Origin of the sequence: Pelagibacterium sediminicola (assembly GCF_003390885.1) — a bacterium.
Lineage (GTDB): Bacteria > Pseudomonadota > Alphaproteobacteria > Rhizobiales > Devosiaceae > Pelagibacterium > Pelagibacterium sediminicola.
On the sequence record NZ_QMEL01000005.1, the window covers coordinates 115344 to 225827 of the forward strand.

129 protein-coding genes and 2 tRNA genes (2 of these 131 running past the window's edge) are annotated in these 110484 nt (G+C 62.7%); 37 read left to right on the top strand and 94 right to left on the bottom strand.

From position 1 onward, the window contains the following. Both ctaD and coxB read right to left on the bottom strand, forming a co-directional pair. A protein-coding gene (ctaD, locus tag DQG18_RS10025; protein ID WP_116654121.1) for a cytochrome c oxidase subunit I crosses the window boundary here: on the bottom strand, window positions 1-167 show its 5' portion. It extends 2347 nt beyond the left edge of the window; the window shows 167 of its 2514 coding nt (coding positions 1-167); it begins with the start codon at window positions 165-167; its stop codon lies beyond the left edge, outside the window. Beyond that, on the bottom strand, window positions 164-808 hold the full coding sequence (coxB, locus tag DQG18_RS10030) for a cytochrome c oxidase subunit II (protein WP_198669735.1): 645 nt from the start codon (window positions 806-808) through the stop codon (window positions 164-166). The genes ctaD and coxB overlap by 4 nt, the downstream gene beginning before the upstream one ends. 237 nt (window positions 809-1045) lie before the next feature. On the opposite strand from coxB, the gene DQG18_RS10035 reads away from it, so the two are divergent. Then, window positions 1046-1546 carry a DUF2231 domain-containing protein gene (locus DQG18_RS10035; protein ID WP_116654122.1) on the top strand — a complete coding sequence of 167 codons (501 nt, stop codon included), beginning with the start codon at window positions 1046-1048 and terminating at the stop codon, window positions 1544-1546. Here the strand turns inward: DQG18_RS10035 and DQG18_RS10040 are convergent. The 8 genes from DQG18_RS10040 to serS all read right to left on the bottom strand — a co-directional run bounded on the left by DQG18_RS10040 (window position 1524) and on the right by serS (window position 9116). Then, window positions 1524-2042 carry a CopD family protein gene (locus tag DQG18_RS10040; RefSeq protein ID WP_116654123.1) on the bottom strand — a complete coding sequence of 173 codons (519 nt, stop codon included), beginning with the start codon at window positions 2040-2042 and terminating at the stop codon, window positions 1524-1526. The genes DQG18_RS10035 and DQG18_RS10040 overlap by 23 nt on opposite strands. After that, window positions 2042-2779, bottom strand: coding sequence for a cytochrome c oxidase assembly protein (locus DQG18_RS10045; RefSeq protein WP_116654124.1), 738 nt, complete (start codon window positions 2777-2779; stop codon window positions 2042-2044). Before DQG18_RS10045 ends, DQG18_RS10040 begins: the two co-directional genes overlap by 1 nt. Before the next feature lie 241 nt (window positions 2780-3020). Next, window positions 3021-4535 (bottom strand): aldehyde dehydrogenase (NADP(+)), encoded by a 1515-nt coding sequence (locus DQG18_RS10050; protein ID WP_116654125.1) that lies wholly within the window; start codon window positions 4533-4535, stop codon window positions 3021-3023. A 1-nt stretch (window position 4536) separates the two neighbouring features. Next, a complete protein-coding gene (locus DQG18_RS16075) occupies window positions 4537-4686 on the bottom strand; it encodes a hypothetical protein (protein ID WP_157970099.1) in 150 nt (49 codons plus the stop codon). A 234-nt stretch (window positions 4687-4920) separates the two neighbouring features. Next, window positions 4921-6078 carry a M23 family metallopeptidase gene (locus DQG18_RS10055; protein ID WP_116654126.1) on the bottom strand — a complete coding sequence of 386 codons (1158 nt, stop codon included), beginning with the start codon at window positions 6076-6078 and terminating at the stop codon, window positions 4921-4923. A 121-nt stretch (window positions 6079-6199) separates the two neighbouring features. After that, window positions 6200-6865 (bottom strand): protein-L-isoaspartate(D-aspartate) O-methyltransferase, encoded by a 666-nt coding sequence (locus DQG18_RS10060; protein WP_116654127.1) that lies wholly within the window; start codon window positions 6863-6865, stop codon window positions 6200-6202. After that, complete coding sequence (surE, locus tag DQG18_RS10065; protein ID WP_157970101.1) at window positions 6865-7635, bottom strand: 5'/3'-nucleotidase SurE; 771 nt, start codon at window positions 7633-7635, stop codon at window positions 6865-6867. The genes DQG18_RS10060 and surE overlap by 1 nt, the downstream gene beginning before the upstream one ends. Window positions 7636-7811: 176 nt before the next feature. Continuing rightward, on the bottom strand, window positions 7812-9116 hold the full coding sequence (serS, locus tag DQG18_RS10070) for a serine--tRNA ligase (protein ID WP_116654129.1): 1305 nt from the start codon (window positions 9114-9116) through the stop codon (window positions 7812-7814). Between the two features lie 23 nt (window positions 9117-9139). Here serS and DQG18_RS16080 point away from each other — a divergent pair, with 23 nt between their 5' ends. Continuing rightward, a complete protein-coding gene (locus DQG18_RS16080; protein ID WP_157970102.1) occupies window positions 9140-9277 on the top strand; it encodes a hypothetical protein in 138 nt (45 codons plus the stop codon). Here the strand turns inward: DQG18_RS16080 and tatC are convergent. The 8 genes from tatC to DQG18_RS10110 form a co-directional block, all read right to left on the bottom strand. Further along, complete coding sequence (gene tatC, locus DQG18_RS10075) at window positions 9274-10104, bottom strand: twin-arginine translocase subunit TatC (protein WP_116654130.1); 831 nt, start codon at window positions 10102-10104, stop codon at window positions 9274-9276. The two genes, DQG18_RS16080 and tatC, sit on opposite strands and share 4 nt — an antisense overlap. Before the next feature lie 3 nt (window positions 10105-10107). After that, window positions 10108-10725: a Sec-independent protein translocase protein TatB gene (gene tatB, locus DQG18_RS10080; RefSeq protein WP_116654131.1), complete on the bottom strand. Its 618-nt coding sequence runs from the start codon at window positions 10723-10725 to the stop codon at window positions 10108-10110. A gap of 47 nt (window positions 10726-10772) precedes the next feature. Then, entirely contained in the window at window positions 10773-11000 is a 228-nt protein-coding gene (tatA, locus tag DQG18_RS10085; RefSeq protein WP_116654132.1) for a twin-arginine translocase TatA/TatE family subunit, read from the bottom strand. Window positions 11001-11142: 142 nt separating this feature from the next. After that, the gene (scpB, locus tag DQG18_RS10090) at window positions 11143-11829 is read right to left on the bottom strand and encodes an SMC-Scp complex subunit ScpB (RefSeq protein WP_116654133.1); all 687 of its coding nucleotides are present in this window, start codon (window positions 11827-11829) and stop codon (window positions 11143-11145) included. After that, window positions 11829-12623 (bottom strand): segregation and condensation protein A, encoded by a 795-nt coding sequence (locus tag DQG18_RS10095; RefSeq protein ID WP_116654134.1) that lies wholly within the window; start codon window positions 12621-12623, stop codon window positions 11829-11831. Before DQG18_RS10095 ends, scpB begins: the two co-directional genes overlap by 1 nt. 76 nt (window positions 12624-12699) lie before the next feature. Next, a complete protein-coding gene (locus tag DQG18_RS10100; RefSeq protein ID WP_116654135.1) occupies window positions 12700-14565 on the bottom strand; it encodes an SPOR domain-containing protein in 1866 nt (621 codons plus the stop codon). Window positions 14566-14649: 84 nt separating this feature from the next. Beyond that, the gene (argS, locus tag DQG18_RS10105; protein ID WP_116654136.1) at window positions 14650-16401 is read right to left on the bottom strand and encodes an arginine--tRNA ligase; all 1752 of its coding nucleotides are present in this window, start codon (window positions 16399-16401) and stop codon (window positions 14650-14652) included. A gap of 41 nt (window positions 16402-16442) precedes the next feature. Then, window positions 16443-17636 carry a deoxyguanosinetriphosphate triphosphohydrolase gene (locus DQG18_RS10110; RefSeq protein WP_116654137.1) on the bottom strand — a complete coding sequence of 398 codons (1194 nt, stop codon included), beginning with the start codon at window positions 17634-17636 and terminating at the stop codon, window positions 16443-16445. A gap of 84 nt (window positions 17637-17720) precedes the next feature. On the opposite strand from DQG18_RS10110, the gene DQG18_RS10115 reads away from it, so the two are divergent. Both DQG18_RS10115 and xth read left to right on the top strand, forming a co-directional pair. Then, window positions 17721-18071, top strand: a complete 351-nt coding sequence (locus tag DQG18_RS10115) for a HesB/IscA family protein (protein WP_116654138.1) — start codon at window positions 17721-17723, stop codon at window positions 18069-18071. A 52-nt stretch (window positions 18072-18123) separates the two neighbouring features. Further along, a complete protein-coding gene (xth, locus tag DQG18_RS10120) occupies window positions 18124-18930 on the top strand; it encodes an exodeoxyribonuclease III (RefSeq protein WP_116654139.1) in 807 nt (268 codons plus the stop codon). Window positions 18931-19140: 210 nt separating this feature from the next. Here xth and DQG18_RS10125 read toward each other — a convergent pair whose 3' ends face one another. From DQG18_RS10125 to DQG18_RS10140, 4 genes are read right to left on the bottom strand one after another with little or no spacing between them, the layout of a single operon-like run. Then, on the bottom strand, window positions 19141-20679 hold the full coding sequence (locus DQG18_RS10125) for a Ppx/GppA family phosphatase (protein WP_116654140.1): 1539 nt from the start codon (window positions 20677-20679) through the stop codon (window positions 19141-19143). Next, on the bottom strand, window positions 20676-22859 hold the full coding sequence (locus DQG18_RS10130) for an RNA degradosome polyphosphate kinase (protein WP_116654141.1): 2184 nt from the start codon (window positions 22857-22859) through the stop codon (window positions 20676-20678). The genes DQG18_RS10125 and DQG18_RS10130 overlap by 4 nt, the downstream gene beginning before the upstream one ends. A gap of 12 nt (window positions 22860-22871) precedes the next feature. Beyond that, entirely contained in the window at window positions 22872-23612 is a 741-nt protein-coding gene (locus DQG18_RS10135; RefSeq protein ID WP_116654142.1) for a P-loop NTPase family protein, read from the bottom strand. Continuing rightward, window positions 23587-24714 (bottom strand): AI-2E family transporter, encoded by a 1128-nt coding sequence (locus DQG18_RS10140; RefSeq protein WP_116654143.1) that lies wholly within the window; start codon window positions 24712-24714, stop codon window positions 23587-23589. Before DQG18_RS10140 ends, DQG18_RS10135 begins: the two co-directional genes overlap by 26 nt. Window positions 24715-24908: 194 nt before the next feature. Here DQG18_RS10140 and purM point away from each other — a divergent pair, with 194 nt between their 5' ends. From purM to DQG18_RS10155, 3 genes are all read left to right on the top strand, one after another. Continuing rightward, window positions 24909-25985, top strand: a complete 1077-nt coding sequence (gene purM / locus DQG18_RS10145) for a phosphoribosylformylglycinamidine cyclo-ligase (protein ID WP_116654144.1) — start codon at window positions 24909-24911, stop codon at window positions 25983-25985. Beyond that, on the top strand, window positions 25982-26587 hold the full coding sequence (gene purN / locus DQG18_RS10150; RefSeq protein WP_116654145.1) for a phosphoribosylglycinamide formyltransferase: 606 nt from the start codon (window positions 25982-25984) through the stop codon (window positions 26585-26587). Before purM ends, purN begins: the two co-directional genes overlap by 4 nt. A 91-nt stretch (window positions 26588-26678) precedes the next feature. Then, the gene (locus DQG18_RS10155) at window positions 26679-27566 is read left to right on the top strand and encodes a DMT family transporter (protein ID WP_198669725.1); all 888 of its coding nucleotides are present in this window, start codon (window positions 26679-26681) and stop codon (window positions 27564-27566) included. A gap of 130 nt (window positions 27567-27696) precedes the next feature. Here DQG18_RS10155 and DQG18_RS10160 read toward each other — a convergent pair whose 3' ends face one another. From DQG18_RS10160 to DQG18_RS10215, 12 genes are all read right to left on the bottom strand, one after another. Next, window positions 27697-27903, bottom strand: a complete 207-nt coding sequence (locus DQG18_RS10160) for a hypothetical protein (RefSeq protein ID WP_116654147.1) — start codon at window positions 27901-27903, stop codon at window positions 27697-27699. A gap of 50 nt (window positions 27904-27953) precedes the next feature. Continuing rightward, complete coding sequence (locus tag DQG18_RS10165; protein WP_116654148.1) at window positions 27954-28337, bottom strand: VOC family protein; 384 nt, start codon at window positions 28335-28337, stop codon at window positions 27954-27956. Then, window positions 28337-29821 (bottom strand): Asp-tRNA(Asn)/Glu-tRNA(Gln) amidotransferase subunit GatB, encoded by a 1485-nt coding sequence (gene gatB, locus DQG18_RS10170; protein WP_116654149.1) that lies wholly within the window; start codon window positions 29819-29821, stop codon window positions 28337-28339. The genes DQG18_RS10165 and gatB overlap by 1 nt, the downstream gene beginning before the upstream one ends. Window positions 29822-30132: 311 nt before the next feature. Continuing rightward, window positions 30133-30543 (bottom strand): DUF1801 domain-containing protein, encoded by a 411-nt coding sequence (locus tag DQG18_RS10175; protein WP_198669726.1) that lies wholly within the window; start codon window positions 30541-30543, stop codon window positions 30133-30135. A 52-nt stretch (window positions 30544-30595) separates the two neighbouring features. Continuing rightward, window positions 30596-31018, bottom strand: a complete 423-nt coding sequence (locus DQG18_RS10180) for an SRPBCC family protein (RefSeq protein WP_116654150.1) — start codon at window positions 31016-31018, stop codon at window positions 30596-30598. Beyond that, window positions 31015-31338, bottom strand: a complete 324-nt coding sequence (locus DQG18_RS10185) for an ArsR/SmtB family transcription factor (protein WP_116654151.1) — start codon at window positions 31336-31338, stop codon at window positions 31015-31017. The genes DQG18_RS10180 and DQG18_RS10185 overlap by 4 nt, the downstream gene beginning before the upstream one ends. A 241-nt stretch (window positions 31339-31579) precedes the next feature. Continuing rightward, complete coding sequence (locus tag DQG18_RS10190) at window positions 31580-32095, bottom strand: GNAT family N-acetyltransferase (RefSeq protein WP_116654152.1); 516 nt, start codon at window positions 32093-32095, stop codon at window positions 31580-31582. A gap of 7 nt (window positions 32096-32102) precedes the next feature. Next, entirely contained in the window at window positions 32103-32417 is a 315-nt protein-coding gene (locus DQG18_RS10195; protein WP_116654153.1) for a chorismate mutase, read from the bottom strand. 205 nt (window positions 32418-32622) lie between these two features. Further along, window positions 32623-32937, bottom strand: a complete 315-nt coding sequence (locus DQG18_RS10200; RefSeq protein WP_245958432.1) for a hypothetical protein — start codon at window positions 32935-32937, stop codon at window positions 32623-32625. A gap of 3 nt (window positions 32938-32940) precedes the next feature. After that, on the bottom strand, window positions 32941-34422 hold the full coding sequence (gene gatA, locus DQG18_RS10205) for an Asp-tRNA(Asn)/Glu-tRNA(Gln) amidotransferase subunit GatA (RefSeq protein WP_116654155.1): 1482 nt from the start codon (window positions 34420-34422) through the stop codon (window positions 32941-32943). A 3-nt stretch (window positions 34423-34425) separates the two neighbouring features. Then, window positions 34426-34713, bottom strand: coding sequence for an Asp-tRNA(Asn)/Glu-tRNA(Gln) amidotransferase subunit GatC (gatC, locus tag DQG18_RS10210; protein ID WP_116654156.1), 288 nt, complete (start codon window positions 34711-34713; stop codon window positions 34426-34428). A gap of 90 nt (window positions 34714-34803) precedes the next feature. Beyond that, on the bottom strand, window positions 34804-35337 hold the full coding sequence (locus DQG18_RS10215) for a hypothetical protein (RefSeq protein WP_116654157.1): 534 nt from the start codon (window positions 35335-35337) through the stop codon (window positions 34804-34806). A gap of 70 nt (window positions 35338-35407) precedes the next feature. Between DQG18_RS10215 and ruvX the strand changes: the two genes are divergently transcribed. The 9 genes from ruvX to rpmG all read left to right on the top strand — a co-directional run bounded on the left by ruvX (window position 35408) and on the right by rpmG (window position 46113). Next, window positions 35408-35866 carry a Holliday junction resolvase RuvX gene (gene ruvX / locus DQG18_RS10220; protein WP_198669727.1) on the top strand — a complete coding sequence of 153 codons (459 nt, stop codon included), beginning with the start codon at window positions 35408-35410 and terminating at the stop codon, window positions 35864-35866. Window positions 35867-36081: 215 nt separating this feature from the next. Continuing rightward, window positions 36082-37062 (top strand): aspartate carbamoyltransferase catalytic subunit, encoded by a 981-nt coding sequence (locus DQG18_RS10225; protein ID WP_245958433.1) that lies wholly within the window; start codon window positions 36082-36084, stop codon window positions 37060-37062. A gap of 159 nt (window positions 37063-37221) precedes the next feature. Then, complete coding sequence (gene pyrC / locus DQG18_RS10230; RefSeq protein ID WP_116654159.1) at window positions 37222-38526, top strand: dihydroorotase; 1305 nt, start codon at window positions 37222-37224, stop codon at window positions 38524-38526. Further along, on the top strand, window positions 38519-39118 hold the full coding sequence (plsY, locus tag DQG18_RS10235) for a glycerol-3-phosphate 1-O-acyltransferase PlsY (protein WP_116654160.1): 600 nt from the start codon (window positions 38519-38521) through the stop codon (window positions 39116-39118). Before pyrC ends, plsY begins: the two co-directional genes overlap by 8 nt. 6 nt (window positions 39119-39124) lie before the next feature. Continuing rightward, window positions 39125-40246, top strand: a complete 1122-nt coding sequence (gene dprA, locus DQG18_RS10240) for a DNA-processing protein DprA (RefSeq protein ID WP_116654161.1) — start codon at window positions 39125-39127, stop codon at window positions 40244-40246. Between the two features lie 143 nt (window positions 40247-40389). Then, window positions 40390-42939 carry a type I DNA topoisomerase gene (gene topA, locus DQG18_RS10245; protein WP_116654162.1) on the top strand — a complete coding sequence of 850 codons (2550 nt, stop codon included), beginning with the start codon at window positions 40390-40392 and terminating at the stop codon, window positions 42937-42939. Window positions 42940-43098: 159 nt separating this feature from the next. Next, the gene (gene rnr / locus DQG18_RS10250) at window positions 43099-45375 is read left to right on the top strand and encodes a ribonuclease R (protein WP_116654163.1); all 2277 of its coding nucleotides are present in this window, start codon (window positions 43099-43101) and stop codon (window positions 45373-45375) included. 66 nt (window positions 45376-45441) lie between these two features. Further along, a complete protein-coding gene (locus DQG18_RS10255) occupies window positions 45442-45798 on the top strand; it encodes a DUF983 domain-containing protein (RefSeq protein WP_245958434.1) in 357 nt (118 codons plus the stop codon). A gap of 147 nt (window positions 45799-45945) precedes the next feature. Beyond that, on the top strand, window positions 45946-46113 hold the full coding sequence (gene rpmG / locus DQG18_RS10260) for a 50S ribosomal protein L33 (protein WP_116654165.1): 168 nt from the start codon (window positions 45946-45948) through the stop codon (window positions 46111-46113). A gap of 316 nt (window positions 46114-46429) precedes the next feature. On the opposite strand, the gene DQG18_RS10265 is transcribed toward rpmG, so the two are convergent. After that, window positions 46430-47800, bottom strand: a complete 1371-nt coding sequence (locus tag DQG18_RS10265) for a PleD family two-component system response regulator (protein WP_116654166.1) — start codon at window positions 47798-47800, stop codon at window positions 46430-46432. A gap of 39 nt (window positions 47801-47839) precedes the next feature. Continuing rightward, window positions 47840-48214, bottom strand: a complete 375-nt coding sequence (locus tag DQG18_RS10270; RefSeq protein WP_116654167.1) for a response regulator — start codon at window positions 48212-48214, stop codon at window positions 47840-47842. Window positions 48215-48329: 115 nt separating this feature from the next. On the opposite strand from DQG18_RS10270, the gene DQG18_RS16085 reads away from it, so the two are divergent. From DQG18_RS16085 to DQG18_RS10300, 6 genes are all read left to right on the top strand, one after another. After that, a complete protein-coding gene (locus tag DQG18_RS16085) occupies window positions 48330-48593 on the top strand; it encodes a DUF3572 family protein (RefSeq protein WP_157970103.1) in 264 nt (87 codons plus the stop codon). A gap of 3 nt (window positions 48594-48596) precedes the next feature. After that, window positions 48597-49910 carry a DNA polymerase IV gene (locus DQG18_RS10280; RefSeq protein WP_116654169.1) on the top strand — a complete coding sequence of 438 codons (1314 nt, stop codon included), beginning with the start codon at window positions 48597-48599 and terminating at the stop codon, window positions 49908-49910. Next, a complete protein-coding gene (locus DQG18_RS10285) occupies window positions 49900-50355 on the top strand; it encodes a RidA family protein (RefSeq protein WP_116654170.1) in 456 nt (151 codons plus the stop codon). Before DQG18_RS10280 ends, DQG18_RS10285 begins: the two co-directional genes overlap by 11 nt. Beyond that, window positions 50355-51104: a glycerophosphodiester phosphodiesterase family protein gene (locus tag DQG18_RS10290; protein ID WP_116654171.1), complete on the top strand. Its 750-nt coding sequence runs from the start codon at window positions 50355-50357 to the stop codon at window positions 51102-51104. Before DQG18_RS10285 ends, DQG18_RS10290 begins: the two co-directional genes overlap by 1 nt. Next, on the top strand, window positions 51101-52267 hold the full coding sequence (locus DQG18_RS10295; protein WP_116654172.1) for a GNAT family N-acetyltransferase: 1167 nt from the start codon (window positions 51101-51103) through the stop codon (window positions 52265-52267). Before DQG18_RS10290 ends, DQG18_RS10295 begins: the two co-directional genes overlap by 4 nt. A gap of 158 nt (window positions 52268-52425) precedes the next feature. After that, window positions 52426-52845, top strand: a complete 420-nt coding sequence (locus DQG18_RS10300) for an HIT family protein (protein WP_116654173.1) — start codon at window positions 52426-52428, stop codon at window positions 52843-52845. 234 nt (window positions 52846-53079) lie between these two features. On the opposite strand, the gene clpA is transcribed toward DQG18_RS10300, so the two are convergent. After that, window positions 53080-55464: an ATP-dependent Clp protease ATP-binding subunit ClpA gene (gene clpA / locus DQG18_RS10305; RefSeq protein WP_116654174.1), complete on the bottom strand. Its 2385-nt coding sequence runs from the start codon at window positions 55462-55464 to the stop codon at window positions 53080-53082. Window positions 55465-55479: 15 nt separating this feature from the next. Continuing rightward, window positions 55480-55890: an ATP-dependent Clp protease adapter ClpS gene (gene clpS, locus DQG18_RS10310; RefSeq protein ID WP_425454223.1), complete on the bottom strand. Its 411-nt coding sequence runs from the start codon at window positions 55888-55890 to the stop codon at window positions 55480-55482. A 288-nt stretch (window positions 55891-56178) separates the two neighbouring features. Here clpS and DQG18_RS10315 point away from each other — a divergent pair, with 288 nt between their 5' ends. The 3 genes from DQG18_RS10315 (at window position 56179) to DQG18_RS10325 (ending at window position 58935) form a co-directional block, all read left to right on the top strand. Continuing rightward, window positions 56179-57759, top strand: a complete 1581-nt coding sequence (locus tag DQG18_RS10315; protein ID WP_198669728.1) for a D-alanyl-D-alanine carboxypeptidase — start codon at window positions 56179-56181, stop codon at window positions 57757-57759. Window positions 57760-57808: 49 nt separating this feature from the next. Continuing rightward, window positions 57809-58090, top strand: a complete 282-nt coding sequence (locus tag DQG18_RS10320) for a hypothetical protein (protein ID WP_116654177.1) — start codon at window positions 57809-57811, stop codon at window positions 58088-58090. 86 nt (window positions 58091-58176) lie between these two features. Continuing rightward, window positions 58177-58935, top strand: a complete 759-nt coding sequence (locus DQG18_RS10325) for an SDR family oxidoreductase (RefSeq protein WP_116654256.1) — start codon at window positions 58177-58179, stop codon at window positions 58933-58935. 156 nt (window positions 58936-59091) lie between these two features. Here DQG18_RS10325 and DQG18_RS10330 read toward each other — a convergent pair whose 3' ends face one another. The 3 genes from DQG18_RS10330 to DQG18_RS10340 all read right to left on the bottom strand — a co-directional run bounded on the left by DQG18_RS10330 (window position 59092) and on the right by DQG18_RS10340 (window position 61073). Continuing rightward, window positions 59092-59955 (bottom strand): division plane positioning ATPase MipZ, encoded by an 864-nt coding sequence (locus tag DQG18_RS10330; RefSeq protein ID WP_116654178.1) that lies wholly within the window; start codon window positions 59953-59955, stop codon window positions 59092-59094. Window positions 59956-60150: 195 nt separating this feature from the next. After that, on the bottom strand, window positions 60151-60552 hold the full coding sequence (locus DQG18_RS10335; protein WP_116654257.1) for a PRC-barrel domain-containing protein: 402 nt from the start codon (window positions 60550-60552) through the stop codon (window positions 60151-60153). Window positions 60553-60650: 98 nt separating this feature from the next. Next, window positions 60651-61073, bottom strand: a complete 423-nt coding sequence (locus DQG18_RS10340; protein WP_116654179.1) for a DUF1489 family protein — start codon at window positions 61071-61073, stop codon at window positions 60651-60653. A 365-nt stretch (window positions 61074-61438) separates the two neighbouring features. Between DQG18_RS10340 and DQG18_RS10345 the strand changes: the two genes are divergently transcribed. Together DQG18_RS10345 and DQG18_RS10350 are read left to right on the top strand one after the other, a co-directional pair. Continuing rightward, window positions 61439-62206, top strand: coding sequence for a GGDEF domain-containing protein (locus DQG18_RS10345; protein WP_116654180.1), 768 nt, complete (start codon window positions 61439-61441; stop codon window positions 62204-62206). 72 nt (window positions 62207-62278) lie between these two features. Beyond that, on the top strand, window positions 62279-62830 hold the full coding sequence (locus DQG18_RS10350; RefSeq protein WP_116654181.1) for a DNA-3-methyladenine glycosylase: 552 nt from the start codon (window positions 62279-62281) through the stop codon (window positions 62828-62830). Between the two features lie 44 nt (window positions 62831-62874). Here the strand turns inward: DQG18_RS10350 and DQG18_RS10355 are convergent, their stop codons facing one another. From DQG18_RS10355 to DQG18_RS10365, 3 genes are all read right to left on the bottom strand, one after another. After that, entirely contained in the window at window positions 62875-63492 is a 618-nt protein-coding gene (locus DQG18_RS10355; protein ID WP_116654182.1) for a L,D-transpeptidase, read from the bottom strand. Between the two features lie 172 nt (window positions 63493-63664). Then, window positions 63665-63751, bottom strand: a tRNA-Leu gene (locus tag DQG18_RS10360). 112 nt (window positions 63752-63863) lie between these two features. Continuing rightward, window positions 63864-64097 carry a FliM/FliN family flagellar motor switch protein gene (locus tag DQG18_RS10365; protein ID WP_116654183.1) on the bottom strand — a complete coding sequence of 78 codons (234 nt, stop codon included), beginning with the start codon at window positions 64095-64097 and terminating at the stop codon, window positions 63864-63866. A gap of 76 nt (window positions 64098-64173) precedes the next feature. On the opposite strand from DQG18_RS10365, the gene lipB reads away from it, so the two are divergent. From lipB to folK, 6 genes are all read left to right on the top strand, one after another. Then, window positions 64174-64908: a lipoyl(octanoyl) transferase LipB gene (lipB, locus tag DQG18_RS10370; RefSeq protein ID WP_116654184.1), complete on the top strand. Its 735-nt coding sequence runs from the start codon at window positions 64174-64176 to the stop codon at window positions 64906-64908. Between the two features lie 59 nt (window positions 64909-64967). Further along, window positions 64968-65462, top strand: coding sequence for a DUF4282 domain-containing protein (locus DQG18_RS10375; protein ID WP_116654185.1), 495 nt, complete (start codon window positions 64968-64970; stop codon window positions 65460-65462). 186 nt (window positions 65463-65648) lie between these two features. Then, window positions 65649-66995: a 30S ribosomal protein S12 methylthiotransferase RimO gene (gene rimO / locus DQG18_RS10380; RefSeq protein ID WP_116654186.1), complete on the top strand. Its 1347-nt coding sequence runs from the start codon at window positions 65649-65651 to the stop codon at window positions 66993-66995. Next, on the top strand, window positions 66992-67843 hold the full coding sequence (gene folP, locus DQG18_RS10385; protein WP_116654187.1) for a dihydropteroate synthase: 852 nt from the start codon (window positions 66992-66994) through the stop codon (window positions 67841-67843). The genes rimO and folP overlap by 4 nt, the downstream gene beginning before the upstream one ends. 1 nt (window position 67844) lies before the next feature. Next, entirely contained in the window at window positions 67845-68231 is a 387-nt protein-coding gene (folB, locus tag DQG18_RS10390; protein ID WP_116654188.1) for a dihydroneopterin aldolase, read from the top strand. Beyond that, window positions 68231-68665, top strand: a complete 435-nt coding sequence (gene folK, locus DQG18_RS10395) for a 2-amino-4-hydroxy-6-hydroxymethyldihydropteridine diphosphokinase (protein WP_116654189.1) — start codon at window positions 68231-68233, stop codon at window positions 68663-68665. Before folB ends, folK begins: the two co-directional genes overlap by 1 nt. Before the next feature lie 109 nt (window positions 68666-68774). On the opposite strand, the gene DQG18_RS10400 is transcribed toward folK, so the two are convergent. The 6 genes from DQG18_RS10400 to DQG18_RS10425 all read right to left on the bottom strand — a co-directional run bounded on the left by DQG18_RS10400 (window position 68775) and on the right by DQG18_RS10425 (window position 74761). After that, window positions 68775-69551 carry an ATP12 family chaperone protein gene (locus tag DQG18_RS10400; RefSeq protein ID WP_116654190.1) on the bottom strand — a complete coding sequence of 259 codons (777 nt, stop codon included), beginning with the start codon at window positions 69549-69551 and terminating at the stop codon, window positions 68775-68777. Continuing rightward, window positions 69551-70219, bottom strand: a complete 669-nt coding sequence (locus tag DQG18_RS10405) for an HAD-IA family hydrolase (RefSeq protein WP_198669730.1) — start codon at window positions 70217-70219, stop codon at window positions 69551-69553. Before DQG18_RS10405 ends, DQG18_RS10400 begins: the two co-directional genes overlap by 1 nt. Beyond that, window positions 70219-71214 (bottom strand): RluA family pseudouridine synthase, encoded by a 996-nt coding sequence (locus DQG18_RS10410; protein ID WP_116654192.1) that lies wholly within the window; start codon window positions 71212-71214, stop codon window positions 70219-70221. The genes DQG18_RS10405 and DQG18_RS10410 overlap by 1 nt, the downstream gene beginning before the upstream one ends. Before the next feature lies 1 nt (window position 71215). Then, entirely contained in the window at window positions 71216-71587 is a 372-nt protein-coding gene (gene crcB, locus DQG18_RS10415; protein WP_116654193.1) for a fluoride efflux transporter CrcB, read from the bottom strand. A 257-nt stretch (window positions 71588-71844) separates the two neighbouring features. Beyond that, entirely contained in the window at window positions 71845-73173 is a 1329-nt protein-coding gene (locus DQG18_RS10420) for a replication-associated recombination protein A (RefSeq protein ID WP_116654194.1), read from the bottom strand. Window positions 73174-73363: 190 nt separating this feature from the next. After that, window positions 73364-74761, bottom strand: a complete 1398-nt coding sequence (locus DQG18_RS10425) for a DegQ family serine endoprotease (RefSeq protein ID WP_116654195.1) — start codon at window positions 74759-74761, stop codon at window positions 73364-73366. A 207-nt stretch (window positions 74762-74968) separates the two neighbouring features. Between DQG18_RS10425 and DQG18_RS10430 the strand changes: the two genes are divergently transcribed. Further along, complete coding sequence (locus DQG18_RS10430) at window positions 74969-76120, top strand: type III PLP-dependent enzyme domain-containing protein (protein ID WP_116654196.1); 1152 nt, start codon at window positions 74969-74971, stop codon at window positions 76118-76120. A gap of 267 nt (window positions 76121-76387) precedes the next feature. Here the strand turns inward: DQG18_RS10430 and rplQ are convergent, their stop codons facing one another. The 41 genes from rplQ to secE form a co-directional block, all read right to left on the bottom strand. After that, window positions 76388-76825 (bottom strand): 50S ribosomal protein L17, encoded by a 438-nt coding sequence (rplQ, locus tag DQG18_RS10435; RefSeq protein WP_116654197.1) that lies wholly within the window; start codon window positions 76823-76825, stop codon window positions 76388-76390. A 39-nt stretch (window positions 76826-76864) separates the two neighbouring features. After that, window positions 76865-77893, bottom strand: a complete 1029-nt coding sequence (locus tag DQG18_RS10440; protein ID WP_198669731.1) for a DNA-directed RNA polymerase subunit alpha — start codon at window positions 77891-77893, stop codon at window positions 76865-76867. 83 nt (window positions 77894-77976) lie between these two features. Then, window positions 77977-78369 carry a 30S ribosomal protein S11 gene (gene rpsK / locus DQG18_RS10445; protein WP_014130813.1) on the bottom strand — a complete coding sequence of 131 codons (393 nt, stop codon included), beginning with the start codon at window positions 78367-78369 and terminating at the stop codon, window positions 77977-77979. Between the two features lie 133 nt (window positions 78370-78502). Beyond that, window positions 78503-78871: a 30S ribosomal protein S13 gene (gene rpsM, locus DQG18_RS10450; protein ID WP_116654198.1), complete on the bottom strand. Its 369-nt coding sequence runs from the start codon at window positions 78869-78871 to the stop codon at window positions 78503-78505. Between the two features lie 181 nt (window positions 78872-79052). Further along, complete coding sequence (locus DQG18_RS10455; RefSeq protein ID WP_116654199.1) at window positions 79053-79619, bottom strand: adenylate kinase; 567 nt, start codon at window positions 79617-79619, stop codon at window positions 79053-79055. Further along, window positions 79616-80950, bottom strand: coding sequence for a preprotein translocase subunit SecY (secY, locus tag DQG18_RS10460; protein WP_116654200.1), 1335 nt, complete (start codon window positions 80948-80950; stop codon window positions 79616-79618). Before secY ends, DQG18_RS10455 begins: the two co-directional genes overlap by 4 nt. A gap of 201 nt (window positions 80951-81151) precedes the next feature. After that, on the bottom strand, window positions 81152-81631 hold the full coding sequence (gene rplO, locus DQG18_RS10465) for a 50S ribosomal protein L15 (RefSeq protein ID WP_116654201.1): 480 nt from the start codon (window positions 81629-81631) through the stop codon (window positions 81152-81154). Between the two features lie 80 nt (window positions 81632-81711). Beyond that, complete coding sequence (rpmD, locus tag DQG18_RS10470; protein ID WP_116654202.1) at window positions 81712-81903, bottom strand: 50S ribosomal protein L30; 192 nt, start codon at window positions 81901-81903, stop codon at window positions 81712-81714. Between the two features lie 24 nt (window positions 81904-81927). After that, complete coding sequence (gene rpsE, locus DQG18_RS10475; protein WP_116654203.1) at window positions 81928-82461, bottom strand: 30S ribosomal protein S5; 534 nt, start codon at window positions 82459-82461, stop codon at window positions 81928-81930. 21 nt (window positions 82462-82482) lie between these two features. After that, a complete protein-coding gene (gene rplR / locus DQG18_RS10480; RefSeq protein WP_116654259.1) occupies window positions 82483-82836 on the bottom strand; it encodes a 50S ribosomal protein L18 in 354 nt (117 codons plus the stop codon). 12 nt (window positions 82837-82848) lie between these two features. Further along, window positions 82849-83382 carry a 50S ribosomal protein L6 gene (gene rplF / locus DQG18_RS10485; protein ID WP_116654204.1) on the bottom strand — a complete coding sequence of 178 codons (534 nt, stop codon included), beginning with the start codon at window positions 83380-83382 and terminating at the stop codon, window positions 82849-82851. Window positions 83383-83427: 45 nt separating this feature from the next. Then, entirely contained in the window at window positions 83428-83826 is a 399-nt protein-coding gene (gene rpsH, locus DQG18_RS10490) for a 30S ribosomal protein S8 (protein ID WP_116654205.1), read from the bottom strand. Between the two features lie 12 nt (window positions 83827-83838). Continuing rightward, window positions 83839-84144: a 30S ribosomal protein S14 gene (rpsN, locus tag DQG18_RS10495; RefSeq protein ID WP_116654206.1), complete on the bottom strand. Its 306-nt coding sequence runs from the start codon at window positions 84142-84144 to the stop codon at window positions 83839-83841. 36 nt (window positions 84145-84180) lie between these two features. Continuing rightward, on the bottom strand, window positions 84181-84735 hold the full coding sequence (rplE, locus tag DQG18_RS10500; RefSeq protein WP_116654207.1) for a 50S ribosomal protein L5: 555 nt from the start codon (window positions 84733-84735) through the stop codon (window positions 84181-84183). After that, on the bottom strand, window positions 84728-85042 hold the full coding sequence (gene rplX, locus DQG18_RS10505; protein WP_116654208.1) for a 50S ribosomal protein L24: 315 nt from the start codon (window positions 85040-85042) through the stop codon (window positions 84728-84730). The genes rplE and rplX overlap by 8 nt, the downstream gene beginning before the upstream one ends. Next, on the bottom strand, window positions 85042-85410 hold the full coding sequence (rplN, locus tag DQG18_RS10510) for a 50S ribosomal protein L14 (RefSeq protein WP_114644921.1): 369 nt from the start codon (window positions 85408-85410) through the stop codon (window positions 85042-85044). Before rplN ends, rplX begins: the two co-directional genes overlap by 1 nt. Window positions 85411-85451: 41 nt before the next feature. Further along, complete coding sequence (rpsQ, locus tag DQG18_RS10515) at window positions 85452-85685, bottom strand: 30S ribosomal protein S17 (RefSeq protein ID WP_116654209.1); 234 nt, start codon at window positions 85683-85685, stop codon at window positions 85452-85454. 11 nt (window positions 85686-85696) lie between these two features. Then, complete coding sequence (rpmC, locus tag DQG18_RS10520) at window positions 85697-85897, bottom strand: 50S ribosomal protein L29 (protein ID WP_116654210.1); 201 nt, start codon at window positions 85895-85897, stop codon at window positions 85697-85699. A gap of 12 nt (window positions 85898-85909) precedes the next feature. After that, window positions 85910-86323 carry a 50S ribosomal protein L16 gene (rplP, locus tag DQG18_RS10525; RefSeq protein ID WP_116654211.1) on the bottom strand — a complete coding sequence of 138 codons (414 nt, stop codon included), beginning with the start codon at window positions 86321-86323 and terminating at the stop codon, window positions 85910-85912. A gap of 5 nt (window positions 86324-86328) precedes the next feature. Further along, window positions 86329-87045 (bottom strand): 30S ribosomal protein S3, encoded by a 717-nt coding sequence (rpsC, locus tag DQG18_RS10530; protein WP_116654212.1) that lies wholly within the window; start codon window positions 87043-87045, stop codon window positions 86329-86331. Beyond that, window positions 87045-87425, bottom strand: coding sequence for a 50S ribosomal protein L22 (rplV, locus tag DQG18_RS10535; RefSeq protein WP_116654213.1), 381 nt, complete (start codon window positions 87423-87425; stop codon window positions 87045-87047). The genes rpsC and rplV overlap by 1 nt, the downstream gene beginning before the upstream one ends. 3 nt (window positions 87426-87428) lie before the next feature. Continuing rightward, the gene (rpsS, locus tag DQG18_RS10540; protein WP_116654214.1) at window positions 87429-87707 is read right to left on the bottom strand and encodes a 30S ribosomal protein S19; all 279 of its coding nucleotides are present in this window, start codon (window positions 87705-87707) and stop codon (window positions 87429-87431) included. A 5-nt stretch (window positions 87708-87712) separates the two neighbouring features. Then, window positions 87713-88552: a 50S ribosomal protein L2 gene (gene rplB, locus DQG18_RS10545; protein WP_116654215.1), complete on the bottom strand. Its 840-nt coding sequence runs from the start codon at window positions 88550-88552 to the stop codon at window positions 87713-87715. An 18-nt stretch (window positions 88553-88570) separates the two neighbouring features. Continuing rightward, the gene (locus tag DQG18_RS10550) at window positions 88571-88864 is read right to left on the bottom strand and encodes a 50S ribosomal protein L23 (RefSeq protein WP_116654216.1); all 294 of its coding nucleotides are present in this window, start codon (window positions 88862-88864) and stop codon (window positions 88571-88573) included. Then, window positions 88861-89481: a 50S ribosomal protein L4 gene (gene rplD / locus DQG18_RS10555; RefSeq protein WP_116654217.1), complete on the bottom strand. Its 621-nt coding sequence runs from the start codon at window positions 89479-89481 to the stop codon at window positions 88861-88863. The genes DQG18_RS10550 and rplD overlap by 4 nt, the downstream gene beginning before the upstream one ends. Then, a complete protein-coding gene (gene rplC / locus DQG18_RS10560; RefSeq protein ID WP_116654260.1) occupies window positions 89482-90183 on the bottom strand; it encodes a 50S ribosomal protein L3 in 702 nt (233 codons plus the stop codon). 89 nt (window positions 90184-90272) lie between these two features. Then, window positions 90273-90581, bottom strand: a complete 309-nt coding sequence (rpsJ, locus tag DQG18_RS10565; protein ID WP_116654218.1) for a 30S ribosomal protein S10 — start codon at window positions 90579-90581, stop codon at window positions 90273-90275. A gap of 70 nt (window positions 90582-90651) precedes the next feature. Then, entirely contained in the window at window positions 90652-91842 is a 1191-nt protein-coding gene (gene tuf, locus DQG18_RS10570) for an elongation factor Tu (RefSeq protein ID WP_116654219.1), read from the bottom strand. Window positions 91843-91895: 53 nt separating this feature from the next. Next, a complete protein-coding gene (gene fusA, locus DQG18_RS10575) occupies window positions 91896-93986 on the bottom strand; it encodes an elongation factor G (protein WP_116654220.1) in 2091 nt (696 codons plus the stop codon). 12 nt (window positions 93987-93998) lie between these two features. Continuing rightward, window positions 93999-94469: a 30S ribosomal protein S7 gene (gene rpsG, locus DQG18_RS10580; RefSeq protein WP_116654221.1), complete on the bottom strand. Its 471-nt coding sequence runs from the start codon at window positions 94467-94469 to the stop codon at window positions 93999-94001. Between the two features lie 13 nt (window positions 94470-94482). Continuing rightward, a complete protein-coding gene (gene rpsL, locus DQG18_RS10585) occupies window positions 94483-94854 on the bottom strand; it encodes a 30S ribosomal protein S12 (RefSeq protein ID WP_116654222.1) in 372 nt (123 codons plus the stop codon). Between the two features lie 363 nt (window positions 94855-95217). Then, window positions 95218-95535 (bottom strand): type II toxin-antitoxin system RelE/ParE family toxin, encoded by a 318-nt coding sequence (locus tag DQG18_RS10590; RefSeq protein ID WP_116654223.1) that lies wholly within the window; start codon window positions 95533-95535, stop codon window positions 95218-95220. After that, the gene (locus DQG18_RS10595; protein ID WP_116654261.1) at window positions 95522-95767 is read right to left on the bottom strand and encodes a type II toxin-antitoxin system ParD family antitoxin; all 246 of its coding nucleotides are present in this window, start codon (window positions 95765-95767) and stop codon (window positions 95522-95524) included. The genes DQG18_RS10590 and DQG18_RS10595 overlap by 14 nt, the downstream gene beginning before the upstream one ends. A gap of 120 nt (window positions 95768-95887) precedes the next feature. After that, window positions 95888-100093, bottom strand: coding sequence for a DNA-directed RNA polymerase subunit beta' (gene rpoC, locus DQG18_RS10600; RefSeq protein ID WP_116654224.1), 4206 nt, complete (start codon window positions 100091-100093; stop codon window positions 95888-95890). A gap of 94 nt (window positions 100094-100187) precedes the next feature. Continuing rightward, a complete protein-coding gene (gene rpoB, locus DQG18_RS10605; protein ID WP_116654225.1) occupies window positions 100188-104333 on the bottom strand; it encodes a DNA-directed RNA polymerase subunit beta in 4146 nt (1381 codons plus the stop codon). Window positions 104334-104569: 236 nt separating this feature from the next. Continuing rightward, window positions 104570-104947 carry a 50S ribosomal protein L7/L12 gene (rplL, locus tag DQG18_RS10610; RefSeq protein ID WP_116654226.1) on the bottom strand — a complete coding sequence of 126 codons (378 nt, stop codon included), beginning with the start codon at window positions 104945-104947 and terminating at the stop codon, window positions 104570-104572. A 64-nt stretch (window positions 104948-105011) separates the two neighbouring features. Continuing rightward, a complete protein-coding gene (gene rplJ / locus DQG18_RS10615; RefSeq protein ID WP_116654227.1) occupies window positions 105012-105527 on the bottom strand; it encodes a 50S ribosomal protein L10 in 516 nt (171 codons plus the stop codon). Window positions 105528-105860: 333 nt separating this feature from the next. After that, window positions 105861-106556, bottom strand: a complete 696-nt coding sequence (gene rplA / locus DQG18_RS10620) for a 50S ribosomal protein L1 (protein ID WP_116654228.1) — start codon at window positions 106554-106556, stop codon at window positions 105861-105863. 6 nt (window positions 106557-106562) lie between these two features. Next, window positions 106563-106991 carry a 50S ribosomal protein L11 gene (rplK, locus tag DQG18_RS10625; protein ID WP_116654229.1) on the bottom strand — a complete coding sequence of 143 codons (429 nt, stop codon included), beginning with the start codon at window positions 106989-106991 and terminating at the stop codon, window positions 106563-106565. A gap of 128 nt (window positions 106992-107119) precedes the next feature. Then, window positions 107120-107650: a transcription termination/antitermination protein NusG gene (gene nusG, locus DQG18_RS10630; RefSeq protein WP_116654230.1), complete on the bottom strand. Its 531-nt coding sequence runs from the start codon at window positions 107648-107650 to the stop codon at window positions 107120-107122. 34 nt (window positions 107651-107684) lie between these two features. Next, a complete protein-coding gene (gene secE, locus DQG18_RS10635; RefSeq protein WP_116654231.1) occupies window positions 107685-107879 on the bottom strand; it encodes a preprotein translocase subunit SecE in 195 nt (64 codons plus the stop codon). Between the two features lie 385 nt (window positions 107880-108264). On the opposite strand from secE, the gene rnk reads away from it, so the two are divergent. Further along, window positions 108265-108741: a nucleoside diphosphate kinase regulator gene (gene rnk, locus DQG18_RS10640; RefSeq protein WP_116654262.1), complete on the top strand. Its 477-nt coding sequence runs from the start codon at window positions 108265-108267 to the stop codon at window positions 108739-108741. Between the two features lie 51 nt (window positions 108742-108792). Here the strand turns inward: rnk and DQG18_RS10645 are convergent, their stop codons facing one another. After that, window positions 108793-109101 (bottom strand): hypothetical protein, encoded by a 309-nt coding sequence (locus DQG18_RS10645; protein ID WP_116654232.1) that lies wholly within the window; start codon window positions 109099-109101, stop codon window positions 108793-108795. A 155-nt stretch (window positions 109102-109256) separates the two neighbouring features. Here DQG18_RS10645 and DQG18_RS10650 point away from each other — a divergent pair, with 155 nt between their 5' ends. Both DQG18_RS10650 and DQG18_RS10655 read left to right on the top strand, forming a co-directional pair. Continuing rightward, complete coding sequence (locus DQG18_RS10650; RefSeq protein WP_116654233.1) at window positions 109257-109634, top strand: DUF2147 domain-containing protein; 378 nt, start codon at window positions 109257-109259, stop codon at window positions 109632-109634. Window positions 109635-109668: 34 nt separating this feature from the next. Beyond that, complete coding sequence (locus DQG18_RS10655; RefSeq protein ID WP_116654234.1) at window positions 109669-109980, top strand: I78 family peptidase inhibitor; 312 nt, start codon at window positions 109669-109671, stop codon at window positions 109978-109980. A gap of 22 nt (window positions 109981-110002) precedes the next feature. Here DQG18_RS10655 and DQG18_RS10660 read toward each other — a convergent pair. Then, window positions 110003-110078 (bottom strand) — tRNA-Trp (locus DQG18_RS10660). Between the two features lie 125 nt (window positions 110079-110203). Then, window positions 110204-110484, bottom strand: partial view of an elongation factor Tu gene (gene tuf, locus DQG18_RS10665; protein ID WP_116654219.1) — the final stretch only. The gene runs 910 nt beyond the window's last position; 281 of the gene's 1191 nt are visible here — the last part of the coding sequence; the start codon falls outside the window, past its right edge — the gene reads right to left on this strand; its stop codon occupies window positions 110204-110206.

The following is a 110484-nucleotide window of genomic DNA, read 5'->3' on the forward strand; positions in this document are numbered from 1 at the left end:
GCCAGAACGCCCCCGATGGCGAAAAACGCCAGCGCCGTCATCATGAACCGCTTGCCGACCACCGTATGGTTGACCGCCGAGAGCCGCTCGAACCCCTCGCCGCTCCCCCAGACCCGTTCGAGCGCCTTATGCAGCGCGATGGGCGAAAGCTTCTCGCGCTCGCTCATTGTGCGCCTCCCGCCATGAAGGCTTCGTAATCCGCCGGATCGTGCGCCACCACCATGAAGCGCATGTCCGTGTGCCCCATCCCGCAGAATTCCGCGCACACCCCGTTATAGGCGCCCGGGCGATCCGCCTTGATCCGCACCACGTTCTCATGGCCGGGAATGGCGTCGATCTTGCCCGCCAGCCGGGGCACCCAGAACGAATGGACCACATCGCTCGAGGTCACCAGCACATCGACCGCCTGCCCCGCCGGGATATGGAGCACATCGGTTTCCCCCGCCCCCGGATGGTCGGGATAGGAAAACCGCCACACCCACATCTCGCCCCTTGCCGCAACGCGCGGCACATTCTCATCGGGATGGGCCAGCAGCCGCTCCCCGGCAAACAGCGCGTAACCGACCAGCGCCGTCAAAACCACGACAGGCATCACCAGCCCGCCATAAACCACCCAGTCCCGCCCCCGAACCCGCGCGCCCACACCGGGCCTCAAATAAACCAGCGCGAGCAACGCAAAAACCAGCAGGGCCAACACCGTCGCTCCACCCAGCATCACCCACCACAACCCCGCACTCGACGCAGCGGCAGGACCTGCGGGATCGAGCGTCGAGAGCGGGCCGGTGCAGGCGGAAAGCCCTAGCGGCAGGAACCATCTTCCCCATCGCGCCGTTGCTTGGGCGAAACCAACACAACGCTGAGTTCTACGCTGGCACCGCGCACCCCTCACCCCCAACCCCTCTCCCTCAAGGGGAGAGGGGGGCTCAAGAGCCGAGGAGCCCCGGATACCCTTCTCCCCTTGAGGGAGAAGGTGGCCGGAGCGAAGCGGAGGTCGGATGAGGGGTGCTGCGGTGCCAACGCCAGACCGTAAACCGGAAGAGAAAAAATGGAACCCGACCCCGACACCAAAAGCCCCATCATGGAAGAGGTCGCCAGCCACTCCGTCAGCTCCGTCGTCGCCGTCGCGGGCCACCCGGTGCACGCCATGCTGGTCCACTTCCCAATCGCGCTGATCTTTGCAACGCTGGGGATCGATATCTTCTACTGGTTCACCGGCGATATATTCTTCCTGCGCGCCGGCGTCTGGGCGGCGGGGTTCGCCTTTGCGCTCGGGGTCGTCGCCTCCATCGCGGGGACCGCCGAACTCCTGCTTGTCGAGGGCATCCGCGTGCGCGTCGGGAGCTGGACCCATGCGGTCGCGGCCATGACTCTCCTCTCCATGGCGGGGGCCAATTGGGGCGTAAGGCTCTATTTCCCCGAGGAAGTGTTGCCGCATGGTCTGGTTCTCTCGGTCCTTTCGGCGATCTTTGCGGGGCTGGCGGGTTGGCATGGCGGCAAACTGGTGTTCGATCATGGGGTTGGCCTCATGGTCTCACCAGACGAATGAGCGGGGCGAACACCGGTTCCAGCATTTCGCCCAGCCGCCCCGGCGCAAAAAACTCCGTCTGGAAATCCCGCATATCGATTTCCGGCTTGCTCGAAACGATAAGGATGATGGCCGTCGCCACCGCAGTCGTGATTGCCGTTACCATTACATAGCGCCAGGTGGGATAATGCCCCGCCTCCTCGAAGAGCTTCAGGATCACGATGCCCGTCAGCAGGTGGATGAGGACCAAAAACCCCACGAACACCAGCTTGAGCGTGAACCATGACACGAATGTCTGTTGCGCAAAGATCAGCGCCGTGCCCGAGCCGATGGCGATGAAGGCGGCGGGCGAAAGGATCGCGATATAGAAAAACCGCGTCATGGCGTGCAGCCGGTGCAGGTCGTGCTCGACCCCCACTTCGCTGCGCTGGCGGTAGATGAACGGCAGGCAGATCAGGCCGCCCGCCCATATGGCGATTGCCGCGATATGAATGAATTTGAGCCCCGCTGCGAGCATCAGGCCGCCCGCGCCCGCGGAAAGACAAGGGCCGACAGCCGCCACAGCGCCACCGCGATATAGGGCGCGGCCGCGGGTACCCACATCAGGAGCCCGGCAAGCTGCTGGTCACCAAGCGGGGAAAGCCCGAAGGGCTGGGTCGTCCCCAGATGGGCGAGATAGACCGGCTGCGGCGCAAAGACGAGCAAGGCACCAAGAAAGCCCATCTGCATGATGGTCGCCAGAAGCGCCATGATGCCCCGGCCCTGCTTCGTGAGCGGGGAAAGCACCTCGCGCCAGAGCAGATATGCTGACCCGCCAAGCGTAAGCTGCATCGCCCAATAGGCGGCGTCATGGGACAGCGCCCAGAGATAGGGGTCCGGCGCATGCCAGAGCCAGACCGTCACCGCGTGCAGGATCACCAGCCCCGACAGCGGCAGAAGCGGCCCCGCCCGCCAGGGCAGCGCGATCGCCAGCAGCGGCGCGATCCCGGCGATGAGAACGATATGATGGAAAACCCGCGCCGAAAACAGCGCCGAGGCCAGCGCGCAGAGCGGGGAGATGAACGCCACCGCGATCAGCGCCAAGGACCCGGAAAGAGCCATGCGGCCCGAGGCATCGCGGCGGCCCCATTGCAGCCAGGCGGCGGCAAGCGCCAGCATGGCAACGAGGATCAGCGGATCGAAATTCCAGCGCGCAAGCAGCGTCGCCGGGATCGGCGCCGGTCCGCAATAAGGATCAAGGTAGGATTCTGGCATCGATATCGCCCCGCGTTGAGGCCGATACCGGTCTTCGGCCCCTGTGCTCTAATGCACGAGGGGCCTGATTTGATCCAAGTTATACGTCAAATGCGTGAGGGGAGACCGCACTGGATTGCCGGCAATAAATGCCGGAATGACACTGGTGATTTTCACGGGATACTGCCTCCTTCCGCATTGTCACCCCGGGATTTATTCCCGGGGTCCAGAGCGAAGACAGCCAACCGGCATGAGCCTGCGACTACTGCAAATCCCCCGGCAGCAGCGCGTCGGGGATGTTCTGGTAGGAGACCGGACGCAGGAAGCGCCGGATCGAGAGCGTGCCCACCGAAGTGGCGCCGAAATTGGTCGAGGCCGGATACGGCCCGCCATGCACCATCGAATCGACCACTTCCACCCCGGTCGGGAAGCCGTTGGCGAGAATGCGGCCCGCCTTGCGCTCGAGGACCGGCATCAGGGCCTGCCCGAGCGCCGTATCCCCCTCGTCCATATGGAGCGTACAGGTCAACTGCCCCTGGAGGCTCCTGGCGATGGCCTTCATCTCCGCCTCGTCGCGCGCCCGCACAACAAGCCCGAGCGGGCCGAATACCTCTTCGCCCAGCACATGGTTTTCCAGCCAGTTCGCGCCCGTCGTCTCGAAGAGATAAGGCGACGCATTGCGCAGGTCGCAGGTCGAGGTCAAAAGCTCCTGCACCCCGGTGGTTCCGGCGATCTGGTCGCGGCCCGAGCGATACGCCTCGGCGATCCCGTCGGTCAGCATGGTCTGCGGCCCGACGCTGGAAAGCGCTTCTTTTGCCGCCGCAACGAAAGCATTGGCATCCGCCCCGTCCATAACCACGGCAATGCCCGGATTGGTGCAGAACTGCCCTGCCCCCATGGTCAGCGAACCCGCCCAGCCCTTGCCGATCTCGGCTCCGCGCGCCTTGGTCGCCTCGGGCAACAGGAACATCGGGTTGACCGAGCCCAATTCGCCAAAGAACGGGATCGGCTCGGGCCGCGCCGCGCACAGGTTATAAAGCGCACGCCCGCCGCCCAGCGAACCGGTGAACCCGACCGCCTTGATATTGGGATGCTGCACGAGCGCGGTGCCCACCTCGCGGCTCCCGCCCTGGAGAAGCGAGAAGACGCCTTTGTGAAGGCCCAGCTTTTCGCGTGCCGCGTTGACGGCCTCGGCAACGATCTCACCCGTCCCCGGATGCGCCGAATGGCCCTTGACGACCACCGGGCAACCGGCGGCCAGCGCCGCGGCGGTATCGCCCCCCGCGGTCGAAAAGGCGAGCGGGAAGTTCGATGCCCCGAACACGGCCACAGGCCCGATGGGGCGCTGCACCATTTTCAGATCCGGGCGCGGCGCGGGCTGGCGGTCCGGCAGCGCCTCGTCATGCCGCCGGTCGAGATAGTCGCCCTTGAGGATATGGGATGCAAAGAGGCGCAACTGCCCTGTCGTACGTCCACGCTCGCCTTCGAGGCGCGCTGCGGGCAGCCCGGTTTCCTCGGTCCCGATCTGTGTGATTGCTTCGCCACGCGCGTCGATTTCATCGGCGATGGCATTGAGGAATGCCGCCCGCTCCTCGCGGGTCGAATAGCCATAGGACCAGAACGCCTCTTCGGCGGCCTCGCAGGCCGCGTTGACGTTCTCCACCGTTCCCACCGCGAAATCATGGGCATCCCCGTGCGCGGGCTCGGATTTGAACGTATTCGCCCCGGCCACCCATTCTCCAGCGACGAGGTGTTTGCCGTGCGGTACAAAAGTCATGTCAGTCGTCCTCATAAATCGGATCGGTCACGTGATTGCCGCCCTGATAGAGCGCCAGCGGATCAGTCGGCTCCGGGCGGGGCACATTGGTCCCGCTTTCGGCCCGGAAGACCTCGGCATTATCATTGGGCACCCACCCAAGCCAAGTCACATGTGCAGGTCACCATCATCTAGATCGTTTCGGTCTTGATGGAAACGGCCTGCCACGGCGGTTGGGGTTGGATCGCGCTGGAGTCCGGGAACCCGTCCCGGAACGACATTGGCGGCTTTGGCCGATACCTGCCCTGGTCCAGTCGCCGGCAAAGCAAGAAAACGGACGCCCCAACATGAAGAAAGCCCGCCCGGCGAAATCGCGGGGCGGGCTTTTTGTCCGTCAAGGTGAGGCTTATCCAGCCAGCAACGGCGTCGGATCGACCGGGGTCGCGCCACGGCGAAGCTGGAAATGAAGCTGGGGCCGGGTGACCGATGCGCCGGTCATGCCGACCGTGCCGATGGCATCGCCACGGCTGACCGTGTCGCCCTTGACCACACCCATCGTCTTGAGATGCGCATAGGCCGAGACATAGCCGTTGGCGTGCTTGATGAGGATGAGGTTGCCATAGCCCTCGACCGCGTTGCCGACATAGATCACCTCTCCCCCCTCGGCGGCGCGGACGCTCGTGCCTTCGGGGGCTTCGATATTGATGCCGGTGCCGCGCGAGGCTGCGAAATCGGTGATGACGCGGCCGGAAAGCGGCCAGCGGAACTTGTCCGCCGTGGTCGAAGCCGCGGGCTGGGAGGCGGCGGGCTGCTGGGCCGGAACCGAAGCGACCTGTTCCACAGGGGCCGGAGCCGGCTGCTGAGCAACGGGCGCTGGCTGGGCGGGTGCCGGGGGCGCGGAAAGGGTCTGGCTCGATGACGCATCGGCGACCTGCACCGGCTGCTGGCCGCGCTGGGCCAGAAGATCGGCGCGGCCCGGAATGACGAGGCGCTGGCCGACCACGATCCGGTCAGGCGCCGAAATATCGTTGGCCGCGATGATATCGGTCGCGCTCACGTCGTAGCGGCGGGCGATCGTATAGAGCGACTCGCCCGATGCGATGGTGTGAGTATAGGTATCCCCCGAAACGACACCGAGCTGTGGCGGGCTTTGCGTCGGCGCGGCGGGGGCTTGTACTTGCGTGGCAGGTACGGATGCAACGGCGGTTTGAGCAGGCATGACTTGGGTACTCGTTACTGATGGCTGCAGTGGCGGAAGATCCTGGGAGGCGACGACTCCCTGTCCACCCAGGGGCTGGGCGGTGGTACGATCGATGATGACGGGCTGATTAGCGGTGGCGTAGGTCCCGGGGCCGGCGCCGCCACCGATATTGGCGGGCGGGACATAGGCGGGCATTGCCTGCCCCCATGCAGCCCCGGCCGACTGGCTCGAAGCATTCGTCACGGTGGGGTCGCGTCCAAACGATCCCATCGATGAACACCCGGCAAGGACCAGCGCCGCCGAAACCACGGCAACGGCCGATGCCGACCTGTAAAGATTGGAAAGGGTGTCGCGATTGCGCATTGGACTGCCCGTCTACTCATGTACTCGATGCAATTAGAGTTAAACTGTTAAGGTAAAGACGAGCTTAAAGAGCGCATTCCGCACAAAAACGGGCTGTTCGGGAGTTTGGGCGCGCGACGGATCAGAGCCCGCGCGATCGCCCCGGCGTCAGCGGCGCAAGCCGGACGAAACCGTGCTCGCTTTCGATATAGGTATCGTCGGCGCGCTCGATCCGCACGATCGCCTGCCGCTCGGACGCCGGCCCGACGGCCATGACGGCAACCCCGCCATCGTCCAGTTGCCCGACGATCTCCTCGGGCACTTCCGCGACGGAACCGGCGAGGAAAATCCGCTCGAACGGCGCCTGTCGCGGCAGCCCGGAAAACCCGTCCTCGTTGAGCCCGATGATGTTGCCGTAACCGATCGTGCGCCAGCGCTGCTGGGCAAGGCCAACCAGCACACGGAATTTTTCAAGGGTGAAGACGCGCCGCGCCATACGCGAAAGCAGCGCCGCCGAATAGCCCGACCCGGTACCGATCTCGAGAACCTTGCCCGCCCCTTGTGGAGCGAGGACGGAAATCATCGTCGCAAGGATAGTCGGCGCGGTGATCGACTGGCCGCACTCGATGGGCAGCGAGGATTCGCGATAGGCGTACTGGGCGTATTCGTCGGGCACGAACGCCTCGTGCGGTACGGTCTCGAAGGCCTTGAGGATCTCGCTGTCGGTGATCCCGAGTTGCCGCAGATGCAGGATCAGGCCGGCTCGCGCTTCCCAGAAATCGGTCACGCCACCTGCCTCGCCCATCATTATCCGCCCGAAAAAGGCAGACGCCCGCCAAACCTTTGGACAAGACTCATGTCGGTCTGCTGCAGCAGCAAGGGCGTCACCGTGATTGCGTTCTCTTCATGCAGGATATGGAAATCCGCGCCCGGGTCCAGTGGTTTGGGCGTATCGAGAATGGCAACGAAATGCTTTCCCGCGTTTTCGCTGGGGTAGAGCTCGAAGGGCGACGTGGAAAAGCGCTGGTGCGGCACGAGCCTTATGCCCGACACGTCATGAGGGCGGCACATGGGGAAATTGACGTTGAAATAGGCGTCCTGCCCGCCCGCGATCTCGACGATGGCCTCGACCGCCTGCTGCCCGAACGCCTTGGCCGGGTCCCAGTCGATGCGGTCGTCGCCGCGCGAATAATCCATGGACTGGCTGAGCGCGATGCCGATGGCGCCGTGCAGCGCCCCCTCCCGCGCGCCCGCCGCCGTTCCCGAGCAATGGACGATATCGCCCAGATTCTGCCCGCGATTGACGCCCGAGAGCACGAGGTCCGGCTTTTTGTCCTTGAGCACGTGGGTCATTCCCGCCACGATGCAATCGGCGGGGGTACCCTCGAGCGCATAGATCCGCTCGCTCCGCTCCTCGACTTCCAGCTCATACCCGAAGGTGAGGCGATGGCCCGTCCCGCTCTGGTTGGCGGCGGGCGCGACGACCCAGACGTCGTCCGAAATCGCGCGGGCTATATCGAGGAGGACGGCCAGCCCCGGCGCATCGACGCCATCGTCATTGGTCAAGAGGATGCGCAAGGGGGGCCTCCCGAAGTTGCTTGAGGTCTCGGCGAAAACGGCGGCATTCTCTCCCCTCGCTGTCCCGGCGAAAGCCGGGACCCAGTGCTGCAACCGCCACCCTCACGACTGGTGGAAACATGGACTCCGGCTTTCGCCGGAGAAGCGAATGGTGGAAAATCCGCTTCCGTCAAATCTCAACCGCCGATTTTCGTGACGCCGCCCATATAGGGCTGAAGCGCTTCGGGAATGGATATGGACCCGTCCGCGTTCTGGTAATTCTCCATCACCGCGATCAGCGCACGCCCGACCGCAACGCCCGATCCGTTGAGCGTATGGACGAATTGCGGCTTGCCGTCCGCATCGCGATAGCGCGCATCCATACGCCGCGCCTGGAAATCGCCGCACACCGAAACCGAGGAAATCTCGCGGTAGGTGTTTTGGCCGGGCAGCCACGCCTCGATGTCGTAGGTCTTCTGCGCGCCAAACCCCATATCGCCCGTACACAGCATCATCACGCGGTAATGGATGCCGAGGCGCTTCAGGACTTCCTCGGCGCAGGCCAGCATCCGCTCGTGCTCCTCGCCCGAGGTTTGGGGCGTCGTGATCGAGACCATCTCGACCTTATTGAACTGGTGCTGGCGCAGCATGCCGCGCGTATCGCGCCCCGCCGAGCCGGCCTCCGAGCGGAAGCAGGGCGTGAGCGCGGTAAAGCGCAGGGGAAGCTCTTCACCCAGAAGGATCGATTCGCGCACCAGATTGGTCAGCGGAACCTCGGCGGTAGGGATAAGGGCCAGCCGTCCCTCCCCATGTCCGGCAAAAAAGAAGTCGCCGTCGAACTTGGGCAATTGCCCCGTGCCGTACATCGCCTCATCGCGCACCATCAGCGGCGGCTGCACTTCCGTATAGCCGTGCTCGTTGACGTGCAGGTCGAGCATGAACTGGCCGATGGCGCGTTCGAGCCGCGCGATCTGGCCCTTGAGCACGACGAACCGGCTGCCCGAGAGTTTCGCGGCCGTCTCGAAATCCATGCCCCCCAGCGCCTCGCCGAGTTCGTAGTGCTCCTTGGGCGCAAAACCCAATTCGGGCGTTGCCGGTCGGGTGGCTTCGGATTCATTGGCACGGAAATAGGGCTGGTTGTCGTTTTCGTCGGCCCCCTCGGGCACCTCCGGCAAGGGCAGGTTGGGGATCACCGAGAGCGCGTTGCGCAATTCGAGCTCCCACATCCGCGAATCGTATTCGAGCGATGTGAGTTCGCCCTTGAGATTGGCGACCTCCGCCATCAACTCGGCGGCGCGCGCCTCGTCCTTCTGGGCCTTGGCCTGCCCGATCAGCTTGGACGACGCATTGCGCTTTTCCTGCACCGCGTTGAGTTCGGCAACAACCGAACGGCGCTTTTCATCAAGGGAAATCAGCGAGCCCGAAAGTGCGGACTGCCCGCGCCTGGCAAGGGCGGCGTCGAAGGCTTCGGGGTTGGCGCTGATCCACTTGATATCGAACATGGGTGTAAGGTCCGCTCGGTTGAATGAAAGCGGCCTACTGCCTAGCCGAGACGCTGGCCGAACACAAGGATTCGGCGCCGCCCGCGCTCGATGTCATTCCGGGATTCATTCCCGGAATCCAGCGCGATGCTGCCATAACCGCCGGAGAGTGCTGTTTCTAGCTTTCGAGATCCTTGAGCAGTTCGGCTTCGCGCGCAAGCCGCCTTCTCTCGACAAAACGCACGGCGAGAACCGAAATCTCGTAGAGCGCGAGAAGCGGAATGGCGAGGCCCAGTTGGGAAAACGGATCGGGCGGGGTCAGGAAAGCTGCGAGCGCGATGCACGCAACGATCGCATATTTGCGCCAAGCCTTGAGATTTTGTTCCCCGATCACACCGATCTGGGCCAATAGCGTCAAGATCACGGGAAGCTGGAAGCAGGCACCGAACGCCAGCAGCAGCGTCATGATCAGGCTCAGATATTCCGAAACGCGCGTCACCATCTCGATGGTGACCCCATCGCCGCCCGTTTGCTGCATTCCGAGGAAAAAGCCCAGCGCCAGCGGCATCACGCCATAATAGACCAGCGCCGCGCCGATCAGAAAACAGATGGGCGTGGCGATGAGATAGGGCACGAACGCCATGCGTTCGTTCTTGTAGAGGCCCGGCGCAACGAACATGTAGATCTGGCCGGCGATGACTGGAAAGGCGAGGAAGACCGCCGCAAACAGCGCCACCGAAAGTTTTGTGAAGAAGAATTCCTGCGGCGCGGTATAGATGAGCTTGACCGCTTCGGGCGATCCTGCCGCCGCCTTGAACGGGCCGAGCAGGAAATCGTAGATGTAATCGGCGACGAAAAAGCACGCGACGAACAAAAGCGCCAGTGCCACGATCGAATAGATCAACCGCTGGCGTAATTCCGTCAGATGCTCGATCAGCGGCGCTTCGCTACCCTTGAGTTCGTCTTCGCGCTCGGCAGCCTTTTTGGCCTGTACATCGGTCTCGGCCATCGATCAGTCTTTCCCGTTGCCGCTGGCGGGCTTGGCGGCCTGTTTGCGGGGCTTGGCTGCCGTCGTCTTGCCGGCAGCGGACGTGGCCTTCTTTGCCTTTGCCGGAGTGCCGGCGGTTTTTGCCGCCGCGGGCTTTTTCGCAGCGGGCTTCCGGGCCGGTGCCTTTGCGGTTGCCTGCCCGGCCTCAGCCGCTTTCGTTACGTCCATGCGGGCCTTTACCTGCGCCTGGAGTGCGGCCCCGGCGCGGTCAGGATCTGCGGGGGCGGGCGGCGTAATACCGGCCTGGGCATGAATTTCACCGACCACGCTCTCCGCTCCGGGATCGCTTGGCTTGAGCTTGCCGGACGGCTGGGGTTTTCCGTCCCTGCCGATTGCATTGAATTCCTTGCGGATATCCTCGGTCGTTTGCCTCAGCGGGTCGGAGATCGCCTTCTGGGCTTCCTTGAATTCCTCCGCAGCGATCGCCTTGTCGATTTCCTGCCGGAACTCGTTGCTCATGCGGCGCACCGTGCCCATCATGCGGCCGAGATTGCGCAGCAGCATGGGCAACTCCTTCGGGCCCACGACGACCAGCGCCAGAACCGCGATCACGAGCATTTCGGCCCAGCCGATGCCAAGCATATCAGGCTACCCCTTACCCATCGAAGCCCAGAGACGCAAAAAGACGGCTAGGCATCCTTGCTGCGATCGACTTCCTTGGCTTCGCTGAGTGTGGTCTCGGCCTGGCGGGGCTGTTCGATCTCGGCGACGGGCTTATCGTCGTCTTCGGCCATACCCTTGCGGAACGCCTTGATGCCGCCGGCCACCTCGCCCATCATGTTCGAGATCTTGCCGCGCCCGAACAGCAACAGCACAACGAGCGCGATAATCAGAATACCCCAGGGTCCGGGATTCATGTCGGTACCTCCTTTGGTCGGCCGGCAACACGACGCGCCAGCCTTGGCCATTTACCTGTGACAGATATTGTCAAACAGCGTCGAAAACAAGGAAGACTTGGCCCCTCAACCACATTTGCCGCACAGGCTTTTCGCGGGCGCATCAATCCTCGCCCCGCGCCTCGTCCAGCAGACTCCCTTCAAGCTCTCCCTGATCGTCGGGATCGAGGGGATCTTCATCCTCGCGCAGTTCGCCGTCATGGGGCAAGGGGATCTGGAAGCTCGTTGGAAGCCTGCTCGACAGCAAGCCAGCGCCCTTGAGTTCCTCAAGACCCGGCAGGTCGGCCAGCGTTTCCAGCCCGAAATGATCGAGAAACCCTTCCGTTGTGCCATAGGTTACCGGCCGCCCCGGCGTCCGCCGCCGCCCGCGCATCCTGATCCAGCCTGCTTCCATCAACACGTCGAGGGTGCCTCTCGAGATCGATACGCCGCGCAATTCCTCGATCTCCGCGCGCGTGACGGGCTGGTGATAGGCGATCATGGCCAGCGTTTCGAGCGCCGCGCGCGACAGCGGACGGGAATCGGTCTCCTCGCGGCGCAGCAGGAAATTGAGGTCTTCCGCCGTCCGGAACGCCCATTTGTCGCCGCGCTGAACGAGGTTGACCCCCCTGCCCGCATAAGCTGCCTGCAATTCGAGTGCCAGAGCCCCGACATCGGCGGCTTCCGAAAGGAACGGCTGAACGTCCTTCAAATCCACGGGTTCGGCGGAAGCGAACAGCAGGGCTTCGAGCACGCGCAGATTGCGCGCATGCAGTTCCGGCTCGTCGGAGGTGTCGAACGGCTCGCCCATCAATCGACATCCGCCTTGCGGCGGCGCAGCAGCAGGGGGGCGAACGCCTCGCTCTGGCGCAACTCGACCTGCCCCAGCCGCACCAGTTCCAGCGAGGCGCTGAACGTCGAGGCCAGCACCGTCGCGCGCTCCTGTGGCTCTCCCAGATAATGGGCGAGATAGGTATCGAGCGCCACCCACTCGAAATTCTGCCCGATCAGGCGTTCGAGAATGTCGCGCGCCTCCTGCAAGGCCCAGACGGTGCGTTGCACCGGCGCATATTCAGCCGGGATCGCCCTCTCACGCTGCGCCGCATAGGCGCGCAAAAGCTGGTAGAGATCGGCTTCCCAAAGACTATGGCGGGTGATCGATACCGGCTCTGGCATGCCACGCGCAAAAACGTCGCGTCCAAACCGGGGGCGGTTCATCAGCCGGGCGGCGGCCTCGCGCATGGCTTCGAGCCTTGCCAGCCTGAATTGGAGCAACGCCGCCATTTCCTCGCCGGTCGGCTCATCGTCGTCGGCCTGCTGCGGCACCATCAGCCGGCTCTTGAGATAGGCCAGCCACGCCGCCATCACGAGGTAGTCGGCGGCGATCTCGATGCGCTGCTTGCGCACCGTTTCGATAAAAGCGAGGTATTGCTCGGCCAGCGCCAGAACGGAAATCTGCGCCAGATCGACCTTCTGCTTGCGCGCCAGATCGAGCAGCAGGTCGAGCGGCCCTTCATAGCCGCCCACATCGACACGCAGCACCGCGTCCGGTTCGATGGCTGCGGACGGCTCGGCTTCCAGCCAGTTATGCTGCGTATCGGTCATCGGGAACAAGAAAGCGCCTCAAAAGTCGCGGGGGAGCAGCATTGCCACTCCCCTTTATTCCGTCAAGCCGCAAGCGTTAATTGTTCAGGACGAAACAATCCCCGCCCTGCCCCTTGATGGCGTCGCACACCGTATTGGCCTCGGCCATGCTCGGCTGGGGAAGTCTCACGCGGTAGTAAATACCGCGCTCGCCAAGATCGACACGGCTGACGTCGAGCGCCGTTCCGTTGAACAACGCGCCATATCGCGATTGAAGGCTGGGAATGTCGGCCTGCGCGGCTTCCTCGGAGCGCTGGGAAGAAAGCTGCACCCACGCGCCCACAGTGCCCGCCGCCGCCGTCGTGGCCGCCGGAGCGGGCGCGGGAACGGCAAGCGGTTGCGCCTCTGCGGTCTCGATGGTCTGCGGCGCGGATTGCACCGGCTGGGGCGCGGCCTGCGGCGATGCAAGCCCCGCAGGGCGCGCGACGGGACGCGGGACCAGTTCGGGATCGACGATCGGGGCCGACGCCCCCGTTTCAGCGGGCACCTCTGCCGGTGTCCCGGTGATCGCCGGGCTCTGCGTCCCGACCGGCTCCTCGGCAATCGCGGCGGCGATAGCCTCCCCGATGGGGTCTGCCGTCAGCGTACTGTTGGGCACCGAAGGCACGTCAGGGCGGTCGACCGGCAGCACATTGCTGCCCGCGATGCTGTTGTCGCTGGAAACGATGGTGCCGTCGGGCCGGACGGTGACCGTCCGCACCGGGCGGTTGGCCAGCGCGGTTTCGCCCTCTTCCGGCGCGATGACGCTGCCGATTTCGGCCCCGGTCGCGCCATCGGTCTGGTCGCGCGAGACGAGTGCCTCGTCTTCGGGTGAAACGGTATTGCCATCGATTTCGTTGAAGATCACCGATTCCGATGCGGTCGAGGGTGTCCCGGTATCTTCGGGCACCTCCTTCAAATCTCCGGTATCGGCCACCAGCACCGGCGCCTCACCGGGAACGGGCGGCGGCGCGAGAAAAAAGAAATAGCCCGCACCGAGCAGCGCCACGATGGCCGTGCCCGCAGCCGCCGGAAGGATATATCCGCCACGACGGCGAGGCCGCCGCACGGGGACTTCATCGTCCTCGACCGGCTCGGGGCCCATTTCAGCGCCTGCGGCATCCAGATTGTCCTGCCGGAAATCGGTGGGGTCGAACGAGGGTTCTGCCGCGGGTTCGGGCTCCGGCCGGACGGGTTCCTCGATATGGGAAATCTCCGCGCCGCTGGCTGCGGCAGCCGCCAGAATGGCCGATTCCGCTGCATCGACGGCGCGTTCGGCCCTTATGTCTTGATAATCGGGCGTATCGAGATAGCTCGAACGCACCTTACGCCCGCTATTGGCCGTCGCATTGGCGCTCACCTGCGCCGCCTCCCCGATCAGCGCCTCGATCTCGCTCAACGGATCGCTGTCCCCGATCTGGCCGGGAGCGCTTGACTGGGCGTAAAATTCTTCGGGCGGAGGCTGCGGCTCGCTCCGAGGCGCAGCGTCGCTGACAGATATTTCAGGAGCGAGAACGGGTTCGACCGCATAACCGGGAAACTCGTCATCATCTTCCCGGGTCGGCTGATCGTCCACTTCGGCGCTTGCGATCAGTTCGGCGATTTCGTCATGTTCATCGGCCACCGGCGCCGGTGTATCGGCATTGCCCGCGAAATTGAAATCGAAGTCGAAAGCCGGTTCCGGTCGCGATGTCATCGCGGCATCGTCGGCGGTCTCCGCGTAATCGTCATAGCCCGTCTCGTTCCGCTCCGGCTCTGCGTAATCGTCGACAGGCAATTGCGGCTCGGGTTCGGGCTCCGGGCTGTAGACGGCGCTGTTGGCGGACTGGCTGCGGGCATCCCGCGCAACGAGGCGCGCAAGTTCCGCAATGAGATCGTCGGACTCCTCTGCGCCCTGCAAAGGGTTTTGCTTGGTCGTGTCCATAGAGCGGCGCCCCGATATTCGGTTCTAGACTTGTCCTCTATTTCAAAGGACGGGCGGGCACTTGTCCACAGCAATGCGCCTGAATTATGAAAGCTCCTCCGGCGCCGAGACGCCGAGAAGCCCAAGACCGTTGCTGAGCACCTGACGCACGCTGTCAACCAGCGCGAGTCGTGCCAGGGTCAGTGTGGGGTTATCGTCGTTAACAAACCGTAATGCTGGGTTTTCCTTGCCCCTGGCCCAGAAGGCGTGAAATTGCGCGGCAAGTTCATGCAAATAAAAGGCCAGCCGATGCGGCTCATGCGCCCGTGCCGCCGCCGCGACCTGGCGCGGCCACGACCCCACGAGCCGGATGAGATCGAGTTCGTCGGGCGAAGACAATAGCGACAGATCGGCCCCCCTGAGTGCGGATGCCGAGATATCGAGGCCGGGCAAGTCACGCGCCGCGTTGCGAAATATCGACCATGTCCGCGCATGGGCGTACTGGACATAAAAGACCGGATTATCCCGCGTCTGCTCCTTAACGACCGCGAAGTCGAAATCGAGCGGCGCGTCGTTGCGCCGGAACAGAAGCATGAATCGGGTCGCGTCCGCACCCACTTCATCCACGACTTCAGCAAGCGTCACCAGATCGCCGGAACGCTTGGACATTTTGACTGGCTCGCCATTGCGCAACAGCTTGACGAGCTGACAGAAGCGCACATCGGCCTGCGCCTTGCCGTCGGAAACGGCCTTGACCGCGGCGGTGATCCGCGCCGCGTAGCCCGCGTGGTCGGCACCCAGCACGTCGATCAGCGCCGTGAACCCGCGCAGCACCTTGTTGCGGTGATAGGCGATATCGGCGGCAAAATAGGTATAGCTGCCATCGGACTTGATGAGCGCGCGGTCGGTATCGTCCCCGAACTGGGTGGCCCGGAACAGGGTCTGCTCGCGGTCTTCCCAATCCTCGGGCAGCTTGCCCTTTGGCGGCTCGAGCCGGCCTTCATAGACCAGCCCTCTTTCGCGCAGCCAGTCGAGCGTTTCCTCGATGTCGCCGCCCGGCCCGTGCAGGGTGCGTTCGGAAAAGAACACGTCATGCTCGATATTGAGTTTTTTGAGGTCCGCCTTGATCAGTTCCATCATCGCGGCCAGAACGTGCTGCTTGACCGGTGGAAGCCAGGCATCCTCGGGCTTGCCCAGAAGGCTGTTGCCAAATTCCTCGACCAGCGACAGGCCGACCGGAACCAGATAATCGCCCGGATAGAACCCCGCCGGTATCTCGATGGTCTCGCCCAGCGCCTCGCGGTAGCGCAGGAAAGCCGAGCGCGCCAGCGTATCGACCTGCGAACCCGCATCGTTGATGTAATATTCTTTGGTTACGTCATAGCCGGTATAGGCAAGCAGCGAAGCCAGCGCATCGCCGAACACCGCGCCCCGCGTGTGCCCCACATGCATGGGGCCGGTGGGGTTGGCCGACACATATTCGACGTTGACCTTTTCGCCCTGTCCCACATCGGAGCGCCCGAAATCGGCCCCTTGCTCGGCCACCGAGGCCAGCACCTTGTGCCAGACGCCCGCATCGAGCCTGAAATTCAGAAAGCCCGGCCCGGCCACTTCCGCCGACGCCACATCGGGGTCGCTGCCGAAATGATCGGCCAGCACCGTTGCGACCTCACGCGGGTTCTTGCCCAGCGGCTTGGCGACGACCATGGCGGCATTGGTGGAAAGGTCGCCATGCGTGGCATCGCGGGGCGGCTCCACCACCACGCGCGCGAGAACCTCGTTCCGGCTGGCGAGTTCGGGGAAGCTGGCGGTCAACGCATCGGCGACGCGCCCTTCAAAAAGGGCAAAGATGTCCATGGGAAAAAACCTGAAGGGTCCGGGATGACAAGCCGTTCCGGTTACCGGAAATCGGACCGCTCGTCAAACAGACGCGCGTGTTCGTCCAGTGCGAAGGGATCGGTCATCCCTGCAACGAAATCGCACACGGTCCGCGCCCGTGCCATCGCATCAGGCGCGTCGCGCCACAGCGCGCCCCACCGGCCCGGCATGTCGCCCGTATCGAGATAGGCGTCGAACAGCCGCCCGACGATGGCCTCTCCGGCCTCGACCGGCTCCATGACCTTGGGGTGCCGATAGACCCGGGCGAAAAGAAGCGCCTTGAGCGCCCTTTCGTCCCGCGCCATGGCTTCGGGAAACCCGACAAGCGTCCGCCCGCAGCGCCGCACGGCATCGGCATCGCGCGGATCTGCTTTTGCGATCCGCGCCGCGCTCTCGGCGATTACCGCCTCGATGGTGCGCGTGATCAGCCGCCTTTGTACCTCGTGGATCTGCCGGTAGCGCTCGGCACCGGGCCACAAATCGAGCACTTCGCGCGCAATGGGCCCGACCAGCGGCACATCGAGCAGATCGCCTATGGTCAAAAGCCCGGCCCGTGCCGCATCGTCGATATCGTGAGCATTGTAGGCGATATCGTCGGCGATTGCCGCCGCCTGCGCCTCGAGGCTCGCATGAGTATCGAGCATCAGATCGGCGCTGGCCTCGACCTTATCGTAGCCGGGCGGCAGCCCCTGCTCGACATATCGCCCGACGGGCTGGCCCCCGGCGCCTGTCAACGGACCGTTGTGCTTGAGGATGCCTTCGAGCGTTTCCCATGTGAGGTTGAGCCCGTCATGGGCGGCATAGCGGTTTTCCAGTTTGGTGACGACCCGCAGCGCCTGCATGTTGTGGTCGAAACCGCCCCATTTTCCCATACGCTCGGCCATGACCCTCTCGCCCGCATGCCCGAACGGGGTATGTCCGAGATCGTGGGCCAGCGCCACGGCCTCGGCCAGATCCTCGTTGAGCCCCAGCGCCCGCGCGATGGACCGCGCGATCTGGCTCACCTCCAGCGTATGGGTCAGGCGCGTACGGAAATGCTGGCCCTCATGATGCAGGAACACCTGCGTCTTGTGCTGGAGCCGCCGGAACGCGGTCGAATGGATGATCCTGTCGCGGTCGCGCTGGAATTCCGAGCGCGTCGGGCTGGCGCCGGGCACGAACAGCCGCCCGCGCGTCCGGGCCGGATCGGAAGCATAGGGTGCTAGGCTGGACATCAGGCTTTTCGGACGCGCCCCTTTTCATCGTCGCTTGACGATATTATGTTGCGTAAACGAAACGGATCATCTCGCGAGCGGAATATGGCCGATACCCAGTTAGCACCAAACCATGTCGTTTTGACAGAGCGCGCGGCCAAAAGGATCAACAAGATCGTGGCCGGGGAAGAACCGGGCACCGTCCTGCGCATTTCGGTGGCGGGCGGCGGCTGCTCCGGCTTTCAGTATGAATACAACCTCGTCCGGGAATCGCCGGGCGAGGACGATGTCGTTCTTTCGCGCGACGGGGCGACGGTTCTCATCGATACCATGAGCCTTGAATTCATGGGCGGCGCCGAGATCGATTTCGTGGACGACCTGATCGGCCAGTCCTTCCAGATCAAAAATCCCAACGTGGTCGCCTCCTGCGGCTGTGGCACCAGCTTCGCCGTTTGATCGGCGGCGCGGTCCCCGCTAAAGTCGGACCGTAACGCAAGCGGGGCCGCCCATGAGAATCGCCACCTGGAACATCAACGGCATCAACGCCCGCCACCATGCGGTTCTTACTTGGCTCGACGAGGTCAAACCCGACATTGTGGGCCTGCAGGAGATCAAGTGCCTGGATGAGAAATTCCCGCGCGCCGAGTTCGAGGCGCGGGGCTACAATCTCGAAACCTTCGGCCAGAAGAGTTTCAACGGCGTCGCCCTCCTCTCCAAACTTCCCTTCGACGAGGTTTATCGCGGCCTGCCCGGCGATGATTCGGACGAACAGGCGCGGCTGATCGAAGGCGTGTTCTCGACCGAGGACGGCGGCGTCATAAGGGTGTGCAACATCTACCTGCCCAACGGCAATCCGGTCGATACCGAAAAACTCCCCTATAAGCTCGGCTGGATGAAAAGGCTTCACGCCTTCGTCGAGGAGCGCCTGACCCTCGAAGAACCCTTCATCCTGATGGGCGATTTCAACCTCATCCCCACCGGTCACGACTGCCACGACCCCAAGGTCTGGTGGGGCGACGCGCTGTTCCGCCCCGAAAGCCTCGAAAAGTGGCGGCGGCTCGTAAACCTGGGGCTGACCGACGCGGTACGCGCGACGACCTCCGATCCCGCCTACACCTACTGGGATTTCCAGAACGGCGCCTGGCGCCGCAACTGGGGCATCCGCATCGACCACCTGCTGCTTTCACCCCAAGCCGCCGACCGCCTGAACGCGGTCAAGATCCACAAGGATACCCGCGGCTGGGACAAGCCTTCCGACCATGTGCCGGTGGAAGCCGAATTCGCCCTCGTCGGAGGCAAGGCGAAGGCGGCTTAGAGCCGGTCAGTATTTGACGGAATCGTCGAAGCTTCCGCGATTGCGGCGGGTTCGGTCTGGATCCCGGGAATGAATCCCGGGGTGACAAGCGGGTATGGGGCAGGTATCGGCCAAAATCACCAGTGTCATTCCGGTATTCATTACCGGCAATCCAGCGCGATCTTTCAAAACGCGCCGCTCTGTGCCGGTTCAATCAAAACGTGAAATGATCTACCCCTCTGCCACCACGATCGTCCCATCGCGGAAGCCAGCCTCGACTGCCAGTTGCTGCTGGCGTCCGCGCATGCGGTCGCCGTCGAGGAAGGCGAGGTCCGAGGGAAGGTTGAGGATGAGCATCTGGTTTTCCACCGTGAACCAGGTGCGCGGCACGATGCCCGGCATGGCCGCCGCCAGCGGATAGGCGACGCGAAAATAGGCCGCGATCAGCCGCGCCCGGGCGGTGAGGTGTTCGCCGGCCAGCGAAAGCAGCTTCTTGCTGGTGCTCTTTTGCTTGAAACCCATATAGCGCAGGGCGACCGTCTGGGCGAGAAAGGCGCGCCCCGGATGGCCGATTCCGATGATGTCGGAAAAAGCGATCATGTCGATACTCTGTTCGCCCCGATAGTCCGGATGCGCCCGCCATCCGATGTCCGAGATATAGCACACCGCCTCGCGCAACCGCCGCTCGTCGGGTGTTTCGTCCACCCTCAGGATCGCCAGCAATTCGGCGCTGCCCGCGATGATGTCCCCGGCAAATTCGGGCGCGCGCGAGCGGAGCACCGAAATCTCCTTACACGCCTCGATCAGCGGATCGTCGTCCTTTTCCTCATCCGCAAGCCGGTCATAGAGATAGCCCTCGCGCACGCCCAGCGCGGAAAAAATCACCGTCTTGAAGCCGCCGGCCCTGAGGATTTCCGCAAGCACCGCCGCGCCATAGGGCAGCAGCCCCCGGCGCGCGCTAGCCACCGTGTCCATCCCCCCAACCTGCTTCCTGTCCTCCACCAGCGCATCGCAGAGCGGCAGTATGTCTGAAACCGGCACTTCGTAATGCTGCACCATATGCAGCGGATATTTGCAGCGCGCCTGATGCAGCCGGGCCAGCGCGCGCCAGGTGCCCCCGATCGCCGCAAAGGTCTCGAGCGGCTCGCGCCGGATCGCTTCCGATTTCGCCAGCCGTTCACGCACGATCTCCACCGCCCGCGCCGGCGACATTTCACTATCGTCCTGCAGCCGGATAACACCGAGTTCGTGGGTTTCCGTGGAACAGTCCTTGCGTCCGCGCACGATGGCCAGTTCAAGGCTCCCCCCGCCCAGATCGCCCGTTACCCCCTTGAAATCGGGCATGCCGGAAACAACGCCCAGCGCGGCGAAATGAGCTTCCTCCTCCCCGCTCAGCACGCGGACGGGCACGCCGATGATCTCTTCGGCCTCACGGGTGAATTGGGGGCCGTTCCCGGCCTGTCGCACCGCCGAGGTGGCAAGCACATGCACCTCACCGGCCTCCATCAGCCGGCACACCAGCGCGAACCGCTTTATCGCCTTGAACGCGTGCGCCATGCTCGCTTCGGCGAGCAGGCCCGTCTGTGCCACACCGCGCCCCAGCGTCGAGGACGCCTTTTCGTTGTAAAGAACCGTCAGTGCCCGCGCGAGGCGTTCGTAAACGACGAGGCGCACCGAGTTCGAGCCTATATCGAGCACCGCCACCGGTTTTGCCCCGGCGATGCGCCCCTGCCCGGCAGGGTCGGACTCAACGCTCCAGAATCGGATCAATCGGCACCTTCTTCGTCATCCTCCTGCCCGTGAAGGGCGCTGCCGCGTCCCGAAAGCGAAGGATTGGTCATAAAGTAGTCATGCGCGTTGAAAGGTTCCTCGCCCTCCCCCGGCACGATGCGCTGAGCCGTACCGTCGGGCAGAACTTCCCAACTCTGCTGGTTGTCTCGCAGATTGGCGACCATAATTCTATCGAGAATTTGCTTGTGCACAGTCTTGTTCTTGATCGGCACCAGCGTTTCCACGCGCCAGTCGAGGTTGCGCGTCATCAGGTCCGCCGAGGAAATATAGACCGCCGCATCGCGCGAGGGCATTTCGCGCCCATTGCCGAAACAGTAGATCCGCGAGTGTTCGAGAAACCGCCCCACAATCGATTTCACGCGGATATTGTCCGAAAACCCCGGAATACCGGGCCTGAGGCAACAGATGCCGCGCACCACCAGTTCGACCTTCACCCCAGCCTGGCTGGCATCGTAGAGTGCGTCGGTGAGTTCGGGATCGACCAGCGCATTGCATTTGAGCCAGATCGAGGCCGGTTCGCCCCGCCGCGCGAACTCCGCCTCCATCGCGATATGGTCCATCAGCCGCTGCCGGAGCGTAATGGGCGAAATAGCGATCGCTTCGAGTTCGGTCGGCCGCGCATAGCCGGTGATGAAGTTGAACACCCGCGCCACATCGCGCGTGATCACCGGATCGGCGGTGAAATAGGAAAGGTCGGTATAGATCTTGGCCGTGACCGGATGGTAGTTCCCCGTCCCCACATGGCAGTAGGAGGCGAGCTTGCCCTTCTCGCGCCGCACCACCTGGCTGAGCTTGGCGTGGGTCTTGAGCTCGATGAACCCGAACACCACCTGCACGCCCGCGCGTTCAAGGTCGCGCGCCCAGCGGATATTGGCTTCCTCATCGAACCGCGCCTTCAATTCGACCAGCGCCGTCACCGACTTGCCCGCCTCGGCCGCCGCGATCAGCGCCTTGACGATGGGGGAATCCTTGGACGTGCGATAAAGCGTCTGCTTGATGGCCACCACGTCCGGATCGCGCGCCGCTTGCGCGATGAACTGGGCCACCACGTCGAAGCTCTCGTAAGGGTGATGGACCACGATGTCCTTTTCCCGGATCGCCGCAAAACAGTCTCCGTGGTGATCACGGATGCGCTCGGGGAAACGCGCGTGATAGCGCGGGAATTTCAGCTCGGGCCGGTCGAGAGCGTAGATCCGGTCCGCATCCGCCAGCCCGAGGAAGCCGTCCACCTCGAACGTATCCTCGATCCCGATGCCCAGTTCATCGGCGATCAGCCGCTTGAGGCTGCGCGGGGTCGAGCTGTTGATTTCGAGCCGGATCACCTGCCCGCGCCGCCTTTGCCGCAACGCGGACTCGAACTCGACCACGAGGTCCGCCGCCTCGTCGTCGATCTCGATCTCACTGTCGCGCACGATGCGGAACGCGCCCGAACCCACGATGGAGAAGCCGGGAAATATCTTGTGGAAGAACAGCTTCACCATCGTCTCGATGGTCACCATCTCCACCCTGCGATCCGATATTTCCCTCGTCGGGAGCTTCACGAACCGGTCGAGATTGGATGGGATGCGCACCAGCGCCGTCATATGCGTGTTGTCCGTGGCGCGCGTGAGCTGAAAGGCCAGCGAGAACCCCAGATTGGGGATGAAGGGGAACGGATGGGCCGGATCAATGGCGATCGGCGTCAAGACCGGGAAAATCTCCTCGCGGAATATTTTTTGCAGGAACTCGATCTGCTCGGGCCCCAGATCGGATTCCTCGAGCAGGACGATATTTTCCTTGAACAGTTCCTCGCGGATCGACTGCCACTGGTCCTGCTGTTCGAGATGGAGGTGCTGGGCGAGCGTCGAAATCTCCTCGAGCTGCTCGGTCGGCGTCATGCCGTCTGCGCTCTCGCGCGGCAACCCGGCGCGCAACTGGCCCTTGAGTCCGGCGACGCGTACCATGAAGAACTCATCGAGATTGTTGGCCGAGATCGAGACGAACCGCAACCGCTCCAGCAGTGGATGGTTGAGGTTGGCGGCCTCTTCCAGCACCCGCATGTTGAACTGCAGCCAGCTCACCTCACGGTTGACGAACCGCGCGGGGCTTTCGCGCAGCGCCTCGATATCGGGCGTGATATCCTCGGCGGGTTGCTCGTCGTAATGCGCCATCTCGTCCATTTTCAAATGCCCTTATCTGCCATCTGCGTGTCGCGCGGCACGGATGTCCAGCGCCTCGGCGGCGATGGCCCGCGTAATGGCCCGCCCGCGCGAGAGCGCCAGCCTGTCGGCGATGGAAACCAGTGCAACCACTTCCTCGGACGACCGCTCCATGCGCGTCACCAGATAGGAAATCACTTTCGGGTCCACCGACAACTGCCGGTCGGCAAACAGTTTTACGAACATCTGCGACAACAAGATGTCATCGGGAGCGGTGATCGGGAAGTGCGAGGCCAGCCGTGCCCGGGATTTGACGTCATCGGTCGCATAGGGCCAGTTCGCCACCGGCGTTCTTGCCGTCATCAGCACGGGCCGCTCGTCGCGCATCGACTGGTTGAGCAGGTGAAACAGCCCCGCCTCATCATATCCGGCCCGGTCCACATCCTCGATCAGAACCGGCCCCGTTCCGCCCTCCGCCGCCAGCGCGTCGAGATCGTCCCGCCCCACGATCCCTGCCCCGGCGCGGCCCACCCAGATGCGCGCGAGATGCGATTTGCCCGATTTCACCGGCCCCTCGACAAGCGTCAGGGCAGACGACCACTCGGGAAAGGCAAGCACATGGGAAAAGGCCAGCCTGTTGCCCTCGCAGACCATGAAATCATCCACGCTCTGCGCCTCGATATGTCCCAGATCGAGAACGAGCTGCCCCCTCGCCTGCGCAAGATCGGCCAGATGATCATCCTCGTTTTCAGCTTGTCTTACCGGTGCCTGCATCATTGTCCTTGGGCGTATTGGCCAGAGTTGGGTTCACCAGCGCCGGATCGCTGAGGTAAAGCGGGCTGTTGCGATATTTCACCACCGCCCAGCGCATCAGGACGCCGCTGATCGCGGCCAGCGGCACCGCCATCAGCACCCCCACCACCCCGAACAGCACGGCGAAGGCGAAAATGGCGAACATCATCCACACCGGATGCAGCCGGATCGAGGAGCCGACCAGCTTGGGATAGAGAAAATAGCTTTCGAGCAACTGCCCGAAAAGATAGATCGCCGCGATGAGCGAGATCATCATGGGGTCCGGCCAGAACTGCACGAGCCCGACCCCGATCGAAAGCCCGAAACCCAGCGCCGAGCCGAGATAGGGGATGAAGCTGAACAGCCCCGTGATGATACCGATGGCCAGCCCGAAATGCAGGCCGGCAAGCGACAGCGCGATGCCGTAATAAACCGCAAGGATCAAGAGCACCGCACCCTGCCCGCGCAGGAATCCGCCCAGCGCTACGTCCATTTCCTCCAGCAGCGCCCTGATCTCGCCCTTGTAGCGTGGCGGCAGGAGTCCATCGACCGCTGCCACCATGCGTTCCCAGTCGAGCAGCATGTAGATCGCCACCACCGGGGTCACGACGAGCACGCTCAACGTGCCGATAAGACTCGCGCTCGATTGCATGATCTGGCCGGTGATGTTCGTTACGAGCCCGATCACATCGGTGAACATCTGCTCAAGCCCGCGTTCGAGCTCTTCCATGCGCTGCGGGCCCAGCCATTGCTCGAGCCGCGGCACCTGCATTTCCACAAAGCCCTGCAACTGCTCGAAATATCCCGGCATGTTGCGCGCCAGCCCGAGCCCCTGCTGCACCAGAACCGGCACCACGAGCAGGATCGCAACGATGACGATGAGCAGAAAGACGAGCATGGCGATGGTTGTTGCGAGCCCGCGATGCAGCCCCCGCTCGGCCAGCCACGTCACCGGAGGATTGAGCAGATAGGCCAGCCCGATTCCCAGCACGAAAGGCAGAAGGATGCCTCGGAAAATCCACAGGAACAGGCCGGTGACGACCAGCAGGGAAACCCACGCGATGATCTGGTTCTTGAGCGACATGACCGTCCCTGCCTTTTGGAGCGTCCGGAAGAAGTGGATACCACGTGTTCGGTTGGAACCCGAAGTGCCCCCAGCCTTGCGCGAAACGCCGTGAGCCGCTATCAGCCAATCGATTATAGCCCATCGGTGGGGCGATCAACGTCAATCTGCTGCCCTTACGCCCCTGTGGGCAGCCAAGTGGATAAACCCGATAAATGGTCGATAGCGCCAAACTGCCACCGAACGGCCTCTCCTACAAGCAGGCGGGGGTCGACATCGACGCCGGCAACGCGCTGGTCGAGGCGATCAAGCCCGCCGTCAAATCCACCCGCCGCCCCGGCGCGGATGGAGAGATCGGCGGCTTTGGCGGGCTGTTCGACCTGAAGGCCGCAGGGTTTGCCGATCCCGTCCTCGTTGCCGCCAATGACGGGGTGGGCACCAAGCTGCGCATCGCCATCGATGCGGGCGTCAACGACACGGTCGGCATCGATCTGGTCGCCATGTGCGTAAACGACATCGTCGTACAGGGCGCCGAGCCCCTGTTCTTCCTCGATTATTTCGCCACCGGCGCGCTCGACGTGGCGCAGGGCACCGCCATCGTCAACGGCATCGCCGAAGGTTGCCGCCAGGCCGGCTGCGCGCTGCTGGGCGGGGAAACCGCCGAAATGCCCGGCATGTATCATGGCGACGACTACGACCTTGCAGGGTTTGCCGTCGGCGCCGCCGAACGCGGCACGCTCCTGCCCCGCGCCGATATCGCGGCGGGCGACACCCTCGTTGCCATCGCGTCTTCCGGCGTTCACTCCAACGGCTATTCGCTGGTGCGCAAAATCGTCGATATGTCCGGCCTCGGATGGTCCGATCCGGCCCCCTTCGCCCCATCCCAGAGCCTCGGCGAAGCGTTGCTGGCTCCCACGAAAATCTACGTAAAACCCGTCCTCGCGTCCCTCCGCGCCGGCCTCGGCATCAAGGCGCTTGCCCACATCACCGGCGGCGGCTTTCAGGAAAACATCCCCCGCGTGCTGCCCAAACACCTTGCCGCCAGCGTCGACCTCGACGCCATCGTGCCCCCGAAAGTCTTCGGCTGGCTCGCCCGGCAGGGCGGCATCGAGACAACCGAAATGCTCCGCACCTTCAATTGCGGCGTCGGCATGCTGGTCGCTATCGCCAGCGATGATGCCGAAAAGCTCATTTCGCTCCTTGCCGAACACGGCGAAACCGGAACCATCGTCGGCACCCTCACCGAACGCACCGGCGACCCGGTCCGGTTTTCTGGCACCCTGGCGCTATGACCGAAAAAAAGCGCGCCGCGATCCTCATCTCGGGCCGCGGCTCGAACATGAGCGCGCTGATCGATGCCGCCCGCGCACCCGATTATCCGGCCCGGATCGTCGGCGTCTTCTCGAACCGCGCCGGGGCGGCGGGCCTCCAGACCGCGCGCGCCCAAGATATCCCCACGGCGACCCTCGCCCAGAGCCGGTTCGACACCCGCCTCGATTTCGAGAACGCGCTGACCGGCATTCTCGAAGACTGGGGCGCCGAGATCGTGTGCCTAGCCGGGTTCATGCGCATCCTGACCCCGGAATTTACCCAACGCTGGGCCGGACGCCTCATCAATATCCACCCGTCCCTGCTCCCCGATTTCCGGGGCCTCAATACCCACGCGCGCGCCCTTGCGGCGGGCGTTGCCGAACACGGCTGCACGGTCCATTTCGTCACCCCCGGCCTCGACGAAGGCCCGGCGATCCTGCAAGCCCGCGTACCGGTCCTGCCCGGCGACACCCCCGAAACCCTTTCCGCCCGCGTGCTGGCCGAGGAGCACCGGCTTTACCCCGAGGCGCTCAGGCGCGTCGCTCTGGACGGGACGTCAAAACCGGGTGGCGTCATCACATAAATTGATGACACTCATCGCCACAAATGTTTCGACTTTGTTCCACTCCCGGCGTAGCGTCACCCCCTGACTGACAAGGCTAAAGACCATGGCAATGCGCGACTGGCTGCTGATCGTCCTGCTTGGGGCGATCTGGGGCAGTTCCTTTATCTTCAACACGGTTCTCATCCGCGAGATCGGCCCGCTCTGGGTATCGGGGCTACGCGTGGGCATTGCTGCGCTGGGGTGCTGGTCGTTCCTCTTCGCGCTGCGCAAGCCGATCCCGCGCGATGCCGGGCTCTGGGTGCAACTAAGCCTTTTGGGCCTGCTCGCCTATGCGATTCCCTTTTCCCTTTTCCCGCTCGCCCAGGCCGATGTCGCCAGCGGTGTCGCAGCCATCGTCAATGCGCTGACCCCGATCACGACGGTCATCGTCTCCCATTTCTGGTTCGACGGTGAACGCGCCACCCGCACCAAGAGCCTCGGAGTCATCGCGGGCTTTTCAGGCGTTGCGATCCTTGCATCCCCTGCCCTTGCGGCCGACAGCAATTCACAACTCTGGGCCATCGGCGCGTGCCTGCTGGCAACGGTGTGTTACGCAGTCTCGCTCAACATCACCCGCAGCTACAAGCATATCGAGCCGACCGCCTTTGCCGCCATCGCCCTCACCGGCGCGGCGGTCGCCACCGTGCCCCTCGCCTTTTTCGTCGAGGGCGCGCCGGCCATCACGCGCCCTGAAACCTGGGGCGCCGCGCTCTCCATCGGTCTCATCGCCACCGCCTTCACCTTTCAGGTCATGTATCGCATCCTGCCCCGTGTCGGCGCGACCAACTTCTCGGCCACCACCTTCATCGCACCGGTCTCGGCCATGATTCTTGGCATGAGCTTTCTGGGCGAAGCGATTCAACCGACTCACATTTTCGGAATGGCCGCCATCTTCCTTGGCCTCCTCCTCATCGACGGCCGCTTCCCCCGCTGGCTGCGGCAGCGCAGGGCGGCCTGACTCCCCTCATCGCTGTCCCGGCGAAAGCCGGGACCCATCTCGCCACCTCTGCGATAGCGGCGCAAGGAGCCTGGACCCCGGCTTCCGCCGGGGAAGCGAAGAGGAAATTCTCGTTTCCGTCAAAAAGCATTTAAGGATTGCGATCGCCCCGTGACCCCGGATCGGTCGGGTCGGGCAAAATCTCGGGATCGGGCCGCTGCGGTTGCGGGTCTTCGGGGATCGGAATGGGCGAATCCGGTTGCGGCGGCACGGGATCGCGCTCGCGGTCGGGCAGTGGCGGGATCGGGTCGGGATTGGGAACGTCGGGCCTGGGGGTACGAGGTTGCGGGTCGGTCATCGGGTTTCTCCGTTGTACCGAAACAACGGCTGAAACACCCCGCCGTTCCTTTATTGCGTGGGCGTTGAAATATCGACCACCACGCCATTGGGATCGCGCAAAACCATCTGCATCTGGCCATAGCCGAGCGCGGTGGGCTTGCTCACGATATCAACTCCCATGTCCCGCGCTCTGGCGTGGGCCGCGTGCACATCGTCCACCACCAGCGTCAGATAGCCGCCCGCAAACAGGCCCCGCGCCGCCTTGGGCACGAATTCGCTCACCTCGTCGATGATGCCGAGTTCATAGCTCCGTTCCTCGCCGGGCGTCAGAACGATATACCAGTCGCTGGTGTAAAGGCGCGAAAGACCGCACAGGACTTCATAGAACCGGGCCGTTTCCTCAATGTCCCTGGCGAGGATATTGAAGATGATCCGGTTCGTTTCCTGTGTCATCAGTTCAGTCCCAGTTTTGCCTTCAGGATCTCATTGACTGCCTGTGGGTTGGCCTTGCCGCCGGTCTGCTTCATCACCTGACCGACGAACCAGCCGAGCAACCCCGGCTTGGTCTTAACGGCCTCCACCTGACCGGGGTTCCCGGCAATGATCTCGTCGACGATCTTCTCGATGGCGCCGGTATCGGAAACCTGCTTCATCCCGCGGCTTTCCACGAGTTCCGCAGGGTCGCCCCCCTCGGACCAGACGATCTCGAACAGGTCCTTGGCGATCTTGCCCGAAATCTCGCCCTTGGTGATGAGGTCGATCACTCCGCCGAGCTGGTCGGCGCTCACCGGGCTCGAATTCACGTCCAGCCCTTCCTTGTTGAGCCGTCCGAACAATTCGTTGATGACCCAGTTGGCCGCGAGCTTGCCGTCGCGCCCGTTGGCGACCGCCTCGAAGAACGCGGCGGAATCGCGATCCGTCACCAGCACGCTCGCATCATAGGGCGAGATGCCATAGCTCTCGATGAACCGCGCCTGCTTTTCGTCGGGCAACTCGGGCAGGTTCTCGGCCAGCGCCGCGATGAATGCATCGTCGAACTCGAGCGGCAGGAGATCGGGATCGGGGAAGTAGCGGTAATCGTGCGCTTCTTCCTTGCTCCGCATCGAGCGCGTCTCGCCGGTCTTGGGGTCGTAAAGCCGTGTCTCCTGATCGATGGCCCCGCCATCCTCCAGAATATCGATCTGCCGCCGCGCCTCGTATTCGATGGCCTGCCCGGCGAAACGCACCGAGTTGACGTTCTTGATCTCGCAACGCGTGCCGAACTCCCCGCCCGGCCGCCGCACCGAGACGTTGATGTCGGCGCGCATCGAGCCCTGCTCCATGTTCCCGTCGCAGGTGCCCAGATACCGCAGGATGGTGCGCAGTTTGGAAAGATAGGCCCGCGCCTCCTCGGAAGACCGCATGTCGGGCTTGGAGACGATCTCCATCAGCGCCACGCCCGAGCGGTTGAGATCGACAAAGCTCATGCTTGGGTGCTGGTCGTGGATCGACTTGCCCGCATCCTGCTCCAGATGCAGCCGCTCGATGCCGATTTCCACCTCGCCATCCTCGCCTAGATCGAGCAGCACCTTGCCCTCGCCGACGATGGGGTCCTTGAACTGGGAAATCTGGTAGCCTTGCGGCAGGTCGGGATAAAAATAGTTCTTGCGGTCGAACACCGACCGCTTGTTGATCCGGGCCTTGAGCCCCAGCCCTGTCCGCACCGCCTGGCGCACGCATTCCTCGTTGATCACCGGCAACATCCCCGGCATCGCCGCATCGACAAACGAGACATTGGCATTGGGCGGATTGCCGAACTCGGTGGACGACCCCGAGAACAGCTTGGACTCGGACGTCACCTGCGCATGCACTTCCATCCCGATAACAATCTCCCAGTCGCCGGTGGCGCCGGAAATGAAATATTTCGGATTGGGCGTACGGGTATCGACAAGGGTCATGGATCGCTCGGAAAAGGCTGGAGATAGTGGTGTTTCGATAGCCGAAATGGGCGGGGGAGGCTAGGGCCAATCGACATCCGGCGTGAGCGGTTAACATCGCAGAACCCCTCACCCCTCCCCACAAGGGCAGGGCTATCGCATATAGATCTGCCCTTGTGGCCTCACCCCTCCCCAGCCTTCCCCATCAAGGGGAGGGTGCTTCCTTTTCCTTGGAACTCTCCTACGCACAAGACCAGCACCTCCCCCCTTGTGAGGGAGGTTGGGAGGGGGGTAAGCGATACCAACCAAACCCGCAAACACCACTCACCCCTTCACATCTTCTCCCCCGGCAACCCGCTCGCCTGCTTCACCCAATCGGCGAACTGCCCCTCGTCCGGCTCATCACCCTCATGGATATGGAAATACCGCACCACCGGATATTTCGAGGTTACCGGCGGGGGCGGGTCGAGCGCGCCGCCATTGAGGAACGTGACTTTCACGTAGCGGTCGAAGCAGTGGAACGAGAGGAAATAATGGTCCTTCTCCACCCCGTAAAAGGGCGAGTTCCACTTCACCGCCTTCATCACGCCCGGCACGGTTTTCGTGACGATCTTGTCGATCCACCGGCCCACCGCCTGCTTCCAGTCGGGCATTGCGACGATATAAGCCTGTACTGGCTCATCGCCATACCCCTTCGGAATTTGCGGGTTGCCGCCCGACAGCAGCACCGGTTTGTCAGTCACCGCTCTTGCTCCTCACGCGTCTTTTCCGGCAGGATGCCCCTTGAATGCGGCCTCAGTCCAGCGCCGCGACGGCCTTTTCGAGATTGGCCAGATGCTCGGTCCATCCATATTGCGCGCCACCCAGCGCCTGCTTCTGATCGGCCCGGAAACCGGTCTGCTCCATCCGCACATGCGTGCCGACCTCAGTTTCGGTGAGCGTAAAGGTCACGACGCTCTTGAGCGCATAGGCCGGGTCCTCGTGGGCGTGATCCCAGCGATAGGAAAGTCTCGTGTGCGGCTCGATGGCGAGGAATTCGCAGTCCACCCCGCCCCAGTCCCCGCTCAGCCGGAATTTTTCGCCCCGGCCCAGCACGAAATCGGTCTTCATCAGCCATTCCGAGACGAGATGGGGACTGGTCAGCGCCCGCCACACCCTTTCGGCCGGGAACGGCATGTCGCGTTCGACGACGACGGTACGAATGTCTGTCTCGGTCATTGGTCCATCCTTCTGAGCAGATCTTCAAGCGCCTCGAACCGGCCCGACCAGAACTCGGTCATCTGGTGCGTCCAGTCGATGAGCGGGGTCAGCGCCCGATATTGCGCGCTGTAATGGGTCTGGCGACCTTCGGGCCGGTCGAAAACCAGCCCGGCCTCTTTGAGCACCTTGAGGTGTTTTGAGACCGCCGGCTGCGAAACGCCCGCCCGCACCGTCAACGCGCCAACGGTCTGCGATCCCTCAAGGCACAACTGCTCAAATATGGCCCGCCGCGTGGGATCGGCAAGTGCCGTGAACAGGGCATCGTGAGGCTGGGACATCGCAATCAATAACTCGCTGGCTATGGCTGCGACTCATAACTGTCGGGCTATTGGTTTGTCAAGTATGGGGCCACCATCGCCGCCCCCTCATCCGACCTTTTGCTTCGCAAAAGCCCACCTTCTCCCACGAGGGGAGAAGGGGAAGTGTGCGGCAGCCACACGAGCCCCCCTCTCCCCTCGTGGGAGAGGGGTTGGGGGTGAGGGGGCCAGCGATGTCAGCCGAGAAACGAAAGGCAAAAAACTACCGCGCCTCGACCACCAGCCGCTTTTCCATGCGCACCTTCTCGATACGCTGGCCGATCATGCGCGAGAACTTTATCCCCCGCCACACGATCTCATAGCCCTCGCGGGCATAGAACCGGATTGCTCCGCCATTTTCGGCGTGGGTTTCGAGCACGCTGACATCGTATCCGGCCCGGAAGATACCCTGCTCGGTACGGCTTAGCAGCATTCGCCCCACCCCAAGGCGCTGGAATTCGGGGGCGACCCAGAGGTCGGAAATATAGGCGCTCATCGCCTCGCACGCCGCCCAGCCGATCGGCTTGCCGTTGCGCTCGGCCACCGTAATGGCCGGCGTGGCGTTGATGCAGAAAAGCTGGAAGCTGAGCAGCAGCGCGTCACGCTCGTTCTGCAGCGCCGCCTCGGTCTCCGAGCGCAAAATCTGCCGCATGCTCGAGTCCCAGGACGCAAACGCCAGCCGGCCGAGCTTGTCGGCTTCGGCGATCGAGGCTGTGCGCAGCGTCAGGTTGTCAAGCATTGGTCCGTCATGGCTTGCGGTTCCGTGCGATGATGATGCCCTTTTCGTAGTTGATATTCCAGCCAATAAGTGTGCGCCAGATCAACTCTGCCTGGTCCTCGTCGAGATCGAGCCCTGCCGCCTGTTGCCGGCGCTTGGCGATCACGGTCTCGATCCGGGCCGGGTCGTTGGCCTCGTGCGGATCGGTCTTGATCTCCGCCATCCGCGTCACATAGGCGTGCCGCTCCGCAAACAGCGCGACCAGCGCGCTGTCGATACGGTCGATCTCGGTGCGGACCTCGTCCTTGGTCTCACAGGCGGCGGGCGGTTTTATGGCGGTCATGGAGCGTACGGAGTCCCTTGAAAGATATTGCCCGGCAGGTGTGCCCTGCCCCGGCATCTTTTTCAACCCGCACAAATATCCCCGGGGCGCTCAACACGGTTATCCTGTCCGGTTGGAGAAAACCGGATGCGCGGGCCGGGAGGACCCAACGCAAAAAATGACTGAACGAATTGAACGCAATTCGTACAATCCGTTCAGTTATGGCTTACTGCCGGGTGGTTTCCGACAGCGACAGCGCCATGTGCTCCCATTCCTGGGACACCGAGGGCGCGGCGCGGCGTTTTCCGGCCTGCCGATACCAGTAGTCGGCGTTGCCCATATCGGCCTCGATCCAGTGCAGCAGGGCGTGCACCCAGTCGAAGGCCTGCACGCCCTCCATCGTCTGCACGATCCGGTGCGCCTCCTCCCATTCCGGCCCCATCCGGAATTCGCCCTTCCTGATCCACCACAGGGCCTGCAGGGGCATGCTCATGTCCCTGGGCGGCGCCGACCAGTCGGACGTCGTGAAAATGTCAGTCATTGCCTACCACCATTGCGCCGGGGCGAGATCGAGCGCAGCGCTCTTTTCGATCACCCGGCCCGCCGCGAACAGCGTTTCCTCGTCGAACGGCTTGCCGATCAGTTGCAGCCCGAGCGGCAGCCCCTGCCCGTCCTTGCCCGCGGGCACGGCAATGCCCGGAAGCCCGGCCATGTTGACCGTCACCGTGAAGATGTCGTTGAGATACATCTTGACCAGATCGACCTTCATCTCCTCGTCGGCGATCCGGAACGCCGCCGAAGGCGTCGCGGGCGTAAGGATGGCGTCGACGCCTGCGTTGAAGGCGTCTTCAAAGTCCTTCTTGATCAGCGTCCTGACCTTTTGCGCCTGCACGTAATAGGCATCGTAATAGCCGGCCGAAAGCACATAGGTGCCGATCATCACCCGGCGTTTGACCTCGCGGCCGAACCCTTCGGCGCGGGTCATCTCGTACATGTCGGTGATGTCCTTGCCCGAAACCCTCAGCCCGTACCGCACCCCGTCATAACGCGCCAGGTTCGATGACGCTTCGGCGGGGGAAACGACGTAATAGGCCGGGAGCGCGTAGTTGGTGTGCGGCAGGGAAATATCCCTTACCGTCGCCCCTTCGGCCTTGAGCCATTCAAGGCCCTGCTGCCAGAGCCTTTCGATCTCGGCGGGCATCCCCTCGATCCGGTATTCCCTGGGCACGCCGATGGTCAGCCCCTTGACGCCCCGCTCCACCGCCGCCGCGAAATCGGGCACCTGCAGGTCCGCCGAGGTCGAATCCTTCGGGTCGAACCCGCTCATCGATTTGAGCATGATCGCGCTGTCCTCGACCGTGCGGGCGAGCGGCCCGGCCTGATCGAGCGAGGAGGCATAGGCAATGATCCCCCAGCGCGAGCAGCGCCCGTAGGTCGGCTTGATCCCGACGGTGCCGGTAAAGGCCGCCGGCTGGCGGATCGAGCCGCCCGTATCGGTCGCCGTCGCGCCCGCGCAAAGCCATGCGGAAACCGCCGCCGCCGAACCGCCCGACGAGCCGCCCGGCACGAGGTCTTCCCCGCTCTCCCCGCGCCACGGATTGATCACCGGGCCATAAAAGGAGCTTTCGTTGGACGAGCCCATCGCGAACTCGTCCATGTTGAGCTTGCCCAGCATCACCGCGCCGTCGCGCCACAGATTGCTCGTGACGCTCGATTCGTATTCGGGCTTGAAGCCTTCGAGAATCCGGCTCGCCGCCTGTGTGTGCACGCCCTCGGTCGCAAACAGGTCCTTGACGCCCAGCGGCACGCCTTCGAGCGGCCTCGCCTCGCCCTTGCCGATACGCTCATCGGATGCCTTCGCCATGTCGCGCGCCTTGTCGGCGGTCACCGCGACATAGGCATTGAGCTTGCCATTGCCCGCATCGATGGCCGCGAGATACGCGTCGGTCGCTTCGAGCGCGGTGAATTCCTTCCTGGCCAGCCCGTCGCGCAGGGCCTTGAGGCTCAATCGGGTAAGATCGGTCACGCGCTACTCCACAACCTTGGGAACCATGAAGAAATTGTCTTCCGAGAGCGGCGCGTTGGCGACGATCTTTTCGGCATAGCCGCCATCGGTCACCGCATCCTCGCGGCGGCGAAGCTGCATCGGGGCCACCGATGTCATGGGCTCGACGCCCTCGACATCCACTTCGCCAAGCTGCTCGACAAAACCGAGAATAGCGTTGAGTTCGCCCTCATAGGCGGCAACCTCATCCTCGGTGACCCTGATGCGGGCCAGACGCGCAATGCGTCTCACGGTATCGGCATCGACCGACATGAAACTACTCCTGCCATATGTGCGGGACTTCAATTACCGCGCCTTTTAGCAATGGCGGCGAACCAAAGGCAATCGGCAATTGCCGGGGCCTCATACCTCCACCGCCATCCCCGGTTCGAGAACGATCAGGCTCGCATCGCCCAGTTGCGGGGCAAGACCCTCAAAGGCCATATCCGCCGCGCCATCGCCAACGGCCAGCGCGATCAGCCGGGGCCGCGCAATTTCGAGCAGGGCCGCGCCCTCCGCCACACATTGCCCACCGGTCCCGCTCAACACCACGACGGTATTATCGGCCCACCGCCCCCATTGCGGCCCCGCCCCGGCATCGGCGATCACGAGAACCCCATCATCGACCGAAGAAGCCACAAGCCCGGCACCGAGCCGGAAAAGGCTCAAGCCTTCGTCACCTGCGCCCTCATCGATCAGCCGCCCGCGCCTGCGGGGCTTCCAGATGGAGGGATCAAACGGGGGAATGCCGTTCCGGGCCGCCGACACGACCGTCTGCGCGCCCGACACCAGTTCGCCGGGATCGACCCCCTCGGCCGCCCCGTCCGGATCGATGACCACGATCCGCCCCGCGATATGAATGCGGAAGGTCATCGCGGCAAACCATGTGATCTTCATTTCCCTCGTCCCTTGCCAAGCGGCGCGATACTGCTGATAAGCTGGCGAGGCCCCAACGGCAAGGATGCCCATGACCGACACCGATTCTCCGCTGGCCGGCCTTGCCGAAAACGGCAAGCTGATGGGGCTCGATCTGGGCACTAAAACCATCGGCGTCGCCATATCGGACGCCCTGCGCATGACCGCCTCGCCGGTCGAAACCATCAAGCGCATCAAATTCACCCAGGACGCCGAGCGGCTGGCAAAACTCGTCGCCGACCATAACGTCACCGGCATCGTCGTCGGCTTGCCGCTCAACATGGACGGCACCGAGGGCCCCCGCGCCCAATCCACCCGCGCCTTCGTGCGCAACCTGAAACAGAAGATCGATCTCCCCATCGTCTTCTGGGACGAACGGCTCTCCACCATGGCGGTAACCCGCACCATGCTCGAAGCCGACCTCTCCCGCGCCCGGCAGGCCGAAGTGGTCGACAAGCTGGCGGCAAGCTACATCCTGCAAGGCGCGCTGGACCGGTTGCGGCGGGGGTAAAAAACCCGGCGCAATCACCCTCCCCACCAAGGGGAGGGTGTTTCCTTTGCTTGGACACCTCCTGCGCACAAGCCCGGCACCTCCCCCCTTGTGGGGGAGGTTGGGAGGGGGGTATTCGGTGCTTGCGGCTATATATGACTCACAAAAATCTCGCCCCACCCTTGCCGCACCTCTTCCCATGGGCTAGGGACCGGCAGTCGCAAGCGGGGTATCAAATGGCACGACGACAGCCTGAACCTTCCGACACGAAAACCGGCCCGACCGGGTCCTTTCTTCCTTTCCGTCACCGGCATCTTCTGGGCATCGCGCAGCTTTCGCCCGTCGAGATCGTCGATCTCATCGACCGCGCCGAGGCGATGATTCCGGTTTCGCGGGCACGCAAGACGCTGCCCGGCCTCGCGGGCAAGACCCAGATCAACCTGTTTTTTGAAAATTCCACCCGCACCCAGGCGAGCTTCGAGATCGCAGGCAAGCGGCTGGGGGCGACCGTGCTCAACATGGCGGTCAGAACCTCCTCGCTCGCCAAGGGCGAAACGCTGGTCGACACAGCAACGACGCTCAACGCCATGCAGCCCGACGCCATCGTCGTCCGTCACGGCTCGTCGGGCGCGGTCGAGCTTTTGAGCCAGAAGGTCGAATGCGCGGTCATCAACGCAGGCGACGGCTCCCACGAGCACCCCACGCAAGCCCTCCTCGACGCCCTCACCATCCGCCGCCATTTCGGGCGGCTCAACGGGCTGACGGTGGCCATCTGCGGCGACATCGCCAATTCGCGCGTGGCGCGCTCCAATCTCGTCCTGCTCGGTGCCATGCAGGCCCGCACCCGCGTCATCGCCCCCAAAACGCTATTGCCGCGCGGCGTCGAGCAGATGGCGAGCGAGGTCTTCACCGACATGCGCAAGGGGCTCAAGGGCGCGGACGTGGTGATGATGCTCCGCCTCCAGAACGAACGCGCCAGCGGCAAGCTGATCCCCTCGGTGCGCGAGTATTATCGCTTTTACGGCCTCGACGCCGAAAAGCTCGCCCATGCCAACGCCAACGCGCTGGTCATGCACCCCGGTCCGATGAACAGGGGCGTCGAGATCGACCCCGCCATCGCCGACGGCCCCCAATCGGTGATCACCGAGCAGGTGGAAATGGGAGTTGCGGTGCGCATGGCGGTGCTGGATGCGCTGCTGGGTGGGGAGAAGGAATGATGGTCTTACATTTTATGCTAGCATCGCAGCCCCCTCATCCGACCTTTCGCTTTGCGAAAGCCCACCTTCTCCCACGAGGGGAGAAGGGGAACCGTGGAGCAGCCACACGAGCCCCCCTCTCCCCTCGTGGGAGAGGGGCTGGGGGTGAGGGGGCCAGCGATGCCTAACCGCCCACTGCTGATCGAGAATGCCCGCATCATCGATCCCGCGACCAACGCCGATTTCAAGGGCTCCATCCTCATCGAGAAGGGCCGTATCGCCGATATCGCGGAAGGCGCTGCGCCCGGAGTTCCGGAAAAGGCCCGCACCATTGACGCCATGGGCCTCATCGCCGCGCCGGGTCTTATCGACATGCGCGTTTTCACCGGCGAGCCCGGCCATGAATACCGCGAGACCATCGCAAGCGCCGGAGAGGCGGCGGCGGCGGGTGGGGTAACGACCATCCTCGTCATGCCCGACACCCTGCCGGTGATCGACGATGGCGCGCTGGTCGAGTTCATCGCCCGCAACGCCAAGGCCAATACCGGCATCACCGTCCTGCCCTCGGCCGCCATCACCAAAGGCACCGAAGGCAGCGAACTGACCGAATTCGGCCTGCTGCTCGAAGCGGGGGCGGCGTGTCTGGCGGAGGGGCGCAAGTCCATCCAGAACTCGGCCGTCCTGCGCGCCGCAATGACCTATGCCGCCAATTTCGACGCGCTGATCGTCCATCAGCCCGCCGAGGCGAGCCTTGTTTCGGACGGGGTGATGAACGCCGGGCCCCTCGCCACCTTCCGGGGGCTCAAGGGCATCCCCGGCGAGGCCGAGACCATCCCGCTCGACCGCGACCTGCAACTGGCGCTGATGACCGGCGCGCGTTATCACGCCGCGCAGATCTCCACCGCCCGCGCCATCGAGCTAACCCGGTTCTACAAGGCGCGCGCGGCTCACGTCACGGTCGGCGCATCGATCAACAATCTCTGCCTCAACGAGAACGACGTCGGCTCCTATCGCACCTTCTTCAAGCTCTCTCCGCCGCTCCGCCATGAGGACGACAGGATGGCGCTGGTGGAGGCGCTGAAATCGGGCATCGTCGATGTCATCCATTCCGACCACGACCCGCAGGATTCCGAAGGCAAGCGCCAGCCCTTCGCCGATGCGGCAACGGGCGCCATCGGGCTCGAAACCCTGCTCCCGGCGGCCCTGCGGCTGGTTCATTCGGGCGATGTGGACCTCATGACCGTCCTGCGCGCCATGACCGCCCGCCCCGCCGAAATCCTCGGGCTCGAAAGCGGGCGCATCGCAAAGGGCGCGCCGGCCGATCTCTGCCTTTTCGATATGGACTACCCCTGGCTCGTCGAGGAAGCTACGATCCGCTCCCGGTCGCGCAACACAACGTTTGAGAACGCGCGCATGACCGGCAAGGCGATGCTGACTATCGCAGGGGGCAAGGTAGTGTTCATGGAGGAGCAGCAAGGTGCTTGATTATGCGCTGGCGCTTGTATTGGGCTACCTGCTCGGCTCGATCCCCTTCGGGCTGATCCTCACGCGGTTTGCCGGGCTCGGCGATGTACGCGCCATCGGCTCGGGCAATATCGGCGCCACCAACGTGCTACGCACCGGCCGCAAGGACATCGCGGCGGCAACGCTGGTGCTCGATGCGGGCAAGGGAGCCGTCGCAGTGCTGATCGCCATATGGCTCTGGGGCTTTGAGGCGGGCATGGTCGCCGGCATCGCCGCCTTTGCGGGACATGTCTTTCCCGTCTGGCTCGGGTTCAGGGGCGGCAAGGGCGTCGCCACCTATATCGGCATCCTTCTGGCGCTCGACTGGCGGATCGGGCTGATCTTTTGCGCGGTCTGGCTGGTAATTGCCTTTGCGCAACGCTACTCCTCGCTGGCCGCCCTCACCGCTGCCGCCACCGCGCCCATGTTCGCCTTTGCCTTTTCGGGAACCGGACTGACGATCGCAACCCTCGTACTCTCGATGGCACTCTATATCACCCACCGCGAAAACATCGTGCGGCTGGCCCGAGGCACCGAATCACGGATCGGGCAGAAAAAGGCCGGAGAGGGATAAGCGGCCATGACGCGCGAAAGGCTCACACCCCGGCAGCGCGTCGACTGGCTCCGCCTCATCCGCACCGCCAATGTCGGTCCGCAGACCTTTCGCCAGCTCATCAACCGCTTCGGATCTGCCAGCGCCGCGCTCGACGCCCTGCCCGGCCTCATAAGGCGCAACGGCGCGCCGCCGCCCTCGATTCCCGCCATCGCGGAAGTGGAAGACGAGATCGCGACAGCCGAAAAGCTCGGCGCCCGGTTCGTTGCCGTGGGCGACCCCGATTACCCCCCGCATTTGAGGCACATCCACGGCCCCCCGCCGCTTCTCGCGGTGATGGGCGGCGATATTCTGGCCAGCGGGAGGACCGTGGGGATTGTTGGCGCGCGCAACGCATCCGCCGCCGGACGGCGCATGGCGCAAGTGCTGGCGCGTGAACTGGGCGATGCGGGATATGTCGTCGTCTCGGGTCTGGCGCGGGGGATAGACGCGGCGGCCCACGAGGCGGCGCTGCGCGGCGGGACGATCGCTGTGATGGCGGGCGGGCTCGACCGGCTGTACCCGGACGAGAACAAGCCGCTGGCCCGGGCCATCATCGCCGAGGGCGGCGCGCTGGTGAGCGAGATGCCGTTCGGCTGGGCGGCCCGCGCCCGCGACTTCCCCCGCCGCAACCGGCTGGTGGCGGGCATTTCGCTCGGCGTTGTCATCGTCGAGGCCGCAAGGCGCTCCGGTTCGCTGATCACCGCCCGGCTGGCGCTGGAGCAGAACCGCGAGGTCTTCGCCGTCCCCGGATCCCCGCTCGACCCGCGCGCCGAAGGCGGCAACGCTCTCATCCGGCAGGGCGCAACGCTCATCACCTGCGCGGCCGACATCGTGGACGATCTCGCGCAGGCCCGGCCGGCGCAATCGGACCTCTTCGAGACCGACGAGCCGGACCAGCCCCTCCATGCCCTGCCCGACCCGACCAGCGACGAGCGCCACAAACTGCTCGACGCCCTGAGCCCCACACCGGTCCCCATCGACACGCTGGTGCAGACCTGCGGGCTTGCTGCCGGGACGGTGCAAATCCTCCTTCTTGAACTCGATCTGGCGGGCCGGATCGAGCGTTCGGGCGGCCAACTGGTCGCCCTGCGCCCCGCCGCTTCCTGATACCAGGTCCCTCCCTTCCTGACTTCTGATTTGACATGGGCCACCGCATTCACCATGTTGCGCTCGCCTTGAGGGTCGCGTTCCTGACCCCCTATTCTCCCGAATTCAGGGCATATCAATCCAGTTGCGGAGCCGCGTAAGGCATGAAAGTCGTCATCGTCGAGAGCCCGGCCAAGGCCAAGACCATCAACAAATATCTGGGCAAGGACTTCGAGGTTCTCGCCAGCTTTGGCCACATCCGCGACCTGCCCTCCAAGGACGGATCGGTGCGGCCCGACGAGGATTTCGCCATGAGCTGGGAGGTCGATACGGCCTCGAAAAAGCGGCTGTCCGACATCGCCAAAGCCGTAAAAGGCGCCGACGAACTGATTCTCGCCACCGACCCCGACCGTGAGGGCGAGGCCATTTCCTGGCACCTGCTGGACGTGCTCAGGGAAAAAAGGGCCATCAAGAAGGACATGCCGGTCAAGCGCGTGGTGTTCAACGCCATCACCAAGGACGCGGTGACCGAGGCGATGAAAAAGCCCCGTGACATCGACGCGCCGCTGGTCGATGCGTATCTGGCGCGCCGCGCGCTCGATTATCTCGTGGGCTTCACCCTCTCACCGATCCTGTGGCGCAAGCTGCCCGGCTCGCGCTCGGCGGGCCGCGTACAGTCGGTCGCGCTGCGGCTGGTGACCGAGCGCGAGGAGGAAATCGAAAGGTTCAAGCCGCAGGAATACTGGTCGGTCCTCTCGACGCTCGCCCAGAACGGAAAATCCTTCGAGGCGCGGCTTTATTCGGTCGACGGCGAAAAGACCGACAAGCTGGCGGTGAAAACAGGCGAGGATGCCGAAGCGCTGAAAAAGGCCATCGAAGCCGGGACGTTCCGCGTTTCATCGGTCGAGAAAAAACCGACCAAACGCAACCCTTACGCCCCCTTCACCACCTCGACCTTGCAGCAGGATGCTTCCTCGCGCCTGAGCCTTTCGCCCTCGCGCACCATGCAGATCGCCCAGCGGCTCTATGAGGACGGGCTCATCACCTATATGCGGACCGACGCCGTGCAGATGGCCCCCGAAGCCATCGAGGCGGCGCGGCGCGTGATCGGCAAGGAATTCGGCGCCGAATACGTACCGGAAAAGCCGCGCCTTTATCAGACCAAGGCCAAGAACGCGCAGGAAGCCCACGAGGCGATCCGCCCCACCGATCTCGGCAAGCATCCCGATACGCTGCGCAATATCGACCCCGACCAGCACAAGCTCTACCAGCTCATCTGGCGGCGGGCGCTGGCCAGCCAGATGCGGTCGGCCGAAATCGAGCGGACCACAGCCGACATCGCGGTTGCCACCGCCGGCCGCGCCATAACCTTGCGCGCCGTCGGCTCTGTCATCACCTTCCCCGGCTTCCTCGGCGTCTATGGCGTCGAAAAGACCGGCGAGGACGACGAGGACAGCCGCGAACTCCCCGCCCTCAAGGAAGGCGACACCCCTGCGCTTGAAAAGGTCGATATCGAGCAGCATTTCACCCAGCCCCCGGCGCGCTACACCGAAGCGAGCCTCATCAAGAAGATGGAAGAGCTGGGCATCGGGCGGCCCTCGACCTATGCGGCAACGCTGGGCACCCTCAAGGACCGCGATTATATCCGGCTCGAAAAGCGCGCGCTCATCCCGGAGGATCGCGGGCGGCTGGTGACGGCTTTCCTCCAGAGCTTTTTCACCAGATATGTCGAATACGGCTTCACCGCCGGGCTCGAGGAAGAACTGGACGAAATCTCGGCGGGCGAGATCGACTACAAGGAAGTGCTGCGCCGCTTCTGGAAGGATTTTTCGCACCAGGCCGAGGAAATCAAGGACCTCAGGGTCTCCCAAGTTCTCGACGCGCTCAACGAGCTTTTAGGCGATCACATCTTCCCGGCCCGCGAGGACGGGTCCGACCCGCGCCTCTGCCCCACCTGCGGCACTGGCCAGCTTTCGTTGAAACTCGGCAAGTTCGGCGCCTTCATCGGCTGCTCGAACTACCCCGATTGCCGCCACACCCAGCAGCTTTCCGAAAGCGCGACGGGACAGGCGAACGAGGCGGCGCAAGGCGACGGCGTGCTGGGTACCGATCCCGAAACGGGTCTCGACGTGTTCCTGAAGACCGGTCGTTTTGGGCCTTACGTCCAGCTCGGAGAAGACAAGGAGCCCAAGCGCTCAAGCCTGCCCAAAGGCTGGAACGCGGCATCGATGGATCTCGAAAAGGCATTGAAGCTGCTTTCCCTGCCCCGCGAAATCGGCACCCACCCCGAGAGCGGCAAGCCGATTACGGCGGGCATCGGGCGCTATGGCCCGTTCGTCCTTCATGACGGCACCTACGCCAACCTGCCGGACGTGGAAGAAGTGTTCACGGTCGGCCTCAACCGCGCCGTGACGCTGATCGCCGAAAAGAAGGCGGGCGGCGGGCGCGGCCGCGCGGCAGCCGCCGCGCCGATCCAGACCTTCGAGCACGCCGATGGCCCGGTTACCGTACGCGCGGGCCGTTACGGGCCCTACGTCAACCAGGGCAAGATCAACGCTACCCTCCCCCGCGACCTCGCGCCGGAAGCGGTGACGCTGGAAAAGGCACTGGAACTGATTGCCGCCAAGGCGGGTTCGGGAAGCAGGAAGAAGGCTCCGGCCAAAAAGGCTGCGGCAAAAAAGAAACCGGCGGCGAAGAAGAAGGCGGAAGCCTGATAACTTCCAGTACCGGGCTCCACCCCTCCCCAACCCTCCCCATCAGGGGGAGGGTGTTACGGAGCGTTTGGGGCAGCCGGTGGTACGATCCAGCACCTCCCTCCTTGTGGAGGAGGATGGGTGGGGGGTATCCAGAGCGAGCAACTGGGCAGAAGTTCAATGAAAAAAGCCGGTCCCCGCACCACCAAAAACGCCAAAGCGACCAAATACCAGCCCGGCACCCTCCCCACCCGCGAAGCCATTCTCGAGGCCGTCTCCCAATTTCCCGACATCGACTCCAAGCGCGAGATCGCGCGGCATTTCGGGATCAAGGGGGATGACCGCATCGCGCTCAAGGTCATGTTGCGCGATATGGAGAACGAGGGCCTGCTGGCGCGCAAGCGCAAGGCGATCCGGGTGACGAGCGAATTGCCCGCCGTCACCGTGCTCGATATTCCCGCCGATGCGGACCCCGACAATCTCCACGCCTTCCCTGCCAGATGGGACGAGGAAGAAGGCGAAAAGCCGCGCGTGACGGTGCTGGCGGGCAAGGACGCCCGCGTGGTCCCTGCCCCCGGCGACCGCATTCTGGCGCGCATCCAGCGCGGGGATGAACTGGCGCCCACCTACACCGCCCGCGCGATGAAGGTGCTCGACAAACCGCGCAAAGCCGATATCGGCATCGTGCGGATGGACGAGGACGGCGCGCGGCTGGTGCCCATCGAGCGCAAGGCGCGCGAGATGCGCATATCCGCGGGCGATCTGGGCGACGCGAAGGATGGCGATCTGGTCGAGGTCGAAGTGACGCTATCGGGCCGCCTGATGATCCCGAGGGCCAAGGTCATCTCCGTCATCGGCAATCCCAGGTCCGAAGGGGCGGTGAGCCTCATCGCGCTCCACGCGCTGGATATCCCCTACCGCTTCCCCGCGTCCGTCATTGCCGAGGCCGCCGAGGCGCAGGAGGCAACGCTCAAGGGCCGCGAGGACTGGCGCGATATCCCGCTCGTCACCATCGACCCGCACGACGCCAAGGATTTCGACGACGCCGTCCACGCCGAGCCTGACACCGACCCCGCCAATTCCGGCGGACACATCATCCATATCGGCATTGCCGACGTGGCTCACTATGTGCGCTCCGGCTCAGCACTCGACCGCGAAGCCTGGCTGCGCGGCAACTCGGTCTATTTCCCCGACCGGGTGGTGCCGATGCTGCCCGAAAGGATTTCCAACGATCTGTGCTCGCTGCGCGAAGGCGAGAACAGGGCCGCGATGGCCTTGCGCATCGTCATCGACGCCGAGGGCAACAAGAAGCGCCATTCCTTCCATCGCGTGACGATGCGGTCCGCCGCCAGGCTCAGCTACCAACAGGCGCAGGCCGCCATGGACGGCAAGCCGGACGACGCGACGGGCCCCCTGCTTGAAACGATCCTCAAGCCCCTGTGGGCCGCATATGCCGCGCTTGCAAAAGCCCGCAACCGGCGCGGTCCACTGGCACTCGACATGCCCGAGCGGCGCATAAGACTCGATCAGAACGGCATGGTCGTCGACGTTTTCGTGCCCGAACGGCTCGAAGCCCACAAACTCATCGAAGAGATGATGATCCTCTCCAACGTCTGCGCCGCCGAGACGCTGGAAAAACACCGGATCGGCCTGCTCTACCGGGTGCACGACGCGCCAAGCCGCGAAAAGCTGACGGCACTGGGCGAATTCCTCAAATCGCTGGACCTTCCCGTCCCGCGCTCGGAAAGCCTCAGGCCAAGGGATTTCAACCAGATCCTTTACCGCGCCGAAAAGGCGGGCAAGTCCGAACAGGTCAACGAAATGGTGCTGCGCAGCCAGGCACAGGCCGAATATGCGCCGGGCAATTACGGCCATTACGGCCTCAATCTCGACCGCTACGCCCATTTCACTTCTCCCATTCGCCGCTATGCGGACCTCATCGTCCACCGCGCCCTGATCCGTGCGCTGGGGCTGGGCAATGACGGGTTGACCGAGGCCGAGGAAGGCCGTCTTGCCGCCATCGGCCAGCACATCTCTGCCACCGAACGCCGCGCCATGGCCGCCGAACGCGAAACGGCGGACAGGCTGCTGGCGCAATATCTCGCCAGCCACATCGGCGCGCGCTTCACGGGCAAGATCGCCGGCATCGCGGGCGCGGGCCTGTTCGTGCGCCTCGACGAGACCGGCGCGGATGGTTTCGTTCCCGTCTCTTCACTCGGCACCGACTATTTCCGCTATTTCGAGGACCGGCAGGCCATGATCGGGGAGCGGACCGGCGAGCGATTCGGCATCGGCGACCGGGTCGAGGTGCGACTGCTTGAAGCGGCCCCCATGGCTGGCGCTCTGCGCTTTGAAATTCTATCTGAAGGGGAACGTGTGAAACCGCCGGGCCCCGGCCGTGGCAGGCAGCGCGCCAAACGGCCGCCCATACGCACCAAGCACCGCCCCAGGAGATGAACAATGGCGTTCATCCAGACAACATCCAGACCCCACCGCCCCCTCTGGCCCGCAATGAAACGCGGCATGGCCGGCAAATGCCCTAGTTGCGGCGAGGGGCAACTGTACTACAAATATCTCAAGGTCAACGAGACCTGCCCCGCCTGCGGCGAGGAACTGCACCACCACCGCGCCGATGACGCCCCGCCCTATCTCGTGATCGTCATCGTCGGTCATGTCATGATCGGGATCGTCATTTACATGGAGATGATGTTCCGCATCGCCGCCATACAGTATCTGGCAGTCGTGCTGCCGCTGGCCGTCCTGCTCTCGCTCTGGCTCCTGCCGATCGTCAAGGGCGCGATCGTGGGCCTGCAATGGGCAAATTACATGCACGGGTTCGATCCCGACGGGGCGGACGACGATCCGGAGGAGTGGAAGTAGGCTCCACTTTTCCGGAGACCGAAACCTCTCGTATATCGGCAAGCACCGCTTGACATTCGGCGCAAAATCCATAGTTTGCGCGCAACTGATTTCGGACGCCGTGCGCAGGACCTGCCGCGCGGCCTCGTTTTTTCAAAGGCTACCGCAATGGCAAAGTCCAACACGATCAAGATCAAGCTGGTCTCGACCGCCGACACCGGCTTTTACTACGTGACCAAGAAGAACACCCGCACCGCGACCGAGAAGCTCTCGTTCCGCAAGTACGATCCGGTGGTGCGCAAGCATGTCGAGTTCAAGGAAGCCAAGATCAAGTAAGATCCGGCGCCTCATGAAGAAATACGGAAACCCCGCCTCGGCGGGGTTTTTCTTTTGTCCTTGGAATATCGAGAAGAAGAAATGGCTGGCCCGGAACGGCTGTCGAAGAGGCCACTCTTGGGTGCCGTGGCCGGGCCAGCCCCCTACGGTACAGGAGTTGCGGCGGACCTGAATTCCGTAGGGACATACTGAACAGAGATGCAGTTGCATCCGTTTCAGTACGTATACGGTACGCGCTTGCCCCTATAAGGCCAAGTATACAATGGCCCGGCATCTGCTGTTTTACTATTAATAATAAAGAGTTAACCTTAATCGGTCAGGCCGCCTCGGAAACCACGCGGTTGCGGCCACTGCGCTTGGCGGCATAAAGCGCCATGTCGGCGCGCTTGATAACCGTTTCGGGCGTATCGTCCGCGAATTCGTTGAACGCCATCCCTGCGCTCACCGTGATACCCAGCGGCGTATCGGGCCCGACCTTGAACTGCGCCTGGGCGATCGACTGCCGTACCCGTTCGGCGACGTGAAGCGCGAGGCTCGCATCGGTATCGGGCATCAGAACGACAAACTCCTCGCCCCCGAACCGGCAGGCCAGATCCACGCCCCGGATATTGCGCTGGAGCCGCAGGGAAAATTCCTTGAGCACCGCATCACCCACATCATGACCGTGAGTGTCGTTGACCGCCTTGAAGAAATCGATATCGAGCAGCATGACAGCCATCGGGCGGTCCTGTTCCCTCGCTTTGGAAAGGCTCAGGGCAAGATGGCGCTCGAAATAGCGGCGGTTGTAGAGACCAGTCAGTTCGTCGATCACCGCCATCTGCATGGTCGAGGACAGGCTTTCGCGCAACTCGACCGTATAGCGATGCCGCCTGATCTGCGTCTTGACGCGTGCCGCCAACTCGTGGCGTTCGAGCGGACGCATGATGAAATCATTGACCCCGAGGTCCAGCCCGCGCACCACCTGCTGGCGGTCCTTGTCGTCGGCAATCAGGATGATGGGCAGCGAGCGGGTCTGGTCCGCCGTCCTGATCTGCGAGCAGACGCGCAGCGGATCGAACCCTTCGAGGGCCATGCTGACCAGCACCAGCTCGTAATCCCCGCCCGAAATCTGGAACACCGCATCGGAGGGCGTCGTCAGCACATCGACATTGTGATGATCCTGGAGATAGGCCCGGATGCGCTCGGCGCGCCCCGCTTCTCCCTCGATGACGAGGATGCGCCCCTGCGAGGCATCGGTCTCCTCGACCGAGCGGGCGGCGTGTTCGAGCGCCAGTTGGTGGCTCGTATTGGCGCGGGCGCGCAACTCATCGGTCAGCACCTTGAGGCGGATGAGGCTCTTGACCCGCGCCAGCAACTGGATGTCATCGACCGGCTTGGTGAGAAAATCGTCGGCCCCCGATTCGAGTCCACTGACCTTGTCGGACGGCTGGTCGAGCGCGGTGACCATAACGATGGGGATATGGGAGGTGCGCGCATCGGCCTTGAGGATACGGCAACACTCGAACCCGTCCATTTCGGGCATCATCACATCGAGCAGCACGACATCGATGTCCTGACTGCGGCAGATCTCGATGGCCTGCTGGCCCGAAACTGCGGTGACGACCTCGAAATATTCCGCCATGAGCCGCGCTTCGAGCAGCTTCACATTGGTGGGAATATCGTCAACGATCAGCACCCGTGCCGTCACGGCGCCATCCTCTCGATCCGGTGTTGAGTTGCAGGTCCACTACGCGGCCTTGCCAATGTAGCTTTCAATCGTTTCCAAAAAGTGAGGCACGGAGATAGGTTTGGAGATATAGCCTTCGCACCCGCCCTCCAGGATGCGCTCTTCATCGCCCTTCATGGCGAAGGCCGTGACGGCGATGACGGGAATCGGCGCGAGATCCTCGTCTTCCTTGAGCCATTTGGTGACGACCAGCCCGGAAACCTCGGGCAACTGTATATCCATGAGGATGAGGTCGGGCTTGTGCTCGCGCGCCAGATCGAGCGCTTCCATCCCGTTGCGGGTCTGGATGGTGCTATAGCCCCGCGATTCCAGAAGGTCATGGAAGAGCTTCATGTTGAGCTCGTTGTCCTCGACGATCATCACTGTCTTGGGCATTTTTCCACTTCCCCGCCGCCTCGCGGTCAACGCTTTTCGTTCTGGTTATGATCCGGTATCATCAATCCGTTACGAAACAAGAAATATGGCGAGTCTCTCGCCCGGGTCGAGGACCATGTCCGACACTGAACTGGACCGGATTGCCGATGCGTGCCTCACCTGGCTGGCGGGGGACGTTGCCGAACTCGAGCGCTTCATGACACTTGCGGGCTATACGCCGCAATCGCTGCGCGGCGCCGTGGGCACGGCAGGGTTGGCGCATGGTCTGATCGACTATTTCGGGCGCAACGAGCCGCTCCTGCTCGCCATGTGCGCCAACACCGGGCTCGACGTCGGCCACGTCATGAGGCTCTGGAACCGCCTCAACGCCCACGCCTGAGCGATGGCCGCGACACCCTTCATGTGCCGCGACTGCCTTATGCACGGCACGGCGGTCAGCCCCCCTGCCCGGTGCGCGCAATGCGGCTCGCCGCGCGTCCTCGCACATGCGGAGCTTTTCGATCTCGCCATCGCTCACGTCGATTGCGACGCCTTTTACGCCTCGGTGGAAAAGCGCGACGACCCCGGCCTTGCCGACAAGGCGCTGATTGTGGGCGGCGGGCAGCGGGGCGTGGTGGCCACCGCCTGCTACATCGCGCGCATGAGCGGGGTGCGTTCGGCCATGCCGATGTTCCAGGCAAGACGCCTTTGCCCCGAGGCGGTCATCATCAAGCCCAACATGAAGAAATATGCGAGCGTCAGCCGGGAAATCCGGGCGCTGATGGATGGGTTGACCCCGCTGGTGCAGCCGCTCTCGATCGATGAGGCCTTCCTCGACCTTTCGGGCACCCAGGCGCTGCACAAGGCCCCGCCCGCCATCGCCCTTGCGCGATTCGCAAAGCGGGTGGAGACGGAAATCGGCGTGACGGCTTCGGTGGGGCTTTCCCACAACAAGTTCCTCGCCAAGATTGCCTCGGACCTCGACAAGCCTCGCGGCTTTGCGGTGATCGGCAGGGCCGAGACCATCCCGTTCCTCGCCGAAAAGCCGATCTCGTTCATCTACGGCGTCGGCAAGGCGATGACCGAGACGCTGAAAAAGGACGGGCTCGTTACCATCGGCCAACTCCAGAACCGGGCGCCCGAAGACCTGATGCGGCGCTATGGCGAGATGGGCGCCCGCCTCGCCCGGCTCTCGCGCGGGGAGGACCCAAGGCGGGTTTCGCCGGAACGGGAAACGAAATCGGTCAGCACGGAAACCACCTTCTTTGCCGATCTCGCCGATTTCGATGCCCTGTCCACCGCCCTGCTCTCGCTTTGCGAACGGCTGTCCGAGCGCCTTAAAAAACAGATGCTTGTCGGCGATACCGTAACGCTTAAATTAAAGACGGCCGGGTTCAGGACCCGGACCCGTGCCCAGCACCTGATGATGCCGACCCAACTCACCACAACTCTCTACCAGACCGGCCTCCAGCTTCTGGCGCGTGAGGTGGACGGCACTGCCTTTCGCCTGCTGGGCATCGGTGTTAGTGGTCTGGAGGTGGCGGACGGGACCGACCCTGTCGATCTCATCGAACCGCTCATTGCCCGCAAGGCCGCCGCCGAACGCGCCATGGACAAGGTGCGCGACAAGTTCGGGCGCGAGGCGCTGGTGCGCGGCAAGCTCTATAAACAGCCCAAACCAAGGGACACACAGGTGGAGATGGAAGATGACGATTGAAGCAAAACTCAAGGACCTCGGATACGATCTCCCCAAACCGGCTGCGCCCGTCGCCGCCTATGTGCCGGTGACCCGCTCGGGCAATCTGCTGTTCGTCTCCGGCCAGCTTTCGACCGGCCCCGACGGGCTGGTAAAGGGGCATCTTGGCAAGGACGTCGATGTTGCCGCGGGCCAGAAGGCAGCCGAGCTTTGCGCGGTCAACATCCTGGGCCAGATCGCGGCGGTCGCCCCGCTCGAAAACATAACCGCGATCCTCAAACTCACCGTTCTCGTCGCCTCGGCGCCGGACTTTTCCGAGCAGCATCTGGTGGGCAACGGAGCGTCCGAACTGTTCATAAAAGTGTTGGGTGACCGGGCTAAACACGCTCGCGCCGCGTTCGGCGTAGCGGCCCTCCCCCTCGGCGCGGCCGTCGAGATCGACGCCGTCGTGGAGATCAGGGACTAGTGACTTCAGATATTTTCGCCCGCCCCATAGCACATCGCGGGCTGCATGACCGTGCCGCAGGCATCACCGAAAACTCCCGTTCCGCCTTTGAAGCCGCGATCGATCGCGGCTTCGGGATTGAATGCGACCTGCAGATAACGAGCGATGGCGACCCCGTGGTGTTCCACGACGCAACGCTGGAAAGACTGACGGGGCGGGAAGGACGGGTGATCGACACAAAGACCGCGGACCTTTGCGCCATCCCCCTCGTCGAAAGCACGGCGGGCGATACGCCGCTGAGGTTTCCCGACCTGCTCGATGGCGTTGCCGGGCAGGTTCCGCTGGTCGTCGAGATCAAGCAACAGAACTATCCCAACGAAACCCGGCACCTTGCCCAACAGGCGCTCGAGGCGATCGCAGGCTATGAGGGGCCGCTGGTCTTCAAGTCGTTCGATCCGCTGGCGCTCAGTGTCTTGCACAAGGCTGGATACCGCGGCGGCAAGGGCATCATCACCTTCGATTACCAGAATCATGCCGACCATCTGAGCGGCGTGCAGAAATTCATTTTGCGCAATACCTTGCATCGGGCCATCTCGCACTTCACATTCATATCCTGCGAGCGCACCGCGCTGTCCAATCCGGTTGTCCGGCTGCGGCGCGCGATGGGCATGAAGATAATGAGCTGGACCGTACGATCAGCGGCACAGGCGCAAGAGGCGCTCGAGCACGCCGACCAGATCGTCTTTGAAGGATTCGATCCCGAGGCGTGACTGCATCTGCCGAACTGACCATTTCGGTTCACCCCGACGCCGCTTCGATCCCTGCCCACGAATGGAACAGGCTGGCGGCGAACGGCACGGAAGGGCCTCCCAATCCCTTTCTCGACCACGCCTTTTTCCTCGCCCTCGAACAATCGGGCTGCGCAACCGGCAAAACGGGCTGGCAGCCCCAGCACATCCTCATCCGGCGCGGGGACGAGGCGATCGGTCTGATGCCGATGTTCCTCAAATCCCATTCCATGGGTGAATACGTGTTCGATCACGCCTGGGCCGACGCCTTCGAGCGGGCCGGCGGGCGCTATTATCCCAAGCTGCAGTCCTCGGTGCCCTTTACGCCGGCCACCGCGCCAAAGCTGCTGGCGGCGGATGACGGCATCGAAACCCGCATGGCCCTGCTGGGCGCGGCGGAAACGCTGGCCGAGCGGCTGGGCGCATCATCGGTGCACGCAACCTTCGTACCCGAAGCCGAGGAAACCCTTGCCCGCGAGGCTGGATGGCTGGTGCGGCACGATACGCAGTTCCACTGGACCAATGAGGGGTTCGCAAATTTCGACGATTTCCTCACCATCCTGCAATCGCGCAAGCGCAAGGCGATCCGCCGCGAACGGCGCGAGGCGCTGGCCGATGGATTGAGCGTGGAATGGGTGACCGGCAGCGACCTCACCGAAGCCCATTGGGACGCCTTTTTCGCGTTCTACATGGACACCGGCTCGCGCAAATGGGGCCGCCCCTATCTCAACCGCGAGTTCTTTTCGCGCATCTCAGAGACGATGGCCGACCGCATCCTGCTGGTGATGGCGAGGGACGGCGACGACTATATCGCGGGGGCGCTCAATTTCATCGGCACCGATACGCTCTTTGGCCGCAACTGGGGCGCGGTCCGCGACGTGCCGTTCCTCCATTTCGAGCTTTGCTATTATCAGGCCATCGATTTCGCGATCGAAAGGGGCCTCAAGCGCGTGGAAGCCGGCGCGCAGGGCGAGCACAAGCTCGCCCGGGGCTATGGACCGCAAACCACGCGCTCGATCCATTTCATCACCCATCCGGGCCTGCGGCGCGCCGTGGCCGATTATCTTAACGAGGAGCGCCGCGCGGTCGCCATGCACAGCGAAGCGCTTGAAACCTATACGCCGTTCCGCAAGAGTGACGGATAGCTGTGCGGCTTGCTCCCATCGCTGTCCCGGCGAAAGCCGGGACCCATCTTGCCCCTCGCTCTGCGGCTGGCAAAGCATGGACTCCGGCTTTCGCCGGAGAAGCGAACGGTGGGGAGGCTCGCTCCGTCCATTTTTAACAACACCCGCGGGAGGACCTGATGACCGCCTACGATCCGGACAACATTTTCACCAAGATCATCGAGGGCGAAATCCCCTGCCACAAGGTCTATGAGGACAACGAGACGCTGGCCTTCATGGATATCATGCCCCAGTCGCAAGGCCATACGCTGGTGATCCCCAAATCCGGCTCGCGCAACCTGCTCGACGCCGACCCGGCCGTCCTCGCCGACCTGATCCAGAAAACCCGGACGGTCGCCGCCGCCGTGATGAAGGCCACCGGCGCCGACGGTTTCCGCATCATGCAGTTCAACGAAGCCCCCGCCGGACAGACGGTCTTCCACCTCCACTTCCACATCATCCCGATCTACGAAGGCGTGCCCCTCAAACCCCATGCGGGCGAGGCAGCGGACCACACGGCGCTCGGGGCGCTGGCAGCCAAGATTCGCGGAGCGTTTTAGATTTTGACGGAAACGATCAGCAATCTTCCATCGCTGTCCCGGCGAAAGCCGGGACCCATAGCGAACCATCCGCGAGGGAGAATGTTGAAACATGTGCCCCGGTTTTCGCCGGGGAAGTGAAGGAGCAAGGCCGGCGTCTCCACCGGCCTTCCCGTCTTTTCCCCGTCATTGCCCGGCTTGTCCGGGCAATCCAGCCTTTGGGGCCGCTGGATCACCGGATACGACGGGGCGGTTTCAGGTCTTGGACTCCGCGCCCTTCGTCTTTGCCTTGCTGGTCGGCTTTTTCCCACCCCTCGGCCCGGTGATGGCCTTGGGGCGTGCCGGGCGCGGGGGGAGGGAGACAAGTTCGAGCCGGGCTTCGCTGCCCTCCCCGACCACGGTCACCTTCACCGATCCGCCCTTCTGCAAGAGTCCGAACAGCACTTCCTCGGCCAGAGGCTTCTTGACGTATTCCTGGATCACCCGGCCCAGCGGGCGGGCACCCATCTTTTCGTCATAGCCGCGTTCGGCCAGCCATACGGCGGCTTCGGGCGTCAACTCGATAGTGATGCCGCGCTCGGCGAGCTGGCCTTCGAGCTGGAGGACGAATTTCTCGACCACGCGATTGACCGTCTCGGGTGGCAGCGGAGCGAACGAAATAACCGCATCGAGCCGGTTGCGGAATTCAGGGCTGAAGGTGCGGTTGATCGCGTCCTCGTCGTCCCCTTCCTGCCGCGTGCGGCCAAACCCGATGGGGGATCTGGCCAGTTCCGCCGCGCCCACGTTCGAGGTCATGATCAAAATGACATTGCGGAAATCGACCTGTTTGCCCGAATGATCGGTCAGCTTGCCGTGGTCCATCACCTGCAACAAGATGTTATAAAGGTCCGGGTGGGCCTTTTCGATCTCGTCGAGCAGAACCACGCAATGAGGGTTCTGGTCCACGCCATCGGTCAAAAGCCCGCCCTGATCGAACCCGACATAACCCGGAGGCGCGCCGATCAGCCGCGAAACGGTGTGGCGCTCCATATATTCGGACATGTCAAAGCGCAGCAGTTCCACGCCCAGCGTATCAGCGAGCTGCTTGGCGACCTCGGTCTTGCCGACGCCGGTGGGGCCGGTGAAGAGGTACGAGCCGATGGGCTTTTCGGGCTCGCGCAGCCCGGCACGGGCCAGCTTGATCGCGGCTGAAAGCGCATCGATCGCCTTGTCCTGCCCGAACACCACGCGCTTGAGGTTGGTTTCGAGGTTGGCCAGCAATTCGGTATCGGACTTGGAGACCGATTTTGGCGGGATGCGCGCGATGGTGGCAACCGTCGCCTCGATGTCCTCGGCGGTGATCAGCTTCTTGCGCTTGTCCTCGGTCACCAGCATCTGGCGCGCACCGGTCTCGTCCACCACGTCGATGGCCTTGTCCGGCAGCTTGCGGTCGTTGATGTAGCGGGCCGAAAGCTCGACGGCGGCCTTGATGGCATCATCGGTATATTTGAGCTTGTGGTAATCCTCGAAATAGGGCCGCAACCCCTTCATGATCTCGATGGCATCGGGGATGGTCGGCTCGTTGACGTCGATCTTCTGGAAGCGCCGCACCAGCGCGCGGTCCTTCTCGAAGAACTGGCGATATTCCTTGTAGGTGGTCGAGCCGATGCAGCGAATCGCGCCCGAAGCCAGCGCGGGCTTCAAAAGGTTCGAGGCATCGAGCGCGCCGCCCGAAGTGGCGCCTGCGCCGATCACGGTGTGGATCTCGTCGATGAAAAGGATGACGTTATCCTTCTTTTCGAGTTCCTTCATGATCGCCTTGAGGCGTTCCTCGAAATCGCCGCGATAACGGGTGCCCGCGAGCAGCGAGCCCATGTCGAGCGCGTAGATCACCGAATCCTTGAGCACGTCGGGAACGTCGCCCTCGATGATGCGGCGTGCGAGGCCCTCGGCGATGGCCGTCTTGCCCACGCCGGGGTCACCCACATAGAGCGGATTGTTCTTGGAGCGCCGGCACAGCACCTGGATGGTGCGTTCGAGTTCGGGCGCACGCCCGATCAGCGGGTCGATCTTGCCCTGCTTGGCCTTCTCGTTGAGGTTGACGCAGAAATCGGCCAGTGCTGAACTCTGCTGCGGTCCGCCCTGCCCGCCGCGCGCGTTGTCTTCCGCATAGCCCGGACCGCCCTCCTCGGCACCGCGCGCCGCACGGTCCATATTGCGCCCGGACTTGGAAATGCCGTGCGAAATGAAGTTGACCGCATCGAGCCGGCTCATGTCCTGCTGCTCGAGGAAATAGGCAGCGTGACTCTCGCGCTCGGCAAAGATGGCGACGAGCACGTTGGCCCCGGTCACTTCCTCGCGGCCCGAGGATTGAACGTGAATGACGGCGCGCTGGATGACGCGCTGGAACGCGGCGGTCGGACGCGCGTCCTGTCCATTGGCGACGACGAGGCTGTCGAGTTCCTCGTCGATGAATTCCTCGAGATCGGCGCGCAGCGCCTCCACATCGACATCGCAGCCGTTGAGCACTGCGATGGTGTCGCGATCCTCTGTCAGCGCCAGAAGCAGGTGTTCGAGGGTTGCGAACTCATGGGCCCGCTCGCGGGCGAGGTTCATCGCCTGATGGAGTGCCTTTTCAAGTCCGCGGGAAAATGAGGGCATTTAGGACATCCTGTTCTATTGCTTTTCCATCACGCATTGCAGCGGATGAGAGTTTCGGCGCGCGGCATCCATCACTTGGGTAACCTTGGTTTCGGCCACCTCATAGGGATAGACCCCGCATTCCCCCACGCCCTCGTTATGAACGTGCCACATGATAGAGGTGGCCTCTTCACGGGACTTGTTGAACACCTGTTCGACGATCAGGATCACGAACTCCATCGGCGTATAGTCGTCATTGAGCAGCAATACCCGATAAAGGCTCGGCTTTTTGGTTTTCGGCCGGGTCTTGGTGACCACCCCGACCTGTCCCTCGCCCCCGTCATCCTCGCTCCGCCCCCCGCCGGGTCCGGCACTCAGCCGTGAACGGACGGCAAGGTCCCTTGCAAGCGGGGCGGTTAAGGCAAAGGGCTTGGAAATTTCAGACAAAGCGAGACGTCCCGATCCTCGAACAGACATAGAGGGCTTCATTATGTAGGCAAAACTTCGGCCATGTTAAGGGGCGATCTCGTGATCGGCCAAAAGTGAACGCCTCGCGCCGAAAAGCGCATCAAATTTTACGCACTTTACGGATTTGTAACCGCACCGCTCCTAACGTGGACGCATAAACGAATTCGGATGCCCTGCACGGGGGACGGCAGGCCCAACATCCGGTCCGTACAGTTGAGCGTACGGCGCAGCGTAACGCGCCGGTTGAGTAAAGAGTTGGAGTACCGGGTGCCGACCCTTCTGCGTAACGATTCCGCGCGTTCCGTGCTTGCGCGCGCCATTCTCGTCCTTGTTTTCGCGCTAGGGGCCTTCGCCCTGCTGCTTCAGCCCGCCGCCGCCCAGAACGTTCCGCGCGCCTACGCCGGTATCGCGGTCGACGCCAAGACCGGACAGGTGCTTTACCAGGACAAGGCCAACGATCTGCGCTATCCGGCCTCGCTCACCAAGGTCATGACGCTTTATATCCTGTTCCAGGAACTCGAAGCGGGGCGCATGAACCTCAATACCAAGCTCTCCGTCTCGGCCCATGCCGCCGCCGCCGTCCCCACCAAGCTCTACGTGCAGCGCGGCTCGACCATTTCGGTAGAAAACGCTATCAAGGCGCTCGTGACGCTCTCGGCCAACGACGTGGCACGGGTGATCGCGGAAAACATCGGCGGCACCGAAAGCCGGTTCGCCGAGCGCATGACCCAGACGGCCCGCGCGCTGGGCATGAGCAAGACCACCTACAAGAACGCCTCGGGGCTTCCCGACCGCGGGCAGGTGACTACCGCCGCCGATCAGGCGATCCTCGCCCGCGCCGTATTCCAGCATTTTCCGCATTATTACGAATATTTCCAGACGCGCAGCTTCACCTATGGCAAGCGCACATACGGCAACCACAACGCCCTGCTCGGCCAGAACGGCGTAGACGGTATCAAAACCGGCTATATCAACGCCTCGGGCTATAACCTGATGACCGCCGCGCGGGCCAGCAATCGACATATCGTCGTCGTGGCCCTCGGTTTCAACACCGGCGCGTCGCGCAACGCCAAGGTCGCCGAACTGGTGCGCACCTACATGCCCAAGGCCCGTCAGGGGGACTACTGGCGCGAGGCGATGATCGCCCGCCCCACCCTGCTCGGCACCGGTAGCAACATTCAAGTCGCCGCGGCCCCGGGCCGGGTCTATCCGCTCAACGGCCTGCCGCCCGTGCGCCCCGCCGCCATCATGGCCGGTGCGGTACAGGTCGCCTCGGCAGGCGCCGTCGCAACCATGCCCGCCCAGCCCGAAGTGGTGCCCTTCCAGATCATTTCCGCCACCGACATTCCAGCGCGGCCCGGCGACAGTGCGCTCGACCAGGCCACCTATGTGGCCACCGGCGTCATGCCCGACAGCACCCCGCAATATCCCGTGGACGATCCGATCGGCGCCTGGATCGCCGACACCATGCGGCTCAGCGCCTCCCCTTCGGACGTGGCAACGCTTCAGCCGGGGCAGGTCCTCGTGCCTCCCGCCCCCATCGCCCGCCCCGAAGGGCTGGCGCTCGACCTGATGACGACGCAGAGCGCCGATGGCGTGCCCGTTCAGGGCTGGGTGGTACAGGTGGGCGCCGTGCCGACCGAACAGGGCGCCGACGCCCTGCTGACCCAGGCCGCCGGCACCGTCGATGAGTTGAGGGACCTGCGCTCCTATGTCGAAACCTTCGAGCGCAACGGGCAGACGTTCTACCGTGCGCGCTTTGCAGGATTTGCCGACCGTGGACAGGCCCGCGTTGCGTGCGACGCACTGAGCGCCGCGTCCATGGCCTGCCTCACAGTACAGGGGTAGAACCGAAAACCGAGTACCCGCATTGGTGCGTTTGTAACGGAGTAGCCCAATGAGTGACATCATCGCCCTGAGCCGGTTGGCAAGATACCGCGCCAGTTCCCCCCTCGCCCATGAGGATGCGGCGATCGCCGATGAGGCTTTACGCAAGCTGGTCAAAAGCCTCGAGCCGCAAAAGCCGGTGCGCCGCCGCGTGTCCGACCTGCTTTCGATCGTATTGGCGCTTTCGGCACGCACCCGCCGCATGGTGCTCCCCCGCGTCACGGTCGAAGTGGATGTATTCGCACCCAACGGCAGCCGCGCGGTCCAGCTGTTCTTTCCGGAAGAAAAATAACGGAACTTCCCCGCCTCCAGCGCCATTGCCAGAACCGCAAGTGTCGTATCAAACTTGCCGCAAACTGAGCAATGGAGGAGGCGCAGGTGCAGTTTGAAAACAGGATCGTCCTCGTGACCGGAGCGGGATCGGGGATCGGCCGGGCCACGGCGCAGGCTTTCGCCCGGCAGGGCGCGCACGTGATCGGGCTGGACCTAAATTCCGAATCCCTTGGTACCCTCACCCAAGACGGCATCGAAACCATCCGCGCGGACGTCTCCGATCCCGCCGACATGCAGTCGGCCTTCGACCAGATCACCGAACGCCATGGACGGCTCGACGCCACCTTCGCCAATGCGGGCGTCAACGGCACCTGGGCCCCCATCGAGGACATGCGGGTCGAAGACTGGGACCAGGTGATGGGCATCAATTTGCGGGGCACGTTCCTCACCGTGCACCACACCGTACCCCTGATGCGCGGCGCCGGCGGCTCGATCATCATCACCTCCTCGATCACCGGCACCCGCATCTACAACATCACCGGCGCCTCGGCCTATGCAGCCACCAAAGGCGCACAGCTTTCCTATACGAAAATGGCGGCGCTCGAACTGGCCCGCTACAAGATCCGCGTCAACGCCGTATGCCCGGGCCGCATCCAAAGCAACATCCACGCCAATCCCAAGCACGGGCTCGAAAAGATCACCGTCCCCGCCGACTATCCCGACGGCGACATCCCGCTGACGGGCGGCACGGACGGCAAGCCCGAGGACGTCGCCGATGTCGTGACGTTCCTTGCCTCGGATGCGTCACGGCACGTCACCGGCACCTTCGTTTTCGTCGACGGCGGGCAATCGCTGCTGGTTTGAAGGGAGCGAACGCAGAGCAGGTGGAGGCATCGCGCTGGATTCCGGGAATAAATCCCGGAATGACAATGGTGTGTTTTGCGCGTTCTTACCTATCTCCGGTGTCACCCCGGGATTTATTACCGGGGTCCAGAGGATGCCAGCCACAAACGCGGAATTCTATGCGGCGGATTCCGCGAAAGGCTGGCGCTTCGCCTGCATCCGTCCGGCGCGCGGCAGGTTGAGAGCTTCGAGCAGACCCCGGTATTCCTGCCGCGCTGCCACATGACTCATGGAAGGCGCACCGCCCAGCATGTCCTCACTGAGAGGATCGAACACCGTCATCCCGAAGGGAAAGAGCGAGCGGAAAATGACGCGCTCGGCAATGCCATCGGCAACCCGGCACCCGAGCCGCGCCGAAATATTATCCAGTCCCGTCTGCACCAGCCGCGCGTTGCGCGAGGCGAGCATCGAAATCCTGTTGCGCACCAGCACCCAGTCGATCGAACGCCCGTCGATATTGAGCCTCTCGCTGCGCGCGCGCTGCACCAGCCGGCTGTAATGGCTCAATTCCCGCACATTGCCCGTTTCGGGATCGACCCGGGCGATGACGTCGAGATCGATGAGGCTGTCGTTGAGCGGGGTGATGAGGGTATCGGCCATGGAATGGGCCAGCCGCGTCAAATGCGTATCGAACCCCGGCGTATCGATAATGACGAAATCGGCATAACCATCGATCTCCCCGATCGCCTGCCGGAACATCTCGAACGCCATCCGGTCGTTGACGGTTCGGGAATCGTCGCGTGGCTGGGGCAGATGAAAATGCGCCGGCTGGGGAACCCGTATTCCTTGCTTCCCGGCCCAGGCCCGCCGGTTGGAAACATAGGTCGTGAGCGTCTGCTGGCGGCTGTCGGTATCGATGGTTGCGACGCGAAAACCTTCGTAGGCTAGGAAAATAGCGAGGTGCAGCGCCGTGGTCGACTTGCCCGAACCTCCCTTTTCATTGCCCAGCACGATCACATGTGCATTGGCACGCTGCTGCATACCGCTCTCCACGCTCGTCCCCCCGACACAATCGCGAATCTGCCGGTCTGCCCATGCAGCATGTGTGCATTGCCGCACCGGCACAAGGACGCAATTTTTCTGACCGAAAATGCTAGCTGCAAACTGATTAAGAATTTAGAAATGAAAAACGGCGGCCCGCAAGGCCGCCGCCATACAGCCCCCGGTCATGATGGATCAAATCCAGTACGGCGGAATGCCGTAATGATTGTAGACGTCCATGCTCGCCTGCCGATCTTCCCAGTTGTAATCGTCCTCCGACCGGAAGCGCGGCGCGTCTTCCAGTTCAGCCTTTGAAAGATCGGTGCGGTAGCCTCCGATGCTTTCGTCGTAGACGAGCTTCGACCACGGCACGGGATAATGATCGTCCCCGATGCCGAGAAAGCCGCCAAAGCTCATGACCGCATAGGCGACCTTGCCGCTGGGCTTGTCGATCATCACGCGCTCGATGGTGCCGATATGCTCGTTGGCGTGATTGTAGACGTTGGTGCCCTCGACCTTGTCGGAGCCGATGAGGTTGCCCGACTCGCGTTTGTCGAGGTCGCGGGCGCGCAACCCGTTGTCCGTCCTCGGTTCCATGATCATTCCTCCATGCTTCACGTTGAGACATGGAAAAACGGGGTGCAGCCTGCGAAGTTCCCCAGATCGCCAACTAAGGCGGGAATCATCGAATAGGCCTAGATAAGCCCCAATTCGGCCAGTTCTTCCGCCATGCCGTCGGGCAGGCCTTCGCCGCCGCCCGCATCCAGATCGGGCGGAGCGTCCTTGGCTTCGAGGTAGCGCCACCCCTGAAAGGGGCGCCGGGGATAGGGCATGGTGCGGATGAGTTCGGGATCGAGCAGGATGTTGCAGGCCGGACGCCCCTCGGGGTCGGTGGTCGCCTCAAATCCCACGATGCGCTGCCGGCACCGGATCGTGCCCGCCATGACCCAGTAGAGCGACCCCTGCCCCGCGATCTCGTCGCCGCGCCGGGGCGTCATGCGCGTGCGGTGGGCGACGAGCCCGTCCGGACGCCCAAACCCTTTCGCCTTGCGCTCGGCCCGCCAACTGGCCAGTTCCTCGACCGAGGACACGCCGACGCAGAGCTTGATGATATGCATTTCAGTTTCCGAAAAAAGAAGGGGGGGTGCGCCGCTATTGGGTGCACCCCCCGCCTAAACCAGTGTCTCCCATGGCGGGGCCTTTGGTCAGGCCCCCGCTACGATGGAAACAACGAAACCGAGCGAGACCAGACAAACGAAGGTCCAGCTAACGGCCCGCCAGCGTGCGGCCCAGGATTGGCTGCGCATGCGCGCTCCTTGCGCTGTTTAAACGACAAGGGATTATTAACCAGATGAAACGCTGCGGGCAAGACATGGAATTGCCATAATGCGTTCCGACGCCGCCATAAGCATTTTCCCAAAGGAAATCATAAGCCCGGGCTTAGCCCGCACCCCGCAATGCTTGTGGAAAACAGGAGGCTGATATGGAAGCATCATCTGCTGTTTCCCACCGGGCGGGTCGCTGGGACGCGGTTTTATGGACCATTCTTGGTCCACTGGCCTGCACCCTCATCGCGATGGGCGTCAATCACCGGCTTTTCATGGGGCTCGATCCCCTCGCCTATGAGGCGGGGCTGCAAAGCGCGGTGATCCTGCCGCTTTGCGTGGGCACGCCGATCTTCCTGTTCTTCTCGCTCAAGATGCGTGACCTCGCCATCGCCAACCATCGGCTCCGCATCATGGCGGCGACCGACGGGCTCACCGCCTGCCTCAACCGCAGCGCCTTTTCCGCACAGGTCGATGCCCGCGCCGCGATGAGCGGCACCACGATGGGTGCCGGCGCGCTGTTGATCCTCGATGCCGACAGGTTCAAGCTCATCAACGACCGCTTCGGTCATCAGGCAGGCGACAGGGCGCTGGAACTGATCGCGGAAACATTGCGCGCAACCGTGCGCGCCGGCGATATCGTGGGACGGCTGGGCGGCGAGGAGTTCGGAGTGCTCCTGCCCAATATCGACCGGGTATCGGCTGGCCGGGTCGCCGAAAGACTCCGTACGGCCGTGGCGGGGATCACCTTCGTCGCCGATGGCCGCAGCTACCCGCTCTCGGTGAGCATCGGGGGCGTGGTGTTCGACGAAGAGGCGAGCTTCGAGCTGCTGTTCCAGCAGGCCGACGACCGGCTCTATCACGCCAAGCAGACCGGGCGGAACAAGGTTGCCATGACGAGCTACATCGCCGCGGTGGCCGGTTGATACCCGGTTGGGGAAGCAAGGGAGGGCGGGGCGGCCTCTGGCACTTCATTACCGCCTGTTGTATCGAAAAGCATGCCTTCGCTCCCCCCCGATTTCTTCGATAACGACGTTGCAAACGTCGCCCGCGCACTCATCGGCAAGCAGTTGCTGGTGGGTGGTGTGGGCGGGATTATCGTTGAAACCGAAGCCTATGGCCGCGACGATCCGGCCTCGCACAGTTTTCGCGGCCCCACCGCGCGCAATGCCGCGATGTTCGGCCCGCCGGGCACGGCCTATATCTACCGGTCATACGGCATCCACTGGTGCTTCAACATGGTGTGCAGGCCGGGAACCGCCGTGCTGATCCGGGCGCTCGAACCCACCGATGGTCTTGCGGCGATGGCCGCGCGGCGCGGGCTCGAAAACCCGTTGCGCCTCTGCGCCGGGCCGGGCTGTCTGACGCAGGCGCTGGGCATCGATCTCGGCCACGACGGGCGCGATCTTCTGGCGCCGCCTTTTATCCTCGAGGATGGCCCTGCCCTTGCGGTCACCACCGGCCCGCGCATCGGCATTTCGCGGGCGGTCGAAATGCCCTGGCGGTTCGGCGCGGCGGGGAACCGGTTTCTCTCAAAACCGATGAAATGAAAAAGGCGCCCCGCAAGGCGCCTTCTTTCCGAAGCGACAGACCTTTATGCCTGCAGCACCACGACCCGCGCGCCGGAGGGCACGCGCTCGTAAAGATCGACTACGTCATGGTTGATCATGCGGATGCAACCGCTCGACATCGCAAGGCCGATCGATTCCGGCTGGTTGGTGCCGTGGATGCGGAACATCGTGTCGTTGCCGTTGCGATAAAGATAAAGCGCACGGGCACCAAGCGGATTGTTCGGCCCCCCGGGCACGCCTGAAGCGTAAGGCCGCATGATCTCGGGATCGCGCCTCAGCATGTTCGCGGTGGGCGTCCAGGTGGGCCATTTCGCCTTGCGCCCCACATAGGCATTGCCGCGCAACGCCAGCCCGGCGCGCCCGACCCCCACCCCGTAGCGCACGGCCCGGCCCTCGCCGAGCACGTAATAGAGATACTTGTTGGGCGTATCGACGACGACGGTGCCCTTGGCGTAATTCTTGTCGTAGGCGACTTCCTGCCGCCGCAAATGCGGCTTGAGCGCCGCCGTGTTCATCGACGGAAGCGGAAACCGCTCATCGGGGACGGCAGCGTATGCATTGAAATAGGAATTACGAGAAGAAGAGCAGGCTGCCAGAAACAACGGCAACCCGATCATAAAACCGCGACGCGATAAACTCATCGGACAATGCCCAAACCCAGAATCAACAATGAGAGCGAACATTAACCATAACGGTTAATGTTTCATGCACCATAACCGGATGGAAAACCACGGAAGGGACCGTTCGGTCGTCACAAATATGTGAAAGGGCCGGGCTGCCTGCGGGCCGGCACCAAAGGCCGGTCCGGAAAAATGGTGCGGTCGAGAAGACTCGAACTTCCACGGGAGTTACCCCACAGCGACCTCAACGCTGCGCGTCTACCAATTCCGCCACGACCGCACTGTCCGGGGAATGCCTGCCCTTGAAGGGGCGGAGCGAGGCTGCATGTAGCAAATGGTTTCCCGTCCCTCAAGTGCCTAAATGGCGCTTTGGGCATAAAGTTCTGATCAGCTCAGACGGGCTTGATGACCTTTTCGGTCACCACCACATTGAGCTGGCCGTCATCGACGGAAATCTCGCCCTTTGCGATGAGCGTATTGTTGGCATAGATACGCATGGGATCGTCCTCGAAGGCATCGAGTTCGATCACCGCGCCGCGCCCCAGCCGCAACAGGTGGTGCACCGGCAGGATCGTGGCGCCCAGTTCGACGGAAATATCGACTTCGATGGTTTCAAGCGTATTCATATCGATCCGTCATAAAAAACATGCACGCCAAAGGATTCGCTTGCCCGAGCGCGTCAGGATAGAGCATTGAACCGGCATGGTTAGCGAAGCGTTAATTTCCCCTCCCCTCACAGCGTGCGAGAACTCGAAAAAGCTGCTGCGCGCCGATGACAGGCCCGCCGGCTGGGTCATCGCCGATGGCTACGTTCCCTATCCCCTGGCGCTGGAAACCATGCGCGCCCGCGCCGCCGCCATCGCAGCCGGGGACGCGGGCGAGGCGGTGTGGCTTCTTGAGCACCCCCCGCTCTATACCGCCGGAACTTCGGCCAAAGCCTCCGATCTTTTGACGCCCGACCGGTTTCCCGTATTCGATGCCGGGCGCGGCGGGCAATATACCTATCATGGGCCGGGCCAGCGCGTTGCCTATGTGATGCTCGACCTCAGGCAGCGCGGACGCGACGTGCGCTGCCTCGTTGAAGGGCTGGAAAACTGGGTCATCGACACGCTGGCGGCCTTCAACGTCAGGGGCGAAAAGCGCGAGGGGCGGGTCGGCGTCTGGGTGAAGCGCCCCGAGCGCGGGCCGTTCGCCGAGGACAAGATCGCCGCCATCGGCGTGCGGGTCTCCAAATGGGTGAGCTTTCACGGCATATCGTTCAACGTCAGCCCCGATCTTGGCCATTATTCCGGCATCATACCGTGCGGCATCACCGATCAGGGCGTCACGAGCCTCGAGGACCTGGGGCACATCGTCTCGATGGAAGAGGTCGATTCGGTGATGAAATCGGCCTTCGAGCGGCATTTTGGCCCCGTCGAGGTTGCGCAAGGGCTTTAACCCACCCAGATTAGGGCTTGAAACGATTCTCATTTTCATCCGGCGCGGGACGAAACGAAATGCGGTTTGACGACATCAGGAAGCTGGCAACGGGCAATATCCTTTTCGACCTTCGCAGGATCATCTCGCCCCGCCTCGTGACCATCGCCTATCTTCTGGGGCTTGCGGCCATCGCGCTGTGGGCGGTCAACCACTTCTTTTTCTCCTTCCGCTTCGGGTTCGGAAACGGGCTGTGGGGACTGCTGGAAATCGCCGTTTTCGGGCTGCTCGCGCTCATCATCCTGCGCATCGTCTGCGAGGGGGTGATCGTCTATTTCAAGGCCCATGAAAGCGAAGCCGCCCAGATCGAGGTCATAGCGCCGTTACGTCCCGGCACGACGCTGATCGACGACGTGCGCGACGCCATCGAGGAACTGGCCGATCGGGAACCCGAACTCGATGAACCCGAAACGCCCCCCGCCGCCGCAGCGGTGGTGCCGGACCCCGCGCCGGAAGCCGTAGCGCCCGCACCGCCCAAAAAGCGGGGACGCCCGGCCAAACCGAAGGCGGAATAACGAGCCTATCGCCGTTGGCGCAGCCCGAACCACGCGAACAGAACAATCATGACCGCACGCAGCGCCACATTGGCCCAGACTACAAGCCGTGCTTTGCGTTCAATGCTGCCCCGCACCGGCAAAGATTGACCTTTGCCAGCTTTTCGCTATGACACGCGCTTTAATGAAAGGTTGGATTGCCGCCAAATGAGCGCGCCGACGCAAAACGCCCCCAAAATCGGTCTCGTGAGCCTTGGCTGCCCCAAGGCGCTCGTCGATTCCGAACGCATCCTCACCACCCTGCGCGCGCAGGGCTACACCTTCTCGCCCTCCTACGAGGGCGCGGACGTGGTGATTGTCAACACCTGCGGCTTTCTCGACAGCGCCAAGGCCGAAAGCCTCGATGCCATCGGCGAGGCGATCAACGAGAACGGCAAGGTCATCGTCACAGGCTGTCTGGGGGGCGAGGAAGAGCTGATCCGCAAGACCCATCCGGGCGTCCTCGCCGTTTCCGGCGCGCATCAATACGAGGCCGTGGTAAGCGCGGTGCACGAACACGTGCCGCCCATCCCCAACGCCTTTACCGATCTGGTGCCCGAGCAGGGATTGCGGCTGACCCCGCGCCATTACGCGTATCTCAAGATTTCCGAGGGCTGTAACAACCGCTGCACCTTCTGCATCATCCCATCCATCCGGGGCGACCTCGTCTCGCGGCCAATCGCGCAAGTGCTCTATGAGGCCGAACGGCTGGTGAAGGCCGGCGTGAAAGAGATCATGGTGATCTCGCAGGACACCTCGGCCTATGGCGTGGACATCAAGTACAAGACTTCCCCCTATCGCGGGCGGCAGGTCGAGGCGCGGTTCCAGACGCTGGCCGAGGAACTGGGGCAGTTGGGGGCATGGGTGCGCATGCACTATGTCTACCCCTACCCCCACGTCGACAACGTCATTCCGCTAATGGCCGACGGGGTGATCCTGCCCTATCTCGATATCCCCTTCCAGCACGCCTCCCCCCAGGTGCTCAAATCCATGCGGCGCCCGGCCAATCAGGAAAAGACCGCCGACCGCATCCGCCGCTGGCGCGAAACCTGCCCGGACCTTGCCATCCGCTCGACCTTCATCGTCGGCTTCCCCGGCGAGACGGAAGAAGATTTCCAGATGCTGCTCGACTGGGTGGCGGAAACGAAAATCGACCGCGCGGGCGCTTTCCCCTATGAACCGGTGACCGGCGCACGCGCCAACGATCTGGGCCTTGCCGAAATCCCCGACGAGGTGAAGCAGGAGCGCTATGGCCGGCTGATGGAAGCGCTGCAAAAAGTGTCCGCCGAGCGGCTGGCCGGCAAGGTGGGCCGCACCATCGACGTGCTGGTCGATGATGTGGAGCCCGACGAACGCCGCGTCATCGCCCGCAGCCAGTGGGACGCGCCCGAGATCGACGGCAATGTGATCGTAGAGGACGCGGACGGCATCAAGCCCGGCGACATGATTTCCGTCACCGTCACCGATAGCGACGAATACGACCTTTACGCCGTGCCCGCGGAACCGGTCCAGTGACGCACCTCGCCTATGAGGTGCCGATGGGCGATACCATTCTCCGGCTTGGCCGCGATCCGGTGATGATGGGGATACTGAACGTCACCCCCGACAGCTTTTCAGATGGCGGAGATTTTTCGGCCATCGCCGGTGCCACCGCGCAGGCCCGGCAAATGGCGGCCGACGGCGCACACATCATCGATATTGGCGGCGAAAGCACCCGGCCCGGTTCGGGCGAAGTCGGCGTACAGGATGAACTCGACCGGGTTATGCCCGTGCTCGATGCGCTGGCCGAGGCGGATTTTCCGGTGCCTGTTTCCATCGATACCTACAAGGCACTGGTGGCCGATCAGGCCGTGCAGGCGGGCGCAAGGATCATCAACGACGTGTGGGGCCTCCAGCGCGATCCGGAGATCGCCGCCGTCGCCGCTCACCACGGCGTGCCGGTCATCGCGATGCACTGGGACACGGCGCGCGATCCGGACAAGGACATCATCGACGAGATGAAGCGCTGGCTTTCGCGCTCGGCCGAGATCGCACTCGATGCCGGGGTCGGCCACGAAAAGATCATTCTCGATCCCGGTTTCGGTTTCGGCAAGACTTTCAGCGAAAACTATATCCTTTTGAATCGACTCGAAGAATTGCATGCGCTGGGCTTCCCCCTCCTCATCGGCACTTCGCGAAAATCGATGATCGGCAAGCTGCTCGACGTGCCTCCCAAGGACCGCGAGGCCGGTACGGTGGCCACCAGCCTGCTCGCTTATCTCAAGGGCGGTCATATATTTCGTGTACACAACGTTCGCATGAACCATGACGGCTTGCGCGTTGCCCACGCCACGCTCTATGGTGCACCCACCGGGAGGGACTGAGATGAGCGATTTCCAGGACAGAGACCGTATCTTTTTGGAAGGACTGGCCTTTTACGGCTACCATGGTGTGATGCTTGAGGAAAACAAGCTCGGCCAGCGCTTCCGCATCGATCTCGAACTGGGGATCGACATGACCGACGCATCCAGAACGGATGATGTTGCCTCGACGATTCACTACGGAAATGTATACAACATGGTGAAGGAAGCCTTCGAGGAAAAGCGCTTCAAGCTCATCGAGGCGCTAGGCTATCACATCATCGTCCGCCTGCTCGGCGAGTTCGATCGCCTCGACTGGGTCCGCATCCGCGTGCGCAAGCCCGAAGCCCCGCTCCCCATCGTCGCCGGGGAAGCCGCCATCGAAATGCTCAGGACACGGGACCAGATCTGATGGCCCGCGCCGTCCTCGCGCTCGGCGCCAATATCGGCGATGCCGCGAGCCAAATCGAGGCGGCGATCAAGGCCATCGGGGAGAACCCGCAGATCACCCTGCTCAAGCGCTCGACGATCATCGTCACCCCGCCCTGGGGTGTCGTTGATCAGGATGAATTCCACAACGGCGCGGTTCTGGTCGAGACCGATCTTTCACCGCTCGAATTGCTCGATTTCTGCCTTGCGACAGAAACGGTGCTGGGCCGCGTGCGAACCCTCAAATGGGGACCGCGCATCATCGACATCGACGTGATCGCCTATGACCGTCTGGAGATGGAAACCGAACGGCTCACCCTGCCCCACCCTTACGCCCATGAGCGCGATTTCGTGCTAGTGCCGGTGCGCGAGATCGCGCCCGATGTGGCGGAATGGCTGGTGAGAAGGTCGCGCTGAGTCGCCACTCACGCCGTTCGCTGCTCCGGCGCAAGCCGGAGTCCATGGGTCCCGGCTTTCGCCGGGACAGCGGAGGCGGGAAAATGTGGCTTCAGTTCAAAAAAGAACCCTACCCCGCCAGCCACCGCATGACATTGACCGCCGCGTCGAACTCGATCCGCCGCCTTTTGCGGCGCGCGGCGGCCTCGAAATCCTCACCCCAGAGAGAAATCTGGTAATCCTCATCGACATGAGCTGCCTTCCATGCGGCCTCAGGGTCGACCAACCCTTCTCGCAGCGCGATCGACAGCAGGCCTGAGCCCGTAATACCAGTCATGGAAACCATCGCGGTTACGGGCATGAAGCCGAGGGCCGAGAGCGAAGCCTTGAGCCTTTCCAGCGTCTCGCCCGGCTGCTCCTGATGGAGAATACCCACCGTGGGGCGGAAGCTGACCGCGAATTTCCGGGCCAGCCTCACGAGCACATCGTCCCATGCCTGCTCCTGCAACGCCACCAGTTCGCGCGGCGTGTCGGCGCGATAAAGCAGCAGATCGTTGGCGGCGTATTTGACGACTTCATCGACCAGCGCCTGCCGCGCGTCCTCGCCGCCCTCGATGGCGGAATTGACCAGCCGGACATGCGGCATCAGGTCCGGGTCGACAAATTCGCCCTGCCCGTCCCATTCGGCGCGCATCACATCGGCGAGGTCGGCCGATGCGACCACGACCGGCTTTTTCGTCGGTGTTTTCACTTGCCGCCCGTCGAGCGTCACGGTGTAGCCACCATCTGCCTCGGCCACCACGACGTCCTTATAGAACCGCTTGGGCAAGTCGCGCTGCAGATGCTTTTGCGCACGGCCATAGCCATCGTCGCGGTGGTTGAGGGCGTCTTCCAGAAATTCGCGCATCAGGCAAGCACCTCCTCGATTGCCGCGTCGAGATCGGCATAATCCTCGATAATGATATGGGCGCCAGCCGCTTCGAGCAGCGCGCGCTCGTGATAGCCCCAGGTGACCCCGATGGTTTTTGCGCCCGCCGCAACGCCCAATTCAATGTCGAACGTCGTATCCCCGATCATCACGGCGCGCGACGGGTCGATGCCGGTCTCCGCGCAGGCGCGCAGCATCATGCCCGGATGGGGCTTGGAGGGGTTGTGATCAGGCGTCTGGACGGTGATGAAATGGTCGGTGAGCCCGTGGAGCGCAAGGATGCGGCTCGCCCCGTGCAGCGCCTTGCCCGTGGCGATGCCCAGCAGCGCGGTTTCCATGCCGCGCAGGCGGGCCAGCGCCTCGGCGGCCCCGGCATAAAGCGGCTCGTGCCGCCCCTCGGTTTCGAGCATGGCGCGATAAAGCCGGCGATAGGTCTCCGCCAGCGCCAGCGCGGTATCGGTATCGCAATCGGCAAGCCGCTGCATGGCGATGTCGAGCGTCAGCCCGATCACCATGTTGGACTGCGCACGGGTCGGCGCGACCAGCCCGTGCTCGGTGAAGGTCGCTGCCATATGCTCGGCGATGATCGCGCCGGAATCGATCAGCGTGCCGTCCATGTCGAAAACGATGAGGCGCGGGTCGGCCATCAGGCTTCCTCCTCGGGGTCGGCGGTCTGGGCATCGTAGCGGTTGGCGTCGAACCCGAGCGTATCGAAGGTCTGTTTCATGTGTGGCGGCAGGGGTGCGGTGATATCGAGCCGCTGCCCACTCCTGAGCGGGATGGCGAGGCGCCGGGCGTGAAGGTGCAGCCCCCCCCCCAGTTCGTCAGGCCGCTCCCAGTTCCAGTTGTCGAGATTGAAATAGCGCGGGTCGTCGAGAATGGGCGTGCCCAGTTCCGTCATATGGACGCGAAGCTGATGCGTGCGGCCGGTCACGGGTTTGAGCGTCACCCACGCAAATTGATGCGCCGCGCTGTCGGTGACTGAATAATAGCTCACCGAATGCTGCGCGCCCTCTGCACCGTTCTCGACCACCACCATCTGCTCGCCGTCCTGCGTCGCCTGCCGGGCGAGAAAGCACGATATGCGGCCCTGGCGCGGGCTGGGCACACCCACCACTACCGCCCAATAGATCTTGCGCGCCGCCCGCGAGCGGAACACCGTGCCGAAATGGCTGGCCGCCGCGCGGGTCTTGGCGACCAGCAGGCAGCCAGAAGTGTCCCGGTCGAGCCGGTGCACGAGCCGGGGCGGCTCCCCCTTCTTGTTGGGGAGCGATTTCAGCATCCCGTCGATGTGGCGCCGGGTGCCCGACCCGCCTTGAACGGCAAGCCCGTGCGGCTTGTTGAAGACGTAAACCTCGTCGTCCTCATAGATGATGAGATCGCGCAGGAACTGTGCGTCCTTGTCGTTGATTCGGGGCTTGCCGCTGGGCGCGGGCGCCTCGCCGAGCGGGGGCACCCGCACGATCTGCCCGGCGGCAAGCCGCGCATTGGTTTGAACGCGCCCGCTATCGACGCGCACCTGTCCCGACCGCAACAGCTTTTGCAGCCGCCCGAAGGACAGGTGCGGAAAATGCACCGAAAACCACCGGTCGAGCCGCATCCCGTCTTCATCGCGCGCGACCTCGCGCATCTGAACGCTCATTTCAAAACACTCCACGGGCAATCCACAGCCCACCCATGAGGGCCGCGACCGAACCGACCACCGAAAGCGCGACATAACCCAACGCCATGCCCCACTGCCCCCGCTCGATAAGGATCACGACATCGAGCGAAAAGGCCGAAAAGGTCGTGAACCCGCCAAGCAATCCCACTGCGAGCAGCAACCGGGCCTCATGGCCCCATCCGACCGTAATGCGGGCCAGCACCGCAACGAGCACGCCCATCAGCATCGAGCCGACAACGTTGACGATCAGTGTTGCGACGGGGACCCCCGTGACCGGAACGAGACGCCCCACACCATATCGCGCCATCGACCCCACAGCGCCGCCCAGCCCGACAAGAAGATATGCGTTCATTTTTGCCTCTTGGCCAATCGAAACCCGGCGTCTGCAGCCAGCATCGCCCCCCTCACCCCCGGCCCCTCTCCCACGAAGGGGAGAGGGGGGCTCGTGTAGCTACCCCACGGTTCCCCTTCTCCCCTCGTGGGAGAAGGTGGCCCGGCAAAGCCGGGTCGGATGAGGGGGCCAGCGATGCCAACCAACAGCGCAATTGCCGATCGGTGGAGAAAGCGTGGCCGCGTCAATAACACCTTTGCGCCATCGGCTCCAGCCGCTCAGTTTCCGCTCCGCCTCGCCGCCCTCAGCTTTCCGAAGTAATCGAGACGCTTGATGATCTCGCGCTCGAACCCCCGCTCCACGGGCTTGTAAAAATCCTGCCGCCCGATCTTTTCGGGGAAATATTCCTGCCCCGAAAATCCTTCGGGCGTATCGTGGTCGTAGATATAGCCCTCGCCATAGCCCTGCCCCTTCATGAGCTTTGTGGGCGCGTTGAGGATGGACATGGGCGGGGTGGGTGAGCCGGTCTTTTTGGCCAGCGCCAGCGCCTTGTTATAGGCGTTGTAGAGCGCGTTCGATTTGGGCGCGGTCGCCAGATAAACGACCACCTGCGCCAGCGCCAGTTCGCCCTCGGGCGAGCCGAGCATGTGATAGGCGTCCTTGGCGGCGGTAGCGATGGGCAGCGCCTGCGGATCGGCCATGCCGATGTCCTCGACCGCCATGCGGATCAGCCGCCGCGCCAGATACATCGGGTCCTCGCCCGCATCGATCATGCGCGCGAAATAATAGAGCGCGGCGTCCGGGTCCGACCCTCGCACTGTCTTATGCAGCGCCGAGATAAGGTTGTAGTGCCCGTCCTGCGACTTGTCGTAGATCGGCGCGCGGCGCTGCACCAGCTTGGTCAGCCCCTCATGGTCGAGCATGTCCTTGGGCCCGGTTGCCGCATCAAGTTCCTCGATGAGCCCCAGAAAGGCGCGCCCGTCGCCATCGGCCAGCGAGATCAGCGTTTCCCGCGCGTCCTCATCGAGCGGCAGCGCGCGGCCAATCTCTGCCTCGGCGCGCCTGGCCAGCGCCTCGAGATCCTCGCGCGAAAGGCTCTGGAAGGTCAGCACCTGCGAACGGGAGAGAAGCGCGGCGTTGAGCTCGAAGCTGGGGTTTTCCGTGGTCGCACCGACGAGAACGACCGTGCCGTCTTCCATCACCGGCAAAAAACTGTCCTGCTGGGCGCGGTTGAAGCGATGGATTTCATCGACGAACAGCAGCGTGCGCTGCCCGGCGCGCCGGGCGGTGCGGGCAGTCTCGAAAACCTTCTTGAGATCGGCGACCCCCGAAAAGATCGCCGAAATCTGCTCGAAGCGGTAATCGGTGGCATCGGCCAGAAGCCGCGCGACGGTCGTTTTGCCCGTCCCCGGCGGTCCCCAGAGGATAAGCGAGCCGAGCCGCCCCGACCCGATCATGCGCCGCAGCGTGCCTTCGGGCCCCAGGATATGGCTCTGCCCGATCACCTCATCGAGCGAGCGCGGCCGCAGCCGGTCGGCCAGCGGCCGGTCTTCGCTCGCCTCCTCGGGACGGGCTGCGGGGATGTCATCGGGGAAAAGGTCAGTCATCGGAATGCCCCTCGATCGCACAGGGTTCGGCTAACGCCGAATCCCCCCTCCCAACCTCCCCCACAAGGGGGGAGGTGCTGACCCTGTGCGTAGGGAAGTGCCCAGAAAAAGGAAGCACCCTCCCCTTGATGGGGAGGGCTGGGGAGGGGTGAAGCCGCAAGCCGAGGCAAATCGATTCCATCATGAGACCCTACCCGCTGACATAAGATCGGATGACACTCCCGCCCCGCTGCAAGACGATCTGCCAGCCTCCTGGCCTCTGGCCCGCCACCGATTCAAACGTCTCAATATCACGAATATCGGTGCCGTTGAGGTTGAGGATGACGTCGCCCTGCCGCAGCCCGAGCCGCTGGGCCGGGCTGCCCGGCGCGACCTCGATAATGGCGACGCCGGTCGCCGAGAACGCCAGCCCCAGCTCCTGGGCCAGCGCAGGCGTCAGTTCGGCGGCGGTGGCGCCCGCGAACCGGGTGTCACCGGAAATCACTGCCCGGCGGCCGGCCAGCGGGGGCGCGGGTTCGAGCGTCAGATCGACGGTCATCGCTTCCGCGTTCCGGCGCACGTCCAGCGCGACGGTCGTATCGATCGGCAGGAGGCCGATGCGGTAATAGAGCGCTTCGGGGTCCTGCACGGCAAGGCCGTCAATCCCCACGATCACATCGCCCGACCGCAACCCGGCGCGGGCAGCGGGGCTGTCGGGGGCGATCTCGGTCACCAAGGCGCCGCGCGGCAATTCAAGCCCCAACCCGGCGGCAAGCTCGGCATCGAGCGTCTGGAACGTCGCGCCGAACCACGGACGCACCAGTTCGCCCCCCGAGGCGGCGGTGCTGGCGATGACCCGCGCCATGTTGGAGGGGATGGCGAACCCGATGCCGTTCGAGCCGCCCGAGCGCGTAAAGAGCGCAGAGTTGATGCCGACCAGCCGCCCCTCCATATCGACCAGCGCACCGCCCGAATTGCCCGGATTGATCGCCGCATCGGTCTGGATGAAGAACTGATAGTCGGTGATGCCAACCCCCGTACGCGCCAGTGCCGAAACGATGCCGCTGGTCACCGTCTGCCCCACGCCGAACGGGTTGCCGATGGCGAGCACGAGATCGCCCACCTCCAGCCGGTCCGAATCCGCGAACTCGACGATCGGGAACGTCCGATCGGAATTGCGGACCAAGAGCGCAGCTAGGTCGGTCGCCTCATCGGCCAATACGAGTTCGACCGGATATTCGCGCCCGTCGGTCATCGCAACCCGGATGTCGGTCGCGCCCTCGACCACATGATAGTTGGTGAGGATCAGTCCATCTTCCCCCACGATCACCCCCGAGCCGAGCGATTGCGATTCCTGCGGACGGCTGTCAAAAAAGGGCGAGCGCTCGAAGAACTGCTCAAAGAATGGATCGGAAAAAAGGCTCTGGCGCTGCTGCCGGGTGATGCGCGTCGCGTAGACATTGACGACCGCCGGGGCCACCTCCCGCACGATCGGCGCATAGGACAACCGGATTTCATCCGCGCTTTCCGGCGCGCGCCGCTCGACCTGGGCCAGTGCGGGCGTAATGGAAACGGCGATGACGAGGATCAGCGAAAGGGCGCGAAGCATGGGCAATCTCCAGTCTTTCCGATTGCCGCCAAAGGTGGTGCTTCGCAACGCTGCTGGCAAGTTACGAGTTCGTAAAAGAGCGTCGGATCGATGGCGGCAAAGAATCGTCACACGGCCCGTCTATAGCCCCAAAATGGCCATTGCGAAGGGGGGCAATGCGCCCTATACGTCCGCGCTTTGTTTCACCGCTTGATGAGGGTCCCGTGAATGGACATTTCGCCCGCTCGCACTTACGCGAACACCGCTGAACTGATCGCAACCCAAGAACCGGATTACCCCAGCTTCCTGTTCTCCGAACGGCTGCTGGTCGATGCCATAAAGGCATTCCAGTCCGGCTTCGACGGCCTGCTGACCTACGCGGTGAAGGCGAACCCCTCGCCCCACATCCTTTCCATCATGCACCGCGAGGGCCTCAAGGCCTTCGACGTCGCCTCGAACACCGAAATGGCGCTGATCGAAAAATACGCGCCCGGCGCCGCGATGCACTACAACAACCCGATCAAGTCGCGGCGCGAGATCCAGCGCGCCTACGAGGATCATGGGGTGCGCTCCTTTACCATCGACCACGTCGCCCAACTCGACCAGTTGGCGGCGGTCGTGCCGCCCTCCGAGGATATCGAGGTCACCGTGCGCTTCAAGGCCGGCAAGGCGCTCAAATCGTATGATTTCGGCACCAAGTTCGGGGTGATGGAAGACGGCGCGGTCTCCATGTGCACGCTGACCAAAGCCATGGGCTATTCCACCTCGCTGTGCTTTCACGTCGGCAGCCAGTGCGAGGATGCCTACGCCTATGAGCGCCACATCGCGGCGGCGGGGCGCATCGCCAGAGCTTCGGGGATCGAGCTCAAACGCCTCAATGTCGGCGGCGGCTTCCCCGCGCCCTACATCACCAGCACCGCGCCTCCGCTCGACGTCTATTTCGAGACGATCCGCGCCGCCGTCGCCGATACGTTCGGCTCGAGCCGCCCGCAACTGATCGCCGAGCCGGGCCGTGGGCTGTCGACGGGCAGCACTGCCCTGCTCCTGCGCGTCAAGCACGTGCGCGGCGAGCAGTCGGTCTATGTCAACGATGGGGTCTATGGCTCGTTGATGGAAGCGATGATCCTCGAGTTCATGCCCCCGCTCCGCGTCTGGCGGGGCGACAAGATCGTGACGGGCGAAACCTGGGACTTCAAGATCTTCGGCCCCACCTGCGACAGCTACGACGTGATGCCCCAGACCTTCCTGCTGCCCGAAGCCATCGCCGAGGACGACTATATCGAATTCGGCCTCATGGGCGCCTACACCCAGGCCTCGCTCACCGACTTCAACGGCTTCGACCGCCGCGATCTTTATTGGGTGGATGATATTCTGGTGTAGGTGACGGCTCAACGCACATAGGCGTCACGTCGGGGCCCAGAGCGGGGCTTGCCGCAAGCACGGAGTGGGCTGAGAGATCGCGCTGGATCCCGGGAACAAGTCCCGGAATGACAATTGTATGTTTGCAGGCCCCTCCCCCTTCGATTGCACCCCGGGATTTATTCCCGGGGTCCAGATCGGAGCCTCCACAGCCACGGAACATTCAGCCGCCCAACGAAAAAAGGCCCGGATCGCTCCGGGCCTTTTTCAATGGATACGAAGGAAAGATCACGCCGCTGCGCTCTCGTCCTCGTCGTCGCGGACGAAGTCGGCGGTCGGGCCCGAATCCTGGCCCCGTGCATCGACGTCGCGATCGACGAACTCGATCACGCCGACAGGCGCGTTGTCGCCGTGGCGGTAGCCGGCCTTGAGGACGCGGGTGTAGCCGCCATTGCGGTCCTTGTAGCGCGGGCCGAGCACGTCGAACAGCTTGGCGACCATCGCCTCGTCATTGCCGAGCTGCGCAAGCGCCTGGCGGCGGGCGTGAAGATCGCCACGCTTGCCCAGCGTGATGAGCTTTTCAACGATCGGACGCAGATCCTTTGCCTTGGGCAGCGTCGTGACGATCTGCTCGTGCTTGATCAGGGCCGCGGACATGTTCCTGAACATCGCCTTGCGATGCGAAGAGGTCCGGTTCAGTTTGCGGCCGGCTTTACCGTGGCGCATGGTACTCTCCTAATATCTTTATCTTCAGCCCGCGGCAGATCAGTAGTGATCTTCGTAACGCTTGGCGAGGTCTTCGATGTTTTCGGGCGGCCAGTTGGCGACGTCCATCCCCAGATGGAGCCCCATCTGGGCCAGCACTTCCTTGATCTCGTTGAGCGACTTGCGCCCGAAGTTCGGCGTGCGAAGCATTTCCGCTTCCGTCTTCTGGATGAGATCGCCAATATAGACGATGTTGTCGTTCTTGAGGCAGTTGGCCGAACGGACACTGAGCTCGAGTTCGTCCACCTTCTTGAGCAGCGCCGGGTTGAACGCCAGTTCGGGCGTTGCGTCCTCGGCCTTTTCCTTGGTCGGCTCCTCGAAGTTGATAAACACCGAAAGCTGGTCCTGGACGATACGGGCCGCAAAAGCGAGCGCGTCCTCGGGCGTGATGGCGCCGTTGGTCTCGATCTGCATGGTAAGCTTGTCGAAGTCGAGGTTCTGACCCTCGCGAGTCTTGTCGACCTTGTAGCTCACGCGCTTGACCGGGGAAAACAGCGCATCGACGGCGATATAGCCGATAGGCGCATCCTCGGGCTTGTTGCGGTCGGCCGGGACATAGCCCTTGCCGGTATTCACGGTAAATTCGATATTGATCTCGGCCCCATCGTCGAGGTGACAGATGACGAGCTCGGGATTGAGGATCTCGATGTCGCCGGTCGTGCGGATATCGCCCGCCGTGACCGCACCGGGCCCCTGCTTGTTGAGTGTAAGGCGCTTGGGCCCCTCATCACCCATCTTGACTGCGATTTCCTTGACGTTGAGCACGAGATCGGTAACGTCCTCGCGCACGCCGGGAATCGAGGAGAATTCGTGCAGCACGCCATCGATCTGAATGGCGGTGATTGCCGCGCCCTGCAGCGACGAAAGCAGCACACGGCGCAGCGTGTTGCCCAGGGTCAAGCCATAACCGCGCTCGAGCGGCTCGGCGACCACGGAGGCCACGCGCACAGGATTACTGCCTGGAACGACGTCGAGCTTGGTCGGCTTAATCAGCTCCTGCCAGTTTTTCTGGATCATCACGTCCAACATCCTTTCAAAAATGCGGCCCTGCCCCGGCCGCCTGCCGCAAACGGTAAACGGACCCCGGTTGGCCTTCCCGGAGCCCGGTCACATTAGACGCGACGACGCTTGCGCGGCCGACATCCGTTGTGGGGGATGGATGTAACGTCCCTGATGCTCGTAACGGTAAAGCCGGCGGCCTGAAGTGCACGCAGGGCCGATTCACGCCCCGAACCCGGACCACGCACTTCGACTTCCAAAGTCTTCATGCCGTGTTCCTGTGCCTTCTTGGCTGCATCTTCCGCAGCCATCTGCGCTGCGTAAGGGGTCGACTTGCGCGAACCCTTGAAACCCATCGTACCGGCGGAGGACCAGGAGATCGTATTGCCCTGAACGTCGGTGATGGTAACCATCGTGTTGTTGAAAGAGGCGTTCACATGTGCAACGCCAGCACTGATATTCTTGCGTTCGCGACGGCGAACGCGGGTCGTTTCAGCTTTAGCCATTTACTTCCTCTAGCCGATATCTGACGCCGCCGTGATCCCAGCGGCTACACCTTCGAGAAGGCGAGTAGCGAATAGGGAGTAGCGAATAGAAAGAATATTATTCGCCATTCGCTATTTCACTATTCGCCACCCCTTATTTCTTCTTGCCCGCGATGGGCTTTGCCGGACCCTTGCGGGTGCGGGCATTGGTGTGGGTGCGCTGGCCACGGACCGGAAGGCCACGGCGGTGACGCAGACCGCGATAATTGCCAAGGTCCATGAGACGCTTGATGTTCATTGCCACCGTACGCCGCAGGTCGCCCTCGACCGAATAGTCACGGTCGATGGTTTCACGGATCTGGATGACTTCTGCGTCGGTCAGTTCATTGACCCGGCGCTCCGCCGGAATGGAAACCTTCTCGCAGATTTCAGAGGCCATTTTCGGGCCGATCCCGTGAATGTATTGCAGTGCGATAAGCACGCGCTTATTCGTCGGGATATTGACGCCAGCAATACGAGCCACGCGTGATCTCCTAAACGTTTATATGGGGTTTCCCCCGACTTCTTTCAACAACAAGGGACCGGCATTCGATCCCCTTCACCCTGGAAGGAACCGAATCCAGCCCTCGAGATTTCTGAGACTGGGCGCGGTTCTAAGGACTTGAGCGGCCAAAGTCAACTGGCCCCCTTGCCCAAAATTGCAACTATTGCAAGGCCTGCCGGATCGCGGCAGTAACCTCTTCGATGGGCTGCATTCCATCAACAGATTTGAGCAGTCCGCGTTCCGTGTAATATTTTACGAGCGGCGCGGTCTGTTCTTCATAGACGCCGAGACGCTTGCGCAGCACTTCCTCATTGTCGTCGGCGCGCGCACCGCCCGATTCCCTGGCCCGGTTGATGATCCGTTCCACCAGAATATCGGCGCCCGCCTTGATCTCGATCACCGCATCGAGATGCAGTCCCTTGCGGTCCAGCATGTGGGTGAGCGCATCGGCCTGCGCGATGGTGCGCGGGAAGCCGTCGAGAATGAACCCGTTCGCGCAATCCGGCTCGTCCATGCGGTCCGAGATAATGCCCGATACGATCGCGTCCGAAACCAGATCGCCCCGATCCACGATCGCCTTTGCCTCAAGCCCCATGGGGGTCTTGGCCGCAATGGCGGCGCGCAACATGTCACCGGTCGAAAGCTGGGGAATACCGTAAGTCTGGACGAGAATCTGCGCCTGTGTCCCCTTCCCCGCCCCCGGCGGGCCCAACAGTATCAACCTCATCTGCGGCGTCCTCCCAAACGTGACTTCTTGACCATGCCCTCATACTGCTGGGCAATCAGATGGCTTTGGATCTGGCTGACCGTATCGAGCGTCACCGTGACCATGATGAGCAGAGATGTACCGCCCAGGAACGCCGAAATGTTGAGCTGGCTCAGGAACACTTCCGGGATCAACGCGACAACGGTCAGATAAACCGCACCGACCACCGTGATACGTGTCAGCACGAAGTCTATGTGCTGAGCGGTGCGCTCGCCGGGACGGATACCCGGGATGAAGCCCCCCGAACGCTTGAGATTGTCGGCAGTCTCGGTCGGGTTGAACACGATGGAGGTGTAAAAGAAGGAAAAGAAAATGATCATCGCCGCAAACAGCGCCAGATAAAGCGGCTGGCCACGACCAAGAACGGCGGAAATCACCTGCAGCCACTGCGGGGCGTCGCCCTGCGCGGTGAAGGTTGCAATGGTCGCCGGCAGCAGGAGCAGCGAGGACGCGAAGATCACTGGGATAACGCCCGAAGTGTTGAGCTTGAGCGGCAGGTGCGAGGTATCGCCCTGATACATCTTGTTGCCGACCTGGCGCTTCGGATACTGGATCAGCAGGCGTCGCTGGGCGCGCTCGAAAAAGACGATCACGGCAATGACGAGCACCGCGACGACCAGAATGCCGACCACGGCGATCGTGGGCAGCGCGCCGGTGCGGCTCAATTCGAGCGTCTGGGCGATGGTGCCCGGCAGGGAGGCGACGATACCGGCGAAAATAATCAGCGAAATGCCGTTACCGATGCCGCGCGCGGTCATCTGCTCGCCGATCCACATCAGGAACATGGTGCCGCCAACCAGCGTGATGACGGTCGAGATGCGGAAGAACCAGCCCGGATCTGCGACGACCCCCTCGCTGGCCTCGAGCCCGATGGCGATGCCGTATGCCTGGATGGCGCAGAACACGACGGTCAGGTAGCGCGTGTACTGGTTCATCTTGCGCCGCCCGCTCTCGCCCTCTTTCTTGAGCGCTTCGAGGCGCGGTGAGGCGGACGACATTACCTGGATGACGATGGAGGCGGTGATGTAGGGAATGAGGTTGAGCGCAAAGATCGCCAGACGCTCGACGGCGCCGCCCGCGAACATGTTGAACAGACCGAAAATCCCGCCCTGTGCCTGCCGGAAGGTCGAGGCGAACGCATCGGGGTCGATGCCGGGGATCGGGATATAGGTGCCGAGGCGATAGACGAGCAGCGCGCCGAGCGTGAACAGGATGCGCTTTTGCAGGTCCTTGGCCTTGGAGAAGGTCGAGAAGCTCAGGTTACGGGCCAGTTGCTCGGCTGCAGACGCCATGACGGCTCCCTCAAGATGCTTTCAAAGCGCTTCGAGCAAAACCACTTTTGCGGTCCGGAAGCGCGACATATAAACTCAGAGCAAGCGAACGGGCCGCAACCGGCCCGAACGAGAAAGGTAGTGCTCTGATATAGTCAGAGCGCGCCCTCTTGCAATCCCCCAGACGGGATCGATTGCAGGGCGCGCTCCAAAGTCGCAATATTATTCTGCGTCGGCGGCGGCGCCGATCACGTCAACCTTGCCACCGGCAGCCTCGATAGCCGCCACGGCGCCGGCCGAAGCGTGATTAACCTTGAAGGTCACCTTCTTGGCCTTGAACTCGCCGCCATTGATCAGGCGCACACCATCCTTGGCGCGGCGGATGACACCCGCCTTGACCAGAGCTTCCGCGTCCACCACGCCCTTGGCATCGAGCTTGCCATTGTCGATGTAGAGCTGGATGCGATCGAGACGCACCGCGTTCCACTTCTTGGCGAACGGGTTGTTGAAGCCGCGCTTGGGCAGCCGCATGTGCAGCGGCATCTGCCCGCCTTCAAACCCGTTGATGGTGACGCCCGAGCGGGACTTCTGCCCCTTGACGCCCCGGCCACCGGTCTTGCCCAGGCCCGAACCAATGCCGCGCCCGACGCGGACCTTGGCCTTGAGGGCCCCCGGCTTGTCGGCGATCTGATTGAGTTTCATATCGAAAAAATCCTAGCTGGAGCGTTTCCAGAAAAAGTGGGTACCACTTTTTCGGTTCGGGAACGCGACAAACTCAAGAACTACTTCTCGTCCACGACGCGGACGAGATGAGAGATCTTGTTGATCATGCCGCGCACGGCAGGCGTATCCTCGAGCTCGCGGCGGCGATGCATCTTGTTGAGCCCAAGACCCACGAGCGTGGCGCGCTGGTCGGCGGTGCGGCGGATCGGCGACCCGATCTGCTCAACGGTAATGGTCGATTTCTTGGCCATAATCGTTCTCCTCGAACCCTCTTATCAGGCGTCGACGGCGGCTTCGCCGCGGCGCGCCTGGAGTTCGGACACCTTGATCCCGCGACGGGCGGCAACCGAACGGGGGCTGTCAACGTTCCTGAGCGCGTCGAAAGTGGCGCGGATCATGTTGTAGGGGTTCGCCGAACCCTGGCTCTTGGCGACGATGTCGTTGATGCCAAGGGTCTCGAACACGGCACGCATCGGGCCACCGGCGATGATGCCGGTACCGGCGGGAGCCGCACGCAGCAGGACCTTGCCAGCGCCGTGGCGGCCGGCAACGTCGTGGTGCAGCGTACGGGCTTCACGCAGCGGGACGCGGATCATCTGGCGCTTGGCCTGTTCGGTCGCCTTGCGGATGGCTTCGGGCACTTCGCGCGCCTTGCCATGACCGAAACCGACGCGACCCTTCTGGTCACCCACGACGACGAGCGCGGCAAAGCCGAACCGACGGCCACCCTTCACCACCTTGGCGACGCGGTTGATGTGCACCAGCCGATCGACAAATTCGCTTTCGCGCTCTTGAATGTCTCTGCTCATAGTTCTTCTTTCTCGCCGCGGTTAGAACTGCAGGCCGCCCTCGCGGGCAGCGTCTGCGAGGGCCTTTACCCGGCCGTGGAAAATGTAGGCGCCACGATCGAAGATGACATCGGTAACCCCTGCCTTCTTGGCACGCTCGGCGACAGCCTTGCCCACCTCGGCGGCAGCGGCGGTGTTCCCGCCATTCTTGATCTTGAGGTCCTTTTCGAGCGTGGACGCGGACGCAAGCGTCACGCCCTGCACATCGTCAATGACCTGTGCGTAGATGTTCTTGTCCGAACGGAAGACCGACAGGCGCGGACGGCCGTTGGCACGGGCCCTGAGGGTCCGACGAACCCGCGCCTTGCGGCGTTCAATACCAGAAAGCTTAGCCATATCGACCAATCCTTACTTCTTCTTGCCTTCCTTGCGGAAGATGTACTCGTCGACGTAGCGCACACCCTTGCCCTTGTAGGGCTCCGGCGGACGGAACTCGCGGATATTGGCGGCGACCTGCCCCACCTGCTGCTTGTCGATGCCCGTCACGACGATTTCCGTCTGGGTCGGGGCGGCAAGCGAAATGCCGTCGGGAGCCTTGTAGATCACTTCATGGCTGAACCCGAGCGAGAGCTTGAGGTCAGATCCCTGCATCTGGGCGCGGTAACCGACACCCGTGATCGCCAGCTTCTTTTCAAAGCCCGTGGAGACACCGGTGACGATGTTCTGGACCAGCGTGCGCGACAACCCCCAGGCCGAGCGGGCCTCGCGGCTATCGTCGACCGGGGTGACGACGACGCCCTCTTCGGTCATCTCGGGCTTGACGGCATCCACGAGCACGACCGAGAGTTCGCCCTTGGAACCCTTGGCGGTGACCTGCTGGCCATCGACCGTGACCGTCACGCCGCTGACCGGTGCTACCGGCTTCTTGCCAATACGCGACATTTTTCTTCGCCTTCTTTCAAGTTGGTGGGGTCTCCTCCTCGCGCCTTAGAAGACGCGGCAGAGGACCTCACCGCCAACATTTTCAGCACGCGCCTGGTGATCGGCCATCACACCCTTGGGGGTGCTGAGGATCGAGACACCAAGGCCGTTACCGACCACGGGGATATTCTTGACGGATGCGTACACCCGGCGGCCGGGCTTGGACACACGCTGCAGCTCGCGGATCGCGGGCTGGTTTTCCGAGTATTTGAGTTCGATGTCGAACTCGGCCAGGCCGTTATCGGTGGCCACTTCATTGTAGCCGCGGATGTAGCCTTCTGACTTCAGAACATCCAGAACGTGGGCGCGCAGGGACGAGGCCGGGGTCCGGACCACGTCGCGGCGACGCAACTGCGCGTTACGGATGCGGGTCAGCATATCGCCAAGAGGATCGGTGAGCGTCATATCAGTTCTTCCTTACCAGCTCGACTTGACCAGGCCCGGGATCAAACCCATCGACCCAAGTTCACGCAGCGCGATACGGCTGAGCTTGAGCTTGCGATAATATCCACGCGGACGGCCCGACACCTCGCAGCGATTGCGCACGCGGACCGGCGAGGCATTGCGCGGCAACTCGGCCAGCTTGAGCTGTGCGGCGAAGCGCTCCTCGAACGAAAGGCTTTCGTCCCGGGTCTTCGCCTTGAGGGCAGCGCGCTTGTCGGCATATTGCTTGGCGAGCTTTGCGCGGCGCTTGTTCTTTTCGATGGAGCTTGTCTTGGCCATCCAGTTCTCTCTTTCGTCTCTTTTCCCTGTCCCGGCCTATTGGCGGAACGGGAAATTGAAAGCCTTGAGAAGCGCGCGCGCTTCATCGTCGGTCTTTGCTGTGGTGCAGACGATCACGTCCATGCCCCAGACCTGATCGATCTGGTCATAGTTGATCTCGGGGAACACGATGTGTTCCTTGATGCCCATGGCAAAGTTGCCGCGGCCATCGAAACTCTTGGGGTTGAGCCCACGGAAGTCACGCACACGCGGCAGGGCCACGTTCACGAGACGATCGATGAACTCGTACATCTGGGCCTTGCGCAGCGTGACCTTCACGCCCAGTGCCATACCCTCGCGAACCTTGAAGCCCGCAATGGAGTTGCGCGCATGGGTGATGACGCCCTTCTGCCCGGCGATCTTTTCGAGATCGGCGAGCGCCGCCTTCACCTTCTTGGAATCCGCAACCGCTTCGCCGACGCCCATGTTGATCACGACCTTGTCGAGCTTGGGGACTTCCATCGGGTTCTTGTAGTTGAAGGTCTCGACGAGACCTGCGCGCACCACATCGTCATAATGGGTGCGAAGGCGCGGGATATATGTCTCAGCCATCGATCACTTCTCCGGAACGCTTTGCGACGCGCTTTTTCACGCCGTCCTCGATCTTGAAGCCGACGCGGGTCGGCTTGTTGTCCTTAGCATCCAGCAGCGCGATGTTGCTCAGGTGGATCGGGGCTTCCTTGGTGTAGATGCCCGCATCGCGCTCGGCGGTCTGCCGTGTATGGCGGCGCACGAGATTGACGCCCTGGACGATGGCGCGGGTCTCGGACGGAATGACCTGGGTCACCGTGCCGGTCTTGCCCTTGTCCTTGCCAGTCAGAACGATGACCTTGTCACCCTTTTTGATCTTGGCGGCCATTACAGCACCTCCGGGGCGAGCGAAATGATCTTCATGTGATTTTTCGCACGCAGCTCACGCGGAACCGGGCCGAAGATACGGGTGCCGATCGGTTCCTTGTTATTGTTGATGATGACCGCGGCATTGCGGTCGAAACGGATCACTGTGCCATCGGGGCGGCGGATATCCGAAGCCGTACGCACCACGACGGCCTTCATCACCTGGCCCTTCTTGACGCGGCCGCGCGGAATGGCATCCTTGACCGACACCACGATGATGTCGCCAACGGACGCATACTTGCGATGCGAACCGCCCAGCACCTTGATGCACATAACACGACGGGCGCCCGAATTGTCGGCCACGTCGAGATTTGTTTGCATCTGAATCATGACTGATTGCCTTCTTTGATCTCAGTACGTTCCGCGGCCGATCAGGCTTGCGTAACGAGTGTCCAACGCTTGTTTTTCGAGATGGGCGCTGTTTCCTCGATCTGTACGATATCGCCGACCTTGGCCGTGTTGGCCTCGTCATGAGCGTGGTACTTCTTGGAACGGCGGACCGTCTTCTTCATGATCGGATGGGTGAAGCGGCGCTCCACGTTCACCACGATCGTCTTGTCGTTCTTGTCGGAGACCACGGTCCCCTGCAGGATACGCTTGGGCATCTCGTGTCTCCTTACTTCGCTGCCGCGGTCTTTTCGGCGAGCACGGTCTTGACGCGCGCGATCTCGCGGCGGACCTTGCGCACCTGCGCGGTGTTTTCCAGCTGCTGGGTAGCGCGCTGGAAGCGCAGATTGAACTGCTCTTTCTTGAGGTCGACGAGCTCGGTCTTGAGTTCGTCCACCGTCTTTGCCCTAACGTCGCTCGGCTTGGCCATCGCTATACGTCCTTAATCTGCAATGCGGCTGACGAACCGCGTCTTGATCGGCAACTTCATGGCCGCAAGACGCAGAGCTTCACGCGCAACTTCTTCACTCACGCCGTCGATCTCGAACATGACCCGGCCGGGCTTGACGCGGGCGGCCCAGAATTCGGGAGCCCCCTTGCCCTTACCCATACGAACTTCAGTCGGCTTGGACGACACCGGCACATCCGGGAACACCCGGATCCACACACGGCCGGCGCGCTTCATGTAACGAGTCATCGCGCGGCGTGCTGCCTCGATCTGGCGGGCGGTTATACGCTCAGGCTCCTGCGCCTTCAAGCCATATTCGCCAAAATTGAGGGCAAAGCCCCCTTTGGCGACGCCGTGGATCCGGCCCTTGTGGGCCTTGCGGAACTTTGTACGCTTCGGTTGCAACATAATCTTTAATTCCTGTCACCGGCCGGACCGCGACGGCCCTGCCCGCCACCGTCGCCACCTTCGGTGGCGCGGCGCTCGTGAGCCATCGGATCGTGTTCCATGATCTCGCCCTTGAAGATCCAGACCTTGATCCCGATGATCCCGTAGGTCGTGGAGGCTTCGGCGACACCGTAATCCACGTCCGCGCGCAGCGTGTGGAGCGGAACGCGGCCCTCGCGGTACCACTCGGTGCGTGCGATGTCCGCACCGCCGAGACGGCCGCCAACGTTGACGCGGATACCCTGCGCGCCCATGCGCATCGCCGTCTGCACGGCGCGCTTCATGGCCCGGCGGAATGCCACGCGGCGTTCGAGCTGCTGGGCAATGCCCTGGGCGACCAGCGTCGCATCGGTTTCCGGCTTGCGCACTTCAACGATGTTGATGTGCACTTCCGAACTGGTGAACTTCTTGACCTTGGAGCGGATCTTCTCGATGTCCGCGCCCTTCTTGCCGATGACGATACCCGGACGGGCCGAGTGGATCGTGATGCGGCACTTGCGGTGCGGGCGCTCGATGACGATCTTGGAAACCGCTGCCTGCTTGAGGTCTTCCTCGAGCATCTCACGAATCTTGAGATCTTCCTGCAGGAGCGAGCCGAACTCGCCCTTGTTGGCGTACCAGCGGGAATCCCAAGTCCGGTTGATGCCGAGCCGAAGCCCGATCGGATTAACTTTCTGTCCCATCAGGCAGTCTCCTCGACTTCACGGACAACGATGGTCAGGTGCGAGAACGGCTTCTCGATCCGCGCGCCGCGACCGCGGGCCCGGGCCTTGAAGCGCTTCATCACCAGCGCCTTTCCGACAAAAGCCTCGGCAACCACCAGCGAATCGGTGTCGAGACCATGATTGTTCTCGGCATTCGCGATGGCGCTCTCAAGGGTCTTCTTGACCGATTCCGAAATCCGCTTGCGCGAGAATTCGAGTTCGGCCAGAGCCTTGTCGACCTTCTTGCCGCGGATCTGCGCGGCAACCAGGTTCAGCTTCTGGGGGCTGGTACGAACCATGCGCAGGATGGCCTTGGCCTCATTATCCCCGAGCATGCGCTCGTTCTTTGGCTTGCCCATCTTTTATTTCCTCTTCGCCTTCTTGTCGGCCGCGTGCCCGTAATAGGTGCGCGTGGGCGAAAATTCACCGAACTTGTGGCCGATCATGTCCTCGGAGACGCTCACCGGGATATGCTTCTGACCGTTATAGACTCCGAAGGTCAGGCCAACGAACTGCGGCAAGATCGTCGAGCGGCGGCTCCAGATCTTGATGACCTCGTTGCGGCCCGATTCACGGACCTTGTCTGCCTTCTTGAGCAGATACCCGTCAACGAACGGGCCTTTCCAGACGGAACGTGACATGGCGCTTACCTGCCCTTCTTCTGATGACGCGAGCGGATGATGAACTTGTCCGTCGCCTTGTTGGTGCGGGTGCGCTTGCCCTTGGTCGGCTTGCCCCAGGGCGTCACGGGGTGACGGCCACCGGAAGTGCGGCCTTCACCACCACCATGCGGGTGGTCGACCGGGTTCATCGCGACACCGCGAACGTTCGGACGCCGGCCCAGCCAGCGGCTGCGCCCGGCCTTGCCCAGATTGGTGTTCGAGTGATCCGGATTGGATACCGAACCCACCGTTGCAAGGCACGTCCCGTGGACGCGGCGCTGCTCGCCCGAATTGAGGCGAAGGACCGCCCAGCCGGAGTCGCGGCCCACATACTGCGCGTAGCCACCAGCGGAACGGGCCATCTGCCCGCCCTTGCGCGGCTTCATCTCGATGTTGTGGACGATGGTGCCCACCGGCATCTTCTCGAGCGGCATCGCATTGCCGGGCTTCACGTCGACCGCGTTCATCGAGGAGACGATCTTGTCGCCGGCCGCCAGACGCTGCGGAGCCAGGATATAGGCCTGCTCGCCGTCCTCATAGGTCACCAGAGCGATGAATGCGGTCCGGTTTGGATCGTATTCTAGACGCTCGACGGTGCCCACGACGTCGAACTTGGTACGCTTGAAATCGACCAGACGATACCGGCGCTTGTGCCCGCCACCACGTGAATAGACGGTCGTGCGGCCACGGTTGTTGCGGCCGCCGGACTTGCTCAGACCTTCGGTCAGTTTCTTGACCGGGCCGCCATTCCACAGTTCGGACCGATCGATACCGACGAGCTGACGCTGGCCTGACGAGGTCGGATTATAATGCTTCAAAGCCATTGTTCTTGTTCCCTAGCCTCACAGACCGGTCGAAATATCGATGGTCTGGCCGTCCACGAGCGTGACGATGGCCTTCTTCACATCCTTGCGCCGGCCAAGGAAGTTGCGGAACTTCTTGACCTTGCCCTTGCGCACGATGGTGTTGACCGCCTTGACCTTGACCGAGAAAAGCTGCTCGACGGCGGCCTTGATGTCGGTCTTGGTTGCATCGATCGCCACATCGAAAACAACCTGGTTGTTTTCCGAAGCCATCGTCGACTTTTCAGTCACGACGGGGTTGCGGATGATGTCGTATGCCTTGAGCGCGCTCATTGGAACCGGCCCTCCAGCGCAGCAAGGGCGTCCTTGGTCAGGACCAGCTTCTCGCGGCGCAGAATATCATAAACGTTGATGCCCTGGGCCGGCAGAACGTCGATCTGGGGAATGTTGCGCGCGGCAAGCGCGAAATTCTTGTCCAGTTCGGCACCGCCGATGATCAGCGCATTGGAAAAACCAAGCTTGCCGAACGCCGCCTTCAGGGCCGCGGTCTTGGGCTCGGAGGCAACGGCGCTGTCGAGAATGACCAGTTCGCCCGCCTTGGCCTTGGCCGAAAGCGCGTGCTTTAGGGCAAGCGCCCGGACCTTCTTGGGCATCTCGACGGCATGGCTGCGCGGGGTCGGACCAAACGCGCGGCCACCACCACGGAAGATGTTGGCCCGGCGCGAACCGTGACGCGCACCGCCGCCGCCCTTCTGGCGGCCGAACTTCTTGCCGGTCAGGGCAACCTCGCCACGATTCTTGACGTCGTGGGTGCCTGCCATGCGCTTCAGGAGCTGATAGCGAACCATGCGCTGGATAAGGTCGGCGCGCGGCTCGAGACCGAACACGGTCTCATCGAGCTTTACCTTGCCCGCCGCCTTGCCCTCAAGGGTTGTTACCTGGAGTTCCATTTATGCACTCTCCCCATTGGCGGCAGCCGGTGCCTTGAACGAACCGGGACGTGCAACACCTTCCGGAGCAGGCTTCTTGACGGCATCGCGGATTTGAATCCAGCCGCCCTTGGCGCCCGGAACCGAACCCTGAACCATGATAAGGCCACGCTCGACATCGGTCTTGACGACCTTGACGTTCTGGGTCGTGACGCGCACGTCGCCCATGTGTCCGGCCATCTTCTTGCCCTTGAACACCTTGCCGGGGTCCTGGCTGTTACCGGTCGAACCGTGCGAGCGGTGCGAAATCGACACACCGTGAGAGGCACGCAGGCCACCGAAATTGTGACGCTTCATCGCACCGGCAAAGCCCTTGCCGATCGAGGTCCCGGTGACGTCCACAAGCTGGCCCTCAACGAAGTGGTCGGCCTGAAGTTCGGCCCCGACATCGATGAGGTTGTCTTGGCTCACGCGGAACTCGACGACCTTGCGCTTGGGCTCGACCTTGGCGGCGGCATACTGCCCGCGCTCGGCCTTGCTCACATTCTTGACCTTGACGGTGCCCGCGCCCAGTTGGAGCGCGACGTAGCCGTCCTTTTCCTGCGTGCGCTGGCCCACCACCTGGCAGCCTTGCAGCGCCAGAACGGTAACAGGAACATGAGCGCCGTCATCTGTGAAGATGCGGGTCATTCCCAGCTTCTGTGCGATCAATCCAGAACGCATCGGTTGTAACCTTTTCTTTTGGGCGTTTTTCCGGGTCATTGTTTACCAAGAGGACCCACAAACATGAAAAACGCTAGAAACTCATACAGTTAGAGCTTGATTTCGACGTCGACACCGGCGGCAAGATCGAGCTTCATCAGCGCATCGACCGTCTGCGGGGTCGGATCCACGATGTCCAGAAGGCGCTTGTGAGTCCGGATCTCGAACTGCTCGCGACTCTTCTTGTCGACGTGCGGCGACCGGTTGACGGTGAATTTGTCAATTCGCGTAGGCAGCGGAATGGGACCGCGCACCTGTGCGCCCGTACGCTTGGCGGTGTTGACGATCTCGCGGGTCGAATTATCGAGCACGCGATGATCGAACGCCTTGAGCCGGATGCGAATGTTCTGACCGTTCATCTTCGTTCTATCCCGAAAAGAGGATTGCGGTGCGCGTCACCACGCACCGCCTTCACGATTGTCCTGTCGCTTAGGCGACGATCTTCGATACGACGCCGGCGCCGACGGTGCGGCCGCCTTCACGGATGGCAAAGCGCAGCTTTTCTTCCATCGCGATCGGAACGATCAGCTCCACATGCATCTCGACGTTGTCGCCAGGCATCACCATCTCGACGCCTTCGTTCAGCGTCACCACACCCGTCACGTCCGTCGTCCGGAAGTAGAACTGCGGCCGGTAGTTGGTGAAGAACGGGGTATGACGCCCGCCCTCTTCCTTGGTCAGGATATAGGCCTCGGCAACGAACTTGGTGTGCGGCGTCACAGAACCGGGCTTGCACAGAACCTGCCCGCGCTCAACCTGCGTGCGGTCGATACCGCGGATCAGCGCGCCGATATTGTCGCCCGCCTCACCCGAATCGAGCAGCTTGCGGAACATCTCGACACCGGTCACCGTGGTCTTCTGGGTGTCCTTGATGCCAACGATCTCCACTTCATCGCCAACCTTGACGATGCCGCGCTCGACGCGACCGGTCACAACCGTGCCACGGCCCGAGATCGAGAACACGTCCTCGACCGGCATCAGGAACGGCTGGTCGACCGGACGCTCGGGCTGCGGGATATAGGCATCGACCGTATCCATCAACGCCAGAACCGCATCGCGGCCGATCTCGGGGCGCTTGTCTTCCAGCGCCATCAGCGCCGAGCCCTTGGTGATCGGAATGTCGTCGCCGGGGAACTCGTAGGACGAAAGCAGCTCGCGCACTTCAAGCTCGACGAGCTCGAGAAGTTCCTCGTCGTCCACCTGGTCGACCTTGTTCAAAAACACCACCAGCGCCGGCACGCCGACCTGGCGGGCCAGAAGGATGTGTTCGCGGGTCTGCGGCATCGGGCCGTCGGCCGCCGAAACCACAAGGATCGCCCCGTCCATCTGAGCCGCACCGGTGATCATGTTCTTGACGTAGTCGGCGTGACCCGGGCAGTCGACGTGCGCGTAGTGACGCTTTTCGGTCTCGTACTCGACGTGGCTGGTCGAAATGGTGATCCCGCGCGCCTTTTCTTCGGGCGCCTTGTCGATGTTGTCATAGGCGGTGAACGTCGCCCCGCCCTTCTCGGACAGAACCTTCGTGATCGCCGCCGTCAAAGACGTCTTGCCATGGTCAACGTGACCAATCGTACCAATGTTGCAGTGCGGCTTAGACCGCGAAAACTTTTCCTTGCCCATCACATTTCTCCTGTTCAGTCAGCCTGGCGGCCGCTGTTAAATCCTATGCTCACTCAGGCGTATTTGGCCTGGACTTCGTCGGCGACCGCCTGGGGCACCTGCTCGTAGTGATCGAAAACCATCGTGTACTGCGCACGGCCCTGGCTCATGGAGCGCAAGGAGTTCACGTACCCGAACATGTTGGCCAGCGGCACGAAGGCATTGACCACCTGCGCAATGCCGCGACTTTCCGTGCCCTGGATCTGGCCACGGCGAGAATTGAGGTCGCCGATGATGTCGCCCATATAGTCTTCCGGGGTGACCACTTCCACCTTCATGATCGGCTCGAGGAGCTTGGCGCCGGCTTTGCCGAGCGCTTCGCGGAAGCCGGCGCGGCCGGCGATCTCGAACGCAAGAACCGAAGAGTCCACATCGTGGTAGGCACCGTCGATGAGCGTCGCCTTGACGTCCACGATCGGGAAGCCCGCCAGGATACCGGCGCCCATGACGGACTCGATACCCTTGGTGACGCCCGGCACGTATTCCTTGGGAACCGCGCCACCCACGATCTTGCTCTCGAAGGTGTAGCCCGCGCCCGGCTCATTGGGCTCGATGACGATCTTGATGCGAGCGAACTGACCCGAACCGCCCGACTGCTTCTTGTGGGTGTAATCCACTTCCGCCGTGCGGGTGATGGTCTCGCGGTAGGCCACCTGCGGCTGGCCGATATTGGCCTCAACCTTGAACTCGCGCTTCATGCGATCGACGAGAATGTCGAGGTGAAGCTCGCCCATGCCCGAAATGATCGTCTGGCCCGATTCCTCGTCCGAACGCACGCGGAACGAGGGATCCTCGGCAGCAAGACGCTGCAAGGCAAGGCCCATCTTTTCCTGGTCGGCCTTCGACTTGGGCTCGACGGCGATGTCGATGACCGGATCAGGGAAGACCATGCGCTCAAGAATGACCGGAGCGGTCGGCGTGCACAGCGTGTCGCCGGTCGTCGTGTCCTTGAGCCCGACGATGGCGACGATGTCGCCGGCAAACGCCTCGGTGATCTGCTCGCGGCTGTTGGAGTGCATCTGGAACATCCGCCCGACACGCTCACGCTTGCCCTTGACGGTATTCTCCAGCGTGGCACCAGCCTCGAGGTGACCCGAATAGATGCGGCAGAAGGTCAGCGAACCCATATGGGGATCGTTGGCGATCTTGAAGGCCAGCATCGAAAGCGGCTCACTGTCATCGGCGTGACGCTCGATCGGCTCTTCGGTCCTGGCATCGACGCCGTTGATCGACGCAATATCGATCGGGGACGGCAGAAAATCGACCACTGCATCAAGAAGCGGCTGTACACCCTTGTTCTTGAAGGCGGAACCACAGCACACACCAAAAAACTCAACGCCACAGATACCCTTGCGGATCAGCTTGCGGAGCGTATCGTTGTCGGGCATCTCGCCTTCGAGATAGGCTTCCATGATGGCTTCATCGAGCTCCACGGCAGCCTCGACGAGCTTCTCGCGATATTCATCCGCACGCGCCTGAAGGTCGGCCGGAATATCGATCACATCCCAATGCGCGCCGAGATCTTCGCCGCCCCATACATACGCCTTCATCTCGATGAGATCGACAACGCCCGCAAACTCGGTCTCTGCCCCGATCGGCAACTGCAGAACGAGAGGCTTGGCACCGAGCCGCTCGCGGATCATGTCGATGCAGCGATAGAAGTCGGCACCGATCTTGTCCATCTTGTTGACGAAGATCAGGCGGGGAACGTCATACTTGTCGGCCTGACGCCAGACGGTCTCGGTCTGCGGCTCCACACCGGCATTGGCATCGAGCAGAGCGACGGCGCCGTCGAGCACGCGGAGCGAACGCTCGACCTCGATGGTGAAGTCCACGTGACCCGGCGTATCGATGATGTTGAAGCGATACCGCTTGCCGTCACGATCCTGCCAGGACGTCGTGGTCGCAGCGGACGTGATCGTGATGCCACGCTCCTGTTCCTGCTCCATCCAGTCCATCGTCGAAGCGCCATCATGGGTCTCGCCCATCTTATGGCTCTTGCCGGTATAATACAGGATACGCTCGGTCGTGGTGGTCTTGCCGGCATCGATGTGCGCCATGATGCCGAAATTGCGGTAGTCTTCGATCTTGTATTCGCGGGCCATTCTCGGAATTCCTTACCAGCGGTAGTGCGAGAACGCACGGTTGGCATCGGCCATGCGGTGTGTGTCTTCGCGCTTCTTGACGGCCTGGCCGCGGCCATTCATGGCGTCGAGCAGTTCGCCCGAAAGACGGCCGACCATGGTCTGCTCGCCACGCTTGCGCGCGGCATCGATCAGCCAGCGGATGGCAAGAGCCTGCTGGCGCTCGGTGCGGACCTCGACCGGAACCTGATAGGTTGCACCGCCAACGCGGCGCGAACGCACTTCAACGGCGGGACGGACGTTCTCGAGCGCGCCGTGGAACACCTGGATGGGGTCCTGCTTGGTGCGCTCTTCGATGATATCGAACGCGCCATAGACGATACCCTCAGCCGAGGACTTCTTGCCGTCCTTCATGAGCGAGTTCATGAACTTGGAAACGATCAGATCCCCGAACTTGGGATCGGGATTGATCTCACGCTTTTCTGCACGATGCCGACGGGACATGGTTCAGCTCTCCTTATTTCGGCCGCTTCGCGCCATACTTGGACCGGCGCTGCTTGCGGTCCTTCACGCTCTGGGTATCCAGAACGCCGCGCAGCACGTGGTAACGAACGCCGGGAAGGTCGCGCACACGGCCACCACGGATAAGCACAACCGAGTGCTCCTGGAGGTTGTGGCCTTCGCCGGGGATATAGGTAATGACTTCACGCTGATTGACCAGGCGGACCTTGGCCACGCGACGCAGAGCCGAGTTCGGCTTCTTGGGTGTTGTCGTGTAGACGCGAGTGCAAACGCCGCGCTTTTGCGGGTTGGCATCCATTGCCGGACTCTTGTTCCGCTTCGGCTTGGACTGCCGGGGCTTGCGGATCAGCTGATTAATGGTCGGCATATTGCTCGAACCCTCTTTTCATCCGAGTAAACAAATCCTTGCTCAGACATGACAAGCGCGAGGCGCCCGCCCGAACCTCTCCATTAGAGACCGGCAGCGCCAGAAAGCAGAGGACCACCCCCTATTCAGGAAGCGATCATGCGCCCGAGACCTGTAGCGTCTAAGTACCCGACAGTGTGTTTGATCCGCTTGGATGCGCCGCATTGGACGCCTCGCATCCGGTGCTAAATCACGACCGACCGCTTAGGTACGGCGGGTCTTACTGGGTTGATTCAGAATCGTCAAGGCTTTCCGCCCAAAAAAGCAGGAAACCCGCCCGATACCCTGCCCTGCATGTGGTGCATGGTTCAGGACGCGCCTTTATTAGTCGATAGCGGATAATATCGATTGCCAGTCCTGCTTGTGTCCAAGAACACGCAACACCGTGACAGATCCCTGATCGACTACATATACGATCAGGTGCAAGCCATGAACGTAAAGCCGCACAGGCGGATTGAACTCGGCGCGTTCACGCCCCAGTTCCGGCAGGGCAGCGATCATGTCCAACGCACGCCCAAGACCATCGATATATCGATCGGCCTGATCTTCCGACCACGTTCGGGCACTGTAAAGCCAGATGCCTTCAAGATCGGAAATCGCCTTCGGCTTGAGCGCAAGGCGGCCTTTCCTACCCGGCGGCATGGCGCTGGCGCATGCGGGATTTCAATCCCTCCAGATCCAACGGTTCCGCAGGCCCACTCTCCACGCCTTCCGAGATGGCAGCCTGCAACGTCGCAATGGCCTGCCTGCGCTCCTGATCGCGGCGAATGAGGTCCCGCACATAGTCGCTGGCATTGCTGTACCGCTGCCCGTCGGTCTGCCGCTCGACCCATGCTTTCATCGCATCGGGCAGCGATATGTTCATGGTCGCCATCATGGCCTCCTGCTTTCAAGCCGCTAAAACTATCAGGAATGGCAAACTTTGCCAACGCCACGTCAAGAAAGAAAAGGGGCCACGAGGGGCCCCTTCTCAAATTCGCAATGGCAACCCGCCCTATTCAGCCGGCGCTTCCGGGGCGGCTTCGGCGGGAGCCGAAGGCGCGGGGATGGCGACGGTTTCGGCCTGGCGGCGGCGTTCCTCGAGAATGAGGTCGTCGCGCTTGGTCGCAACCTGGCGGACATTGGCAACGCGCGCACCGGTGCCCGCCGGGATGAGGCGACCGACGATGACGTTCTCCTTGAGTCCTTCGAGCAGGTCCGCCTTGCCCGAAACCGCGGCTTCCGTGAGGACGCGCGTGGTTTCCTGGAACGAAGCGGCCGAGACGAACGAACGGGTCTGAAGCGACGCCTTGGTGATGCCAAGCAGGACTGGAACGGCCTCCGCCGGCTTCTTGCCATCGGCAACAAGCTGCTCGTTGAGTTCGTCGAAGTCGATCCGGTCGATCTGCTCTTCCTTAAGGAGCCCGGATTCGCCCGGCTCGGTGATCTCGACCTTCTGAAGCATCTGGCGGACGATCACCTCGATATGCTTGTCGTTGATCAGCACGCCCTGCAGACGATAGACCTCCTGGATCTCGTTGACGAGATACTTGGCCAGTTCCTCGACGCCCTTGATCGCAAGGATGTCGTGAGGAGCCGGGTTGCCGTCGAGGATATACTCGCCCCGCTCGATGGGATCGCCTTCCTGGAGGTGGAACGGCTTGCCCTTGGGGATGAGATACTCGACGGGCTCCATGGTCTCGTCGGTCGGCTCGATGACGATGCGGCGCTTGTTCTTGTAGTCGCGCCCGAAGCGGATCGTGCCGTCGATTTCGGCAATGATCGCGTGGTCCTTCGGACGGCGAGCCTCGAACAGTTCCGCAACGCGCGGCAGACCGCCGGTGATGTCCTTGGTCTTGGCGCTTTCCAGCGGAATACGGGCCAGAACGTCACCCTGGGCGACCCGGGTTCCCGGCTCGACCGCGATGACCGCATCCACGCTCATCAGATAGCGGGCGTCCGTACCACGCTCGGTCTTGAAGGGCTGCCCCTTCGCGCCGACCGCGATCGCGGGACGCAGGCCCTCGCCGCGCGGGCTTGCGCGCCAGTCGATGACCAGACGCTTGGTGAAGCCCGTGGTCTCGTCGGTCTGCTCGGACACCGAGGCGCCGTCCACGAGATCCTCGAACAGCACCTCGCCGTCGACTTCGCTCAGCACCGGGCGGGTATAGGGATCCCACTCGGCCAGACGCTGGCCGCGCTTGACCTGCTCTCCCTCTTCGACCCGCAGGCGCGAGCCGTAAGTCACCTTGTGCGAAGAGCGCTCCTTGCCGTCCGCATCGACGATCACGATCTGGACGTTGCGGCCCATGATGACCGTCTGCTTGTCCGAGTTGACCGCGATGTTCTTGTTGCGGAAGGCGATCTTGCCCTCTGCACCGGCCTCGAGATACGAGTTGTCGACCACCTGCGCCGTCCCGCCGATATGGAAGGTGCGCATGGTGAGCTGGGTTCCCGGTTCACCGATCGACTGCGCGGCGATGACGCCGACAGCCTCGCCCATGTTAACCGGTGTGCCGCGCGCAAGGTCACGGCCATAGCAGGCCGCACAGGTGCCCTGGCGAACCTCACAGGTCAGCGGCGAGCGGATGCGCACCGACTGGAGCTTGGCGGCCTCGACCTTCTCGACATCGGCCTCATCCATCAGCGTGCCCTTCTTGACGAGCACGTCGTCGGTTCCGGGAACAATGATGTCATCGGCCGCCACGCGGCCAAGAATACGCTGGCCGAGCGAAGCCACGATCTGACCGGAATCGACGATCGCTTCCATGGTGAGGCCGTTATCGGTGCCACAATCGTCCTCGGTGATGATCGCATCCTGCGCCACGTCCACAAGACGGCGGGTCAGATAACCCGAGTTCGCGGTCTTGAGCGCGGTATCGGCCAGACCTTTGCGGGCGCCGTGGGTCGAGTTGAAGTACTCGAGAACGGTCAGGCCCTCCTTGAAGTTGGAGATCACCGGCGTTTCGATGATTTCGCCCGAAGGCTTGGCCATCAGGCCCCGCATCCCGGCGAGCTGCTTCATCTGGGCGACCGAACCACGGGCGCCGGAATGGCTCATCATATAGACCGAGTTTATCTTCTTCTGGCGGCCTTCCGCGTCCTTTTCGATCGCGGAAATGCGCTTCATCATCTCGTCGGCGACCTTGTCGCCGCACTTTGCCCAGGCATCGACAACCTTGTTGTACTTCTCGCCATGGGTGATGAGGCCGTCATTGTACTGCTGCTCGAATTCCTCGACCTGCTTGCGGGTATCGCCCACGATCTTGGCCTTGGAATCCGGGATCACCATGTCGTCCTTGCCGAACGAAATGCCGGCACGGCAGGCCTGCTTGAAGCCCAGATCCATGACGCGGTCACAGAAGATCACGGTCTCCTTCTGGCCGCAGGCACGGTAAACCGTGTCGATGACCTTGGAGATGTTCTTCTTGGTCATGAGCTGGTTGACCACGTCGAACGGCACGTTCTCGGGCAGGATCTGGCCCAGGATCATACGGCCCGGCGTCGTCTCGACAACCCGGTTGACCATGTCTCCGTTCTCGTCCTGAACGCGGACGCGACCCTTGATCCTGCTGTGCAGCGTGATCGCCCTGGTTTCGAGCGCGTGCTCGATTTCCGACATGGACGCGAACGCCATGCCTTCACCGGGCTCGCCCTCGGCCATCAGCGACACATAATAGAGCCCGAGCACGATGTCCTGGCTGGGCACGATGATCGGCTGGCCGTTAGCCGGGTGCAGGATGTTGTTAGTCGACATCATCAGGACGCGCGCTTCGAGCTGGGCCTCGAGGCTCAGCGGAACGTGCACGGCCATCTGGTCGCCGTCGAAGTCGGCGTTGAACGCGGCGCAGACCAGCGGATGAAGCTGGATGGCCTTGCCTTCGATCAGGATCGGCTCGAACGCCTGGATGCCCAGACGGTGAAGCGTGGGCGCGCGGTTCAAAAGAACCGGGTGCTCGCGGATCACTTCGTCAAGGATATCCCAGACTTCGGGCTTTTCCTTTTCGACCAGCTTTTTCGCCTGCTTGACGGTGGACGACAGGCCCTTGGCGTCGAGACGTGAGTAGATGAACGGCTTGAAGAGTTCGAGCGCCATCTTCTTGGGCAGGCCGCACTGGTGAAGCTTCAGTTCAGGCCCGACGGTGATAACCGAACGGCCCGAATAGTCCACGCGCTTGCCGAGCAGGTTCTGGCGGAACCGTCCCTGCTTGCCCTTGAGCATATCGGAAAGCGACTTCAGCGGACGCTTGTTCGCACCGGTGATGGTGCGGCCACGGCGGCCGTTGTCGAACAGCGCATCGACCGCTTCCTGCAGCATGCGCTTTTCATTACGGATGATGATGTCCGGCGCACGCAACTCGATCAGGCGCTTCAACCGGTTGTTACGGTTGATGACGCGGCGATAGAGATCGTTGAGGTCCGACGTCGCGAACCGGCCGCCATCGAGCGGCACCAGCGGGCGGAGTTCGGGCGGAATGACCGGAATGACCGTCATGATCATCCATTCGGGCTTGTTACCCGAAACGATGAACTGCTCGACAATCTTCAAGCGCTTGGCGAGCTTTTTCGGCTTAAGCTCTGTTGTCGACTCGGCAATCTCGACGCGCAGATCGGCGGCGAGCTTTTCGAGGTCGAGCGCGGCCAGCATCTCCCGCACCGCTTCAGCACCGATCATGGCGGTGAAAGCGTCGGGACCGAAGTTGTCCTGCGCGTCGAGATACTCTTCTTCCGTGATGAGCTGATACTGGGTGAACGGGGTCAGGCCCGGCTCGATCACGACGTAGTTCTCGAAGTAAAGGATGCGCTCGACATCCTTCAAGGTCATGTCGAGAAGCTGGGAAATGCGGCTCGGCAGCGACTTCAAGAACCAGATATGGGCAACCGGTGCGGCCAGTTCGATATGTCCCATGCGCTCGCGGCGCACGCGGGAAAGGGTCACTTCCACGCCGCACTTCTCGCAGATGACGCCCTTGAACTTCATGCGCTTGTACTTGCCGCACAGGCACTCGTAGTCCTTGGTGGGGCCGAAAATGCGCGCGCAAAACAGGCCGTCACGCTCGGGCTTGAACGTACGGTAGTTGATGGTCTCGGGCTTCTTGATCTCGCCGTAAGACCACGAAAGGATCTTTTCAGGGCTCGCGATATTGATCTTGATCTGATCGAAAGTCGGCGCGCTGGCCTGCGAGTTGAACGGATCCATGACGTGCTGATGATGATTCATCTGGTGGTCTCCTTGATGCCCGGGCGGTGCGGCAGACAGGTCAGCGCACCGCCCTTATAGGCATGACATCGGTTCAAATTGGGGCAGCGGCGGATTATTCCGCCGCGTCCGCAGGAGGCGCGAGTTCGGGGTCACCCGAAGGCTCTTCGTCATTGGCGATTTCGATGTCGGTCAACTCGACATTGAGACCCAGCGACCGGATTTCCTTGACGAGAACGTTGAAGCTCTCGGGGATACCGGCCTCGAAGGTGTCATCGCCCCTGACGATGGCTTCATAGACCTTCGTCCGACCCGCCACGTCGTCCGACTTGACGGTAAGCATTTCCTGGAGCGTGTAGGCAGCGCCATAGGCTTCGAGCGCCCACACCTCCATCTCACCGAACCGCTGGCCGCCGAACTGGGCCTTGCCGCCCAGCGGCTGCTGGGTAACGAGGCTATAGGGACCGATCGAACGGGCGTGGATCTTGTCATCCACAAGGTGGTGAAGCTTGAGCATGTAGATGTAGCCCACCGTCACCGGCCGGTCGAAAGCCTCGCCCGTGCGCCCGTCATAGAGCGTGGACTGGCCCGAACCATCCAGACCCGCCTTTTCCAGCATGTCGACGATATCGGCTTCCTTGGCCCCGTCGAACACCGGCGTGGCGATCGAGACGCCCTTGGAAATCTGCTGGCCGAGACGGACGATGCCGTCATCGTCAAGGTCGGCGACATAGTCGTCTCCCTCGTAGAGCGCGCCGATTTCCTTCTTGAGCGGGGTGAGGTCCTTGCTCTCGCGATAGGCCTGCATCATGGCATCGATCTTGCGCCCGATACCACGTGCCGCCCAGCCCAGATGGGTTTCCAGAATCTGGCCCACGTTCATGCGCGAAGGCACGCCGAGCGGGTTGAGCACGATGTCGACATGCGTGCCGTCCTCGAGGAACGGCATGTCCTCGACCGGCATGATGCGCGAGATGACGCCCTTGTTACCGTGACGGCCGGCCATCTTGTCGCCCGACTGGATCTTGCGCTTGGTCGCAACGAACACCTTGACCATCTTCATGACGCCCGGCGGAAGCTCGTCGCCGCGCTGGAGCTTGTCCACCTTGTCGATGAACCGCTGCTCGAGCAGACGCCGGCTTTCGTCGTACTGCGCCTGAAGCGCCTCGATCTCGGCCATCAGCTTGTCGTCGTCGACGGCGAACTGCCACCACTTGGACCGTGCATGGGCGTCAAAGATCGAGTCGTTGAGCTTGGTGCCCGCGACATAGCCCTTGGGGCCGGAGGTCGCGGCCTTGCCGAACAGCATTTCCTTCAAACGCGCATAGACGTTGCGGTCGAGGATCGACTGCTCGTCGTCCCGGTCCTTGGCCAAGCGCTCGATTTCCTCGCGCTCGATGGCCATGGCACGCTCGTCCTTGTCGATGCCGTGGCGGTTGAACACCCGCACCTCGACCACGATACCGCCGTCCCCGGGAGGAACCCGGAGCGAGGTGTCGCGGACGTCGGACGCCTTTTCACCGAAGATGGCGCGCAGGAGCTTTTCTTCCGGCGTCATCGGGCTTTCGCCCTTGGGCGTGATCTTGCCCACCAGAATGTCGCCCGCCTGCACCTCGGCACCGATATGGACGATGCCCGCTTCGTCGAGGTTCTTCAAAGCCTCTTCGGAAACGTTGGGAATATCGCGGGTGATTTCTTCCGGTCCCAGCTTGGTGTCTCGGGCCATCACTTCGTATTCCTCGATATGGAGCGAGGTGAAGACGTCGTCCTGCACGATCTTTTCAGAAAGCAGGATGGAGTCCTCGAAGTTGTACCCGTTCCAGGGCATGAACGCGACGAGCACGTTGCGCCCCAGCGCCAAGTCGCCCAGATCCGTCGAGGGACCGTCCGCAACGATATCACCGGCTGAAACATGGTCGCCGACAACCACCAGCGGACGCTGGTTGATGCAGGTCGACTGGTTCGAGCGCTGGAACTTCATCAGGTTATAGATGTCGACGCCCGACTTGGACGGATCGTTCTCTTCGGTGGCCCGGATGACGATACGGGTGGCATCCACCTGATCGACGATACCGGTGCGCCGCGCAACGATGGCCGCTCCCGAGTCACGAGCCACGACCGATTCCATGCCCGTGCCCACGAAGGGGGCCTCGGCGCGCAGAAGCGGCACGGCCTGACGCTGCATGTTCGAGCCCATCAGCGCGCGGTTGGCGTCGTCGTTCTCCAGAAACGGGATGAGCGAGGCTGCAACCGAGACCACCTGCTTGGGCGAAACGTCCATCAGGTCGACCTGCTCGCGCGGGGTGAGCGAAGGCTCGCCCGCGTGACGGGCAACGACCATGTCGTTGGTGAACTCACCCTTCTCGTTGAGCGTGGCGTTGGCCTGCGCAACGTGGTGCTTGGCCTCTTCCATCGCCGAGAGGTAGACGACCTCGTCCTGCACCTTGCCGTCCACGACCTTGCGGTACGGGGTTTCGATAAAGCCGTACTTGTTGACGCGCGCAAACGTCGCCAGCGAGTTGATCAGGCCGATATTGGGGCCTTCCGGTGTTTCGATCGGGCAGATGCGGCCATAGTGCGTCACGTGAACGTCACGCACCTCGAAACCGGCGCGTTCACGGGTGAGACCGCCCGGGCCAAGCGCGGAAAGGCGGCGCTTGTGGGTGATTTCCGAGAGCGGGTTGGTCTGGTCCATGAACTGGGAAAGCTGCGAGGACCCGAAGAACTCGCGCACGGCGGCAGCCGCCGGCTTGGCGTTGATCAGGTCCTGCGGCATCACCGTATCGATCTCGACCGAGCTCATGCGCTCCTTGATGGCACGTTCCATGCGCAAAAGGCCGAGGCGGTAATGGTTCTCCATCAGTTCACCCACCGAGCGCACCCGGCGGTTGCCCAGATTGTCGATATCGTCGATCTCGCCACGGCCATCGCGCAGGTCCACGAGGGTGCGCACGACTTCCACGATGTCTTCCTTGCGCAGGATGCGCACGGTGTCCTCGACATCGAGATCGAGGCGCATGTTCATCTTCACGCGCCCGACCGCCGAAAGGTCATACCGCTCGGGATCGAAGAACAGCGAGTTGAACATCGCTTCCGCGGTCTCGATGGTGGGGGGCTCGCCCGGACGCATCACGCGGTAGATGTCGAACAGCGCGTCCTCGCGGCTCTCGTTCTTGTCGACGGCCAGCGTATTGCGGATGTAGGGACCGACATTGACGTGGTCGATGTCGAGGATCGGCAGTTCGGTGAAGCCCTTCTCGACCAGGACGGCAAGGTTCTTCTCGTCGAGTTCGTCACCGGCCTCGGCAAAGATCTCGCCACTGGCAAGGTCCACGAGGTCCTGCGCGACATACATGCCGTAAAGGTCCTCATCGGTCGCCAGCAGGTGCGTGACGCCCTTCTCGGCGATCTTGCGCGCCGCGCGCGCGGTGAGGCGCGTTCCGCCCTCATGCACCACGTCGCCCGTATCGGCGTCGATCAGGTCGAACACCGGCTTGGAGCCTTTGAGCCTTTCGGCATCGAACGGCTTGCGCCAGCCCTTCTCACCGTGGGTGTAGATCTGGGTGTTGTAATAGGTCTCGAGAATCTCTTCCGCATCGAGCCCGAGGGCCTTCAGAAGCGAAGTGACCGGAATCTTGCGGCGGCGGTCGATGCGCGCATAGACCACGTCCTTGGCGTCGAACTCGATATCGAGCCAGGAGCCGCGATAGGGAATGATGCGCGCGGCGAAAAGCAGCTTGCCCGAGGAATGGGTCTTGCCCTTGTCGTGATCGAAGAATACGCCGGGCGAACGGTGCATCTGGGAAACGATGACGCGCTCGGTGCCGTTGACGATGAACGTGCCGTTCGAGGTCATGAACGGCATGTCGCCCATATAGACGTCCTGCTCCTTGATGTCCTTGACGGACTTCGCGCCGGTGTCCTCATCGACCTCGAACACGATCAGCCGCAGCGTCACCTTGAGCGGGGCGGCAAAGGTCATATCGCGCTGACGGCATTCGTCAACGTCATATTTGGGCTGCTCGAACTCATAGCGCACGAATTCAAGGCTGGCCGTACCGGCAAAATCGGTAATCGGGAATACCGACCGGAACACCGACTGCAATCCCTCGTCGCCACGACCGCCCTGCGGCTCGTCGACCATCAGGAACTGGTCGTAGGACGCCTTCTGAACCTCAATGAGGTTCGGCATTTCCGTAACTTCGCGAATGGAACCGAAGGATTTGCGCACCTTGCGGCGCCCGTTGAACGTGGTAGCCATATACCCGTTTCCTCTCGTCTCGAATGTCTTTCGAGGCAGCTGTTCAAAAGACCGACTATCAGCCGTCGGCCCTCTGAACAGGTGCCCAAGTCGAACTCAGTGTCGCACTATGTCCGCAACTTTCCGCCCTGCCCACTTCGGATGGCGGCCGTTCCAACAGGTCGTACCTTTTTGAAACGGGAAAAGGGATGGCCCCAAAAAGGGCCATCCCGATACTCGTAATCCAAAGGATCGAACTACTTGAGTTCGACCTTGGCGCCAGCGGCTTCGAGCTTGGCCTTGATGTCCTCGGCTTCCGCCTTGTTGACACCTTCCTTGACCGCCTTCGGAGCGCCCTCCACGAGGTCCTTGGCTTCCTTGAGGCCCAGACCCGTGATGCCACGGACTTCCTTGATGACGTTGATCTTCTGGTCGCCGGCGGCGGTCAGGACCACGTCGAATTCCGTCTGCTCTTCGGCAGGAGCGGCCGCGACGGCACCAGCACCGGCGGCGGCGACGGCGACGGGAGCGGCGGCGGAAACGCCCCACTTTTCTTCAAGCATCTTGGAAAGCTCGGAGGCTTCCAGAACGGTCAGTGCGGACAGTTCGTCCACAAGCTTGGCGAGATCAGCCATTTCAGTACCCTTTTTCTAAGATTTTCAAAGGTTTCGGTTTGAACCGTGGATTTGGTCGACGCCTTTAGGCAGCGCCCTTTTCCGAATATGCGGAGACGACCCGTGCGACCTGGCCGCCCGGTGCCTGCAGAACGGCTGCGATCTTGGCCGCAGGCTGCGTGAGCAGGCCGGCGATCTTGGCGCGCAACTCGTCCAGCGAAGGCAGTTCGGCCAGTGCCTTGACGCTGTCGGCGTCCAGAACGGTCGAACCCATCGCGCCGCCGAGAATCACGAACTTGTTGTTCTTGTCGGCGAACGTCTTGGCGACTTTCGGCGCCGTGATGGGGTCTTCCGAATAGGCAAGGACCGTCGGACCGGTCAGGATGTCCGAGAAATCCGCAATTTCGGAGTCTTTAAGAGCGAGCTTGGCAAGGCGGTTCTTTGCGACCTTTACCTGTCCCCCGGCCTGTTTCATCTGCCTGCGAAGGCTTTCAAATTCAGAGACCGACAGACCGGCATAGTGAGCGACGACAACCGCGCCCGAGCCGGCAAATGCCTGCTGGAGCGAGGAGACGACCTCAGCTTTTTCCGCTCTATCCACTGCTACTCTCCACGTTTAGCCCATAGCCCGAAGGACATGGACCGTTTGCTAATTGCCGCCCCGCGAACGGGACAGCGGTGCAGTGCCTGTAAACCGGTTTCGGGAAACCCCTTGGCCAGTCCGGTTCAAACCAAAACGAGACGGCGTATCAGTCGCCTTTAATCTCGTACCGGTCGTCACCCCATCTCTTGGTGGCTACCGGGAGCTCCCGGCGTTTCAGACGGCCTGCTGGCCGTCACCACACAGTCTCGGACAGGACTTGGACCATCGGGCCCGAAGGCCCTTTGGCACCCCGGGCGACCGAAGCCGCCCGGAATTCTTAGCTTTCGATCCTTAGTTGAGGACCGACGAAGGATCGACATGGACGCCCGCGCCCATGGTCGAGGAAACGGCGACCCGCTTGAAATAGGTGCCCTTGGCGCCTGCGGGCTTTGCCTTGCTCACCGCATCGGCGAGCGCCTTGATGTTCTCGATGAGCTGGTCTTCGCTGAACGAAGCCTTGCCCACGCCGGCGTGAACGATACCGGCCTTTTCCACGCGGAACTCCACGGCGCCGCCCTTGGCGGCCTTGACCGCACCGGCAACGTCCGGGGTCACGGTGCCGACCTTGGGGTTCGGCATCAGGTTGCGCGGACCCAGGATCTTGCCCAGGCGCCCGACGAGCGGCATCATGTCCGGGGTCGCGATGCAGCGATCGAAATTGATGTTGCCCTTCTGGATTTCCTCGGCGAGATCGTCCGCACCCACCACGTCCGCGCCGGCTGCACGAGCTTCATCGGCCTTGGCATCCTTGGCGAACACGGCAACGCGAACGGTCTTACCCGTGCCGTTGGGCAGGTTCACGACGCCACGGACCATCTGGTCGGCATGGCGCGGATCGACGCCCAGGTTGAGCGCCACTTCGACGGTCTCGTCGAACTTGGCGACAGCACGTTCCTTGACCAGCTTGATGGCTTCGGTGACCGGATAAAGCTTGTTGCGGTCGATGCCTTCACGAATCTTGGCCGTGCGCTTTCCTTGCTTGCTCATAATCGCTTACCCCTCAACCTGCAGGCCCATCGAGCGGGCAGAACCGGTGACCATGCTTACTGCGGATTCGATATCGTCCGCGTTGAGGTCCTTCATCTTCTTTTCCGCGATCTCGCGCACCTGAGCCTGAGTCAGCGTGCCGGCGCTGTCGTGGCCGGGGCGCTTGGAGCCGGACTTGAGGTTGATCGCCTTCTTGATGAAGTAGGTGACCGGGGGCAGCTTCATCTCGAAGGTGAAGCTCTTGTCCGCGAAAGCGGTGATGACGACCGGGATCGGCGCGTTCTTTTCCATCTCCTGCGTGGCCGCATTGAAGGCCTTGCAGAATTCCATGATGTTCAGACCACGCTGGCCCAGCGCCGGGCCGATCGGGGGCGACGGCGTCGCAGCGCCCGCAGGCACCTGCAACTTGATATAGCCGACAATCTTCTTTGCCATTACTCGTTCCTTTCAACAGGCCGCCGGAGCGGCCATCTGGTGACGGCGTGGTCCGAGGTTTGGACCGGCGGATGGCAACCGCCGCCCTCTCCCACGCTGTTTACGCTCCCCGGAGGGAACGGTACGGATCAGACCTTTTCGACCTGACCGTATTCGAGCTCCACCGGAGTGGGACGCCCGAAAATCGAAACCTCCACCTTGAGGCGCGCGCGCTCCTCGTCCACTTCCTCGACGACGCCCGAAAAGCTCGCGAAAGGCCCGTCCGACACCCGGACACTCTCGCCGATCTCGAAGCTGACGGACGGCTTGGGCCGGTCGACACCCTCCTGCACCTGCTGAAGAATGGCCATCGCCTCGCGCTCGGCAATCGGCTGCGGCTTATTATCCGCGCCAAGAAAGCCGGTGACCTTCGGCGTATTCTTGATCAGGTGGAACGTCTCGTCGGTCAGCTCCATCTTGACCAGCACATAGCCGGGGAAGAACTTGCGCTCTGCGTCGACCTTGCGGCCACGGCGCACCTCGGTAACCTTTTCGGTCGGGACCAGCACGTCATCGAACAGATGATCGAGCCCGTTAGCCACAACCTTGGACTTGATGTCCTCGGCAACCTTGCGCTCGAAGTTAGAATACGCCTGAACAATATACCAGCGTTTGGCCATTACGCGCTTGTGCTCCTGATCCCGCCTGCCGCACCTAGCGAATGGACAGGATTAAACCTACGAAAAACTGGATGATCTGGTCGGCGGCGAGAAAGAACAGGCTCGCAAACGTCACCATCACCAGCACCATGACCGTCGATATGGCCGTCTCGTTGCGGTTCGGCCAGACAACTTTTGCGACTTCGGACCGCACCTGCTGAAAGAACGTGAAAGGATTAGTCCGGGCCATGGAATGCTCGATACCTGCGTGTCAGAATGTGAAGCTTAAAGTCCATAAGCAATCGCCGCGCGAGTCGGATCGCACGGCCAAGAGAGATTTATCTAGACCCTGAACGCCTCTAAAGCAAGACCTTGGCCCGATGTTTTTTCGGCCAGACACGCGGCCATTGACTTCGGCCCGGCAATAGCTACCTTTATACTATGAGTAAGCAAGCTGTCCGTCTTTCGAGCCGTTTCAGCCGCGAACACCCGGTGATGGGATCGCGGCCCTAAAGCCGTGCCCTGCGTCGCACAGCTTTAGGGCTTATCTCATCAGCCGGTTTATACCGCAAGACGCCCCCCCATTTTATTTGCAGAACCCCGCGCCACCGAGCGCGTTTCGCATGGAGTTTGCGATGAGCCTGTTTGTTCTTTCCGGGAAGATGCCCGAAATTTTCGTCCCCCATGACGATTTCGACGTCCTGATGAAACTGGCCTCCGCCGGGGCCGGCGACGATGGTCCGGCCGACGACCTCCTGAGCGAGCTCGAACGTGCCACGGTCACAGAGGACACCAGCATACCCGCCAATGTCGTGCGCATGGGCTCCACGGTCAGCTACAGCCTCGATGGCGCCCAGCCCAAAACCGTAAAGCTCGTCTATCCGGCCGATGCCGACATTTCTTCGGGCGCCATTTCCGTGCTGACCCCGATCGGCGCCGCCCTGCTCGGCCTCAAGCCCGGCCAGACCATCGGCTTTGAAGCACGCGACGGCAGCGAGCGTGAAATCCGCGTCATCGCCGTCTTCGCCGGAAACGGTTCGGCAAAGCCGGAGGCGACGGCCCACGCGGCGGTCGTCGAGCCATTCGATGATCCCGGCCCCTCGGCGGCCTGATGCAGTGACTTTCGGCCCGCGACCGGAAACCCCGGCCGCGGGCCGAAACGTTCAGGCCTGATCGTTGTAAGGCTCCTTGGTCTCGCCCACGAGGCGGGCGAGTTCGGAAAATCCCGGCAACGCATTGTGCGCCGAACGCCGGTTGGCCAGCGCCAGGAACCGCATCGGGAACGCCACGGCATCCCTGTTGGACGGATGCAGATCCTCAAGGATGCGGTCATCCCCCAGCGCCACCTGTTCGGCATGGGCGAGCGCGTCGTTTATGTCCTCACGCGTCAGCAGGCCCTTGGCGGCCAGCGCGTTGTTGATCGCCGCAACGGCGAGATAAAGACCCTGCAACTGCAGATTGGCGACATTCATTCAAGGTTCCTCCTGTTGGGTGCCGGTCGTCGTGCAACACCTCCCACCCCCTAACGCGCAAGGGGGCCATCCCGCTGCATGGGCCGGGCAACCATCTCCGCCGCCGAACGTTAGCCCGCAAGCCCGATTGCAATATCTAACGACAGGTTGGCCCGATGCGCATATTTCTCGCCCTCGCTATATTCTCCACCCTCGCCACCGGCGCCTTCGCGCAGGAATTGTCCCCCGAAGGCACATGGGCCGACGATTGGGGCACGACGCTCGAGATTTCCTATTGTGGCGATGACGGCACCCAGGTGTGCGCCATCCTGCTCGACGTCCAGGGCGATTCCCGCACCGAGGCGAACCTTGCCTATGTGGACCAGCAGATCATGCAGGCCGGCTTGGTTGCTGAAAACCAGTGGAAGGGCACCGTCGTCTTTGAAGGCAACGAAGCCGAAGGCACCCTGACCCAGACCGGCCCCGACACCATCGAGATTCAGGGCTGCCGCATGCTCATCCTGTGCGAGACCCTAGCGTTCCGGCGCGTCTAGGGCCGTCAACGAACAACCAAAGAGGAGATCCAAGATGATCCATAACCGTCTTTTCGCCGCCGGCGCGCTTGTCGCCGGCCTTGCCCTCGCCGGATGCACCGTTTCGGCTGGCGGCGACCCGACCCCGCCCGCCGATTGCGGCGCCGCGGCGCTTGCCGGGAAAACCGGCCAGCCGGTCACCGGCCAGACCGCGGCCGATCTCAGGGTCGGCGGCGAGCCGGTGCAATCGCAGGGCAATGTCCGTGTCCTTGCGCCGGGCCAGCCCGCAACGATGGATTTCAGACCCGACCGCCTGACCATCGAGACCGACGCCAGTGGCAACCTCGTGCGCGCGCAGTGCACGTAAAATCATGATCGATGAAAGAAACTGGCAGGGGCGACAGGACTCGAACCTGCGACCCTCGGTTTTGGAGACCGATGCTCTACCAACTGAGCTACACCCCTAGGCCGAGGCTTGATCTAGTCGAGATGCCCCTTGAGCGCAAGTCTCGTGTTGCCGCAACAGCAACAAAAAGAAAGGGCGGCCCGATATGTGGCCGCCCTTTCCGCCTTCACGATTGTCCTGTCGCTTAGGCGACGATCTTCGATACGACGCCGGCGCCGACGGTGCGGCCGCCTTCACGGATGGCAAAGCGCAGCTTTTCTTCCATCGCGATCGGAACGATCAGCTCCACATGCATCTCGACGTTGTCGCCAGGCATCACCATCTCGACGCCTTCGTTCAGCGTCACCACACCCGTCACGTCCGTCGTCCGGAAGTAGAACTGCGGCCGGTAGTTGGTGAAGAACGGGGTATGACGCCCGCCCTCTTCCTTGGTCAGGATATAGGCCTCGGCAACGAACTTGGTGT

Coding starts and splice junctions, on each gene's coding strand:
- DQG18_RS10190 (WP_116654152.1), bottom strand. CDS start 32,095: ATGCTTGACAACCTGACGCTGCGCACAGCCTCGATCGCCGAAGCCGAC.
- DQG18_RS10420 (WP_116654194.1), bottom strand. CDS start 73,173: ATGACTGACCTTTTCCCCGATGACATCCCCGCAGCCCGTCCCGAGGAG.
- rnr (WP_116654163.1), top strand. CDS start 43,099: ATGAAAAAAGCCGGTCCCCGCACCACCAAAAACGCCAAAGCGACCAAA.
- DQG18_RS10100 (WP_116654135.1), bottom strand. CDS start 14,565: ATGGACACGACCAAGCAAAACCCTTTGCAGGGCGCAGAGGAGTCCGAC.
- argS (WP_116654136.1), bottom strand. CDS start 16,401: ATGGACATCTTTGCCCTTTTTGAAGGGCGCGTCGCCGATGCGTTGACC.
- DQG18_RS10095 (WP_116654134.1), bottom strand. CDS start 12,623: ATGACCGATACGCAGCATAACTGGCTGGAAGCCGAGCCGTCCGCAGCC.
- tatB (WP_116654131.1), bottom strand. CDS start 10,725: ATGCTTGGCATCGGCTGGGCCGAAATGCTCGTGATCGCGGTTCTGGCG.
- rplL (WP_116654226.1), bottom strand. CDS start 104,947: ATGGCTGATCTCGCCAAGCTTGTGGACGAACTGTCCGCACTGACCGTT.
- DQG18_RS10300 (WP_116654173.1), top strand. CDS start 52,426: ATGACCGCCTACGATCCGGACAACATTTTCACCAAGATCATCGAGGGC.
- rplD (WP_116654217.1), bottom strand. CDS start 89,481: ATGGAACTCCAGGTAACAACCCTTGAGGGCAAGGCGGCGGGCAAGGTA.
- DQG18_RS10060 (WP_116654127.1), bottom strand. CDS start 6,865: ATGATGGGCGAGGCAGGTGGCGTGACCGATTTCTGGGAAGCGCGAGCC.
- rplB (WP_116654215.1), bottom strand. CDS start 88,552: ATGGCTTTGAAGCATTATAATCCGACCTCGTCAGGCCAGCGTCAGCTC.
- DQG18_RS10425 (WP_116654195.1), bottom strand. CDS start 74,761: ATGCTTCGCGCCCTTTCGCTGATCCTCGTCATCGCCGTTTCCATTACG.
- rplE (WP_116654207.1), bottom strand. CDS start 84,735: ATGGCTGAGACATATATCCCGCGCCTTCGCACCCATTATGACGATGTG.
- DQG18_RS16085 (WP_157970103.1), top strand. CDS start 48,330: ATGTCCGACACTGAACTGGACCGGATTGCCGATGCGTGCCTCACCTGG.
- DQG18_RS10140 (WP_116654143.1), bottom strand. CDS start 24,714: ATGTCGCTCAAGAACCAGATCATCGCGTGGGTTTCCCTGCTGGTCGTC.
- DQG18_RS10645 (WP_116654232.1), bottom strand. CDS start 109,101: ATGAATGTCGCCAATCTGCAGTTGCAGGGTCTTTATCTCGCCGTTGCG.
- rplO (WP_116654201.1), bottom strand. CDS start 81,631: ATGAAACTCAATCAGATCGCCGACAAGCCGGGGGCCCTCAAGGCCAAG.
- secY (WP_116654200.1), bottom strand. CDS start 80,950: ATGGCGTCTGCAGCCGAGCAACTGGCCCGTAACCTGAGCTTCTCGACC.
- tuf (WP_116654219.1), bottom strand. CDS start 91,842: ATGGGCAAGGAAAAGTTTTCGCGGTCTAAGCCGCACTGCAACATTGGT.
- DQG18_RS10225 (WP_245958433.1), top strand. CDS start 36,082: ATGGCACGACGACAGCCTGAACCTTCCGACACGAAAACCGGCCCGACC.
- DQG18_RS10405 (WP_198669730.1), bottom strand. CDS start 70,219: ATGGCCGACCCGCGCCTCATCGTTTTCGACATGGACGGCACGCTGATC.
- DQG18_RS10135 (WP_116654142.1), bottom strand. CDS start 23,612: ATGCAGGCACCGGTAAGACAAGCTGAAAACGAGGATGATCATCTGGCC.
- rpmG (WP_116654165.1), top strand. CDS start 45,946: ATGGCAAAGTCCAACACGATCAAGATCAAGCTGGTCTCGACCGCCGAC.
- rplC (WP_116654260.1), bottom strand. CDS start 90,183: ATGCGTTCTGGATTGATCGCACAGAAGCTGGGAATGACCCGCATCTTC.
- rplV (WP_116654213.1), bottom strand. CDS start 87,425: ATGGGCAAGCCAAAGAACGAGCGCATGCTCGGGGATAATGAGGCCAAG.
- DQG18_RS10110 (WP_116654137.1), bottom strand. CDS start 17,636: ATGTCCAGCCTAGCACCCTATGCTTCCGATCCGGCCCGGACGCGCGGG.
- gatC (WP_116654156.1), bottom strand. CDS start 34,713: ATGTCGGTCGATGCCGATACCGTGAGACGCATTGCGCGTCTGGCCCGC.
- tatA (WP_116654132.1), bottom strand. CDS start 11,000: ATGAATCCCGGACCCTGGGGTATTCTGATTATCGCGCTCGTTGTGCTG.
- rpsJ (WP_116654218.1), bottom strand. CDS start 90,581: ATGAACGGTCAGAACATTCGCATCCGGCTCAAGGCGTTCGATCATCGC.
- rpmD (WP_116654202.1), bottom strand. CDS start 81,903: ATGGCCAAGAAATCGACCATTACCGTTGAGCAGATCGGGTCGCCGATC.
- rpmC (WP_116654210.1), bottom strand. CDS start 85,897: ATGGCCAAGCCGAGCGACGTTAGGGCAAAGACGGTGGACGAACTCAAG.
- DQG18_RS10045 (WP_116654124.1), bottom strand. CDS start 2,779: ATGCCAGAATCCTACCTTGATCCTTATTGCGGACCGGCGCCGATCCCG.
- gatB (WP_116654149.1), bottom strand. CDS start 29,821: ATGACCCTTGTCGATACCCGTACGCCCAATCCGAAATATTTCATTTCC.
- tatC (WP_116654130.1), bottom strand. CDS start 10,104: ATGGCCGAGACCGATGTACAGGCCAAAAAGGCTGCCGAGCGCGAAGAC.
- DQG18_RS10550 (WP_116654216.1), bottom strand. CDS start 88,864: ATGAGCGCGCTCAAGGCATACGACATCATCCGCAACCCCGTCGTGACT.
- DQG18_RS10330 (WP_116654178.1), bottom strand. CDS start 59,955: ATGCAGCAGCGTGCCAATGCACATGTGATCGTGCTGGGCAATGAAAAG.
- dprA (WP_116654161.1), top strand. CDS start 39,125: ATGACGCGCGAAAGGCTCACACCCCGGCAGCGCGTCGACTGGCTCCGC.
- DQG18_RS10355 (WP_116654182.1), bottom strand. CDS start 63,492: ATGAGTTTATCGCGTCGCGGTTTTATGATCGGGTTGCCGTTGTTTCTG.
- DQG18_RS10255 (WP_245958434.1), top strand. CDS start 45,442: ATGGCCGGCAAATGCCCTAGTTGCGGCGAGGGGCAACTGTACTACAAA.
- DQG18_RS10590 (WP_116654223.1), bottom strand. CDS start 95,535: ATGCCGCCGGGTAGGAAAGGCCGCCTTGCGCTCAAGCCGAAGGCGATT.
- DQG18_RS10400 (WP_116654190.1), bottom strand. CDS start 69,551: ATGCGCGAATTTCTGGAAGACGCCCTCAACCACCGCGACGATGGCTAT.
- lipB (WP_116654184.1), top strand. CDS start 64,174: ATGGTTAGCGAAGCGTTAATTTCCCCTCCCCTCACAGCGTGCGAGAAC.
- rpsH (WP_116654205.1), bottom strand. CDS start 83,826: ATGACGCTCACCGATCCTCTTGGCGATATGCTGACCCGCATCCGTAAC.
- clpA (WP_116654174.1), bottom strand. CDS start 55,464: ATGCCCTCATTTTCCCGCGGACTTGAAAAGGCACTCCATCAGGCGATG.
- purN (WP_116654145.1), top strand. CDS start 25,982: ATGACCGAAAAAAAGCGCGCCGCGATCCTCATCTCGGGCCGCGGCTCG.
- DQG18_RS10050 (WP_116654125.1), bottom strand. CDS start 4,535: ATGACTTTTGTACCGCACGGCAAACACCTCGTCGCTGGAGAATGGGTG.
- DQG18_RS10270 (WP_116654167.1), bottom strand. CDS start 48,214: ATGCCCAAGACAGTGATGATCGTCGAGGACAACGAGCTCAACATGAAG.
- DQG18_RS10455 (WP_116654199.1), bottom strand. CDS start 79,619: ATGAGGTTGATACTGTTGGGCCCGCCGGGGGCGGGGAAGGGGACACAG.
- crcB (WP_116654193.1), bottom strand. CDS start 71,587: ATGAACGCATATCTTCTTGTCGGGCTGGGCGGCGCTGTGGGGTCGATG.
- DQG18_RS10160 (WP_116654147.1), bottom strand. CDS start 27,903: ATGACCGACCCGCAACCTCGTACCCCCAGGCCCGACGTTCCCAATCCC.
- rpsK (WP_014130813.1), bottom strand. CDS start 78,369: ATGGCTAAAGCTGAAACGACCCGCGTTCGCCGTCGCGAACGCAAGAAT.
- nusG (WP_116654230.1), bottom strand. CDS start 107,650: ATGGCCAAACGCTGGTATATTGTTCAGGCGTATTCTAACTTCGAGCGC.
- pyrC (WP_116654159.1), top strand. CDS start 37,222: ATGCCTAACCGCCCACTGCTGATCGAGAATGCCCGCATCATCGATCCC.
- DQG18_RS10185 (WP_116654151.1), bottom strand. CDS start 31,338: ATGTCCCAGCCTCACGATGCCCTGTTCACGGCACTTGCCGATCCCACG.
- DQG18_RS10365 (WP_116654183.1), bottom strand. CDS start 64,097: ATGAATACGCTTGAAACCATCGAAGTCGATATTTCCGTCGAACTGGGC.
- DQG18_RS10165 (WP_116654148.1), bottom strand. CDS start 28,337: ATGACACAGGAAACGAACCGGATCATCTTCAATATCCTCGCCAGGGAC.
- DQG18_RS10440 (WP_198669731.1), bottom strand. CDS start 77,893: ATGTTGGACGTGATGATCCAGAAAAACTGGCAGGAGCTGATTAAGCCG.
- rimO (WP_116654186.1), top strand. CDS start 65,649: ATGAGCGCGCCGACGCAAAACGCCCCCAAAATCGGTCTCGTGAGCCTT.
- fusA (WP_116654220.1), bottom strand. CDS start 93,986: ATGGCCCGCGAATACAAGATCGAAGACTACCGCAATTTCGGCATCATG.
- DQG18_RS10115 (WP_116654138.1), top strand. CDS start 17,721: ATGGCCGATACCCAGTTAGCACCAAACCATGTCGTTTTGACAGAGCGC.
- rpsC (WP_116654212.1), bottom strand. CDS start 87,045: ATGGGACAGAAAGTTAATCCGATCGGGCTTCGGCTCGGCATCAACCGG.
- DQG18_RS10655 (WP_116654234.1), top strand. CDS start 109,669: ATGATCCATAACCGTCTTTTCGCCGCCGGCGCGCTTGTCGCCGGCCTT.
- DQG18_RS10055 (WP_116654126.1), bottom strand. CDS start 6,078: ATGCGCAATCGCGACACCCTTTCCAATCTTTACAGGTCGGCATCGGCC.
- DQG18_RS10200 (WP_245958432.1), bottom strand. CDS start 32,937: ATGACTGACATTTTCACGACGTCCGACTGGTCGGCGCCGCCCAGGGAC.
- DQG18_RS10375 (WP_116654185.1), top strand. CDS start 64,968: ATGCGGTTTGACGACATCAGGAAGCTGGCAACGGGCAATATCCTTTTC.
- rplQ (WP_116654197.1), bottom strand. CDS start 76,825: ATGCGCCACGGTAAAGCCGGCCGCAAACTGAACCGGACCTCTTCGCAT.
- rplK (WP_116654229.1), bottom strand. CDS start 106,991: ATGGCAAAGAAGATTGTCGGCTATATCAAGTTGCAGGTGCCTGCGGGC.
- rpoC (WP_116654224.1), bottom strand. CDS start 100,093: ATGAATCATCATCAGCACGTCATGGATCCGTTCAACTCGCAGGCCAGC.
- DQG18_RS10035 (WP_116654122.1), top strand. CDS start 1,046: ATGGAACCCGACCCCGACACCAAAAGCCCCATCATGGAAGAGGTCGCC.
- rplA (WP_116654228.1), bottom strand. CDS start 106,556: ATGAGCAAGCAAGGAAAGCGCACGGCCAAGATTCGTGAAGGCATCGAC.
- DQG18_RS10155 (WP_198669725.1), top strand. CDS start 26,679: ATGCGCGACTGGCTGCTGATCGTCCTGCTTGGGGCGATCTGGGGCAGT.
- DQG18_RS10340 (WP_116654179.1), bottom strand. CDS start 61,073: ATGCATATCATCAAGCTCTGCGTCGGCGTGTCCTCGGTCGAGGAACTG.
- DQG18_RS10595 (WP_116654261.1), bottom strand. CDS start 95,767: ATGGCGACCATGAACATATCGCTGCCCGATGCGATGAAAGCATGGGTC.
- rpsQ (WP_116654209.1), bottom strand. CDS start 85,685: ATGCCCAAGCGTATCCTGCAGGGGACCGTGGTCTCCGACAAGAACGAC.
- rplR (WP_116654259.1), bottom strand. CDS start 82,836: ATGGCTAAGCTTTCTGGTATTGAACGCCGCAAGGCGCGGGTTCGTCGG.
- DQG18_RS10335 (WP_116654257.1), bottom strand. CDS start 60,552: ATGGAACCGAGGACGGACAACGGGTTGCGCGCCCGCGACCTCGACAAA.
- DQG18_RS10285 (WP_116654170.1), top strand. CDS start 49,900: ATGACGATTGAAGCAAAACTCAAGGACCTCGGATACGATCTCCCCAAA.
- purM (WP_116654144.1), top strand. CDS start 24,909: ATGGTCGATAGCGCCAAACTGCCACCGAACGGCCTCTCCTACAAGCAG.
- DQG18_RS10215 (WP_116654157.1), bottom strand. CDS start 35,337: ATGAAGATCACATGGTTTGCCGCGATGACCTTCCGCATTCATATCGCG.
- DQG18_RS10280 (WP_116654169.1), top strand. CDS start 48,597: ATGGCCGCGACACCCTTCATGTGCCGCGACTGCCTTATGCACGGCACG.
- DQG18_RS10410 (WP_116654192.1), bottom strand. CDS start 71,214: ATGAGCGTTCAGATGCGCGAGGTCGCGCGCGATGAAGACGGGATGCGG.
- DQG18_RS10040 (WP_116654123.1), bottom strand. CDS start 2,042: ATGCTCGCAGCGGGGCTCAAATTCATTCATATCGCGGCAATCGCCATA.
- rpsN (WP_116654206.1), bottom strand. CDS start 84,144: ATGGCCAAGACAAGCTCCATCGAAAAGAACAAGCGCCGCGCAAAGCTC.
- rpsS (WP_116654214.1), bottom strand. CDS start 87,707: ATGTCACGTTCCGTCTGGAAAGGCCCGTTCGTTGACGGGTATCTGCTC.
- rplN (WP_114644921.1), bottom strand. CDS start 85,410: ATGATTCAGATGCAAACAAATCTCGACGTGGCCGACAATTCGGGCGCC.
- rplF (WP_116654204.1), bottom strand. CDS start 83,382: ATGTCGCGTATTGGCAAGAAGCCGGTAGCACCGGTCAGCGGCGTGACG.
- DQG18_RS10430 (WP_116654196.1), top strand. CDS start 74,969: ATGGACATTTCGCCCGCTCGCACTTACGCGAACACCGCTGAACTGATC.
- rplX (WP_116654208.1), bottom strand. CDS start 85,042: ATGGCCGCCAAGATCAAAAAGGGTGACAAGGTCATCGTTCTGACTGGC.
- DQG18_RS10180 (WP_116654150.1), bottom strand. CDS start 31,018: ATGACCGAGACAGACATTCGTACCGTCGTCGTCGAACGCGACATGCCG.
- folK (WP_116654189.1), top strand. CDS start 68,231: ATGGCCCGCGCCGTCCTCGCGCTCGGCGCCAATATCGGCGATGCCGCG.
- DQG18_RS10195 (WP_116654153.1), bottom strand. CDS start 32,417: ATGACCGCCATAAAACCGCCCGCCGCCTGTGAGACCAAGGACGAGGTC.
- serS (WP_116654129.1), bottom strand. CDS start 9,116: ATGTTCGATATCAAGTGGATCAGCGCCAACCCCGAAGCCTTCGACGCC.
- xth (WP_116654139.1), top strand. CDS start 18,124: ATGAGAATCGCCACCTGGAACATCAACGGCATCAACGCCCGCCACCAT.
- rpoB (WP_116654225.1), bottom strand. CDS start 104,333: ATGGCTACCACGTTCAACGGGCGCCGCAAGGTGCGCAAATCCTTCGGT.
- DQG18_RS10130 (WP_116654141.1), bottom strand. CDS start 22,859: ATGGACGAGATGGCGCATTACGACGAGCAACCCGCCGAGGATATCACG.
- folB (WP_116654188.1), top strand. CDS start 67,845: ATGAGCGATTTCCAGGACAGAGACCGTATCTTTTTGGAAGGACTGGCC.
- topA (WP_116654162.1), top strand. CDS start 40,390: ATGAAAGTCGTCATCGTCGAGAGCCCGGCCAAGGCCAAGACCATCAAC.
- DQG18_RS10345 (WP_116654180.1), top strand. CDS start 61,439: ATGGAAGCATCATCTGCTGTTTCCCACCGGGCGGGTCGCTGGGACGCG.
- DQG18_RS10650 (WP_116654233.1), top strand. CDS start 109,257: ATGCGCATATTTCTCGCCCTCGCTATATTCTCCACCCTCGCCACCGGC.
- rpsG (WP_116654221.1), bottom strand. CDS start 94,469: ATGTCCCGTCGGCATCGTGCAGAAAAGCGTGAGATCAATCCCGATCCC.
- DQG18_RS16080 (WP_157970102.1), top strand. CDS start 9,140: ATGAAAGCGGCCTACTGCCTAGCCGAGACGCTGGCCGAACACAAGGAT.
- DQG18_RS10350 (WP_116654181.1), top strand. CDS start 62,279: ATGCCTTCGCTCCCCCCCGATTTCTTCGATAACGACGTTGCAAACGTC.
- DQG18_RS10320 (WP_116654177.1), top strand. CDS start 57,809: ATGAGTGACATCATCGCCCTGAGCCGGTTGGCAAGATACCGCGCCAGT.
- ruvX (WP_198669727.1), top strand. CDS start 35,408: ATGACCGACACCGATTCTCCGCTGGCCGGCCTTGCCGAAAACGGCAAG.
- rnk (WP_116654262.1), top strand. CDS start 108,265: ATGAGCCTGTTTGTTCTTTCCGGGAAGATGCCCGAAATTTTCGTCCCC.
- rpsL (WP_116654222.1), bottom strand. CDS start 94,854: ATGCCGACCATTAATCAGCTGATCCGCAAGCCCCGGCAGTCCAAGCCG.
- secE (WP_116654231.1), bottom strand. CDS start 107,879: ATGGCCCGGACTAATCCTTTCACGTTCTTTCAGCAGGTGCGGTCCGAA.
- rplP (WP_116654211.1), bottom strand. CDS start 86,323: ATGTTGCAACCGAAGCGTACAAAGTTCCGCAAGGCCCACAAGGGCCGG.
- rpsE (WP_116654203.1), bottom strand. CDS start 82,461: ATGAGCAGAGACATTCAAGAGCGCGAAAGCGAATTTGTCGATCGGCTG.
- scpB (WP_116654133.1), bottom strand. CDS start 11,829: ATGGGCGAGCCGTTCGACACCTCCGACGAGCCGGAACTGCATGCGCGC.